The following is a 115,343-nucleotide window of genomic DNA, read 5'->3' as shown; positions in this document are numbered from 1 at the left end:
GTCGAAGGAAGATGCAGTAGACCGCAACCCAGAGGTAGTTGTCGTGATTGATTACGGTGAAACAACGGCAGACCAAAAGATCCAATTCTTAAAAAATGATCCAGCCTTAAAGGAGATGGAAGCAGTCAAAAATGAGCGCTTTGTCATCCTGCCACTTTCAGCAGCGTCTGAAGGGGTTCGTGCGGCAGAGGCCATTGAAATTTTAGCAAAGGGCTTCTATCCTGAAAACTTTTAATCCATTCGAGCTAGCGTTTTTGCTAGCCCCTTTTTTATAAGGAGCGATAAAAATGAACGCATTTCAAAAAAATGTACCAGATCAAACATTTGAAACACTGAACCGTCATGGTGAGTTTACCCGTCTAGCCGTTAGCCCTGGCATTATTAATAAGCATTATACTCCTGCACAATTCCAAAAAATAGCCGAAATTGCTGGCGAAAAGGGGGCGATAAAATATTCTGCTTCCTATAGTATACTCGTATCCATACCAACGTGCGATGCCACGGAAGCGGTGCAAGCCTTACAGGAAGCAGGTCTTTATGTTGCTCCCTCTGGTTCAATCATAGCCATGAAGGCCTGCGATTTTTGTGATGGGGAGAAAATGGAGGCTGCTCCGATAACCGAACAGCTCTATCATGCCATAGAGGGGATGAAGGTACCTGCAAGAGTGCGTGTCAATATTAATGGCTGTGCATCAGCTTGCTACAATGCAGTCTATGATGATATTGGACTCGTTTACCAACAAGAAAGCTTTGATGTCTATTTAGGGGCAGTACCAATGGGAGCAAAGGCACAGGCAGGCACGTTATTCGCTAAGAGGGTAGACGTCACACAAATTGAAGATTTTTTACTGCACCTGATAAATCTTTATAAGGAGCATGCTCGCCCAAATGAGCCCTATTATAAATTTTATCGCAGAACAAAGTCAGCGGAATATTGGGAACTAGTAAAAAATTCAATTAAATAGAGGAATATTACTTAGGGTGTCGAAGTATTGTAGTAAGACAGAAAATTACAATACAAAGGAGCAAGAACATGACATCGAAACAAGGGATTCAACCAGAAGATCTTTATCACTTAAAATCAGTAGCAGATCCACAGCTTTCACCAGATGGGACAGAGGTAGTTTATGTAGAGACTCGTATGGACGAGAAGAAAAACGACTATATATCGAATTTGTTTTACATAAACTTGAAGGACAAAACACCACAGCAATGGACATTTGGTGAAGATAGAACGAGTTCCCCTGTTTGGTCACCAGATGGCAGTCAAATTGCATTTTTGTCAACGAGAACAGGTAAGTCGCAAATTTATGTTCTTTCGAAAGCAGGTGGAGAGGCAAAACAGGTGACACATTGTAAAAATGGAGCGACCTCCCCTGTCTGGTCACCATGTGGCAAGAAAATTGCTTTTTCAGTCGTGCTAGGGAAAGATGAAACCATCCTAGATAAAGCGGAGGATGAGAAGAAAAAGGACAAAGAACTAAAGCCACTAGAAATTGAGAAAATGAAACACAAATCGGATGCTGGTGGATTTATTGATAGGGAGCAGTTTACCCATATTGCCATTGTCAATGTGGCATCAGGAGAGCTAGAACAAGTGACAGAAGGCAAAGAGTACTGCCATCTGGGTACTTGGTCGCCAGATGGCAAATACCTTACGTACTTAGCAGATAAGGCAGAGGATTTAGATTTCTCATTTAATGTGGATATCTATTTATTGGAGTTAGAATCTAAGCAGAGTCACAAGCTAACAGAAGGTTCGGGTGCTTATTACCAAACAGCTTGGTCTCCGAATAGTCGCTATCTTTCTTTTGTAGGTGGAGAACGTGAATTTGAAAATGCCACACAAGCAAAGCTTTGGATTTATGACATGGAGCAAAAACTACTAAACTGTGTAACAAGTGAATTTGATGCACCTGTTGGTGATTATGTCATCGGTGATTTCCTGCAAGGTGTAGCGTCACCACGTGTGCAATGGATGAATGATAATCATAGCTTCTACTTCCAAGTCACAGATCACGGCAATGCGGCGATTTATTACGGAAATGTAGATGGCGAAATTTACCCAGCTATCCATGATGATCAATATGTCTATGGCTTCTCACTTGATGCGCAAAACGATCAGGCTATTGCGGCTATTAGCACAACGACCAATCCAGGCGATCTGTTTTATGTGAACCTAAAAACAGGTGACAAAGAACAGTTGACGTCCATTAATGAAGATTTTTTAAAAACCAAAACATTAGCTGTTCCAGAGAGTATCGAATTTGAAGGTGCAGAAGGCTGGAAGGTAAATGGCTGGATTATGAGGCCAGTTGGCTATGAAGCAGGGAAGAAATATCCTCTCATTCTTGAAATCCATGGTGGTCCGCATGCAATGTATGGCAATACCTACTTTAATGAATTCCAAATCCTTGCTGCACAAGGCTTTGCAGTGCTTTATACTAATCCGCGTGGTAGTCATGGCTATGGCCAAAAATTTGTTGATGCAGTACGTGGCGATTATGGTGGTAATGATTATGCGGACTTAATGGCAGCGATAGACTACGCTCTGGAGCACTATGATTTTATTGATCAAGATCGTCTAGGTGTAACTGGTGGAAGCTACGGTGGTTTTATGACCAACTGGATTGTGGGCCATACAAATCGCTTTAAAGCAGCTGTGACGCAGCGCTCCATTTCGAACTGGATTAGCTTTGCTGGTGTCAGTGATATCGGCTATTATTTTACAGACTGGCAAATTCAAGCAGGACTCGATGATATAGAGAAGCTATGGCATCATTCGCCACTGAAGTATGTAGACAAAGTGGAGACACCATTATTGATTTTACATGGTGAAAAAGACTATCGTTGTCCAATTGAGCAGGCAGAGCAATTGTTTATCGCCTTAAAATATCGTAAAAAACAAACAAAATTCGTGCGTTTCCCTGAGGCGAATCATGAACTTTCAAGAAGTGGAAAGCCTACATTACGAATTAATCGACTTGAATATATCCGTGATTGGTTTGTGAAATATCTATAATCGGGTGGCCTAAGAAGAGAACATCTTCTTAGGCTACTTTTAATAGAAAGGCTCTGTTTGTTTATAACGTTTCAATCTTTTGGAACCTTTATTGTAGAGGTACCGAACCTCCTTAGGTAGAATCAACTTTTCCTTACATAAAAAGAATCACACCTTGGTGTGATTCTCAATTGGTTAGTCGATTTTCTGGATGAACACGACCTTCAGATAATTAAATTCAGGGTATTCACGTGGTACACGGAAATCCTTCGGTAAACCGTATTCCTCGACAATTTTATAGCGTGTACGAGTCTCTTTAAATGCTTGGTCAATAAAGCCTTTGAACTTTTTCATGCCAAAGCTGGCATTATTTGTGGAAGCCACAATGATGCCGTTTTTAGCGGTAATGGCAATCGTGTCCTTTAGTAATTTAGGGTAGTCCTTTGCCGTTGAAAAGGTCATTTGCTTCGTACGTGCAAAGCTAGGTGGGTCTAATACGACAAGGTCAAACTGTAAAGCATGGCGTTGTGCATATTTAAAATAATGGAAGACATCCATGACTTTTATATCCTGTGCCTCATAATCAATATGATTGACACTAAATTGCTCAATCGTTTTGGCTAGACTGCGCTTTGCCACATCTACACTCGTTGTCTTGATGGCTCCTCCTAGAGCGGCTGCCACAGAAAATGCTCCTGTATAGGAAAATGTATTCAGCATGTCTGTATTGTTGGCATAACGCTCACGAATAGCCAATCGTACCTCACGTTGATCGAGGAAAATCCCTGTCATGGCGCCATCGTTTAAATGCACCGCATAGGTCATACCATTTTCCTTCACCATGATAGGAAATTCTCCTGGCGTGCCCATTACAAAATCATCTTGCTCGATATATTGTCCTTTGCTATCAAAGCGTTTTTTCTCATAAATCGCTTGGTAGTCTACTGTCTCAGCAAGCGCCTCATACACCACTTCTTTAAATGAGTAAATGCCCTCACTATACCAGCTTACCATGTAGTAGCTGTTAAAAAAATCAATCGTAAGACCGCCGATGCCATCTCCTTCACCATTAAACACACGAAAGGCTGTTGTGTTTTCATTGCTAAAAAATGCAGCACGATTGTCGATGGCTTTTTTGAATTTTTTTATAAAAAAAGCTTTATCAATTGTTTCATTCGTATCGGTCGTTAGCACCCAGCCAATCCCTTTGTTTTGGATGCCGTAGTAACCTGTTCCAATAAAACGGTTATGATGATCCATGAGCCTGAGGAGTGTTCCTTGCTCAGTAGGTAAACGTCGTGCATCAACCGCATCCTTTGAAATAAGTGGGAAGCCTTTTTTTAATTGATCAGAAAAGGGCTTTTGTATTTGTAGAGCTATTGTTTGTGTCATAGTGTCATCCTTTAAAAAACGTTTTGCTCTATTATCGCACTGTTTGCGCGGGATAGCCAAACTTATTTCAGGAATTGCGCAATTTTTGTCACGGTTTCAATCGTTGCTTCTTCAAAATAATTCATTTTACTGAAATAACTATGGATTAAACCTGGCATTGTAATATGTTCCACTACCACACCAGCAGCCTTTAACTTTTGTGCATAGCTTAGACCCTCATCAAAGAGAACATCTGCCTCTGCAGCTATAATGAATGTTTTCGGCATGTTACGGACTTCCTCTAGCTGAAGAGGGGACACAAGTGGATTTGTGAAGTTTGCTTCCTCTGTATAGTGATGAGAGAACCACTGCATGGCTTGTGTATCTAAGCCGTAATCTTCACCATATGCCAGATAAGATACTGTTGAAAAATCGACATTTGTGACAGGATAGATGAGTGTTTGAGCGTGTAACGATGGTCCCTCTAGTGCAGTAGCTAAGTATGCAACCACAGTAGCCAAATTTCCGCCAGCACTGTCCCCAGCAACTGATAATCGACTTGCATCGCCACCTAAGGCTTCCATATGATTGTGCACCCATACTAAGCTATCGTAGGCATCATGTAAGGGTGTTGGGAAAGGATATTCAGGTGCTAAGCGGTAATCCACTGATACCACAATCGCCTGTGCCTGGTCTGCTAATAACTGGCAGCCTGCATCGACAGATTCTAGATTGCCATAGACCCAGCCTCCACCATGATAATAAACAATAACAGGTAAAGTTTTGCCGAGGACGGGCGTATAAAGCCGAACTTTAATTTGTTCGCCATCTCGCACTGTAATTTTGTGATCCTCAATGGATGCTAGCTTCGGTTTGTGTGCAGATTGCCATTGTGTAACCGTCCGCATGGCTCTCGCTTCCTGCGGTGAAACTTTGTAATAAGGTGTACCAGTACGCTGAGCTTCTAGATATTGAACAGCTTCTTTTCTTAAAGTTATCATCTTCATCATTCCTTTATTGAGAGGTTTGTTATTTCTATTATAAACTATTCATATAATTTTACTAGGATTTAGGTGTAACAAATGTTTATTTATTTAAAAATAGGTGAAATAAGCGCATTATGTTTATAATAAAAGGGACGAAAGTATTTGGAGGGACAGTATGATTTCTTTAATTGTGGCACATGATGACAATCACGTCATCGGATATAACAATGGGATGCCTTGGCATTTACCTGGGGATCTGCAGTATTTTAAACAAAAAACAATGGGCAAGCCTATGATTATGGGACGTAAAACATTTGAATCCATCGGTCGACCACTTCCAGGGCGACGCAACATCGTCATTACTCGTGACGAAAACTATCAGGCAGAAGGCATTGAAATTGTGACTAGCTTGGAAGGTGCTTTAGCGCTAGCTGGAGATGTACCTGAGGTGATGATTATTGGCGGCGAGCAAATTTTCCGTTTAGTGATGGAGATGGCTGATCGCTTGTATATCACAAAAATTAATCATGCCTTTCAGGGAGACACCTATTTCCCGAGCTATGAGCAAGATTTTGTTCAAGTCTCTTCAGAGGAGCCTGAAACAGCACCAGAAGGTTATACATTCCAATATCAAATTTTTGAACGTAAATAATCGAAAAAGCAATCGCTCCCTTCACAATGAGCGATTGCTTTTATTATAGATAAAAATAAACACACGCATACATGGAGGCACAGCCAGCTAGCACAAAGAGATGCCAGATTGCATGGTTAAAGGGCAGAGAGCGCCATGCATAAAAGATGGCTCCAATCGTATAGAATAGCCCACCTGCTAGCAGTAAAGCAAAGCCATGTAAACCTAAATACAGATAAACGGGCTTAATGGCAAAAATAATTAACCAGCCCATACCAATATAAAAAATTAATGAAAGTACTTCAAAGCGATTAATAAAGAAACATTTAAACAATACACCAAGCACAGCCAATGACCAAATAATACATAGTAGCGTCAATCCAAGGGAACCACCAACGGCAATTAATAAAAACGGCGTATAGGTGCCGGCAATTAAAATATAAATGGACGAATGGTCCAAAATAGCGAAAAAGTGTTTATATTTTTCTGGCATACTGTGTAGTAATGTAGACATTAAAAACAGAATGATGACAGACGCACCGAAAATGCTGAAGGTTGTAATATGTAGGGCATTTCCTGTTTGTACGGCTGCTAACAGTAGAACAACCAGTGCTGGAATACTAGCAATGAAACCAATACCGTGTGTTATGGCATTCCACAGCTCTTCCCTCCATGATTTATAGTCAAATGAATCAACCATTTGAAACACTCCTTTCGTTCATACATTTACTATACCCCAATAATTTATAGATGAACATTTACATTTGTCATATAGTTCATATCAAAAATGTCATAAGCCTGTCATATTCTTTGAGGGGCATTGATAGACAAGAGGTAGGTGAAAACGCTATAGTATCCAAGGTAGCGTTTACATGCTAGCTAGGACAGAGCTTTGCCTAATGACAAATGTCATGTTTACATAATGATTCATTAGTCTATATAATAAATTTTAATGAAGTAAAAGGATGTGTCGAAGTGAGACGAATTCATATAGTAACGGACTCAACTTGTGATTTAACAAAAGAAGAAGTAGCACAACATGGCATACATATCGTGCCTTTAACGATTCAAATTGATGGTCAAACATATACAGATGGAGTGGACTTAGAGCCACAATCTTTTTTAGGCTTAATGAAAAATGCAAAAAATTTACCGAAAAGTTCACAACCAGCACCAGGTAAATTTAAGGAATTATATGATGAGCTCGGTAAAGATGGCGATCAAATTATCTCCATCCATATGACTGGTGGCATGAGTGGCACAGTAGAATCAGCTCGTCAAGCAGCTCAAATGACAGACGCCGATGTGACAGTCATTGACTCACGCTTTATCGCGATTGGTTTAGCTATCCAACTACGAGAGGCCATCCGCATGCGAGATGAAGGCGCCACTGTGGAGGACATCGTGACACGTTTAGAAAAGGTACGAGACAATACACATTTATACGTTATTGTAGACACGCTCGAAAACCTAATCAAAGGTGGTAGAATTGGTAAAGGCACAGGCTTTATCGGTTCCCTCCTAAACATCAAAGTCATTGCCAACCTTGAAGGTGGCGTATACAATCCTGTGTCAAAGGTACGTAGTCATAAACAAGTAGTCAATTTTTTATTTAAACAATTCCAAGCAGATACAGCTGGAAAAACAGTTAAGGCAGTCGGCATTTCCCATGCAGATGGCCTAGTAACGATGGGCAACCCATTAAAAGCGCTAATCGAAGAAACTGGCTTTAACGATGTTGAAATTGCCTTTACATCTCCAATCATCTCGACACACACAGGTCCAGGAGCAATTGGTTTTATTTATTTTGCAGAATAACAGGAAGGAGCTACTACATAAGTAAATGTAGTGGCTTTTTTATTATGCGTGGATCTCCTAGCAGGATGAGCGGATTATTCAAAGATGAGCAGTTTTTGTTTAGCTGTGATCAGTTTTCAACTAACTATGAGCGTGAGCGGCTTTAAATAGTAATCGTGTTGAACAGTAGCTTCAATCAAACAGTGATCACGTTGCCACCAAAAATAAATCAGACATCCTACTAATTATCATCCCTTCTGCATAAAGGCACACTGTATAAACACACATTTTTCCATACATACACCTGAGGAAATTTGGCAAGCACACAAAATTATGGAGAACTAAGGGGAAGTCACTTTTCATTGCGGCATGAACTATTCTATAATAGAAGTAATAGAAAGGGATGGAAGGTGGTCAAATGGACATTTGGCGATTTATGTTGTCATGTTTGACCGTCTTTGTACTAAGTGGTTGTGCAATATCAATCGATGAACCGAATCCGCAAGCAGAACCTGAAGGTGAGCAAGCAGGAACGGAGCAAGATATACCGCAGGATGAGCAACAAACAGAAGATGAGGAAAAAACATCTAAGAATATGTTGACGCAAATTTTTGAACATTTTTTTGAGCCATCAGCAGAGGATTTATCGCAAATTGATGAAGAACAAGCAAAGCAACTACATTACTTGGCACTGGGAGATTCGTTGACAGATGGTGTCGGTGATGAGTATAGTCAAGACGGTTATGTTGGAAGATTAGCAGATTCATTGCTCGCATGGCCTTCGATTTCGGATGTAGAGGTAGATAATCGGGGCAAACGTGGCAGACGCAGCGATCAGCTACTAAAATTAGTGAAAAAAGGGCATTATGATGAGGAGCTGCAAGAAGCACAGCTAATTTCCTTAACAATGGGTGGCAATGATGTCATGAAGGTCGTCAGGCAGGATTTATTTAATCTGAAACGTGATGCTTTTGATAAGGAATTACTAGCATACAAGGAACGTTACAGCAAAATCGTAGAAGGCATTCGTGCTAAAAATCCGACAGTGCCCTTATTACTCATTGGTTTTTACAATCCGTTTTCGATTGTAACCAATGAGGCGAATGAATTTGATACGATTATCACAGAATGGAATAATGTGATAGAGGAAGTAGCCAGCAAGGATTCCAATGCTTGTTACGTATCAGTAGAAGATTTGTTTGATTCAAATGAAGAGCTCGTCTATCATACAGACTTTTTCCACCCGAATGCAAAGGGGTATGAAAAAATGACAGAGCGTATACTAGCAGCAATGGAGCAGTGTGGTATGGAAAAAAAGATTAACAAGGCAATAGGCTTCGAGGAGTGACAAAATGAATAAATGGAAAGTCGCGTTTTTCGCCTTAGCGGGCACAGTGCTTTTTGCAATCCTCCTCGTCGTTTTTTTAGCAACTAGACCAGTGGATGGCGTCCATGTTGCGAAGAGTTCAGCAGGTGAAAGTGAAAGCAAAGGAAATGTACTCGTGGTGCAAACCACAACAAAGGAATTAGAATCGATCTCAAAAAAATACCTAAAGGATGCAGCGAAAGGCTCACCTTTACCACTTGATTTCACAATTGGGGATGATATTCAACTACGTAGCACACTGACGGTATTCTATACGGAAATCCCCATTTCCATGAATTTTGATCCTATTGTGGATGACAAGGGGAATATTATTTTAAAACAGACAGGCATGAATGTAGGGTTATTAAACATTCCACCAGAAACGACAATGAAAATCATGCGCGATTCGGTGGAATTTCCCTCATGGATTACCGTGAATCCGAATAAAGCAGAAATATATATTGATTTATCGCGCATTAACATTGCCTCTGGTTCACGTGTACGTGCTAAAGAGTTGGACTTACCAAAGGATAAAATCTTATTGGAAATTATTGTTCCTGGTGAATAAGGAGTGAAATAAATGACAAAGCAATATGCAACATTTGCGGGAGGCTGTTTTTGGTGTATGGTCAAGCCCTTTGACGAAACACCTGGGATTGATTCCGTAATCTCAGGCTATACAGGTGGACATGTTGTAAATCCTACCTATGAACAGGTTTGCTCGGAAACAACAGGGCATGTGGAAGCTGTACAAATCACATTTGATGATGAGTTATATAGCTACGAGCAGCTACTTGCGATTTATTGGACTTTAATTGACCCAACAGATGCAGGGGGTCAATTTTACGACCGTGGAGAATCCTACACAACGGCCATTTTTTATCATAACGAAGAACAGCGTGAGCTAGCTGAACGTTCAAAGTCAGATTTACAAGCGTCTGGCAAGTTTGATAAACCAATTATGGTAAAAATTTTACCAGCCACTACGTTTTATCCGGCTGAGGATTATCATCAACAGTATTATAAGAAAAATCCAATGCACTATGAGCGCTATTCGATTGGATCAGGTCGTCGAGCGTTTCAGGAGCAACACTGGGGGAACAAACATGAATAAGGAACAACGTTTAAAAGAACTAACAGAGATGCAATACTATGTCACACAGGAAAATGGCACAGAGCCACCATTCCGTAATGAGTTTGATGACCATTTTGCAGAAGGTATCTACGTAGACATTGTGTCTGGCAAGCCTTTATTCAGCTCACTCGATAAATACAACTCAGGCTGTGGCTGGCCAGCCTTCACAAAGCCGATTGAAAAAGAACAGGTAACCGAGCATTTCGATACATCTCACGGTATGCGTCGTGTGGAGGTACGCAGCAAAGAAGCGGATTCGCATCTAGGACATGTCTTCCCAGACGGCCCAAGTGAGCAAGGTGGCTTACGCTACTGCATTAACTCAGCAGCGCTTCGATTTATCGCAAAAGAAGATTTAGAAAAGGAAGGCTATGGCGAATACCTAGCACTATTTAAATAGTAAAAACCTAGCAAGGTAGCTCCTTGCTAGGTTTTTTTATGGTCATGAGACACAGCAGGTTAGAAGGATAGAAATCTAAAAGTGGAGGATAAACCTGAAAAAGTAGCGGATAGCATGCTCAAAGTGAGGGATAGCCCTGCAAATTAGGGGGATAGCCCTCAAATAATTGGATAGAAATCTGAAAGTGGAGGATAAACCTGAAAAAGTAGCGGATAGCATACTGAAAGTGAGGGATAGCCCCACAAATGAGGGGGATAGCCTTCAAATAATTGGATAGAAATCTGAAAGTGGAGGATAAACCTGAAAAAGTAGCGGATAGCATGCTGAAAGTGAGGGATAGCCCTGCAAATTAGAAGGATAGCCCAGCAAAGTTATGGGAGAACCAATAAAAAATTGGTTCTCCCTCTCTCTTTCAGTTCGCTTAAACTTTAAACTCGCTCACGAGGTTGCGTAGGCTATCTGCTTGTTGGGCAAGCTCAGTGGCAGCAGCGTTGATTTCCTGCATGGAGGCGGAGCCTTGTGTGGCTGCTGCCGCAGATGTCACAGTGTTGGCCGCGGATTGTTCTGCGTAGGCATTGACATGAATGAAGTCACTTGCCACCGCATTGCTATTTTCAAGCGTTGTTGCAATTTTATCTACCATGGCCGCGATGATTGACGTTGTTTCTTCGGTATGCGATAAAATGTTGGCTAAGGATTGATTTGTTTCGTTTGTTACTTCAACGCCTCGGATGACCGTTGTCACACCCTCATGATTTTGAGCAATGATGGATGTGACCTCATCTTGGATGGATGTGACAATCGATGTGACCTCTTTCGCTGCACTTTGGGATTGCTCTGCCAGTTTGCGAACTTCATCGGCTACGACAGCAAAGCCTCGTCCATGCTCACCAGCCCTTGCCGCTTCAATCGCCGCATTTAAAGCGAGGAGATTCGTTTGCTCAGAAATGGCCGTGATTGTACCAATAATAGAGGTAATATCCGCAGATTTACGACCTAAAGCCTCCACAGTAGATGTTGTAGAAGCCATTGTTTCTTCAATGGATTGCATGACGAGTGATGATTGCTCCACAGAGCGGCTACCTTCATCGGCTGCTTGCTGCATGGCGATAGAGGCACGATGGACAGCACTCGCTTGCTCATTTAATTGATGCATTGAATGCTCTAAGTCGCTCATTTTTTGCTGCGCACTATTCATACTGGAAATCGTATTGTCACTATCACTCGCAATATCTGCTGTCGCATCCGCTATATCCTGAATTGTACGCGCATTTTCATCTGCTAAGGACATTAGCTCCTGACTGCTGCTTGATACATGATCCGCCAACTCACTTACGCGTCGAATTAAGTTAGAAATCGACTCAATTAACGTATTTGTCGAGGCTGCAATAATCGAAAATTCATCACGATTACGCACATTTACACGTCTTGTCAAATCGCCTCCTGCTTGTGCAATATCAAGGATAGAGTCATTAATCGCTTGTGTATTACGTTTTAATGATTTAAATAGCATAAAGCCAAAAATTACAATCGCTAAAAAGCCAACGATTGAAACGAGAAAGAATGTAGTGATAGAAATATTTACCTGCTGGTTAAGCTTGTCTAATTTTGTTTTATTGGAATCGTCCATGACAGTATTAATTGTCTCAATGTTTTGATCGATATGTGTTTTCATTGTTTCCCCAGTTGCACCCATCATCAGTTTACGAGCCTGCTCAAGACCGAGCTCATCACGCATTGTCATGACTTTATCTGAATAATCAAGGTAATTTTTATAATATTGCTCGATTGCCTGCATATGACCGAGTTCCACTTGGCGATCTTGAAATTGATCTTTCAAAGCGGCTAGCTTTTTATTAATGGTATCTATTTTTAAATGATAAGAAGTAGAATAAATGCCGTTACCCGTAATTAAATACGATTGCTCTAAATTGGTCAGTCTAGCAATCTCATAGGCAAGTTGATTCACCGTTAGTTGCTCCTGCACATTTTTCTTTGTGAAATCTTCCATTTGGTGCTGCAAGTTTTGTATATTGACATAGGACAATATACCCATAACACCGTTAATTACAATAAGAAGTGCAAACATAATAAGCACTTTACCCCGAATTAAATGGTAAAAACGTTGTCGTTTTTCTTTAATAGGAGGGGGATTTTTCCCAGTTTCCCCTTGTGTAGAAGCTTTCCTCTTCTTAAAAAAGCTAAAAGTAAAGAGAGACGGGCGTTTTTTCGCTGTACCATGGGTTTTTTTAGTCTTTTTCATCGCCATCACCTTCCTATTTTTTAAATAATCGATTTCAATTTTATCTTATTTTGCTAGATTTTTCTATCTTTATTTCTAAAAATTAAAATTTTTCAGATAAAATAACTATGACAAAAGTCAGGATCGACCATGAAAATAGTTCTAAAATCATAAGTGGGTAAAATATAGTAGTAGTGGAATTTATGACGAATGCTATTTTTTTTGATACACTAGCGAAAAGCCAATGCATAAAAAGGGGAATTTGTTCGATGAAGAAAAGTTTTTATTTATATGTCCTAACCTATCGAGGTGGCGATTGGTCTGACCCTAAAGTACGCTTTGCAGAGGAAGTGTTTCATGAGCATAATTTTCCAAAGCAGAGCACAGACTTTAATGAGTTGTCCGACTATATAGAAACCTATGCAACGGAAAACCTAACAATCCAGACCTTTGATACTTTGTGGACACTTTATGAGGAACAAGCATAATTGTACGAAAACTATAAATAATTTTGTAGTTGCTAGACGTCTAGCATTGCGTAAATGACAGAAACACAGTATTATTTATAGTGATAACTGACAGAAAAGAGGGATTGCAGTATGAGTATTCATATTAATGCAAAAAAAGGTGAAATCGCTGACACAATTTTACTTCCAGGAGATCCATTACGTGCAAAATACATTGCGGAAACATTTTTAGAAGATGTAATTTGCTACAACGAAGTACGTAATATGTTCGGATACACTGGTACGTATAAAGGGAAACGTATTTCTGTACAAGGAACTGGTATGGGTGTGCCATCTATTTCAATCTACGCAACAGAATTAATGCAAGAATATGATGTTCAAAAATTAATACGTGTAGGTACTTGTGGTGCAATTCAAAAAGATGTAAAAGTACGTGACGTGATTTTAGCACAAGGAGCAACATCTGATACACGTATGAACCAAATCATCTGGGGCGGTGCTATCGATTTCGCACCAATCGCTGACTTTGATCTTTTATTAAAAGCATACAATGCAGGTAAAGATGCAGGTCTTAACTTACAAGTAGGGAATATCTTCACAGCAGATTTATTCTACTCAGATGAGCACCAAAACGAAAAATTAGCTCAATACGGCGTACTAGCGGTAGAAATGGAATCAGCAGCTCTTTACACATTAGCGGCAAAATTCGGCCGTAAAGCACTTGCTGTTCTAACAGTAAGTGACCATATCATCACTGGTGAAGTAACGACAGCTGAAGAACGTCAAACAACATTCAATGACATGATCGTGGTCGCTTTAGACGCAGCGATTCAAGACTAAGCTAACTTTAGCCATAATTAACTTTATAAAGAATGCAGGCAACCGACAAAAAACAGCCCATTTTCTAAGATGGGGTGGAAGTAGTCGGTTGCTTTTTTTGGTGTAATTATAGACAGATTGTTCCAGTTTTGATACCAGTAGGCCCGTTAAATCCTGGGATTGTGGCAATTACCATGTTTGTTGCTATGTCGATGACAGACACCGTATTGTCTACTTGATTTGTTACATAGGCAAAAGTACCATCTGGCAAGATGGTTACTTGGTCTGGAGATGCACCTACAGGAATAGTTGCAATCACCGTATTGGTGGCTGTATTGATGACAGATACGGTATTATTGCCTTTATTCACAATGTAAACAAGCGTTCCATCAGGGGTAATCGCTGTTCCTACAGGTCCTGTACCAACAGGAATGGTAGCCACTACTGTATTGGTAGTGGTATTAATAACCGATACGGAATTGCTATTTTCATTTGTCACATAAGCAAATTGCCCGCTTGGAGTCAAAACAATGGATCTAGGACGAATTCCCACAGGGATTGTAGCAATCACCGTATTGGTTGCAGTATTGATAACAGATACTGAATTGGAATTCTCGTTGGCAACATAAGCAAACGCACTGTTTGGCGTAAAGGCAATACCTTGAGGTTGTAGCCCTACTGGAATAGTGGCTGTTACGGTATTGGTGGCTGTATTAATGACCGATATAGTGTTCGATCCGTGATTGGATACATAAGCAAGTGTTCCATTTGGTGAAATGGCGACACCAAGGGGGTCAATGCCTACAGGAATGGTAGCGATTGGCAAGTTTGTGGCAGTACTAAAAACCGTTACATTATCCGAGAAGAGCGCTGGAACATAGCCGAAAGCGCCATTAGGTGTAATCGCTACTTCTAGCGGAGCAGATCCTACTGGAATGGTAGCGACGATTGTGTTTGTTGCGGTATCGATCACAGAAACTCTATTATCAGGCGTTGCGAGCTGCCCAGCATCTGTCACATAGACGAGATAATGACAACTTGGTGGTATGGGTAAAAATGGCGGCTTACATTTACAACGACAACAAGGACAACAAGGACAACAACAGCGACAATGACAATTTGGATTTGACGTAAACTTGAATTTTTGAAAATATTTATGTTCTTTCCCCACACAGGACATGCTTTCAGTCATATATGGCTACTTTATGCGTAAAGAGCTAGGCTTGTTGTACGTTTACCTAGCCATTCTCTTTTACCATTTCTACTTGTTATTGGAATAGTTCTAAACTTCTGAGTACGGTTCTTCTAAAAAATGCAGTATGATGAAACTAAAAAGCAGAGGAGACATGAAGATGTTTAGCTTGATTAAAAATGATATAAGATTCATTGAAATTGAATATGATCTTCGTTATAAGGGATCTTCGAAAACATTTTCCTGATTTGACGATAAAAATCAATTTTATTACATTAGCTTTTCAATAGCTTCTTCGTTATCTTTTCATTCTTACACTAACTCTTTCAACACTTTTCCACCAATTGTAATTGCTAAGCTTTGCCCCATAATGTTCATAAAAATAACGTGTTTTATTCTATAGCTAAGACTTCGACAAATATAGTTTGGTAGTTCTTTTGATAAAAGCAATGAAAGATTTCCTTCAACAATTGTTTTCCTATCCCTTTTCCGTGATAGTTTTCTAAAAGATAGAGCATTTCTACATAATTGGAATGGGGAAGGGTTTGAATCTCTTTTACTTGCAGATGTGAAGCCAATAATGTCGTCTAATTCATTTTCAGCTACTAGTACATACTTCGTTTTGTCGGCAATTTGTTGCGTCCATAATTGCGTTTTTGTTCGTAGGATAATTTACTTTAATATTTTGCTGGCACAATATGCTTATAGGTTGTTCACCAACTATCAACATGTACTTTTCCAATACCTTTCGCATCTTTATAGTTGCCTTTCTAATGATCAAATTTATCACCTCCTATTAAATCTTTATAAACAGAATGATAACATCTTCTATAGTTTATTTACTTAATAAGGTAAAATATGAAATATATAGGTTTATAGAGGGGGTATATTTTTGAAAAATAAGTATATGTGTACGATTAAAATTAATTTAGAGGGTGGTGATATTCAATTTGATGTGTCAAATGATGAACAACTATTTAGTTTTAGATCTGGTTTAGCCTTTATAGCCATCCCACAATTTTTCTCCACGCTCACCAGTTTTTATCAAGGTAATACAAATGAAGTAAAAATAGATTGTCACGGAAACTATGATTACTATATTTTTTCCAGCGATGGTGAATACATATTAATTGAACATAAAAGTCATTATCCTATCGAAAGAATATTTAATTATCAATTTTCTCTTAAGGGGTATATGGAGGCTATAGATCAAGGCTTCAAGAAATATTTGGAGCAGTTAGAGAATGAAGGCATCTTCCCATTGGAAAATCATGCATTTGCTGATCCTTTAGGAGAAGATGTTTTAAATGCTTTCTATAACTTTTCTTCATTATTAAAAGCTTGAAGAGCAATGAAAAAATTAAAGTATGACCGCTTCAAAATAGAAGCTCTCTTTTACAGATAAATTTTAGCAGCCGATTCTTAACCAGACAAGGAGGAGGGTGAACCTTGAAAAAAATAGGTTTACTAATAGTAGCTCTTTTCGTAGTAAGTGGGGTCTTTATTGATAGCAATAAATTATTATATCCTCCTTTGCCAATCGATTCCCTTACACCAAAGGAAGCTATACAAAAATTAAATGCATCCCCCTTTGATTTAGTGGCGCTCTCCAATGATAAGCAGGCAACTTGGTACCTCGCAGCCATTTCAGCTAGGGGCATACAGAAGGTGGACGAGGACATTCAGCAAATGATGGCTAATGAAGGATGGGCATTTCTTGAAAAAGAGGGGAGCGGGTTATTTTTCGAAAAAAATGGGGAACGTTCCATTGTGACAACGGAAATGTGGACGAAGCAGTATGTGCTTGTTCAAATTCAGAAATGAGGTGCTCTATGGAAGTCTGGGATCTCTACGATAAAAATCGCCAAAAAACAAATAAGCGTCATGTGCCAGGGACAAAATTAGCAGCTGAAGATTACCATATCGTTGTGCACGTATGGATTCGCAATAACAAAGGAGAATTCCTTTTAACAAAAAGACATCCCAATAAACATTATCCTCATTTATGGGAATGTCCAGGAGGCTCTATAGTAACGGGTGAAAGTAGTTTGGATGGGGCTGTTCGTGAGGTGGAAGAGGAAATAGGGATATCATTATTGAGGACCAATGGACAATTAGTAAAGAGTGAACGACGTAATTGTTTCAATGATTTTTATGACGTTTGGTTATTTGAGCAAAGCTTTGAAATTAGTGACATCAAACTTCAGGAGGAGGAAGTGACAGCAGTTCAATGGGTCACAAAGCCAGAGCTTGAAAAGATGCTTCACGCGAATAACGTAGTACCGACACTTCGCTACTTTACGTCCATTTTTAACGATAAGACTACGCCATGTTAGTGTTATGTGTCAGCATAATTCTGATTCTGTAGGTTAACCTATACCTAAATAGGTTAGAGGAGCGGTAAAATGTGACTAAGCGTATTCTTATTGGACTAGCTTTATTTACGTATGTTTCCATTTTTAATTTGGTTTTTGCAAAGGACAGTGATTTGCCACAACCTCTTGAAGAATTTCTTCCTGAAATCGGCTATAAAACAGTAGAAATAGCCGTAAAAGAGTTCGAACACCACTATAATAAAGAGCTGAAGCTACCCCTACGAGTACCGCCAATCAGCTTTACGCATCACTTTGGAAGGTTTAGTGATTTAGAAGGAGAAATGAATGATCAGCTGGAGGTGGTAATGATCAGTGATCAATTGACACAAAATCATTTCAAAATCAAGGTTCGACCAATTCAGCATAAAATGTCATTTGAAAAATATAAAACAGATGTATTTAAGTTGAAAAATGGCAGTGAGGCAGCCTATATTGAAAATCCACGAATTGGTTTTCATTTACTCGTGTTTGAAAGAGACAATTGGCAATATGTCTTTAGTATTGATCGAGATGTGGCAGATCAAGTAACGGCTGAAGTCTTGATTGATATTGCTAATTCAATTGATTATCCAAAGCAAAAGTATTAGCCCCTCTAATTTTTATTCTTACTGTTCAGTTCCTCTCGTAATTTCTTTAGTTCCTCCGTTTGCTCCAAAATAGAATTGTTAACTTGTCTAATCGAATCATATATAGCAAAAATCCCCGCAAAAATAAGAATGATAACTAATAATTCCATTGTGCACCTACTTTCTATTTATACAATGATTGTAACAGGAATTTCTAAATGTTCGAAGAATTAGTTAGGTGGAGGTGCTTGTCATGCAGAGATATGTTTATCATATGGTTCCAAGGGAAATGGTGGGTCATGAGCTCATGCCACTAAATAGGTTAGGGGCATTATTTCCACATTTATATGAACGATATTCGAAAAAATATTTTGATCATCCTGAGAGACCGAAATTATTCATGAAAGAAATTCCTCACTTAAATTGCTTGTGGAATGATGTTGTTCATTTCCTACCAATCCATCCTAGTCATCTATATAAGGCTTTAACAGAGCTTGGTATTGAAACGAGAGAAAGCCTAATGTTTTATCAAATTCCAATCCAAAAACTAGCGGTTAATCGTAATGCGATGTACCTGTATTCCAAGGAACACTATAAAGGGCCAGCAGGGGCAATTGCTGCAGAGGATATAAAACTACTGTCGTTACCTGATTATAGAGAACTAGAACAGCTACCATCAGCAACTGTAGACTATTTCCAAACGGAGAAAGAAAAAGGGAAGAACTTTGGGCTTTTTGCGTATATTCCGCATCTCTTCAGCTTAGGCAAGGTCAACGTAGACGAGGCGAAAATTATTTCATGGAATCCACATAATCCTAGCATGAATACTAATTGAGGTGGGAAAAGAAAAAGGGTTTGCTGAGTAGCTGGCTACCCTTTTTTGTTGCAAATTGAATAGCGGTGGAAAAATAATACATCCCTCTTCTGGAAAACTTATTAAACCTTCATAATTAATCATAAAAGGATTCTTTCAATGGAGCAAACACGCCTTCTTTCTCCAGCTCATTAGCTATTGTTCCTAGTAAACTTTTGAAAAACGAGATGAAGCAAATAGACAATCAATCGAAATATAAGTAGATAGAAAAAGGCCTCAATAAAGCTTGTTGCTAGTATTATTACATAACGACCGAAATCTTCTAACTCATGAAAAGTATATGTTTGTATGTGCCAATCAAAAAACAATGCTTTGTAACTCGTCCCCACAAAGAAAGGGATGAAAAGTAGCCAATAAAAGCGAGGTAAACTAAATTTATAGCCTTTCACCAGCAAGGTACACCCTCCTCAATTTTAAAGCCATCATAACATAAAAGAAAATATTTTAGTATATTATGGAAGTATCTAGTGATAATACGAATACATTATTTACAATTATAGTAATTTAAAGGTATTATTAGTAAGTCGAGACGATGTCCAGAAAGGTAGAAGTCCATGAAAATGATCCATTCAAGCAAGATACATCCCGAAGTGAAAACATTATTATCCTATGCCACATCCGAAAAGAAAGTGGAGAAGGAATACTCATTGTACATTGCATGTCCAGAAAGAGTATTGTATGGCTATACCTTTGCACAAGACACTATCGGTTGTATAGGGATTGTTAAAAGAGAGGCAAATCAATGTGAAATTATACATATAGCCGTATCGCCTGCTTATCGTGGAAAAGGCATTGGACGTGAGATGATTCGGTATGTAGAAGACCATCATGCTTTTTCTTCCATTTATGCAGAAACAGATCAAGAAGCCGTACTCTTTTATAAAAATATCGGCTTTCATATTACAAGTTTAGGAGAAAAATACCCTGGAGTGGAGCGTTTTGGCTGTCTATTAACCTGCACTACATAGGGATTAAATTCGTTGTGCTGTCGATAAACGTCCACTTATATGCTTTTTACGCCCTGTTATTTGTCTGTGTTAAAAGATCGGAGATTTGAATGGTAGGCTAACATAGAAAGGAGCTATAAAAATGAAACAAAAATTGTGGTGGATTGTATGTGGCTTGGCATTGTTCATAGCAGGCTATTCGGTTGTTCAATATTTACTATTCGATGCACGGCAGGCGGGATTTGTTCAATTAAAGCTTATGCTTAGTGCAACATTGCATTCATTTTGGTATATCATGCTCTATATACATATTGTATTCGGTATATTAGCCCTCGTCATCGGTCCTTTTACGTTGTCATCAAAGTTACGAGAGAAAAATGTGAAACGCCATAGACTACTAGGCAATATCTATATGGTTAGTATTTTGTTTGGTGGCTTGGCAGGACTTTATTTAGCGCTGAACGCAACAGGGGGATGGGTAGCACAGCTAGGCTTTGCTTTATTAGCCATAGGGTGGCTCTTCACCATGTTTCAAGCGCTGGTCCATATTAAAAAAAGAAATATCCAAGGCCATCAGAAATGGATGCTAAGAAATTATGCTTTAACCTTCGCAGCTGTCACATTGCGAATTTGGCTCCCTTTGTTTACGGTAGTATTTGGCTTTGAAAATTTTGAATCTAGTTATGCCTCTATCGCTTGGCTATGCTGGGTACCCAATTTAATCGTGATGGAATGGTATATCCAGCGTAAGCTGCATGCATTTATAGACAATCGACATGTAACAAAAACGACTTGACTTGAATGCCTCCTTCGAGCATTGGGATTAAATAGAGCCTAATGCTTTTTACGTTGGCAATAATTTTAATTAGTATCTAAATACATGCAAATTGTTCTTTTGGTCCATTGTGGCAAGAAGGACATCTTTTATTTCTAGCTTATAAGTTGTTTTCAGTTGACCCATCAACCATTGCTCAGTATGCTTGGTTTTGTTTAACTCATGGTAATCAATTTTTCCCTCTTTAATAAGAACCGTGGGAAGAAAAAAAGGATTAGCTTGTACATTTATATCTGCTCGTGTTGGTGTTTGGTAGGGTGTATGCAAAAAACTAGAGATCGATCCGTCTGGTTCCCATAACGCGAGTGCTACATTTTGAACTTCTTCAACTTTTTCTTTTCTTAACTCTGATAAAAGTAAATCAACAGATATTCTAGCCTTTTGTAAGTTGGCGCTAATAATTTGCCCATTTTTAATCAGGGGAATCGGCGGGGAGTCTATCAAATGACGAAAGGCAACCCATTTTAGGCTCAAAAAAACACCGATGAGGTAGAGCGCAACTAAAACGGCCATGGTAATCATGGAACCCTTCATTCCTAACCTTCATCAGATAAGGGATGTGCGATAATATTCCCAAGTGTGATAGCCATTGCAAAATCCAGCATTCTTAACTGAGAAATAGAGCGCTGTCCCATAATTTTTGTTGCGAAAAGTAGGAAGAAAAAAGCGACAATGGCTCGGAGAATCCATTGAATAGCAGTAAGTGATTCTTGACTATGAAAAAATTCCACAGCGACACATCCTCTTTTTTCTTATTGTTTCCTTCCGTTACATGATTATGCGGATCTTCAGGAGTGAAACGAAATAGACTTGTAAAAATATGTTCAAAACGATATTGTTAAAATAAAAAAGCTATTATTTAGTAATTTTAAGAAAATCAGGAGAATATCTATGCAAACAAAATTACAAAATATTCTTATCGACATACAAGAGAAGGTTAATTTTTCAGGAACGGTGCTAGTGGAAAATCAGGAGAAGGTTGCCTTAGTCAGCCAAAGTTTTGGCTATGCGAATCGCTCAGAACAAATCGACAATCATGCCAAAACTCGTTTTGGCATTGCCTCTGGCTGTAAAATTTTTACTGCAGTCGCTATTTGTCAGCTTATTGAAAAAGGGAAGCTAGCATTTGATACGAAATTATGCGATTGTCTGCCTCAACTATTTAAGCACTTCGATGAGCAAGTAACCATCGCTCATCTGCTAACACATACGTCAGGAATACCAGATTATTTTGATGAGGAAGAAATGGAGAATTTTGAAGCGTTATGGGTTGAAAATCCGATGTACCAGCTTCGAACATTGCGAGATTTTTTACCATTATTTCAGAATCGTCCAATGAAGTATAAAGTTGGTGAGCGATTTCACTATAATAATGCAGGATATATTGTATTAGGGTTAATTGTAGAGCATGCAACTGGTATGGATTTTTCCGCTTACATTCAACAACATCTTTTCGATCGGGTGAATATGACGGAATCAGGCTATTTTTCGTTAGATTCTTTGCCAGCTAATACAGCATTAGGGTACATAGACAACCCAGATGGAACTTGGAAAACAAATATCTATTCTTTACCTGTAAAAGGGGGTTCTGATGGGGGGGCATTCGTAACAGGGGAGGATATGGCAAAGTTCTGGAGTGCACTTATGAATTTCGAACTTTTAAATGAAGAGTTAACGAATCAACTGCTAATGCCTCATGTCGAACTGAATGAAAATGATAGTTATGGCTATGGTGTATGGATTAAGAAGAATAGTGAACAAGCAATATTAAAATACCATGTGATGGGGTATGATCCTGGCGTGTGCTTTCATTCAGCCTATTATCCTGCTTCTTCCATCAAAGTTGTCGTATGTTCCAATAAATCTAAGGGCGCTTTTGATATGATAAAAGGAATAGAGGCTATCCTATAAAAGAATAAGGCTTGTCTGTGAAAAAGATTACAGGCAAGCCTATTGCTAGTTATTAAGTAATGCCACCATGTATATTACAATAATACTCGATCTCAATAATATGAGGTGAGGATACACCATTATATGAATAGTAGCCACCGATTGCAATATTGTAAGCACTGCCATGATCTTTAATGGAAGGGTCATACCCCGTTTGCGTCCAGTAGCCTTTACCCTGTTCAATTTTAGAAGACAAGGAATGCATAACCGAAAATAACTGTCTTCCACCAGGAATGTCCATGCTTAGTTGGGTGTCAAATGAACCATCAACACGAATGATTGTTCGATGTGCCTCCATATGTAATTCAACGAATTTTGGTACTTTAACTGGAGAAAAAACTTCCTTATTATCGACCACGACATAAGAAGTGTCTATTCTGCCTTTTAACATGTCTTCAAAATCTTTTAATTCAAGCCAATAATTTGCTGAAAATGTTGTAATGGGATCTAGCTTAAAGCCTGTACCATACTCTTCATTTAGTTTATTGACAATAGCCGAATATTCTTTATAGTAGTATTCTTTCTGTGGTAGCGTTAAAACTAATGGAACAGGTGCCATGACAGATTCCATTGCTATTATTTGTTTATCTACTGATGTAGATAGTGGTGAGGCTGCTTTGTCATCCTTTTCACAGCCTGTTAGGAAGATGGCTCCTACTACAATGCTTGTCACCAAATATCTTTTCAACACCTTCACCTCCCAAAAATGAATAAAAACTATTATACCATACATAAATATGTATAATTTCGTTTTTTTTGGTAAAATGATAATTTCGTAGTATATTGTAGAGAGAACAACGATTAAGCAAGTGTAAGGGGCGGTATAGTGGCAATTTTAAAAGATGATTCGAGTCATCCGAGTTGTGAGGTAGAGCTAGATATTTTAATGGTGAACGAGGAAAGTGTAAAGTTTCGTATTGAATTTCGCTTTGGGCCAGCTTTCCCAGCGATAAATACTGAGATTTATTGTTTAAAAAGAGATTTCCTTCAATTATTAGAAGACATAACACAATTGGAGCCTGCTTATTTAAGTATGCTGGAGCCGCATGATCCTGGCCTATGCATCTATCATATCCCTCATTATGGTGAATATTTTTTTCCTGGATACGGTATCTTTCAAATTCCTGAAGAGGAGAGGGAGGAAGCAGAGCAACGTTATAAATTAGTGTTTGTACTAGATGCTTATGAGAAGAATCATCATGGTGCAAGAGAATGTGGGCCTGCATTATGTATTATTGTGACGATGGAACAAATCCGAGTCTTCATTACCACTTTGCGAGAACAAGTAAAGAAATTCAAAAGTAAAAGGTGATACAACGGTCATTCATTCTCTTCTACAACGATGCTATAGGATAGGTTGAGACGATCACATACCCAATTTTTAAATAGATGATCAATTTGTTTTTTTATTTCATCGCTAGGTAATTGCTCATTAATCCCTAATTGTTCAAACGAAAATGTTTCCTGAATTTGATCGGTATATTTCGTATTAAAGGTAAACGTAATGAGTTTAGACACGTTGATTTTCCTCCGTTTTCTAGCGTGTACATTTATGAGCCAATTATTAGAAATTGAATGTCGTTGATATTTGTAAATAAATTTTTTATCTTTGGGTAAAAAGAATAGAAAATGCTGTCGGCTGAATTATCATGAATAGAGACAGTGTAAGTAGCATAATTTTCTAGCAATTGTTTTAACGGTTAGATTATTTGTTCATTCGGTGTTTCAGCTTTTGTTCTTTTGCTAGTTCAAGAGTGATTGCTGCCGTCATATTTAGTATATCTAATTGTCAAAAGGTAATGTAACAAGTATGAAATTTATAAAGTATTTTTGTTGAAATTTAGTATAAGCTTTTGTACATGGAGGTGTAATAGTCACCATTAAGGAGCAGTATACTTCTGTTTTCTTCTCTTCTTTTGCTTATAGGTAAGATAAGAAGTTTTTAAGGAGGCATAACTTCCAATTGCTGCATAGCCATAAAACCAGCCCATGAATAGTCCTGCAAGAAGATTATGTCGGTGGCTGATGAATATAGAAATGAATAAGCCGACAACTAGTGCAATGGTTGGAACCCAAAAAGGCTTTATATGACACATTTTCTTAATGAGTTGGGTAATCATCATAACTACAGGGACTGCAACGACGGCATCCCAAAAATTTGTATGTATGAGTGGAAAGTGTTCCATTCAAGTTCACCTCTCATTGACTATTTAGAACTTATTGTGAACATATAGGGAAGTTTTATACAGTAGTGTAGTGTGCAATCATTGGGGATTTATAGAGAGAATGCTCCCTGATAAACTTACTCTGTCGGGATGCACAAGCAAACTAACACGCACAAAAAGCACAGGGCAACTAGCCTTGTCCTTTTAACAAAGTGGCATCAAATGGAAATAGGGATTGCAATAGCTAGTTGACAAATGTAAAATTTGATTAATAAATCTACAATAAAAGAGGTATATGATGTTTCCAATTTTACATACTGAACGATTAGTGTTAAGGGAATTGACGAGTTCTGATGGACAAGCTCTTCTTGCGTGCTTTTCGAATCCTGAAGTTTTGCGCCATTATGGCCAACAACCTTTAACCAGCTTAGTTCAAGTGCAGCAAATCATTCAAAATTTTGCCAACAATTTTGCCGAAAAACGTGGTATTAAATGGGGCATTGCATTAAAGGAACAAGAAGGAATTATTGGTACAATCGGCTTTCAAGAGTGGTCAATAGAGCATCGAAGAGCGGAAATCAGCTATGCCCTTTTTCCTGAATATTGGGGAAATGGCTATGCTCAGGAAGCTGTTAAACGAGCTATTTCCTATGGTTTTGAAGAAATGGATTTAGTTCGAATTGGAGCCATTGTATTTAAAGAAAATGAAGCTTCCAATCTACTATTGCAAAAAATAGGCTTCGAACAAGAAGGATTATTAAAAAAATATATGCATCAACATAATGTACCCCATGATACTTATATATACTCACTTATAAAATAATCGGGAGACCAGATTCCTATGAGGACATCTGGTCATTTTTTTATTGTTTCTGTAAAAGTTTTTCGACCTGGATTGATTTTGGCTACATCCACATCAATTTTACTAATTGAATCCTCTGATAATGGGATTTTTCCATCTTTCTCAAGCTTTTTCCAAGCCTTGACGTTATCGCGGTAGAGATATTCTGACAATCGATAGATATCCACATCTAATTTTAGACCTTCTTTATAGGTTTCCTGAATTTCCTTTTTCACTTCTTTTACAATAAGCTCTTTCAGCTCCTGTTCGGTTACTTTTCCTTTAAAACCATTGATGGTCGCATTGATTCTCAATTTGACTTCAAATGTAACAGCCTCTTGTTTGACAAGTGGTTCCACATTGACATGTATTTTCTCAATACTGACCGTTAGTTCTTCCTGGTCACTTGTGTTTAATTGAAAGGTAATCTCCCCACGATTTGTATAGTTATGCATCCATTGACTGCCGCGAGCCGCAGTGTCTTGCACGAACCCCTTAAAGCCATCTTTCGATAGGACACCAACCCCTGAAAAATAGGTTTCCTCAACTTGCTCCTCATCTGTTTCCCAATCGTCTTTAATGGACACATAAGGAATTGTTACTTCATAACTTGGCTCATTTAAGCCAATGACAACATCTCTTAAGTCTTTTGGTTCGATAAATGTTTCTTGTTCTGTTGGGTTGATTGGGTTACTTAATTTTGATGAGGATAACGAATTTCTTAAGATTGGTGTGACAAGCAATATGTCTTCAACTGGGTTTTTTGTACAATACACCCAGATTTGATACCTAGTATCACGAAAGCGTATGAATGTATCGATGACAGGAATAATGTGTTCATTTTCCATAGCCTGCTCTGAAAAAATCATATATCGCATATGCCCCCAAAAAATTTCTTGATCCGAGGAGCGATATAATTTGTAAATTGCCTCTTCTATTGTTTTACCAGTGGCACGTCCTACTTCAGCCGGCGCCACCGTTGCGCTAGGTTGTATAGATTTCGCGACATCAGCGAAATTAATCACTTGTAAATAGACAATATACTCGTCGTTTTCGTAGTCTACACCTACTGCATTTATATAGTACATTCTTTGCGGCTCCGTAATATCCCAGCATCCTGCGAGTAATGTCGTCAATCCGATGATCAATAAAAATTTGAAATAAGTTTTCATGGTTTCTCCACTCGAATTGCTCTTCAGTTGTATTTTATAGTGTTAGCTTAGACAAAAGATGGCTTTTTTATAAAGTGCTAGCTGAGGAAATGAGATTTGGAAAATTATATCCAATGAAACAATTTTCAGGTATGATGAGGCAAGGAGGGGAGAACGGTGACTAGTATTTCATATTGGCTAATTAATACATTTACGAATGAGCTATATAAAGGGAATCCTGCAGCAATATGTCTATTAGATGAAGAAGTTTCTGAGGAGACCATGCAAAAAATTGCACAGGAGATACCTGTCCCGACAACAGCCTTTATTGAAAAAAAACAGGTTGAATTTACGCTGAAATGGTTTACGCCAAATAGGCAAATACCCATTTGTGGTCACGGCACTCTTGCTAGTGCCTTTGTCCTTTGGCAGCAAGGAATTGTGCCAAAGGAGCACACAATTACATTTCATACAGCAAGTGGTCCTTTACATGCCAAGTGGCAACATGAACGAGTGGAAATCGCCATCAAAACGTATCCAATTGCTGAAATGGAATGTCCTTCAGCATTGGAGGACTGGTTAGGATGTAAGCCCATCTTTGTAGGGAGGACCGAATTGGATTATATCGTGGAAGTAGGCAATGAAGACCTAATTGTACAGTTTGAACCTGACTTTTCTGCGATGAAGCAGTTTCCTGTTCGAGGTATATGCCTAACTAGTCAATCGAAGGAAGAAGACATCGATATCGTATCTCGCTTTTTTTCTCCAGCACAAGGCATTGATGAGGATCAGGTAAATGGATCAAGTCATGGCGCACTAGGCCCTTATTGGTGTGAGAAATTATTGAAACAACAACTTGTCAGCAAGCAGCTTTCTAAACGTGGAGGTGTAATCTATGTGGCCCCTCATCACAACAAGGTATTGATTGCAGGCGCAGCAGTTACAGCATTGCAAGGAGAATTAAACATCTAGATACGGTTTAGAAGGAGACAAAGTATACAGTTCGTTTTCTATATTTCGCCTTATTTTGGTAACTGCTAAAAAGCGAGAAAAAAATTGAAATTGGTTGTAACCTTTTTCAATGTTAAACGACTACTCTATTAGTAGAATACAAAAGAACTAAAGCAAGTAGTAACATTCACTTTTCACAAAATGACCAGGGCTCAATTTTGAGTGCCTGGTTATTTTGTTGCCATAATAAAAAGAGGGCACACACATATGGCATGCCCTCTTCCATTTTATTCGCTCAGCATAGCTTTTAATGTTCGTTTTTGCCAGCCTAGCTTGAAGTATGCATATTGCATAATGAAGTGGACGCAGAAGGTGATTGGATAGGCTAACCAAACGCCATTTAGTTCTAGTGACGTATGGTGAGATAATAGGAACGCCAATGGTACCTGTACAACCCAAATCGTAATGACTAAGAAGATAGTTGGCCATAATACGACACCAGTGGCACGCATTGTAGCAGAAACAGTTTGTGTGTGTCCGAAAATTAAATAGCTCCAAAAGGCGATATATAAATAATTCTTGGCAATAAGCACAGTCTCATGTGAATCGATAAAGAAAGCCAAAATAGGCTCTGCAAACAGATACATAATGAGTATGATCGCGCCACCTAGAAGATAATTAATGCGCACACCCATTTGACGGATTTTTTTAATCATCTCTGTAGAATTAGCCCCTAACGCCTGTGCTACAAAGACAGATGTTGCAATGGCAATACTCATTGCTGGGACTTGTGCATAGCTAGCTACCTGATTGACAACGCCATAAGCGGCAGTAGCATCCGAACCATAGCCATTCACAAAGCCAATAACGGCAATTTCGGCTACTGAAATGGCAACCATGCTAATACTGGATGGAATGGCTAGCTTTAATAAGGACGTTAAAATATCTTTCTTTAATTTAAAATGCTGTAAGATTGTTTTATCAAAACGTAGTAAATGCTTTGTCTTATGCAAATAGGCCAACAACAGAATCATTGTCACCAGGTTTGATAACACAGAAGCATAGGCAGCCCCATTTAAGCCGAACGCAGGCAACCCCAACCATCCGAATACTAAAGGGGGGAGGAAGGCGATATTTAACACAACACTAATTACTAAGAATAGAAAAGGTGTTTTGGAATCGCCGACTCCTCGCATAAAGGTTGTATACACCAAATACCAAAACATAATTGGTAACGTGAAGAAAAGTATTTGGGCATAACTAATACTCATGTCTAAAATATTCGCAGGTGTCTGCATAAAACGTAAAATCCATTCGATGAAAAAGCCACCAAAAATCGCGACAGCGATGGATAAAATAGTTGTAAAGGCGAGTGTTACACCAACAACCTCTTTCATTTTGGCATGATTACCAGCCCCAAATGTTTGCCCGACTAAAATAGAGCTTCCTGAACCAATGCCAATTGCAAAGGCCATTAAAAAGAAGAAAAATGGAAAAAATGCCGAAATGGCTGCTAGGGCATCGACCCCTAAATTGCGTCCGACGATAAACATAGCAAAAACTTGGCCAACAGATTGCAGCACATTCGCTAGCATCACGGGAATTAAGAAATTTAAAAAAGCTTTGCGTAGCTGTTGATCATCCTGTAACATTTGTTCGTTCATCAATAAGTTCCTCTTGAGTTTTAATAACCCATTTCTTTTAAGATTCTTGAAAGTGTGCGTAGGCGTTCACCAATTAGCTCACCATCATTATTAAGTGCTTGCTGAAAAAGCTGAATATCCTCTTTAATCTGTTCATTTTCTGTGCAAACTTCCACTGTCATGGCATCTCCCTGTAAGCCTACACGATTAATTACAGGGTTTTCTTCATCATATAAATGCTCATGACGATAAGCCTCCTTAAAATAAAGTTCCGTTTCACACACTAAAATAGCGAGATCAAGTACTCGGTGTAGGGGAAGTTCTTCTGATTGGCGAGACCACTTGCCACCTGTATGCCGCCAAACCTTCGCAGAAATATCAACCTTTCCTCGATCATTCCATTGTGCCAGACCAAGGGAAAGCCCTTGTGCATCTGTTTGATAAGCCGTGCGCCCATCAATATTGGCATAATTTTCTGCCACGATGACAGGTTTATGTTTTAAATGTGTTGGAATTTTCATGTATCCGTACTCCTTATCATTTCGAATTTAGTAATTTAGTAAATTACTGCTTTAGTAAATTTAACATTAAACGTTTCTATAAGTCAATCCAAAAGAGCAAAGTTTGAACCCTTTCTTTTAAGACCAGCTAAAGATGGGCTTAGAGTAAGGGATTCATTACAATAAACGTTCAAAATCTGCCGTGGTTTTTACAAAATAGTAAGTTATAATTTATAGAAGTATGATTGATTGGAGAGAAATAGGATGGAAACAGCTAAATATCACCGAATGGTTTATACACGTATATGTGAAAATTTACAAAAATGGGATAATAGTGACTTTGTTAGAGAAGACGAGCTCTATTCATTTTTACATACGTTAAAAGGCACCGCTGGATCAATCGGTTTACATGAATTAACATCGATTGCTCGTGAAAAGCTAGAGCTTTTGAATGAAGATAGTAACAAGCAATGGACCCAATCAGAATGGAAAAAGTTTCTTGCTCCATTTATTGAAAGCGTTCATTTTTATAAAGAAAATGATTCAATGACACAACATATGGAACATCCTACAACCATCATTAAAAATCCAGCAAAACAAGATTTTATTCTGATAATAGATGATGATGTTGTATTTATTTCCTATTTAAAAAATGTTTTAGAGAAAAAGGGCTACTCTGTCATTGCAGCTCATAATGGTAAACGAGGATTAGCGTTAATTTATGAATTGCAACCATCCATCGTATTTCTAGATATCATGCTTCCAGATTCTAATGGCTTTTCTATTTTAGACAATATTAAAAAGACGAAAAAAGAGCTCATGTTTGTGACAGTGATTAGTAGTAATGATTGTAAAGAAAATCGTATTCGCACATTGGAAATGGGTGCTATGGATTTTATGGCAAAGCCCATTGATGAAGAGCTATTAATCGCTTATGTTTCCAATCGCTTAGCCTATAAAAGAGAATTAGAACAGGCTATCGTCATTGACGAATTAACCCAAATTTATAATCGTAAATTTATGGAATCGCAAATGAAGCTTTTCATTAAACACCATCAGCAAAACAAAGAACATTTTTCAATTGCGATTATCGATTTAGATTATTTTAAAAAAGTAAATGATACATATGGTCACCTAGTGGGGGATGAGGTGCTTAAGGGTTTCGCTTCATTGGTGAAGGAGCTAAAAGGAGCTGAAGAAATTGCTTGTCGCTATGGTGGAGAAGAATTTGTAATTTTAATGCCTCGTACAACTAAAAAAGAGGCATTTATTTTTATTGAAAAACTTCGTACCTCCATGGAGAAAAAGACATTTACAGCAAATGGAACTAGCTTCCATGTTACATTTTCGAGTGGAATTGCGGAAGCCACTTCTACCAATTTACATCCTAAAAAGATGCTAGAAGAGGCAGATCAAGCACTTTATACGGCCAAGCAATTAGGGAGAAATCAAACGATCATCTTTGATAACGTAGCTGCTGTGGAGAAAAGAAAGGTGAAAATTAAGATCGTTGTCATTGATGATGTGTATATTATTCGTGATCTGATTACCAATCATTTTAAGCATTTGGAGGAAAATGACGATTATAGGATTGAAACATTATCATTTCCTGATGGCATTAGTTTTCTGGAATCCAATTGGTATGACCCTGCATGCAAATACATTATCTTATTAGATTGGATATTGCCGCAAATGGACGGCATCGAGGTGCTGAGTAAGATAAGAGAGCAGCATGCTTCAAGTAATGTAATCGTCTCCATGCTAACTTCACGTGTGGGGGAAGAATACGTCATGAAGGCTTTCATTAATGGGGCGGATGATTATATTGTGAAGCCGTTTAATGTGGCTGAAGTATCGGAACGTATTGTTCGTTTAATTCATCAAATGTTTCTTTAATGGGAAAGGGAGAAAAAGACAGGATGGCTAGAATTTTAGTAGTAGATGATGAAGAAATATTACGCATGTTAATACGTGAAACATTAGAAGATTTAGAATTTGATATTGATGAGGCAGAGGATGGCGAAGAAGCCCTAAAAAAAATGATGGAAAGCTCCTATGATTTAATGATACTCGACTATATGATGCCGAATTTAACAGGAATTGAGGTGATCGAGCTTCTCCCACAAGAGATTAAAATGTCGATGCCTATTCTCATGCTGACAGCAAAATCACAGGAAAGTGATCGTCAAAAGGTATTTGACTTAGGGGTAGATTACTTTATGTCCAAACCGTTTAGTCCCATTAAGCTAATGAACCTGGTGGAGGACATCTTAAATGATTAAGTCGACACCCTTGCTGAATAAAAGTATACGCAGCCAATTCTTTAAAATGCTGCTTTTTCTAGTTGTTAGTTTTTTAATCATCATTGCTGCTTTTCTTGTCGTAGTCAATGCAAGTCAAAATGCCTTACAGCAGAAGAGAGAGCAAATGTATGAAAAATCAATGCTTGTGGATGAATTGGAAGAAAATTTTAATGGCATATTTTTTCGAGCAAGGGGCTACTATGCCTTTCAAAATGAGCAGGAATTAAAGCTATTGTATGAAAATTTGGAGAAGTTCGAAGTTCTATTACAGCAGTTTTCGCAACTGGATTTAACGGAAGAAGAACGAGGGCTCTATAATGAGCTAGTTGACTTTCATTATAATTATAAAACAGTTACTCTCCCAAAAGGGTTAAGCTTTGCGAAGATGGGGGATTATGAGGCTTTGCGAGAGCTTTCGAATAGTGGCGCAAATGACCTTGTCAATAAATTTATTGCCTATACAAAATCCTATAAGAAAAAAACAGACCACTCCTTAAACCAAATTTTTAGCAAGACAGTGGAGCAGGGGCAATTATTTACTTTTATTTCGCTCATGATTAGCGGTCTCATTTTACTATTTGTTGGGGTCATTTTACGAAGAGTGCTGAATAATATGATTCGACCAATTGAACAATTAACACTTGCGACAAACGCTTTGGCGTCAGGGAAATCCATTGATTTAGGTAATCTTGTACAAAAGGAGGATGAGTTAGGCATTCTAGCGAACTCATTTCTTAAAATGATACTCTCCATTCAGGATAAGGAAGAGGTACTGACCACTCAAAATGAGGAGCTTTTAGCGCAGCAGGACGAGCTTCAAGAAAATCAGCTACAATTACAAAATTCATTAAATTATTTAGAAAAGTATAATCAATTAAATCATGTACTAACCTTTACGTTAAATAAACAGAAACTAATCGATAATCTCCATAATTATTTAAACGACATTTATCAATATGATACGAGTGTGCTGTATTGGATGGAGGGCAATGTTTATGCGACAAAAGGTTTATCACACCAATCTGCTGCAGCCCTAGTTGAAAATTTTGACATGGATAAACAATCACGATTAAAGCAGGAAAAATCCTTTGTTATTACACGTCAATTGACAGCAAATGAAAAAGGAATTGCACAAGAGTCTTATTATGCCTATGACTTGTATTCTTCCGTGTTTAATTCTAAACGAGAGCTAGTCGCTATTTTAATGGCGACACGAGAGGGGCATCCCCATAATGATCGGGATATAGATAGTTTAAACGGACTATTAAATCGTGTGTCCATCGCATTTGAACGTATTCTTATGTATGAAGAGGTAGAAAAATCGAGGACGTTAAATCAAACGATTATTGATAATGTCAACGAAGGAATCCAATTAGTTTCTGCTACAGGCGATACCGTTCTTATCAATAGAGCGCTATGTGGTATTGTCAACCTCCTTAACTTGACAACAGAAACAAGTATCCCTAAAAAGGATTGGCTACAGCATTTTCAAAAATGTAGTGCCCAACCTGATGAATTAATTGAATTTTTAGAGGCATCTATTATGGAGAGCTTTGAGGAGACACGAAAATGCCGCTATTGTATGACAGCTGAACATGAAATCTTTGTCGAGGTGTATGCAACTTGTCTTTTTGATGGACAGGAAAAAGTAGGCACAATTTTTGTGCATCGTGATATTACAAGAGAATATGAAGTAGATCAAATGAAATCCGAATTAGTGAGTACGGTAAGTCATGAACTGCGAACGCCTTTATCGAGCGTACTTGGCTTTACAGAGCTTCTGTTAACGAAAAATATAAAACCCGAACGACAAAATAAATATATCGATACAATTCATAGAGAAGCGGTACGACTAACCAATCTTATAAATGACTTCTTGGATTTACAGCGAATGGAGTCAGGCAAGCAGCAATATAACATGGAGACACTACAATTAAATGAAATAGCCTTTGAAATTGTCAATCGCTTCCGACATGAGCAAAAGCATAATGTCCATCTAATTGATAAGGCAAGAGAGGTCTATGTCAATGCAGATCAAGATAGACTCGTCCAATTATTTATTAATTTAATAGGAAATGCGATTAAATTTTCTCCACAAGGTGGGGATGTGGAGATTTTGTTAGAAAACAAAAATAATAGCATCCAAGTGAGTATAAAAGATGAGGGCATTGGCATATCTAAACAGGATATTGCTCAGTTGTTCCAAAAATTCAAACGAATCGATAATAGTTTAAGACGTAAAATAGGAGGAACTGGACTGGGTCTTTCCATTTGTAGAGAAATCATCTTAAAGCATGAGGGAGAAATATGGATAGAGTCAGAAGAGGGACAAGGTACTACTGTGTACTTTACTTTACCACTTGCAAATAACACTATCACCTTCGATGAAGAGGATGTAATGGGGGATAGCAATGGCTTAAACATTATGCTTGTTGAGGATGACTTAAGCTTAGCTCTATTGTTGTCTGAAGAGCTAAAAAGCAAGGGCTTTACCGTGATTCATCATCATGACCCAAAAAAAGCTTTTGAAGATACACTCAATACGCCTTTACTTGGTGTTGTGATTGACATAATGCTGGGCGAAGAAATGAGCGGCTGGGATTTAGTCCGTGCACTAAGGGAAAGAGAGCATACAAAAGAGATACCGATTATTATATCCTCAGCATTAGATGAGGTAAAAGAAATGGTGGACCAATTTCAAATTAAAAAATACTTAACCAAACCATATCCACCTGAAGAAATATCAAAACTGTTTGTGAAATAATAGGATAGCTTGATTCATTGTCCGTAGCATTATATTGTAAGGAAAATGTGAGCAGTAGCTTAAATTCATAAAAACTATAATAGGTGAAGCCAAAGCGTATGTCGAAAGTTGCCCCATTCAACTAGGCATTAACCGAATCTCTATCAATTCATTTTTGAAGGCGAACAACTTAAAACTAGAAAAATAAGTTTCGTGAATTTTTCTTCAAAAATGTGTAACCTTTGCCAAGCTGGCACGACTACTATACTAGTAGAATACAAAACACTAAAGCAAACTAGTAGGTTTCACTTTTCACAAAAAGACCAGGGCTCAAATTTTTTGAGAACACCTGGTCTTTTTGCGTGCTGGCAACAAAGTGGAAGTAATGCTAAAATAAGATAAATACTTTAGAATTTTCATGAAATTTAATCAAAATCACGCATAGAAATTTGAAAAAATGAAATCCCCCATCGTTTTTTCAACTAGGCGTAAAAAGGAGTTCAGACATGCAGGTTCGTCCAATTTAAAAATCTCCCAAGAAAAAATAAAATCTTAATTTTGGGGGATAAAACGTGTTTAAAAACCGATCTTTTTCACTTTTATTGACAGGTCAATCTTTAGCGGATATTGGTGATATTCTCTATATAGTAAGCGTGATTAGTATAATTTATCGTTTCACCAACTCGGCGATTGCTACTTCCTTCGTACCGTTTATTATTACTACTTGTATGTTGATTTCCAGTCTGCTAACACCTCTTATTACGACAAAAGTGTCGTTGAATCAATTGCTAACTATTTCTCAAGGCTTTAAAACCGCTGTCATTTTGGGCCTTGCCTTGTATGTACAATGGGTAGGCGACCAGCCGATGATAGGCTTTGTGTTTTTATTGATTGCGATGGTTGCGTTTTTGGATGGTTGTGCCAATCCTATTCGTCAATCCTTGCTGCCTCATTATGTGGAAGAAAAGGATTTATTGCGGGCAAATAGTATTGCAGAAACGGTTATCCAATCCATTCAGGTGGGTTCTTGGTTTGTTGGCAGTTCCTTGCTGCTTCTCTTTACACCATCACAGCTTATATGGGGCGTTGTCGTCCTTTTTTTCATGGCAACATTGCTTTTAAAGCTTTTACCAGATGTGGCACGTATGGAACGTCCACAAAAAAAGAAATGGATGTTATTTATGCAAGGGTGGCAATCCATCCATCAAACACCTGTACTAAAGGTAGCTGCACGAATGGATTTACTGGAATCGATGGCAGGTGCAGTGTGGGTCGCAGCGATTTTACTTGTTTTTGTAGAAGAAGCATTGCAGGCTTCTTCTCAATGGTGGGGTTATCTCAACGGCATTTTTTTTATTGGCATGATTATAGGGAGTATGATTTGTTTAAAATGGACCAAATTTATTGAGCGTAAGAAAGCTATGTTCATAAGTGGAGGTGCGCTGTTGTCCGCTATTTTTACATTATTCTTTGCGGTTAGTATCACACCATTGATGGCTTTACTCTGTTCTTTGCTGATTGGCTTATGTGGGCAATTAAAAAACATTCCACAGCAAACCATCATTCAAACAAGTGTCTCAAAGGAGAAATTACCAACGGTGTATACATCGTTGAATGTCATTGTGACAGGGGTATTCGGCCTTTCATCTTTAATGATGGGCATGTTGTCAGAATGGTATGGGATACGAGTTGTTTTTTTCCTTTCAGCTAGTATGCTACTTCTCGTAAGTGTAATTGCCTATAAAAATAAAACATCTTTCACGTAAGAAAGAGTAGCCCTTACTTTTTGAGTAGGGGCTATTTTTTATAAAAAGTTCATATCCTGTTAGTTGATAGTATGGTAAAATATACAAATATTTGTATATTTTAAAAGGAGAGTTAGTATGAATCGTAAAAAAATTAGTTTCATTATCTCTGCACTTATCATAGCAATCTTTATTGGTGTGGCATTAAAAAATGTTTTTTTCCAAGCATCTCTTACACCATCTATGACTGTTTTGGAGGATGGCACCAAACAAATTAATTATGAAACTGCTTTAACAAAGCTAGATCAATCCTCCACAACGTTTGAAGCATATAAAGGCAAAATAGTAGTAGTGAATTTTTGGGCGTCCTGGTGTGGGCCTTGTCAACAGGAAGCACCTGAACTAGAGGCATTCTATCAACAAAAATCAAAGGATGTCGAGCTGCTAGCCATCAATGCCACAGCCTATGATAGCTATAAGAAGGCGGCAGCATTTAAGGATACTTATGCTTTATCATTTCCTATCTTCCTAGACGAAGAGGGAGTACTACAGAAAACGTTTGAAGTGGTGAATTATCCTAGTACCTTTATCTTTGATAAAGAAGGAAAATTACAGCACAGCGTGAAAGGCGAACTCACTCAACAACAATTAATACAATTGATTGATGATCTCTAAGAACAAAATAAGTCTTATAGACAATATATTTAGAAAAATGAAACTTTTTCTAAAAAGATGCGTAGAAGTAGCTAAAGAAAAAAGGAAGGGGCTCCTTTAGTGCCACGGAAACACATGATTATTATCATCATTGCATGGATTGTAGAAATATCGTTGACGTACTGGGTTGCCACAATATTCTCTGTGCGATTTATCGAAGTGATGTTTTTCACGGGCATTGCCTTTACCTTAGGAACGTTTTACTTTTCGAGTAGCGGTGGAGCGATGTCAAGACTTTATACATCTCAAGTGAGTGCACAAACAGGGATCATTCATGAGCGAGAACGGTTCAAGGTTAAACTTGGGCCCGTATTTATAGCGTCACTGATATTTTTCCTTATTGGATTGGTATTCTTTATTTTACTTGTAACAGGCATTATTCCACCACAAAAGGTGTGAAAGTTATTGGCTTCCACCTTCCAAAAAATCAAGATGGCTAGGTGCTCATTTTGATTTTTTTGCGTTGTATAGAATTTGTAGAGTGCTATATTATAAAATAGGCTTCGATAATTGTATTTTTACAATTATAAAGGAATAAAAAGGTAACTATTATACTATAATTACCCTTTGTTATTAGTAATTTGTCATGCAAAATATGTATATCTATGGAGGTATACAATATGTTAAAGGAGTTATCAAACCGAGTGCCCCAAAATCGAAACCAACAAAATAGAGAGAAGAGTAGACCTCAAGAACCTGACGTTCAGTATAATGCTATGCTAGAAATTCAAACAATGGAAAGTAGCATAAAAAGATACATAACAGTGCATGGTGATCACTTGAATGCAGCTGAATATCATTCTTTACTGCAAATGATTAAGAGTTTAGAGGAATTGAAAACAGCGATTAAAGGGGTCTCATTAGATTAGGCACATTCTTTATTGGATGATCTGACAATACGGTTTGTCAGATCATCCTAGGAATTAATCCACCGGTAATAAGTAAAAGTGAGGTTTTGACCATTCATTTCAAATGATTCTCCGCTTCTATCCAATGGTTTAAAACCGTTTTTTTCTAATACTTTTTGAGAGGCTATATTGTTCGTTGTTGTTTGTGCCTCAATGATGAGCATGTCTTGCTGGCGCATAAGGTCTAATACTAATTCTAAGGCTGTATGGGCAACCCCTTTCCCACTAAATTCTTGTCCTACTCTATAACCGATATGGCCTAATCGTTGATCCTTATCAATATCGATTACATTGATTCTTCCTATAATTTCTTCAAGTTCATTTTTTATTAGATAGAAAGAGGATAGCTGTTGTGCTTGTTCCTCTAAAAGCATGTCATTTTTTCTTATGAAATTTGGTAATTCGTAATAGTCATCCCCTCGACTTGGGACTGTTTTTTCAAAATAGGCCCTATTTTTAACCTCAAATGCATATAAGTTTTCAAAATCACCCTGTGTTAATGTTTCTAATCGAATTTTCATGGCATCTCCAATCAATTTTGGTTTTTCTTTCATTATACCTGTAGTCTAGGGTTAATCTCACCAGTTTTTTGATTGTTCAGATTTTGTAGATGTGTGGATAGACATGAGTACTGGTTTGCTTTTTCAGCCATCCACTAAAAAAGTACCGTCATTAAAAAGACCCACTTCCTGTCGGGTTTAGTGAATTAAATAGTGAGCGGACAAGTAAATTAGTAGAGGCATTGAGATTTTTTAAGAGAGTCCAGTAATTTTCAAAATGTGGAAGCACTTGTTCTACTAGAAAATGAACTTAGGTTGGTTCAAGTCTACCTCTATATACAGTAGGAGCGTTTTGGCAAGCGTATTCAGGTTGTATGGCAACTAAAGTCGGAGACAACTGTCCTCATCCCATCACTGACTAACCAGCCATTAATTGAAAATGCATTAAAGCATGGAATGTTAAAGCGTTCTGACGGGGGAACGATACATATTCGTATTATCAATTTTGATACCCATCTCGAAATCACCGTAGCGGATAATGCGTTGAAATGGATGAAGAGCAATTGGCAAAACTACTACAGCCTAAAGAACTTTTATCCATCAGATTGCAACACCATTAAGCCAAGGTCTACGCATGACAAGCAAGCTTCACGAAGGAACGGCGGATTCATTTGTGGTAGTAGCAAAAAAACATTTACATCATTAGATGCATTGCCTCTCGATGAGTTTTAAGAGGGGGAATGCATCTTTTATTATTTGCAAGTTTGAAAAATAGAAATTTAGAGCACAGCCTGAGGCGTCTTCGTTTTAAAATGTGTGAATAAGTAGCATCCCAAAATCACGATGATTCCCCCAATGCCTTGCAGCCAGCTTAGTTGTTCACCGATAAATAAAAAGGCGAGCAATGCTGTAAAAATAGGATTAAAGTTTAGAAAAATACCAGAGGTTGTGGCACCTAATTGTTGAACGCCAATATTCCAAAATACCATACAAACTACTGTAGAGATGACCCCTGTATAAAGTAGCGAAAGGATGAAAGAGGAGTCGATTTCGGAGAAGGTAAAATCCGTAATCGTGAATGGGACTAGGATGAGCACCCCAAACAAACCTGCATACAATGTCGCCATTAACGGAGAGGTTGTTTGCATAGCCCACTTACTACATACAGAATAAAGTCCCCATACGCAAACGGCTGCCACCATCCATAAATCTCCTGTATTCAATTGGAAGTGCCATAACAGCTGCCAATCTCCTTTCGAAAGGACAAGAAAAACACCAATTAAAGAGAGTACCATCGCCAGAAGTTGCAAGCCATTTATTTTTTCTTTCAGAAAGGCGAAGGAAAAAAGGGCGATGGACATGGTATTCATTGTAGAAATAAGACCAGCATTCGTGGATGTTGTTCGTTCCAACGCTAAAAATTGAAATATATTAAATAAGGCAACACCTGTAATGCCCATCAGGAATAATGGCACAAGAGCGGCTTTAGCAGGAACCAATCTCTTCTCTTTCCACCAAACTAACGGTAGCAGGACGATCACTGCGATCAGCCATCTGACCAACGTTAAGGTCATTGGAGAGGCATGAGCCACTAGCGTCTTAGCCACAACAAAATTGCCTCCCCATAGTAAGCTCGTGACAAGCATTAAGCCCATATAAAATTTAACCACAGTATAGGTACACTCCTTTTGCTTTTATGTATAATAAGAATCATAGCACTATTAGTGATTTATCAGTATAATATTTTGTAGAATTGAATAAAATCAAAATAATCGAAAGTTATTTAATGAATATCAAAATAATATTTTGAAATCGCATTAAAAACTTCCTTGTCTAAAAATAATCAAAATAGGAGAAAACAATGGAGGATATAAAAAATAAAGGATTAGATAATGTCGATCTGCAAATATTAGCGATTTTGCAGCGAGAGGTTCAGATTAGCAATGCGGAATTAGCTAGACGGGTGAATTTGTCCCCACCAGCAACCCATACAAGGGTGAAACGTCTAGAAAATGAAGGCTATATTGATCAACAAGTCGCAATTTTAAATCAGGAGAAACTAGGGTTTGATTTATTGTGCTATATATTTATGAGCACAAATATTCATCAGGAGAAGGAAATAGAGGAGTTAGAAAACAGCTTGAAAACAATGACCGAAATTTTGGAATGTCATTGCTTAACAGGTGCCTATGATTATTTGTTAAAGGTCGTAATTCGAGACCGCCAAGACTTAGATCAATTTATTCGAAAATTAAATAAGCTTGGCGTTTCTAGAATTCAAACGAATTTATCCTTACGAGAAATTAAATATTCTACAGTGTTACCGATCGAAGAAAACAGCAAGCCTGAGTAAGCTAACTCAGGCTTGCTTTTTTTTACTGATGAAAGGTAAGCAGCCGCTCTAAATGAGTAGCACTCCGCTCACGAGGGATTATCCCAGCTCCAAATAAAGAGATCACATGTGCAAAAATCATACAACCGACAAGTTGCTTATAGTTGACATGCAACCATAGAGTTGCCTATAATCAAGCTATGAATTGGGATAAAGACGCTATTTTTAAAGCACTAGGGGACTCGACTCGGAGACTTATCTTAGATGAACTGGCTGAGTGTGATGAGATGACGTTGTATGAATTGACGGTGCGTCTTCTAATGAAACATGAACTTTCCATTTCGAGGCAGGGGATTGCTAAGCATCTGTCTGTCTTGGAGAGTGCTGGACTCGTCCTATCACAGCGGAAGGGAAAATATCGAGTCATTCTTTTCAATAAGGAACCACTTAAAGATTTACTGAAAGGATGGGTAGAGTAAAGTTTACGTGTGAAGGATGCTTCTTAAACGACTTAAAAGGAGGAAAAGCAATTGAATATTATTGTCAACAGTATCTTTGTACAAGATCAGGAAAAGGCACTGGCATTTTATACGGAAAAGCTAGGGTTTGTAAAAAAGGAGGATGTCCCAGTAGGAAAACATAGATGGCTAACGCTTGTGTCGCCTGATGATTTAGAGGGCACTGAGCTATTACTTGAGCCAGATGAGCATCCTGCAGCAAAGGACTATCAAAGGAGGATTTTCGCTGAAGGCATTCCAGCAACAATGTTTGGAGTTGCTGATTTAGAAAAGGAGTATAGCCGTTTACTGGAGAAAGGCGTTGAATTTACACTTAAGCCGACAAAAGCGGGAGAAGTCACAATAGCAGTTTTTAATGATACATGTGGCAACCTTATTCAGATTATACAAAAATAGTGTAGAAAAGCGTGTTTGATAAAAAATATCAAAACACGCTTTTCTCATTACTCAGCCATTACCCAACCTTTATCATCGTTCAAAACGTTTAGATTTTCTTTTGGCTGCGCATTTACGGTCTGTTCTTTGGCTTCTGCTTCCTCGCTGGGCGGAGCTTCTTCCGACGAACAAGCAGATAAAAGGAATAGTAGCGCTATACTTAATGATAGGAATTTCTGCATGAGGCAAACCTCCATCAATCAATCGTTGATATGAATATTTTGCACATCTTTTTACAGAATATGTTGTGTATAGCTGCCATTAAAAATTTTTTTAAGCGACTGTATTACTAATTATTTTGCTAAAGCCATTATTATATGCACTATTAATCAGCTGCTGTATTGACTTCACTGCTTGCTCAGAGAAAATATACCAGTTATCGCCATCGAAATCATGGAGTAAATACTCAGGATAGCCTTGTAATAATTCCTCTGGGAAAGGTTGATTTAATGTATAGATATCATATTGTCGAACACTGTTTTGATCATGGCTCATAAAATCAAATTGACCAAGCTTGTAATAAGATCCAGGAGTTTCTAGATTGAGGTGCCAATAATAATCTTTCGGAGCCTCTACTTTGTCGCCTTTCTTTTCTTGGAAAATTTTGAAAAGTGCTTGGTGATAGGCATTGCCCTTGATGTCCTGAATGACACCACCCATTGTCATATGGTATTCATAGCGTAGTACCTTGATTTTTTCATCTTCAATTAGCAATGGTTCAGTCGTAATATTTACTGTGCCATCATTATAATGCACTTGACTGCCGAATGTTTCAGCAATAAAGCGAATTGGTACATAGGTGCGATTGTTTTTCATGTATGGTTGTACATCCAATTGTTCTTTTTGACCATTTTTAATGACTGTTCGGTTATTAAGATTCAATTTAATAGTTGTTTGATCCATTGAAAGGGTGATTTGTGAATCCTGCCAATGAACTTGCGCACCAAGATTTTCACTGATCACTCGTAATGGCACCATTGTTCGATTGTTTTTTTGCTCGGGTGCTGTATCAGATTTTACCACAACATCGTCGATTTTGATTTGTGTCGTTGCGGCATCAGCAGGTGTTGCTACAAATAATGTAGATGTTAAAAATAGCCCTGTAAAAAATTTTTTCATGGTATATAACCTCCTTATACTTTAACACTTACCACCATCGGAAATTTTACCATAATATTCTTATGTATATAATAAAAACTTTACTATTTTTTCTTTTGGCTGGAAAAGGTTGTGTATCATCATCAATATTTTGGACTTGATTTCGCAGTGTGTCATTTAGATTAAAACCATCGTGTTGCTAGATATCAAAGTAAAGAAGTTGAAATAAAATAACACAAAATCACCACCGCTATTAGCAACTTTTTGACAGCGTATAATCTGTATTTGTTCTCGAATACTAATGCTGAAAGGAGGTTTTTTAAATGAAGTTTTTGACATGGGGCATTGTTGGTGCAGCATTATTTGCTGTGATGAAAGGCTACGGAAAATCGAATCAAGGACAAAAGGATAGCTTTCAACAAACAACTACGCCTGTACAATTAGTAGCCAATGCAAATCCGCTGACAGCCAATACACCGAAACAGTAGAACAAAAGCTTATAGATTACTTTGATCTATAAGCTTGCTATAATTTTACATAAATATCCTATCATTGGTATAATAGATTGCGAGAAAAGGGGGTGTATAGATGCTTCATTTTACAAACTATCATGACGATGATTTAGAAGAAATTCTGCAATTATTTTACGAAACCGTACATAGTGTAAACGCAAAAGATTATTCACAGGCCCAATTGGAGGCTTGGGCACCGTTAGCCATACAGCCAGTTAAAGTAGCCACTTGGCAAAAGACTTTAAGACATAATAAGACCTATGTCGCACGGAAGCATCATCAAATTGTTGGCTTTGTGGATATGACAATGGAGGGCTATTTAAATCGACTTTATGTCCATAAGGATTTTCAAGGACAGGGGATTGCATCAGCCATCGTAGATTTACTAGAAGCAGACGCAAGAAAACTTGGTCTTACCCATATTTACACGGATGCTAGTCTTACAGCGAGACCATTTTTTGAACGGAAAGGATACCAAATCATGCAAACACAAACAGTCGAGCGACAGGGCATATCGTTAATGAACGTTAGCATGGTTAAATTATTTCCTGATGAAAAGGACGGATGAAAAGGATGAATTGTGTAAAGGGTTTTATCGTATTAATGATGTTATGCTTCATACTTAGTGCCTGTGCACAAACAGAAAAGCCTTCTCATGAGAAACCAGATGTAGAAAATATCACGGTTTCATTCGAACATCCTGAAACAAAGCAACCATTTAAAATTATTCATGCTTATGAGCTTTTTCAAAACTATACAGAAAAGGTAGAAAGTGACCCAGATCGTTCACCATTGGATGTCTATCGAGAAGAGGTCGTTGATCCAGTTTATAGTGCTTGTTTTGAGAATGGTGAATATATAAACTTGGCTGAGTTGGTGCTAAACATAACGCCTAAACAAATAAAAGATAATCAATTATTAAGTGAAAATATTGAAAGGGAAGCAACGGAAAGGAGCATTAAAGAAGCTCTTTTCAAAGCTTCTGATTTTCTTCCTACAAAAAATGAAACAACCGTATGTGTTTTTCCTGCTACAGATGTAGGGATTGGCATGGTGGCTATAGGGTCAGGTAAAATAACTGTTCTATACAATAAATATTATAATGATGAATATATAAGATATACAATACCTCATGAATATCATCATAGTGTTTTGACTGAAAACCGCCCAAGAACTGAAGGAACCGTATTGGACCATATGGTGTTTGAAGGAAAAGCAGTTATGTTTGAAAAATTAGTCAATCCCGAAATGGATTTAAGGAAAATTGATTTCAATTCCAAAGACTTTTATTGGTCAAAAATTGTAGGAGATCTCGAAAAGAGGGACTTGAATCGTGCATCTGAAATCAATTTAGGTGGAAATGGTCTACCCTATGAATATGGCTACAGTGAGGGCTATAAAATGGTAAAATCCTATCTGGATTTGCATCCCAATGTATCGATAGAGGAGTGGACTGCTTTAAGTCCGAAAGAAATTTTTGAGAAAGGAAACTATCTCGAAAACTATCAATAAACAAGTAAGCAACAGACCCAGTATCAAACTAGGTCTGTTGCTTCGTTTAGGCATCGATAAATGGTTAAAATCGCTTGTAAATGCATACCTTCATGAAAGATGGTGCGTAACAGTACTTGTTCAATAGTTTGCATACCCATATCAATAGGAGGGAATTCCTCTGACAATCGATGGCCATACTGTTCCTTTAATTGTTCAGGCTGCTGAGCTAAATACTTCTTTAATTCCTCGAAGGATGGCGTTTCGTCGTCAAAATGCTTTGGCGATGTACCAAAGCCAAACCATTTCTTGAGAACTTCTAATTCTGTATCCTTTTCCTTTGTTAATGCCTCTATCCATAAATATTGATCGAGATAAACATGACCCATATTCCAGCGAATATTATTATGAAATCCAGCTGGGATGATGTTCGCTTTTTCTTCTGATACATGCTCGAGTAAGTGAAGCAGCTCGCCACGATAATTGGTTAGCTGCTGAAATAGATTTTCTTGACGTTGATTCAAATGTAACCCTCCTTTTTAATATTATTGGCTATTAAAACTCCATTTTCCTGCAAAAAAAAGAAGAACACTTTTTGTGTTCTTCTCCAATTTATCTACTTTGTGTCTGTAATGCTAAACGGACACCGAGACCGATATAAACGAAGCCAACTGTCTTTTCGAGCCAGCGTGAGCTACCGCTTGTTTTTGTAAAGATTTTTTCGCCAATGAAGCTTGTAATTACTGCGAGTAGGATTGTATATAAAGCACTCATCACGACAAATGTTATACCGAGTGTTAGCAATTGGCTTGTGACAGATTGCTCGTTATGCTGAACAAATTGCGGTAGGAAGGCTAGGAAAAACAGTGCCGTCTTTGGATTGAGGATTTCTGCTAAAAAGCCTTGACGGAATGAAGTACTAGCAGGACTTTGTTCGACAGTCGGTTGCTCAATTTTCTTTGGCTTTGTGAGGAGCATCTGAATGCCTAAGTAAACAAGGTATGCCACACCAATATATTTCACCACTTCAAAGGCAGTGGCTGATTTCATTAAAATAGCAGAGAGACCTAAAACAGCCGCTAATGTATGAACCAAGTCACCAAGACCGATACCTAAAGCTGTATAAATACCATTCTTTTTTCCGCTTTTTAATGTTTGTGTAATGGTAATAATTACTGCAGGACCTGGAATTAAAAATAATAAAAGAACTATTGCGATAAAAGATAACATGCGAAACCATCCTATTCTAATAAACTAATCATTCTAGGGTGAATGCATGGAATATTATATTCTAGCTATTGTGTGGCTGTCGATAAAGAAATATTGAAAAAATAATGAAAAATAATTCTGAAAACTAATGAATAATACTAATGAAATTTTATTACCTAGTACTAATATTTAGTGTTAGAATAAGACTATAAAAATACGTTGGAGGAATTCATATGTTAACAAGTCAACAATTACAAGCTATTTTGCCACACCGATATCCATTTCTTTTGGTAGACCGTATTGTGGAGTTAGAAGAGGGCAAGCGCGCAGTGGGGTTGAAAAATGTAACGATTAATGAAGAGTTTTTTAAAGGTCATTTTCCACAGTATCCTGTGATGCCAGGTGTGCTAATTGTTGAAGCATTAGCACAGGTTAGTGCAGTGATTATGCTGACAAAGGCTGGGAATGAGGGAAGATTAGGTTTATTGGCAGGAATCGATCATTGTCGCTTTAAAAAGCAAGTAAAGCCTGGTGATCAGCTACATCTAGAAGTGGAGATTACGCGTGTGAAGGGCGCTGTTGGGAAAGGCAGAGGGATTGCAATGGTAGATGGAGAAATAGTTTGCGAGACGGATCTTGTTTTCGCTTTTGGATCTTAGAAAATGGAGGTTCTCGGTTGAATTACACATTTATGCTTTATATCGCCGTTTGTATCATGCAAATAGCGCTATTAGCGAATATTACGATTGCTAAAGGCGCTTGGAATGGGGTGACAATGTGGCTTTGTACGGTAGTTTTTGTTTTCGCAACAGCTATTTTTGGATTAAGTAGAGCGCGGCAAAAAGACACTCAAAAATAAACGACTTTGCTTCAATTCGTACTACACGGCTCTCTTTCCTTCATATAGTAAATTGAGTGAAAGTTTTAATATGAGAGGGTGAGGAGGTTTGAGGGTCGCTTTTATAGAACATAAAGAAGAACAGCTACAGCCAGAGCAAGCGTTGGCGAACGATTTCTGTGATCAATTTGTGCAAAAGATGCATAAAAATATATTGCATAAAAAGCTTGATGAGGATGTGTATCAGTCCTATTTTGTTATCCTTCAGCAACAATATACAAGGCAAGAGCTGCGATTTATTGTCCATCTGTTAAAGGTACAGGCAAATGAGATAATACGCATGAAGCCCATGTTTATTACCATGAGTGGTGTTATTTTATCCATGTTTACATTGCTTGCTACAACCATGAATAGCAAGCTCATGATAGGCATGTCGCTTGTCCAAATCGTTGCATTAGCCGTCTTGAGTTTTAATGTCGCCATTATATGGATTTCCTTTAAAATTGAAATCGAACATAAGCGGGTGCAGGAAGTGATTGCATTATTAGATTATTACGTAACAATTGTTTCAAAAGGGAGTGACCTTCGTGCAAAAGACAGTTGAACAATTACATTATTGGCTTATAAAAGTACCAGAAGTATTTCGTGTGATGACAGAAGCGGAAATAACACAACGACCTGCTCCAAAAAAATGGTCCAAAAAAGAAGTAATCGGTCATTTGTGTGATTCGGCTATTGTCAATCTTGAACGATTACTTCAAATTCAGAATGAAGCTTCACCCTATGTAGTGACTACATACGACCAAGTACAATGGGTCGCGTTACAGGGCTATCAGGATTTACCAATAGAAGATATTTTAATGTTGTGGACAAGCATCAACAAAAAAATCATGTATGTACTGGACCACCTTGATGAAGAGACATTGGCCCAGCCATGTATGATGAATCAACAACAAAGGACATTGGGATGGTTGATAGAGGAGTATATGCAACATCTGGCACATCATATCCACCATCAAATTTTAATGAATGAATGCGAAACATAAGCATTTTTTTAGGAAATCCTCAAATAATAAAGTACGAAAATAATTATTTGGGGACGTGAAAATGTGAAAAAGTTTTTATTGCTTTTACTACCACTTAGTCTAATCACGGTGTCGCTTTTTTATGTAAAAGTGAGTTCTTCTGAAAATAAAGGAAGAAAGTATTATGAGGAAGCAGGTCAAATTCTTTGGGAAATTCAGACAGATGAAAAAATCATTGCCTTAACATTTGATGATGGGCCACATCGCAAATATACAGCGGATATCCTTGATGTATTGGAAAAATATAATGCAAAAGCAACCTTTTTTATTGTCGGTCAAAATGCAGAAAAAAATCCTGAGCTGATTACAAGAATGTACGAAGAAGGACATGAATTGGCCAATCATACCTATACACACCCTTTAAGAACAAATGTTACCAATTTAATGAAAGAAATACAGCAAACAGATGAAGTGATTGCAGGGATTACAGGCTATCAGCCAACATTATTTAGACCAGTTGAAGGACAATATACCGATGCGATGATTGATGCAATTTCAAAAAAAGGCTATAAGGTTGTTATGTGGTCTTGGCATTTAGATACGCTCGACTGGAAAAGCCCAGGTGTTCATCGCATCGTGAATACCGTTTTAAAAGGTGTGAAAGCAGGCAATATTGTCCTATTTCATGACGGTGGGGGAAATCGAGCACAAACGGTTCAGGCAATGGAACAAATCATACCGGAGCTTGAAAAACAGGGCTATCAGTTTGTGACGGTTTCTGAATTATTGGAAATCCAAAGGACACATAAGAAAATGGAAAAAAAACAGTAGTGTTGAAGCAGAAACGTCTTCAACACTTTTCTTTATGTAAAGGTTATTTAAACATTTTTTTGATGTGTTTAAGCTCAGCAATTAAATAATCAATTTGTTTCTGCATATTATCTATTTTAACTGTTTGATGCCCATTTCCATTGCCATTATTCGTTTGAGAAGAATCATTGTTCGCGTTTTGGAGCGCTTCTAATGCGAGTCCTGCTGCAATGGTTTGTAAACCATCCCCTAATGTTGAAATGGCTGTGCCAATATAGGATAGCTTAGCCGCATAAATTTCTATGGATTCATTGCCTTGGCTCGGTTTATTATTTCTCCCCATTGTTTTTCCTCCTTACATTTGTCATTACTTGCATCATATGCGACAACAAGTGAAAAGGCGATTCCGATGATCGTTGAATGATTCACTAAAAATGGTAAAATTAGTACAATTAACGGATGGGGGGACTAGCATTGACACAACATATAGAGCTGATTGAAATGAATAGTGAGCTGTTAGAGGGGAAGGGCAGCTTTTGTTTACGAAGCAAGAAAAAAACAGAGGGCTATCAGAAGAAAAACAAATGGCTTAATCAACAATTTGAAAAGGGCTTACATTACATACAAGTACTTGAAAATCAAAAACAAGTAGGTTTTATAGAATATACAGATGCGGAATACTCTTCAAGAGTTGTACATGCAGATGGCTATGTGGTGATTCACTGTTTATGGGTAAGTGCAGTGGGGAAGGGCTATGGTACACAATTACTGAAGAGGTGCTTAAAGGATGCCAAGGAACGTGGGAAAAAGGGAGTGGTGGTCATTACAAATGACCAAACTTCCTGGACGCCAAACAAGGATTTATTTTTACAGCACCAGTTTCAGCATATGGCAACAGCACTCAATGATTTTGAATTATGGGCCTTTCCATTTCATGAAAGCGTTGAACGGCCATACTTTCCTGATAATTGGCAGGAACGATTAACGAGATTTCCTCATTTAACGATTTTACGTTCCTTTCAATGTCCATATGTAGACGTCGCCACGGAAAATATTCAATTAGCTGCCGAAAAATTAGGATTGCAGCCAGTGCTGGTGGATCTTCAAACGAGAGAAGAGCTGATGGAGAAATCACCGACACCATATGGTATTTTTTCAGTGGTTTATAAAGGACAATTGATTGCCTTTCATCGATTAACCGTGCATTCCGTATATAAAAAACTGCAAAAACTCATGAATAATTCCTGATAGGATGCAACTTTTTTGGACACTGGCACGTTATATTCTTATAGCATTTCTATGATTCTTTGAGTTTTTTGTTGACTGCTACTAGGAAATGAGTAAAATTAAAAGGCAGTACCATAATATGCCTAAACTTAGTAGTATGATGGCTGAATAGGTGCTGGAATGCTAGTTAGAATGAAGCATGATCGGACAAGGTCTGTCATGAAATTTTGACAGTCTTTTTCTTTTCGTCTTCTGGATAACCTGTTAAGATGGTAGTAGTGTGACAACAAGTTAGTGTAAATGAGAGTGGTGACAATCAAGATGGATGAACAGAAAAAAGAAAGTACAGAACAGCAGCAGGAGCCGACTCCAGCTGAAATAAAGCCGGCAGGACAATTTATACAACTGAAACCGTTTAAATTTATCATGCTAATGTTCTTTACAATTCTTATTACGGCAGGTTTAACAATATTTGCGTTAACCTTTGGTGATAAGAAAGTAGTAGAAGTGAAAGTTCCGATTGAACGAGAGGAATTTACAAAATTATATGAAGCATTTGATTTACTGAAAAATAACTATTACCAAGATATTGATGATGAAAAAGTGGTCGATGGTGCGATCGATGGTATGTTTGATGCATTAGGCGATCCTTATTCCGATTTCATGGTAAAGGAAGAAGCGGATCAATTTAATTCTGGCTTATCTTCAAGCTTCCAAGGAATTGGTGCAGAAATCCAAGAACGTAATGGTTATATTACAGTTGTGTCACCTATCAAAAATTCTCCTGCTGAAAAGGCAGGCTTATTACCAAAAGATATTATCTTAACAGTTGATGGGAAAAGTATTCAGGGCTTAAGTGCAACAGAGGCAGTTGCACTGATTCGTGGCGAAAAAGGAACACCCGTAAAATTAACGGTAAAACGTGGCGAAAATACGGAACCTATTCAAATGACGATTGTTCGTGATGACATCCCAGTCGAAACCGTTTATGGTGAAATGCTGGATGGCAATATTGCCCATATTCAAGTTACATCATTTAGTGAACAAACTGCCCAAGAGCTTGAAAAAATCCTTACTGAGTATGAAGGCAAAGGAATGAAGGGCATTGTATTAGATTTACGTCAAAATCCTGGTGGCTACCTAAAGGCTGCAGTCGATATCTCTAATTTCTTTGTACCAGAAGGAAAGGCGATTGTGCAGGTACAAGAAAAAGATGCGGAGCCTCAAATTACAAATGCCATAGCAGGTAAAAAATATAACCTACCGATTACGGTACTAGTTGATAGTGGCAGTGCTTCAGCCTCTGAGATTTTGGCAGGAGCATTAAAAGAGTCAGTTGGTGCTAAAGTTGTTGGTGAAACATCATTCGGTAAAGGAACTGTCCAAAATGTTACACCATTAAAAGACGGCTCTAATTTGAAATTTACGACAGGTAAATGGTTAACACCGAAGGGCAACTGGATTAATGAAAAAGGAATTGAGCCTGATGTCAAAGTTGCGTATCCATCCTATGCCTCTTTACCATACTTGAATGCCTCTTTAGAAATGAAGACAGGCCTACAATCTGACTCTGTGAAAGCAGCAGAGGAGATGCTTCAGGTGCTAGGGTATGAGCCTGGTGAAGTAGATGGGATCTTTGATGACAATACCGCACAGGCAGTAGAAAAACTACAAGCAGCGAACAACCTTGAAGAAACAGGCATTCTAACAGGTAATACAACGTATGCTTTAATGGATGCGTTACGTGCAAAAATGAAAGCCGATGATCCTCAGTTACTAAAAGCGAAAGAGCTTCTTGTAGGAACAGCCGAAAAAACAGAGGAAACAACAAACTAACAATGTAGCTGTCGCAACAGTTGTCTTTCACGGCATCTGCGACAGCTTTTTTTATGGGAGGAACTAATATGAAAGATGTGTACCTATTTAGTGGCTTTTTAGGGAGTGGCAAAACATCCATGCTGACAGATGTCATTCGCCAGCTAAAAGAAAAGAAATTAAAGCCTGCTGTTATTATGAATGAGCTCGGGAAGCTGCCATTTGACTCGCAGGCAGTGGAAAAGGATATCCCGCTAAAGGAGATGCTAGAGGGCTGTATTTGCTGTTCGGGTGCTGAAAAAACAGAGGCACAAATTCAATCTCTTCTATTAGATAGTGATTTTGATGTGCTCATTATCGAAACAACAGGTGCAGCACATCCTGTAGAAGCTTTGGATGCCGTTTTTTCACCGCTTTTTGCAGATCAGCTCAATGTGAAAGGCATTATCACGGTGGCGGATTCTAAGCTCTGGCTACACCGTGATACATTAACACCACAAGTGCGCTCTTTATTTCTGGAGCAAATTCGCCATGCACATCTATTGTTAGCAAATAAAACAGACTTATTAACAGAGGCAGAGCAAGGTCAGGTCGTCTATGAACTACAGGGCTTGAACCCTCATGCCTTTATATTGCAAACGACAAATGGACGCTTACCACTCAGCTTATTAGAGGGGCTGAAGGCAACAACACAGGTCGATAAAGCAGATATAGTTAAAGCGCCAATAGCCTCAATGCAGCTGGGCTCTCGCTTAGTAGATTTTACAGATCAGGAATTTACACAGGAGCAGTTTGAAGATTGGGTGCGTGCATTACCTGAAACGATTTATCGTATGAAAGGCTATGTACCAATTAAGGGCATCAAAAACCCAATGTTGTTCCAATATGCTTATGGAATGGTGCAATGGCTCCCAGAATATCTGAAAATGCCAGCAAAACTTGTTATTATTGGAGAGAATGTTAGTGCTTTACCTGTTATTGGGGAGAATTGAAGAATAAAGCAACCAGTGAATTTCTGCACGTGAACAACCTGTGTAGCTTTACACAGGTTGTTTTATTTTTATGTAAATGAAATGTAACGATCTTGTAACACAATTGTAATATTAGGCTAACATGAGGCTACGACACTAGCCGTCTCTAGGGTGATGCAAAGAAAGTAATGAAGAAAGGCGATTAAAAAATGAGTGTATAAAACATACATTTTTTATTCATATCAGCTGTTTATTTTCTAAAATATTTACGAGTTTAGGAGGGGTGTCAACCCTCTTTCAAACGTAAGTATTTCATAGATTGGTGAAACCTGCTAAAAAATAACGCGAAAAAAACGTGATTTTTCGCGCATTTTCTTCTTCGTTGGCGTAGTTAGCAGATGTTGGTAAGATTTTAATGAAAATCATCCCTTACGATTAGTGGCAGAGAAGGAGGAATTGCAAACATGAAAAAAACACTAACTGCAATTTGTGCAACATTTCTTTTAGCAGCTCCAATTCAAATAGCTTCTGCTGCTGCAAATACAACAGAGGGGAATTCCGTACAGCAATCAACAAACTGTAATGTTTATTATTATAAATGGTCAAACAATAATCATAAGTGGACGATTAAACTTCCACAGGCATCTACACCATCTAATGAGACGCCAACAACAAATAATACAACACCAACAAAGCCAAATAATAATCAATCATCACAAAATGAAAAGCCAGCAACACCACCAACTACTTCAACACCATCAACAACAACTTCAGATGTGGACGCATTTGAACAAGAAGTAGTAAAATTAACAAACGCTGAGCGTACAAAAGCTGGTTTATCACCACTTCAAACAGATGCGAAATTAATGGCTGCAGCTCGTGAAAAATCACAAGATATGCAAACAAATAAATATTTCTCACATACGAGCCCAACATTTGGTTCACCATTTGATCGTATGAAAGCTTTAGGTATCGCTTATAAAGCTGCAGGTGAAAACATTGCTCAAGGTCAACGTTCACCACAAGAAGTAGTACAAGCGTGGATGGACTCACCAGGACACCGTGCGAACATTTTAAACGGTAAATTTACACACATCGGTGTAGGTTATGTGAAATCAGGTAACTACTGGACACAACAATTTATCCAAAAATAATCATTTATTAATAGAAAGATGCTCTATAAGTCTATAAAGGCTTATAGAGCATCTTTTTTTATTGAATTAATGGTAAAATTTGATGAGTAAGGGAGGATAGAATTGAAACAATATAGCATAGCAATGGCGATTTTCTCATTAGCCATGTCGTTTTTAATAGGAAGCTGGCTCATCGCCACCAGTTTAAAAGAGCAGCCAAAGGAATCCGTGCAACACCAGCTATTGTCACAACAAGAGGCAGCTGATTATTTAGGAATCAGTGTAGTGGAAGTGCTAAAATTAACAGAAGTGCCAGATGGATCAAATAGTTACATAAGCGAAATCCCTCATGTAAAGGTAGGGGACAAAGTCTATTATCCAAAGCAAGCCATTGATCGCTGGCTATTGGATATGGAATTAATCGTAGTACCTTAAGAAAAACATATGAACTATTTCTTTGGATAGGGGCATCACCTAATAAAAAAGAGCGCTTCTCCAGCGAAAAACGGTCGATGAAACTTTTCTTTCTCTTTTATAAATAGTAGTTTTTAAACTGTATTTTGGGGGAATTGATAAATAAGTAGTGGGTAAAAAGTAGGGAGAGGTGAGATGGATGAAAAAGCCGAATCTATTAAAGCAGTTTTTTACAAAAGAAGAAAGACCGCATACGTTTGCGCTGGCAACAGCTCAAGATCATCGTTTATTTTCATATGCCATGTCCTTTGCCAAGTATCACCCCGATATGATGATTGTGTTTTCGGCAGATGGCGAAATTATTTACGTCAATCAAGAAGCACTCTATGAACTATTACAATATCGACCTAGTCATGCAGAAGATTTCAAGAAAATTCTGACTGATGTAGATTATAAACGATTAAAAAGAGCGTTCAATCGAACATTACGAGGAAAGTCGGTCAAGATTGATATTGAAAGACTACAGCATCAAGGACAAAACCTAAGCCTCGTACTGACGTTTATACCAATCAAAAATGACGACAATCAGGCCGAGGGGCTCTATTTAATCATTGAAGATATGTCCACGTATTCAGCCATGAAGCATCAGTTAATGCTACATGAGAAGCATTTAAATTACGCCCAGCATATTGCGGCAGTTGGGAGCTGGGAGTACTTTATTCAGCATGACAAACTGTTTTGCTCAGATAACTTTTATCATATTTTTGGCTTTGCACGTTCAGATAACGATGGTATTGATCACGTTTTCCAGTTCATTCATCCAGATGATTATGAAAGGACATATGATGCATTTAATCATGCTCGAAAAGGGACTAATTTTGACAGTGACTTCCGAATTTATCACGGTAAAACCAATGAGCTGCGTTTTCTACAGGCAGCCGCCGAAGTCATATGGAAGGATGACAAGCCCTTTAAGATGATTGGGGTTGTCAAAGACGAAACGGCTTTCAAACTACTTGAGAAAACACTAAATGATACATTAGCCAACTATCATTCTATCTTTGACAATTTAGATGCAGGGATTTGGATGCGAGATTCCATTCGTGGCAATATGCTGTTCGCCTCTAAAGGATTGGAAGGAATTCTTGGTATTCCATTAGCTAAGCTTTATGATGACTCAGAAGTCTGGATTAATATGATTCATCCTGCACATCGTGAGGAGGTATTAGCGTATACTGATCATCTCGCTTCAGGCAAAAGCTATCAAGTGATTTATCGTATCCGAACGGGGGAGAATCAGACAAAGTGGTTGCTGGAGCAAATTGTGCCGAGACTAGATCAGCAAGGGGAGGTCAACCATATTTTCGGCTTAGTAACTGATATTACAAAGGAGATTGAGCGAGAAAAGAAGCTTAATTATTTAGTGTATTATGATGAATTGACAGGTTTACCAAATCGCTTGAGCTTACATGATAAAGTTGATACCCTATGCTTAGCTGGCGAACCCTTCGCACTATTATATATTTCGATTAACCGCTTTCATATCTTAAATAATGCGCTAGGTACGAAAATCGGTGATGAGCTTCTGCGCACGGTGACCAACTACTTTTCAACACTAACAGATGATCACAGTTACATGGCACGTTTAGACAATCAGCATTTTATCATTGTCATGAAAAAATATGTGAGCAAGCAACATATTTACGCGCTGGCTAGCCGTGTACTGAAAACCTTTGATACACCTTTTTCGATAAAAGACTATCGCTTGCACCTATCTGCTAGCATTGGTATTGCTTTTTATCCAGAGGAGGGCTTAACGAGAAACATTTTATTAGAAAATGCATATTCCGCTTTATGCTATGCGCAACAGCAGGGAAGGAATCGTTTTCATATTTATGCCTTTACAGAGGATATTACTTCCTATAAGCAGTATGTGTTAGACCGAGATATGCGACAAGCCATGTTAAATGAGGAATTCGAATTATATTTCCAACCAATGGTAGAGCCGCAAAAGGGGGTTATCAATGGTGCAGAAGCGTTAATTCGTTGGCATCATAAAGAATGGGGCCTTGTGTCACCTGGTGAATTTATTCCATTAGCGGAAGAAAACCATATGATTCACATCATTACAGATTGGGTGATTAAAAAAGCATGTGCGTTGTTACAGCACTGGAAGCAGCAAGGGCATGTGCTGCGAACAATTAGTATTAAGATATCGCCAATCCGTCTGTTGAAAAAGGGCTTTATTCAGTTTGTCCAAGAGCGATTACAGGTAAATTCGATTGACGCTCATTATATACAATTCGAGATTAGCGAAAGTACCATCTTAAAAAATAGTACAAGTGTGATGACCGTTCTCAAAGAATTACAAGACATCGGTGTTAAAATTGCTATTGGTGATTTTGGAACAGGCTACTCTTCCTTAGAATCATTGCGAACATTCCAACCAACGACACTCCATATCTATGAAGCGTTTATCCGTGAAATCCGTCATGATCGTCCGATTGAAAATGGACTCATTTCAGCAACGATTTATTTAGCCAAAATGCTTGGTATTCAGGTTGTGGCAAAAGGAGTTGAAAGTTACGAGCAATTTATCTTTTTAAAGCAGCAAGAATGTGATTATTTGCAAGGTAGTATTTATACGAAGGCTGTTCCCGCGAAAGCCTTTGAAAAAATGCTGGCACAAGGCATTTTAACACCACAAAAAGCGATTATTCATAAAAAACCTGTGGTGGAGCGACGCAAATATTATCGTTTTCAATTCCCGGCCTATGTGAAGGGCTTTATGACGATTATCGAAATGAATGAGCAAAAAATTAATATCGGTCATACCCCGATCATCATTGAAAATATTAGCTTAGGCGGCATGAAGATTCGCTCTTCTTTGAAGCTACCCGTTAATCAAACGATGAAATTTAAATTTAGCTTTATTTTAATGAATCAATCATTTAACCTAGAGGGTACTTTTAGATGGACCTTAGAAGAAAAATACCAAATCTATTCTTATGGCGTCGCCTTCAATTTGACGCAGGAGGATGAAGGAAAATTAGCCCCAATCATCAATCGAATGACAGCCTTGCATAATCACCATGAAAAAATAGAGGGAACGCCCTTTATGTATGAGGATATTGAAGCTTATTTTAAAAAATAGCTGATCATGAAGATGCCCAAATGTTCTAGAGGGCATCTTTTTTTCATGGCGTGGAATCACACGAACTAAGCGTTTGAAATACACGAAAAATGCTTATACTCTCCAGTAGAGGAGGCGTTTTATGGATAAAGTGGAGTATATGATCAAAAGCCTACAAAAAGCATTCTACCATTCCTCGGATTTGACCGTCAGACAAATAGATTGGCATGAAGGGGACACGGCTATTTTATGCTTTTACGCTTCTCTTGTTGATGCGAAGGAAGTCCAAAAAATACTGGATACCATTTATGCACGTTTAGATACAGAAAAACCTTTTTGGAGTGAAACCCTACTTACAACACTCGATAATTTTGCGCTACCGCAAGCGATTGAACGGGTTTGCCAAGGTGAAACGCTCGTGATTTTGCCTGATACGGGAAAAATGCTGACGTTAGCGATTACCAATGAAGTTCGTCGTAATCTTGAGGAGCCAAACAATGAACATATTCTGCGAGGCTCCCATGAAGGTCTTGTGGAGCGGGCGGATACCAATTTAACATTGATACGAAAGCGAGTGAATAATCCCGCTCTTGTGGTCAAATCTTTTACAATTGGACAACAAACTAACACTAAAGCTTATTATCTCTATATGGATGGGGTTATACAGCCTGAAACCTTACAAGAGATGGAAAAGCGGATTGCAGACATTAAAATCGACTATTTTTATAGCATTGGCCAGTTAAGTGATGCACTAGAGGATTCCGTGTTATCGCCATTTCCACAATTGTTAAATACAGAGCATCCAGATCGTGTGGTAGCCCACTTAGTGGAGGGGAAAGTTGTGGTCATGACCAATATTTCGCCGTCTGCCTTGATTGGCCCTGTGACATTTTTCTCTTTCTATCAAACACCTGATGACTATAATAGTCGGGTAGTGGTTGGCTCTTTTTATAAAATAGTGCGTTTACTGTCGTTTGTAACGGCGGTTTTTTTACCAGCATTTTATATTGCTGTAATTAGCTTTCACTTTGAGGTATTACCCTTAGAATTAAGTAATCAAGTAAAAAATGATGTTAATGATATACCTTATCGACCGTTAATTGAAGCACTGATACTTGAGATTATTATGGAGCTCATTCGAGAATCAAGTATTCGTTTACCACAATCAGTAGGGCAAACGATTGGGATCGTAGGGGGATTAGTGATAGGAGATGCCATTGTAAGTGCGGGACTCGTGTCGAACTTAATGGTCATTGTTGTCGCCTTAACGGCCATTTCAAGCTATGTTGTCCCGTCCGTTGAATTGAATAGCACGATACGCATGATCCGTTTTCCGTTTATGCTACTTGCCTCATTATTTGGGTTTTTAGGCATTGTGGTAGGAGTTGTCATCCTATTAATTCATTTAATTAGTTTAACGTCATTGAAACAGCCGTATTTTTCACCTATCGTACCATTTCAACCGAAAGCTGTTTATAAAATTTTTTTACGCTGGCCATTTATTAGACCGACAGTCCAAGTTACTTCCTTTCAACCACCGAAGGATGAAAAGGGAAAAAATGAGGATACACCATGAATTTTTCTCTATCAAAGGCACAATTTTTTTTACTACTCTTTATCATTCAGACAGGTGTTGTCTACATTGCCTTTCAAACACCGTTAATCATATACAGTCAACATAGTGCATGGTATGTCTTCTTCCTTGCTAGCATCTTCCATTACGGCTTGCTGTTATTTTTTGAACGCTATTATCAATTTTTCTTTTTAAATGGGTTCTTTCGCTGGGTCTATCTGATCTATTGGATATTAATAACAGCTGTATTAATTGCCTATATGGGGTATGTTCTGGCCTCATGGGTCTTGCCCCGAACACCTGAATGGATTGTTGTCATGATGATTGTAGGGCTATCTTTGTATGCCAATTTAGTTAGACCAGAAACCATCATCAATATTGGTGTCATGCTAATTCCTATCATTTTCCTCTTTGTCATTTTTTTAATGCTGGCTATTCCAGATTTAACGTGGAGTAATCTTTTTCCAGTTGAGTGGAACAATACTAGGCAAATCATGGCGGGCATGATTCATAGCATGTATGCCTTTTTTGGGATTGAAATGTACCTCCTTTATCGTCCATTTCTCAAACAGGATTTACAGGTGAAGGGAAAGCCCTTATTGATTTATCAACTCGTCATTTTTATCTTTTATTTTATTTCGGTTGTCTTTACACAAATGTTCTTTGCTTTGGAGGAGGTTCAACTAATACCAGAGCCTATTATATATATTTTAAAATCACAGGAAGTGAATTTTGTAAAACGGCTGGATATTTTTTTCATCTATATTTGGCTTTCTTGGTCCATTGTTACGGTCATGATCTACGGTTTGTCCTTTCGTGTGCTTTATTTGTCAAAAAAACGGAAGCATCCGAAACGAAGTATTGTTTTTTTTCATCTTCTCTTAGCCATCCTGCCGCTATTTGTCATGCAATTTCAGCGCATTGAGTTTATCAAAAATTCTATACACTACGTACTCATTGTGTTTACGATTCTACTACCAATGATGATAATTTGTTGGAATAAATGGAGGGGAAAACGTGTATCGTAAAGGGATTATGCTCCTCTTGTCTATGTTACTTTTAGCTGGCTGTTGGGATGAACGACTTTATAAAAACGCTTCCGTTGTGACGCTCGTTGGGGTGGACGGATATATAGGGGCGTACAAGGGATATTATGCCTATCCGAATACAGCAGCTCAGCAAAATGAAGTGATTGAAGCGGACGGCATTTCACCAAGAGATGTACGGAATCAAGCCAATTTAAAAGTAGAACAAACACTTGATTTATCTGAGCTATCGACCATCCTTGTATCGGATCAAACGGTAAGAGAGCCTCTTTATGATATTTTGGATATTTATTTTCGTGATCCCCAAAACCCGATTTCGATAAAAATTGCTGTAACAGAAGGGGATGTCAAGCCATTTATAGAGCTAACAAAGGATTTAGCAGGGGGGGCAGGAGGCTATTATGAACGTTTTATGGAAAGCACAGAGGAAAATACAATTTTTCCGAAATTAGATTTACAGACGGTTGGCTCCATGCTATTTGAACAGACAATTGATATAGCACTACCGTATATTCAGTTAAGTGAGGATAAAAAGCATGCTGTTGCGGCAGGTGTCGCTTTGTTCTCAGGTCAAACGTTTACGGGTACAATATTAACACCAAAACAATCTCTCACGATGCTTCTCTTAATGAATCAACCTAGCAAACAAGCGCGGATGAGCTATATGTGGAAGCATGATGGAAAATCGATGCCAATCACGGCTGATGTTATTCATATCAAGCGTCAATGGACGGTGAATGAGGAATTAAAAAGAATAGACATGGATTATCTCATAGAGGTAGAAATTGAGGAATTTGCACATGACCATTTATATAAAGACCCCGTTTTCAAGGAGGTTCAGCAGTTGATTCAAGATCATGTGCAGGCAGAGTTTGAGGAGGTTTTGCGGATTCTTCAAGGTCAGCAATCGGATACGTTGGGGATTGGTCGATATATTCGTGCTTATCACCCCAAAATGTTTCAGAAGGATTGGCCTGCTGTCTATGCATCCTTACAGCTAGTGCCGTCTGTTCAAGTGAAAATCATTCGCACAGGTGTTTTACGCTAAAAAAATCGCCTTTCTCAAGTTAGAGAAAAGCGATTTTTTGTTGTTAAACAGTGACTCTTTTTTGAACAACCAATAGACGAATTAAAAGAGTAATTGCGCCCATTGTTAAACCTGCCACAAGGCCAATCCAATAGCCAAATGGACCGAAATCCGTATGTGTGGCAAGAGTATACCCAACTGGCAAGCCAATTACCCAATAAGATATAATGGCCATGATAAACGTGATCATAACATCTTTATAGCCTCTCAATGCGCCTTGTACTGGTGCTTGTATTGCATCAGATAGCTGGAAAATGGCTGCGTAGACTAAAAATTGTACGGCATACTCAAGTACCATCTGATCTGTGGTATACATATGTGCTACAGGTTCACGTAAAATAAACAAGATGCAAGCTGATATAAAGCTAAATAAAATGGCTGTGCCGACACATAGATAACTATACATACGAGCATCTCGCATGCGACCAGCGCCGATCTCAAAACCAACTAATATTGTGACACCCATAGAAATACTGAGCGGAACCATGTATAACAGAGAAGTGAAATTGATGGCAATCTGATGGGCTGCGATGATTTCTGTGCTAAAATTACTCATCATCATGGTCACAGCAGAAAAAATACTTGTTTCTGCAAATAGGGAAATACCGATCGGTACCCCAATCAATAAAATTTCCTTCCATCGAAGCCATTCAAGCTTAGGCCAATCATGAAACAGACGGAATCGTTCGAACGGTACTCGTTTAGCGATGATCCATACTGTAATCATGAATATTAGCCAGTACGTTATTGCTGTCGCTACACCAGCTCCGATGCCGCCAAGCTCAGGCGCACCAAATTTGCCGAAAATAAAGATATAGTTCAGCACGATATTAATGGGTGTTGTCATTAAGGTAATGATCATCGTGACCCGTGTCTGACCAAGGGCATCAATAAAGCAACGCATTACAAAAAATAAGAAAAGTGGCAAAAGACCCGCACACATCGCATAGATGTAGCCTTTTGCAATGCTATGTACAGCAGACTCTAAGTTCATCTTACTAAGTATCCAATCAATGCCAAAGAAGAGTCCTGTAAAAATAAGGATCGCCAGCAATATGGCGACATAAATGCCTTGCTGGACTGCCTTTTTTGCATCCATCTCTTTTTTCGCTCCCACAAGCTGTGAGACAATTGGCGTAATAGCTAGGAGTATACCTGAAAGTCCAGTATAAATCGGCATCCAGATAGAGGAACCAATCGAAACACCTGCTAAATCAACCGTCCCGTAACGACTGGACATTAAAATATCAAAAAATGAAATAAGATAAATAGCTACCTGTGTCACTAAAATAGGGACAATCATTTTTAAGAGTAGCACGTATTTTTCCTTAATTGTGGATGTTTGATACATATTTTCTACTTCCTTCATGAACATAATGAACAAGTATAGCATATGTAAAGAGAGAAAAGCTGAAATTTTCATGCTTCATCTATATCTTTTCGTCAGCATATAGTAAAATAGAACACTGTAAACAAAAAGTAGTGCTAACTACAATGGTTTTTAAGGAATAGGAGAATTTGTGTGAAACAACAAACAATCATTTTAACCGGTGGTGGGACAGCTGGCCATGTATCGTTAAATCAGGCGATACTCCCGTCTTTACTAGAACTTGGTTATGATGTCCACTATATTGGCTCAGAGCAAGGTATTGAAAAAGAATTAATTGGCGAGGCGTTCCCCGATGTTCCATTTTATGGCATTGCGAGTGGTAAATTGCGTCGTTATTTCTCCATGAAAAATTTTACAGATCCATTTAAAGTGCTTGCTGGAATGATGCAGGCTTTTCGTATTATTAAAAAAGTGAAGCCACAGGTTGTCTTTTCAAAGGGAGGGTTTGTCTCTGTACCCGTTGTGATGGCAGCGAAATTAGCAGGTGTGCCAGTCGTCATCCATGAATCTGATGTAACACCTGGTCTTGCTAATAAAATAGCCTTACCTTTTGCTTCACATGTATTCACAATTTTTGAAGAAACTCTGAAGCATTTACCTCAAGAGAAGGCTACTTGCACAGGCTCCATTATTCGTCCTGAGTTATTTGAGGGAGAAAGAGCAAGGGGGCTAGCTTTCTGCGGCTTTTCTACTTTAAAGCCTGTTTTACTTGTTATGGGAGGGAGTTTAGGCTCTGTTGTCTTAAATGAGGCACTACGTAAAAACTTACCAGAGCTCCTCAAGCAATTTCACATCATTCATTTATGTGGGAAGGGGAATTATGATGAAGCACTGGAGGCAATGCCAGGCTACAAGCAATTTGAGTATGTGACAACAGAGTTACCTGATTTATTGCATGCTGCAGACTTTATTGTGTCACGAGCAGGCTCTAACTCCATTTTTGAATTTTTAGCGCTTCACAAGCCGATGCTATTAGTACCTCTCTCAGCGCAAAAAAGTCGTGGAGATCAAATTTTAAATGCCAACTTGTTTAAAAAACAAGGTTACGCAGAAGTGTTACAGGAAGACGAGTTGACAAAGGAATCTTTTATGAAGTCTGTTCATACACTAACAGAGCGTAAAGTGGAAATGGTGGAGACAATGGCAAAAACGCAAAAACCAAAAACACCAGATGAAATGGCGTCATTAATTTTACGGTACAAGAAATAAGTGCTATTTGAAAAAAGAAAAGAAGCTATGAGGTAGGTCGAAATGACAAAACCTTATAGCTTCTCTTTTATATATACACACTACATTGCTTGCTCTTCGCCTTCTTGCATTTGATGTGCCGTTGTTAGGTAGAATAAATCTTTTGGAATTTTAAATAAATTAAATTGTGCCTCACCGCTATTAACCTGCGCTAATAATGTTGGATGACTTTCATTGGCACTCACCACATAGGGAAGCTTTAAAGCAGCACGCTGTGATTTTAAATTTTCAACACGTATACGGAGAAAGACCGTATGAAAATTATAGTCAAAAAATAACTCGTTCAAAAATAACATTTTTGCTTTTTGATTATAACCTTTACCTTGGTAAGGGAGTCCAATCCACGTTCCTAGAAAGCCTGCACCGTCCTCCACATCGTGAATACTAATGGTGCCGATTGGTTGACCCCAATCATCAGTTATGGTCCTCGAGATAGCGAGTCCTCTCGCTTCCTCTTCAATCAGTTGTTTTGTCATAAACCAATATTCATCAGCGGATGTGGCTTTTTGACGGACAAAAGGGAATACAGAAGGGTGTGATAATAGCTCATAAAGCTCTGTACATTCATGCAGGTCTCGATGTTTAAGCATACGAAACGCCTCCTTTACTAGGGTAGTTAAAACAATTCCGTTGAAGCATAAAGAAGAAAACTAAAATTCGTACTGGAATTAAAACCCAAAGAACTAGACGTTATAACTATGATATTCCATAATCTCCCGCTGTCTTACTGATTTCGACCATACCGAAAAAAGGCTAGTTTTTTAAATATAATATAACATATAAACTGCTTGATGCAATCATTTTGCTCGTAAAAAAACAAAATTTGAGTTTAATAGTCAGTAAATTCTGATAAATGAAATGTGATTATCCATAATATTGTTGTTTTTTAGCATTAAGACTAACCTATCAATTTTAACTAATATTAATCATTTATCTACATCTTTAGTAGGATTGTTGTCTTGTTATAATAGGTAATATATCAAATATTATCCTTAAAAGGATATAATTTTTACGATTCTAGAAAGGTAATTTTTTATTTTTATGTTATAATAGTAGTATTATTTTTAATCTAACAACACATACATACGAACATTTCTATCATGATGGCAATGGCTTTTCTGGAGGTGACAGCATGGAGTATATTTTAAGCGAAGATTTCTTTAACTCATTATTTATTGGCAAGGATTTTGTTTTTCTCGTGAAAAAAGTAGGGGACGATTATCAATATATTCGCTTAAATCAAGCAGCTCAGGATCTGTTATCGAATGAGGCGATTGGCAAAATGATTTCGACCGTTACCTCAAAGCGTAATTTTTTGATCATTCAGAAAAATTACCATGAGGCCATTAGAGAACATAAACAGGTTGACTATGTAGATTATGCATATGTTCAGTCGGAGGTTCGTAAATATGAAACATCCGTCAGACCGTTGAAATATAAGAACGAAGACTATATTTTAGCCATCACGAAAGAAATACTTTATGACCGCAGTATTGAAGATAAATTTTTATTTATGCGGTCCATGTTTGACCATGCCTTTTTCTCAACAGTCATTTTATCGGCTGAAGGAATGATATACGAAGTGAATTCAAGCTTTATGGAAGATTTTCAATTAGATAATGAAACCGTCAAACAGAAAATGTTTGTGGATTTACCGATTATTCCAAAGGAAGAAGTTGAACAAATAAAAATTTGTTTGCAAAAAGCTGCAAGAGGGGAAAACGTTGGCGAGAAGTTTATTAAATTGCATACATTGGACCAACAGGAACGCATGTATTTACTGTCACTATCACCAGTGATGCAGGGTGATAATTCCTTTGCCATATTTCTTATCATGCAAGATTTTACACAATTTACTTTACAAAAAGCAGAATTACGCTCGAAGTCTCACGGGCTAGAAGTATTTAAATCTGCACTAAATTCAGCTACAGCCATTGCTGTATTAGATCATAATTGTAACATTACCGAAGTGAGTGAGATGTTTTTACAGGCTTCTGGCTACACGGCGGAGGAGTTAATCGGTCAGCCCTACGCATTGATTGAACCACGATTCCGTGGGCAAGACCTTTTTCAAATAATTGAAGATAAGCTGGACACGATGGGAATGTGGCGTGGAGAACTTTGCTATCGAACGAAATATCATGCAGATTACTGGGTAGAAACTACCATCGTTCCATTAAAAGATGAGTTTGGTCAAATCGAACAAATTTTAACCATTAACTATGATATTACGGATAAGAAAAGAATGTTCACAGAATTAAAAAATATTGAACGTACTTTCAGACTCATCACAGAAAATACAAATGATTTAATTGTGATTACAAATGAGGATGGCATCATTATCTATGCTTCCCCGTCCTATGGTATTTATTTAGGTTATGAAAATGTAGAGCTACAAGGACAGTTTTACAGTGACATTATTGATCGAGAAAGTAAAGGCGAATGGCAAACATTCTTGAATAATTATACAGGGCAAACAGATTCACAGTTTGAGCTTTTACTGAAGGCGAAAGATGGAACGCCGATTTGGACAGAAGGAAATGTCACGGTTGTGCACGACCCTGAACGTGAAAAAGTTTCTCAAATTATGATGGTGTCTCGTGAAATTACACATCGCAAAGAAAGGGAAAATGATTTGCTGTATTTAGCCTATCACGACGCTTTAACACAGCTACCTAATCGGCGTTTTTTAGAAAAGGAGTTTCCTAAAATCCTAGCAGAAGCAAATGAAAATCAAACCTGTGTGGCGATGCTCTATATAGATGGTGATGATTTTAAAGAAGTAAATGATCGCTTTGGCCATGAGACGGGCGATGCGTTTATTCAGCGATTCGGCAGTTCCTTGAACAAAACAGTTCGAAGCCATGATATGGTTATTCGAATAGGTGGCGATGAATTTATTGTCATCTTAACTGGCTTAACAAGAGATCAGGAAAAAAGACATCATCAAATTATGCATATTATTCGACGGATTCGCGATGAATTAGCAGAAGGCTGGATGATAGAGGACCATCTTTTTACACCAACTGCTTCAATTGGCATTTCCTATTACCCAGACCATGCTCGAACATTGGATGAGCTAATGGATTTAGCTGACCAAGCATTATATAAATCAAAAGAGTCGGGGAAAAACAACCTCTCCATTTCAGATATACACTAAAAAGTCTGTCCACAAGGTTTTCCTTGTGAGACAGACTTTTTATTTGATGTTATGCTATAACAGTATAGGGATAAAAATCCTACATCGTTATTTTGGAATAGAAGGTGATATGATGCCTAAGAAGATATTGTTGGTAGAAGATGAAAAGCATATCGCTCGCTTTGTCGAACTTGAATTACAACACGAAGGCTATGAAGTAAAAACTGCCTTTGATGGTCGAGAAGGATTGGCTTTGGCAACATCGGAAAATTTTGATGTACTTTTACTGGATGTGATGTTACCAAGTATTAATGGGATTGAGATTTGCCGTCGCATCCGAACACAATCACAAGTACCGATCATTTTATTAACGGCACGAGATGCTGTGATGGATCGTGTAGCAGGACTCGATGCAGGGGCTGATGACTATATCGTCAAACCTTTTGCGATTGAAGAGCTGCTGGCTAGGATACGGACGATTTTACGTCGTGTCACCCCAGAGCAGACAAGCAGTGAATCTTTATGCCTACGGGATATTGAAATAGATGTAGCTGCCTATGAAGTTTTCGTTCAGGGGAATAAACTTGATCTAACAAAGACAGAATATGACTTATTGAAACTATTAATTGAGCACAAAAATAGAGTATGTACACGAGAGCATATTTTAACATCCGTTTGGGGCTATGATACGGATATCGAGACCAACGTGGTAGATGTTTATATCAGACATTTACGTACAAAGCTCCCTGGGGCGATGAATGATTATATTGAAACCGTTCGTGGTGTTGGGTATGTGATGCGAGAATGAATAAGTTAAGAAATTATTTACGTCAGCAGTCCCTGCAAAAAAAATGGATGCTGACCTCAAGCAGTGTCATCTTTATTAGCTTTACGATTATTTGTGTAGTCGTCTATCTTTCTCTGCATACATGGTTATTAAATGATGAGGAGAGTAAGGTCAATCGGACAAGTAAGGATATCATCTCTTTTTTAGAGTCCCAAGGTCCTACAATTACCATTCAGCAAATTCAGCAAAATACAGGCTTGCTCAAATCGATTGCGGATCGTGATGAGACGGTCCGAATATTTAATGCTGATGGGGTGGATATTTTACGAATCAATGATACCTCTGCTGCTGCACCACTTAATTCGTTGCAAGAAATTTTTGAGATGACCATTGATAAGCAGGATGTGCTGGTCATCAATGAACCGATTCGGATGGGCTTTTTCCAAGGCTATATTCAGGTGATTCATCCGTTAACTAGTTTTCAATCTCTCATGCATTATCTTTTGACAGCCATGCTGATTGCAGGGTTAGGAGCCTTAGTGTTATCTGGCTCTATTGGCTATTATCTAGCGAACTATTTAATGAAGCCACTACACGAATTGCGTGCATCCATGAAAACTGTGATGGATCAAGGATTTAAGGAGCCTATACAGCTAACCTATACATCACATGACGAAATTGGTGATTTACTAAAGATGTATAATGCCATGATGAACGAGCTGCAAATCTCATTTACCCAGCAGCAGCAATTTGTCGCCGATGCTTCTCATGAGCTGCGTACACCGATTCAAGCAATTGAAGGGCATCTTTCTCTTTTAAAAAGATGGGGCAAACATGATCCTGCCATATTAGAGGAATCCATTGATACCTCCTTAACAGAAATTGCTCGTATGCGCAAAATGATTGAGGAATTATTAGAACTTGCACGGCGTGAGGAAAAAGATGAAACAAGTGAGGCCAATGCATTAGTGGTCATCGAAGCAGTGATGGATGAGGTAAAGCTTGTTCATCCACAAGCGCGAATATCGCTGTCGAAACATGGTGAAATTGGTCCGTTATTTATCACCGAAAATGCACTAAGTCAAATCGTTCGTAATATAATAGAGAATGCCATTCGTTATTGTGAAAAAATTCCTGAGATACAAATTTCTATTTCTGTTGCTGGAAATTATGCATGTTTAGAAATTACTGATAATGGTATAGGAATAGCACAAGACAATATTCCGTTTATCTTTGATCGTTTTTATCGAGTGGATGAAGCAAGAAATCGCCAAATTGGTGGAACAGGCTTAGGGCTTAGTATTTCGAAGATGTTACTTGAAAAATACAATGCCACAGTAGAAGTCAAGAGTGAGGTTAATATTGGAACCGTTTTCTCGCTGAAAATCCCGCTAAAATATTAAGAAAAATACACGCTTTATTTCATTATTCTATCCTTTGCGAAAAAAATTGCTTAATTTGCTAAAAAGAGTTGTATTTTTTGTGAAGAGTAGTAAGATTGAGATGGAAAAAACGTTCTTTAAAATATGGAAAAGTAGTGAGAAACATTCTTTTAAAGAACGGCTAAATATTATATAATTAATTGCAATTTAATTAATGGAACTGCCGAAAGGCAAAATTTGGAGGTCATTTTTCATGTCGAACAACGTTACAACTGTAAGTTCTCCATGGTCAGCTTTCTCTGGTCCTAACCTAGGATATGTGATGGAGCAATACGACTTATTCTTACAGTCTCCTGAAGAAGTAGAACCGGAGTTAGTTTCTTTATTCCAACAATTTGGTGCACCAGTAGTAGTAGAAGGTGAAGTAGCTGTAGCTAGTCATACAGCAGCGGCTCCTGCTGGCGATTACAAAAAAGTGTTAGCCGCTGTAAAACTAGCAGATGCAATTCGTTCACGCGGTCATTTAGCAGCAGATATCTATCCTCTGAAAAACCGTGAACTACAAACAGCTCAAATTGAAGAAAGCGCGTTCAACTTAAGCGCTGCAGATTTAGCTGAAATTCCTGCAGCAATCTTCTTCAAAGATGTGCCAGCAAACGTGAAAAATGGTAAGGATGCAATCGACTATTTAAAAGCTATTTATACAGATAAAGTAGCATTTGAATATGGTCACGTAGTAGCTACTGAAGAACGTGATTGGATTCAAGCGCAAATCGAATCAGGCTCATTCAAACAAGCATTATCTGCGGATGAGAAGAAAGCCTTATTAGATCGTTTAACTCGCGTTGAAAATTTCGAGAAATTTATTCATAAAACTTTTGTAGGACAAAAGCGTTTCTCTGGTGAGGGCTTAGATACGCAAATCGTTCTATTTGATGAAATTATTAAAACGGCAGAAGCAAAAAATGTGGAAAACGTACGTATTGGTATGGCACACCGTGGTCGCTTAAACGTTTTAACACACATTTTAAATAAACCTTATGACATGATGTTCTCTGATTTTGCACATGTTTCCAATGATTTATTTATGCCAGAGCATGGCCGCCTTGAAATTACAAAAGGTTGGACAGGTGATGTGAAATACCACATGGGTGCTTCTTACAACCGTGAATCCGGTATGAATGTGAAATTGGCTTACAACCCATCTCACTTAGAAGTGGGCAATCCAGTAGTACTTGGTGCTACTCGTGCAACACAAGATGATACATCTAAACCAGGGCAACCTATTTTTGACCGTACAAAGGGCTTAGGCATTCTTGTACACGGTGATGCTGCATTCCCAGGTCAAGGGATTGTAACAGAAGTGTTAAACTTCGCTAAAACAGAAGGCTTTACAACAGGTGGAACAATCCATATTATCGCAAACAATATGATTGGATTCACAACAGAACATTATGATTCTCGTTCTTCTGTGTATTCTTCTGACCCTGCAAAAGGCTATGAAGTACCAGTAATCCATGTCAACGCAGATAGCCCAGAGGCAGTAGTGCAAGTTGGACGTTTTGCGGCAAACTACCGTCAAACATTTGGCAAAGACATTATTGTGGACTTAGTAGGTTACCGTCGCCATGGTCATAATGAAACAGATGACCCAACAGTGACAAACCCAGAAACATACAAATTAGTGTCTAAACATGAAACAGTGCGTGCATTATATGGTGCACAATTAGTGGCAGAAGGTCTTGTAACTGCTGATGATGTAGCTGCACTAGATACAGCTATCTATGCAGAAATGCAAGCAGCCTATGACCACGTCAAAGAAATGGCAGAAAAAGATGATCATCATCATTTAGAAATGCCAGAAGAATTAAAAGTAGAGTTCCCACAAATTGATACAGCAGTAGGTGCGGAACGTTTAGAAAAAATCAATGAAGAGCTTTTAGTGTTTGAAGAAAACTTTGAACCACAGAAAAAGCTTGGTAAAATCTTAGAAAAACGCCGTGATGCTTATGCGTCTGCAAAAGTGGACTGGGGTCATGCTGAAACTCTAGCGTATGCAACGATTATTCAAGATGGCACACCAGTACGCTTTACAGGTCAAGATGCACAACGTGGTACATTCTCTCAACGTCACTTAGTACTGCATGATAAAAACAATGGCAATGTCTTCACACCACTACACCATATTTCTGGTGCGAACGCATCCTTTACAGTACACAACTCTCCACTGACTGAAGCTGGGGTGGTAGGCTTTGAGTATGGTTACAACCTAGAAAATAGCCATGTACTAACAGTATGGGAAGCGCAATTCGGTGACTTTGCGAATATGGCACAAGTGATGTTTGATAACTTTATTTCAGGGGCACGCTCAAAATGGGGTCAAAAATCTGGTTTAGTTATCCTTTTACCTCATGGTTATGAAGGTCAAGGTCCAGAGCACTCTTCAAGTCGTATGGAACGCTATTTACAAATGTCAGCTGAAAATAACTGGTTTGTAGCGAACTGTTCAAATGCAGGAAACTACTACCACTTATTACGCCGTCAAGCAGCATTATTAGGTACAGAAGGGGTACGTCCACTTGTAGTCGTATCACCAAAATCATTATTACGTCACCCATTAGCTGCGGCGAATGCTGAGCAATTAGCAAATGGTTCATTCCAAGAAGTGATTGAACAACCAGGCTTAGGGGCTAAACCAGAAGCTGTAGAGCGTATCGTTTTAGGTACAGGTAAAGTGATGATCGACTTAGCAGAGCGCGTGAAAGACGGCGAAGGCTTCGATCACCTACACATTATTCGTGTAGAACAACTTTACCCATTCCCAAAAGAGCAAGTAGCTGGTATCATTGCTAAGTATCCTAATGCAAAAGAGATTGTTTGGGTACAAGAAGAACCTAAAAACCAAGGCTCATGGAATTATGCATTAGAAACATTATATGAACTTTCAGAAGGTAAAAAACTTCGCTATGTAGGCCGTCCTGCAATGAGCTCAACTTCTGAAGGGGATGCAGATTCTCATAAAGCAGCACAAGCAGCTCTTATTGAAGAAGCGGTTGCTGAGCCAGTAAAGGTTAAATAACATATATCAATTTTTGAAACCGGGCTACTTGCCCTTAAGCAGTAGCCCTTCTATGTGCGTCATGCACGTTAATCAAAGGAGGAAATGAAAGTGGCTGAAATTAAAGTCCCTGAATTAGCAGAATCGATTACAGAAGGTAGTATCGCACAGTGGGTAAAAAAAGTGGGCGATCGCGTTGAAAAAGGTGAATTCATCGTTGAACTTGAAACAGATAAAGTAAACGCTGAGATCATTTCTGAAGAAGCAGGTGTATTAACACAAATTTTAGCTGAAGAAGGCGATACTGTACTAGTTGGTCAAGTTATCGCAGTAGTAGAAGCAGGCGAAGGCGCAGCAGCAGCTCCAGCAGCGGCAGCACCAACTGAGGCAGCACCTGCACCAGCAGCGCCACAAGCAGCACCTGCACCAGTTGCAGCAGCTCCAGTAGTAGAAGAAACTTCTGGTGAGCGTGTAGTTGCATCTCCAGCAGCACGTCGTCTTGCACGTGAAAAAGGTATTGACCTTGCAGCGGTATCTCCAGTAGATCCACAAGGACGTGTACGTGTACAAGATGTAGCAGCTCATGGTACAGCACCAGCAGCAGCACCTACATCCGTAGCAACTTCAGGAGGCCCAGTAGTATTCACACCAGCAGCTAATTCTGACCGTGTAACAATTGAAAAAATGAGCCGTCGTCGCCAAACAATTGCAAAACGTTTATTAGAAGTTAAACAATCAACAGCAATGTTAACAACATTCAACGAAATTGACATGACAAACATCATGGCACTTCGTAAACGTAAACAAGAAGAGTTTGTAAAAGCAAACGACATCAAACTTGGTTTCATGTCATTCTTCACTAAAGCTGTTGTTGCAGCACTGAAAAAATACCCATACGTAAATGCTCAAATCTCTGGCGATGAAATTCATTTAAATAACTTCTTTGATATCGGTATTGCTGTATCGACTGAAGAAGGTTTAGTCGTACCAGTTGTACGCGATGCAAATAGCAAAAACTTTGCAGAAATCGAAAAAGATATTGCTAACTTAGCGACAAAAGCTCGTGATAAAAAATTAGGCTTAAATGACATGGCTGGTGGATCATTCACAATCACAAATGGTGGTGTATTCGGTTCATTAATGTCAACACCAATTATGAACGGTACGCAAGCTGGTATTTTAGGTATGCACTCAATTGTAAACCGTCCAGTTGCAGTAAATGGTGAAGTTCAAATCCGTCCAATGATGTATGTAGCACTTTCATACGATCACCGTATCATCGATGGTAAAGATTCTGTAGGATTCTTAAAAACAGTTAAAGAATTAATCGAAAATCCTGAAGATTTATTATTAAATTCATAATTCCATTAAACCCTGCGAACAATGTTCAGCAGGGTTTTTTGTATGACGAAAGGTATTGACCGATTCTATGCTTGAAAGAGTACGAATGTTACATCGTTTAGAGGAGCAAAGAAAGAAAAAAACGCAACTTTTCTCACATATAGAACATACTCTATAATAAATATTTGTTGTAATTTTCAGAAATATCAACAAAAGTTCAACGATTTAAAGTGGAAGCAGAACGCACAATATCCTAATATTGTCATTAGTCAGAAAAATGTTAAAATCGTCTTGACGAACATATTAGTTTTATAGTAGTATCTAAATATCAATTAAATAAACAAACCTCACGAATTGTTACCAGTGAGGTAGAGGCGCGGTATTTATTAGTTCATTGTTGAGTAAAAGCAAGCGAAGACGCAATGAAGAAGGAAATATCGCCGAAGTATAAAAGGAGCTCGTACTTTTATACTGGGTCTGCAGTGAATAAGTGCAGGACTGTCCTAGTAAATGGATTTCCAGATTTACTAGGTTGTGCTATCTCGGAAACATGGAAATTATAGTGAGGATTTGGGCAACTGTCATAAAAGGTAAGACCTAAGTTCAATAAACTTAGGTCTTTTTTAGTACAGTTGTCTTATTTTTTTACAGAAAAGGGGAGTTTTTCATGAAAAGAAAATGGTTGTTAGTAATGATCTCTATCATGACGGCAATTGTGCTAGCTGCATGTGGCACAAGTGACAAAAAAGAGGGCGGTTCAAGTGATGCTGGAACTGACAAAGAAGAAGGTGGCGGTGAATTCCGAATTGGAATGGAGGCTGGCTACCCACCGTTCAACTGGACACAGCAAGACGATGCAAATGGCGCAGTGAAAATTGCGGATAATGCAGAGTATGCAGGTGGCTATGATGTACAAATGGCAAAGAAAATCGCTGAAGGTCTAGGCAAAGAGTTAGTCATTGTTAAAATGGAGTGGGACGGTTTAGTTCCAGCGCTACAATCAAACAAAATTGATGCAATTATTGCAGGTATGTCACCAACAGAAGAACGCAAGAAAACAATTGATTTTACAGAAAACTATTATACTTCTGATTTTGTTATGGTTATTAAAAAAGGTAGCAAATATGAAGGCGCAAAATCGATTCAAGACTTCTCAGGTGCTAAAATTACATCACAATTAAATACATCAAACTACACAGTTATCGATCAAATTAAAGGCGTAGAAAAGCAAACAGCAATGGAGAGCTTCCCAGCAATGCGTGTGGCGTTAGAAGCAGGTAAAATTGATGGCTATGTAGCTGAACGTCCAGAGGGCATTTCCGCTTCTGCTGCCAACGATAAATTCACATATGTAGCATTTGAAGAAGGCTTTGATACAGACCTATCAAATACTTCAATTGCTGTAGGCTTACGTAAAGATGACGCAAATCGTGAAAAAATCAATGAAATCCTAAAAGGCATTTCAGAAGATGATCGTCAAGCGATTATGGAAGAAGCTATTTCTCAACAACCCGCAGCACAATAATGACATGGCACGGACTAGCAATTAGTCCGTGCATGATCATTTCATCATTATCAAAATGAGAACCTCTCTACATAATGATAATGTCCTAGCGTGACAAATCATAGAATAGTAGAAAGAGCTAGGACACAAAAGAAATAAGCGAGCAAGATGACATTGTTAGGAGGAACATCATGAGTCTTGAATGGATACTTTCAATTATTGAAAACAACTGGCAAATGTTTTTACGAGGTGCGTATTATACGTTACTGATTTCGAGTATTAGTACAATTATTGGTGCATTTATCGGATTTTTCATCGGAATTATGCATACGATTCCAGTTCGTAAAAAAGGTGTGAAATTTTATAGCTTAAAGCTCATTAATTTTATACTAACATGCTATGTTGAATTTTTCCGTGGTACACCAATGATTGTACAAGCTATGGTTGTCTACTACGGATTAGATATCGCATTCGGTATCGATATGCACTTTATTACAGCAGGTATTTTAGTCGTTTCCCTCAATACTGGGGCATATATGGCAGAAATTGTTCGTGGCGGTATTGTATCCATTGATAATGGTCAATACGAGGCAGCATCAGCAATTGGCATGAATCACTTCCAAATTATGCTTCATGTTGTCTTACCACAAGTAGCGCGTAATGTTTTACCAGCGACAGGTAACCAATTAATCATGAATATTAAAGATACAGCCGTATTAAATGTCATTGGAGTAACGGAATTATTCTTCCAAACAAAATCAATTTCGGGTAACAACTTCCGTTATTTCGAATCATTCTTCGTTGCATGTGTTCTTTATTTCATCATGACATTTACCGCATCTCGCATCCTTCTGTATGTTGAAAAACGTCTAGATGGTCCTGATGCCTATCAAAAAGAACAAAAAGAAGCCGTATAGGGGGACGCACAAATGGCAGTCATTAAAATCGAGCATTTAAGTAAATCATTTGGACGTAACCAAGTGTTAAAAGATGTGAATTTCCAAGTGGAAAAAGGGGAGGTAGTTTGTTTAATTGGCTCCTCTGGCTCTGGTAAATCCACATTGCTTCGTTGCATAAATTTATTAGAAACGCCAAGTGGCGGTCAAATTATTTATAAAGGGGAAGACATCCTAGATGAAAAGCACAATATTCAAGAATATCGCACACATTTAGGCATGGTGTTCCAGCAGTTCAATTTATTTAACAACCACAATGTCATAAGTAATTGCACGGTGGGCCAAATCAAAGTGTTAAAACGTTCGAAAAAAGAAGCAGAAGAAACGGCGCTTAAATACTTGAAAATCGTTGGCATGGATCAATATGTGAATGCCAAGCCCCGTCAACTCTCAGGCGGACAAAAGCAGCGTGTGGCCATCGCTCGTGCCTTATCAATGAATCCTGATGTAATGCTATTCGATGAGCCAACATCCGCATTAGACCCAGAAATGGTGGGTGAGGTATTAAAGGTAATGCGTCAGCTAGCAAACGAGGGTAATACGATGCTCATCGTGACACATGAGATGGAATTTGCCAAAGAAGTAGCAGATCGTGTTGTCTTTATGGATAAAGGTGTAATTGTGGAAGAAGGCCCTCCAGCACAAGTATTAGTCAATCCACAACATGAACGTACGAAGGAATTTTTAAAGCGTACATTAAAATAAGCACAAAAAAGTGAGTCCAACCTGTTGGACTCACTTATTTTCTAGAATTCCATTCTGCATAAAGTACAAAGCAGATTGCGAATGCTACAGCAATGATAAAAAACCATTGCGGTACACCACCAAAACTCATCATAACACCTCAAATATTCATTTTTTTTGGATAGAATAGGTATAGTATTTCTTTTTTCTCCACAAAAGACCAAAAATATTATAAAATAAGCAATAGACATTAGCTTTTGCTAGTAAAGAGAGGTAGAGAGAATATGTTACATTTAAAATGGAAAGATGCGCCAACATTACGAACGGTTACTTGCAAACATACAAATGCATCGAAATACTTAGTATCAAACGTATTGACAGTAGGAAAAGAGTATGAAGTGAAAAATGAAACAGAAGAGTTCGTTTTTATCATCGACAACACAGGTAATGTCGGTGGCTACTATAAAGATTATTTTGAATAAAAACAAACAGGGTGGTTCAGAACATTTGCTGAGCCACCCATTTTTTTGTTAATCTCGCTGATAGCTGCTAGCACCCGCCACATCCTGTAGCTGTTGTTTCTCTTGTTCAGTTGCGGTATGCAGGGCAAAGACATCTTTAATTGCTGTTTGCAGCTCTTGCTGTGTTTCTTTAAACTTCGAAACTTGCTGTTCAAACGTGGGACTTGAGAAGCGATCATGAGCCCTTGATAATCGCTCCTCTAAACGTGCATAATGATGATCCATATGCATCGATAGCATCATCGCCAGTTGGTTTTTCCAGAGCGGAATCAAGGTAACGATAGAAAACTCAATTTTTTCAGCTAATGTTTGATTGGCCTGCTGAATCATACGAATTTGAGGAGCTGTTTGCAGAGCGACTTGCTGTGATACTTGTAAATCATAAATACGTTGATCGAGTCTTTCGATTTGAGCAGCAAAGTCATTTAATTGCTGGATCGCAAGTGGCTGTTTGGTAGCTTGGACACTCGTTATTTGTGCAGGTAGCTCTACCTCAATGGCTTGCTGCTTTTTCATTTGTCCTGCGGCAATCGCCGTTGCCAATTCCTCAAAAAATCCTCGATTATGGGCATAAAGCGCCTCTAAGTTTTCAACATCTTTTATCAGCTGAAGCTGTGCACGTTCTAGCTGAACGCCAATGCGTTCCACCTGTATACTAATACGTTCAAATTCTGTGAGTGTTTGCTTCACATTAGGCTCGGTTTTGCCAAAGATTTTTTTGAAAAAGGTTTGCTTTTTTGGTTCCAAAGCAGTTGGATCTACTCGATCTAACGTCTGCATTAAAGAATCCAGCATTTGACCAATTTTAGTGACATCCTTTTGCTTTACTTGAGCAAGCATGCGGTCGGCAAATTGAGACAGAGCTCGCTGTGAATCTTGCCCAAGGGACAGCAATGATTCAAAATCAGTCAAATCGATTTGACTGGCATACAGTAATGCACGACTTTGTGCAAGAGGCGATAGCGTTTCATAAGTCGCCATCGCCTCGTTTTGCGGAGTTGTTTCTAAATAGGATTGGACTAGTGGAGAAAGCCCTGGTATGGTATTTAGTTGAAATGCGTGTTCGTTTGCTGTCATTTATCATCGCCTCGCCAGTCCAATTGTTCTCTACGTCTAAGATTGGAACGATTTGCGAATTCAATCTCCATTTGCAGATGATCGATATCATTTGCAAGTGCATCCTTTAAATCAATTTGAATTGTGTCATTCAAATCAGTTAGGGTTTCACGTGTTTTGGATAAAGTTAATTGAATTTCCTTATCCTTCACTGGCTGCTTGGAAAGCATTGTATATTTATCCGTTAATTCTACAGCAGAAGGTAAGTGTGCATAGAAAAATGGTTCCACATTATAAAATTTACGTGGGTCTGTCTTGACGATTTTGACGATATTTTTAGAGATACGCGTCATTTCAAGTAGTTGTTTAAACGCTGAAACAGAACGTACACGTAAATAGTTTTGACTCAATGTTTGAATATGCTTATTAGCTGTTAATACTTGTGTTTCAATGTGTTTGAATTCTTCTTTTGTGATGCCTGCTATTTGCATGACTTTCTTTTTTTGTCTATGTTTCAGCAACGCTGTACTCGTCGCATAGGAACCCGCAAACAGTAAACCACCAAGGAAGAATCCAGGATTTGCCGCAATTGCTGCAATAGAAACAGTTGTGAGCGAAATAAGAAAGCTGGCACTATGTCTAGAGAAAAACTGTCCGACACTAAGCATTGTTTCATCCTCCTTGCTTTTCAATATGTCTATCTTCTTATACGAAATAATCGACATAAAGTTTCATTGAAAATTAATCCCTTACATAAATTTTACTGCTATTTGTGAACTTTCTCAATGATAATACATAGAATAAGTGAGTTGTTTCGATGAATAAGTCGGTTTTGTTATCCTTAGGAGCCATTCTGACATGGGAATGACGATTTTTTGCATCTCGGTCCCTGAATAGAGGAGCGTAATTTGATTCAAGAGCGGCTTCTGCCTCAAAGCGAGCGGTTAAGTGAGATCCATGAGCGGCTCCAACTCGAAAAGGAGCGGTTTATTCTCTAAGAAGAGCATCTTCATCCAAAATGAATGAGTCTTGTATGAAATTTTTCCAAATGAATTCGTAACTGATACAAAGGGGGATATAGGATGACGAAAATTTTTCTGGTGTCTATTACAAAAAATATGGATGAACCAGTAAGTGAACAGAAAGTGAAAGAAAAAGTCTTTGAGAAAAAATCAAAATTAAAAGCCTATTTAAACAAAGAAGGCTATATGAAGGAATCTAAAAATCAATATGTGAAAATCACTGATGAATCGATATTAGTTGCTGCCATTCAAAAAATAAAAATCAAAAAATGATGATAGGTCATGTTCTTAAGAGCATGACTTTTTTGCTTTCAATAACTAGGAGAGGAGGCATCATTCAAAGAACCCATAGCCCAGTGTCAGCTCTCTTGAAAAACGGCTTCCAATTTGAATCTTTTTCGTCTTTTTCGTTTGGCACCCAATCTAATATACAAATTGCACATATCTGGTAAGTATTTAGTAGTTTTTCATGCATTATATCCGCAACAAGGACAAGTAAATTGTATTACTTCCTATGTGACAACAAAACGCCGTGTTAGTTTAAAATTTGTTGAACCCCTCTCTAAAACAACACTACAAAAAAGCCAGACATTAAACAATGTCTGACTCCATACGTATATAGCCTTTTAAATCATCGTATAATTCTAAAGAAAATGAATTGGAATCGGCTTGGGGACTAACGCCTTTTTGGACAAAAAGGAGAAATTCATTGAGTGCCTTTTCTGAGCCCTCCACTTCCACTTCAATTTGCTCTGCGTCATTCAATCGACAGTATCCTTTTAACCCTAATTCAATAGCTTTTTGCTTGATGAAGAATCGGTAGCCTGTGCCATAGACATCACCAAAAAATTTTATACTTGCTCGTTTGTTCAAGGGAATACCTCCTACTTAATAGAGGAGAGGGGCGAACCTCTCCTTTTATTGCATGACACGTTCTTTTTCTAAATAGGCAATTAAGTTATTAATGTGATAAAGTACATGCTTAGATGCCTCATCGACTTCTTTTAGATGAATATCAGCTTGTTCGATATGACCCGCTTTATGGGCTTCAGCCGCAAGCTTCGCTGATTCATGGACGCGTAAATGATAGCCATCTAATTCATGATAGTCCTGTAAATGACCGAAACGTTCGACTGTACGAGGCGCAGTGTACCATTTGCCAAGTCGACAGTCTCTATGAGAAGAAACATCGCTTGGATCAACGTTTTCTAGGCCAAGGAACATGTTATAAATGCGCCATTTCCATAAAATATGATCCGCCTTCGATAATTGTAGTAGGGCAATAGATGAAAGCTGTACATTATTGTTAGCAATAAGATCATTACGGAAACGGTTAATTTCTTTCCCTAATAAATGAATATCGCTGGATGTATTATGACTATAATCACGAATATCTTCCTGCAAGCTTGAAATTTCGATCATTCTTGCTGAAACTTCATCAATCGCGGCTGCTTGTTCCTGGGAAATGGCAGCCGTATTTGTCACATCTAAATTAATACCCTCAATCGCTTGAACAATGGCATTTAATAATGGTAACGAATCTTTTGCTTCAACGGTTGCTTCTTTAATAATAGCTGTCGTATCGGTAATCGAGTTAGAAACATCATTCGAATAACTCTTTAAATGATGAACATTTGCGGATACTTCACTTAGCGCAGCTACCGTGTTTTCAGCAAGCTTTCGTACTTCCTGTGCAACGACCGCAAAGCCTTTCCCATGTTCACCTGCACGCGCTGCTTCAATGGAGGCATTAAGTGCGAGTAGATTCGTTTGATCGGCGATTTGATTGATTAATGTGACAACCTGTTCAATATCATTTACCCTTTTTTGTAATTCTGAAAATGAGTCAACAATGGATGTAAAGGTCTCCTCTGTTTTAAAAATCTCCGATAGGGCATGCTCAATAGCGTTTTTACCTTTTGTAGCATGGTCAACAGATTCAGTTGTTTTCTCTGATATATGAGAAGACATGCGTGCAACCTCATTGATAGAAGCTGCAATCTGTTCTGTTGCAGCAGTAGAGGATTGAATCTCTTCATTTTGTTTATCTAGGCTAAAAACTAAATCTTTCATGTACATAATTTTGGCATTGACATCCATTAAAGAAGATACTTCTCCTACCACATTTTCAATAATGCGTTCAGTTAACACTTCCACTAATAATTCTTGATCGACATTGACAGCGGATTGGAAGGATTTCATATATTGAAATGCTTTATTTGGCTTGATACCAAAATTGTATAAAATATATGTAGTAATATAGAAGGCAAATTGGTTGAAGACAACAATTAATTTACCAGGCTCGTATTGATGCTTGCGGAATAGATTGAAAAATTTGACAGTTTCATCTACATAATGATCATCACGAGTTGCTAAGAAAAACTGTGTTAAGTATTGATTAATATTTTCTTCACTAATGATTAATTGAGAGGTAGGGGATATCTCGCTTAAATAATGATGAAAAATGGCATTCATGGAAGGGGTAATGTCTTTGAGCTTTTGATAGAGTGCCTTTAAGTGCTCCTCATCTTGTGAAGTGAAATGATTGAATGCCAGTGTTTGGTAAAATCGGCCTGTTGCATGTAAATCTGTACCACGTTTGAGTAGTTCTTCTAGCTCTGCTTTAGGTCGAATACTTGAAAACATAAAAATACCTCCAAAAAGTATGTATAATAAGGTAATAATAGCATAATTCAGGTGGTTTTAATAGACATTTCAGTTGTGTTTGCTAAAATGAAACTATCTTATGACAGCAAGGAATGGGCAAATATGTATACAATTATTTACATGAAAGCGGACTATGAGCCTTGGTGGAAATTTGAAGGCTGGGAAGCTTATATTCAAACTGAAGATACATTTGACACGAAGGAGCTCTTTGAACGTGCATTACAGCAAAAATTAGCGCATTTTCGTTCCTCTTACGATAATGAGGCAACGAAAGAGGAGCAGTATTGGGCTTTTTGGTCTGAGGATGAGAGCTTTTACTGTGAGGCTTGCGATGATGATGCACAAGTATATCATGGAATAATTGCGTGTAAAATAGAAGAGAAGTAAAAAAATTTTGAAAAAAAGTAAAAAAGATTTTTTCTTTATTTGACAAAATTATGGATGGCAGTTATACTTAACTTAACAATTTAATTGCTTCACCGGAAACATGAATTCACATATTACAAAAAGTGATCGCGTTAGTTCGGTACTCTTTGTAATATGTGAATTTTTTTCAATCGCTGAAGAAATTACATATTGTTCACTTTTATTTTTTGGAGGTTTTCTTAAATGAAACAAGGTACAGTAAAATGGTTTAACTCAGAAAAAGGTTTTGGATTCATCGAAGTTGAAGGTGAAAACGACGTATTCGTACACTTCTCAGCTATCCAAGGCGAAGGTTTCAAAACTCTTGACGAAGGTCAAAAAGTGGAATTCGAAGTTGTAGATGGCAACCGCGGACCACAAGCTGCTAACGTAACTAAACTTTAATTCTCAGTAATTAAAATTACTTTCGTTAAACCCAAGACATCCTATGCAAATAGGATGTCTTTTTTGTATCATTTGCAAGTTTAAGGATTACAAATCCTATTTTAGGTTAAATATATAGTAGTGGCGGATAGCCATGCAAAAGTAAAGGATAGCGCTATAAAAGCAGCGGATAGCCATGTGAAACTGGAGGATAGCTGCACAAAAGTAGCGGATAACCCCATAAAATGGAGGGTAGCCCCGCCAAAATAGCGCATCGCTGTAAAGAAGGAGGCAGATGAATGTGAATAATGAAGAAAAATTGCCTGAAGAACAGGAGCAACAGGATTTTTATCAGAAACTACGTACAAAATTAGTAGCTTTCCTTGGGTCGAAAAAGGGAAAAAGTAACAAGTTTACTCCGTATTTAATGTTTGTGCCTGATTTATTTCATTTGTTAATTAAAACAGTAACCGATGCGGGTGTAGATAAAAAGAGTCGTGCATTAATTGGGGCATCCATTGCGTATTTTGTATTACCGATGGATTTAATGCCAGAAGGACTGCTAGGCTTTGGTGGCTATTTAGATGATGTTGTACTAGCAACTTTTGTGGTAAATACCATTATTAATAAGTTAGGTCCAGATGTAGTGGAAAAGCATTGGACAGGGGATGACAAGCTTTTACATGTGCTACAAAAGGTTGCAGAAGTGAGTGATGAGGTTGTCAGTAAAATTCCTGTAAAATCGCCAATTGCTCAGTTCGTCAAGCAAGAAAGTAAAGATAAATAATAATATTATGTAAACCTAAGACACCCTATAAAAATGAACCTGCTTACTACAGGTTCATTTTTTATTGCTCTTCTAATAAATTTCGGAGTAGTTGTACAGGTACAAATAGGCCAACATTTCCAATGGGCTCATATTTCATCGTGGCAAAGATAACCCCAATGACCTCACCATGTTGATCGATTACAGGGCTACCACTATTGCCCCGATAAACAGGGGCTTTTAGCATCCTAACTGGCTCCTGCCAATCTTCTAATTGAATGGCTTCTAGCAATGTTCCTTCATTAGCGATGCCGGTGAAAGCAAGTGGATTTCCAATAAAATAGACATGTTCATTAACAGTGTAAGGTGGATCTTCTGCAAGAGGTAGATAGGGAAGTTGCTCAGCTTGCACCTGTACAAAGGCTAAATCTACGGCTGGATAGCTCTCGATTAATGTTGCTTCCATCAGTCCCTCATCAGGAAAGACAACTGATAATGTTGTGGCATGTTCGACAACATGGGCGTTGGTGACAATCAGACCATCTGGTGAGATGGCAAAACCAGTGCCTTTACTGGAGCCTGTTGAAATTTCAACGACTGCCTTTTTATAGGTTTGTATATCTTCTTGTGCAGAGAGCCGCGTTGAAACCTTGATAAATTCAAGCGCAGGTATGGAGTAGATTTGAAAAATGAGGGCAAATGTATTGAAAAACAGCACTAGTGCCATACCCCACACGATCCAGCGTACAAGAGGCTTTTGTTTTTTTGGCTTTTTTCCATAAATGCGTTCTTCTCGCGCCTGTGCTAATGCTTTTTGCTGTTCCTCGAGTACAAGTTCAATAAATTCTTCTTCCGTTAATTCATCTTGCTTTGGTGTTGCATTATGTATATCACTCATTGATTGGCCTCCTTTGCTAAAAAACAGACGCCCAAGCAGGACGCCTGTTTTCTTTCAATTATTCTATTTTTTGCAAGGTTGATGTCACAACAAATGGCTCATCTTGCTCTGTTTCCATCGTATCCTCTTTGCGAATTAGACCAATGTCCTTTGCAAAATATTTGGTTGTGGTCATTTGATCTTCAGAGCGACTTAGCTGGATGACATCTTGATAGACCGTTGTACCAGTATCAACAGTAGCGGTCGTTGATTCAATGGTCCAACCTTGAAAGCTTGTCCCGACTTGTAAAGGCTTTTGAAGTACGGTTTCCAGTACAGGATAAGATGCTGCCTCAGCTGCACTTGGCATGCTTGGATTACTGTCAACAGGTTCTCGATAGACAAGATCAATACTTGTATCCGTTATGCGGTAGATTTTTAATAGTGTCACACCACCATTATCCTCTATTTGTACGATATGCTGTGTATCGAGGTAGGTAGTTTTTAGTGTGAAGCTAGCAAATTCATTTCCTTCCCCTTGAAAAGAAGCAACAGATCCATCAGGTGGAAAATAGGAGAGAAGTGACGTTTGATCTTGTTCCACTGCTTGCTTGTCTTCCACAGATGGTGTTGGAGCTGGCACAGGCTCTTCCTGAACTTCTTCACGACAGCCAGCCAGTAAAAATACTACAGAAAGTACTAGAACAGGGTATCTCATGGGCACACTCCTTCGCTATTTTCTTTCATTATACGTGAACGAGGAGTGTTATACGAATAATATGAGATTATATAAATAATATTATTATGTAAACTATTAAATGAAAACTTGTAACAGCATGGAAAATTATCTATGATAGAAATGAAGTGAAAAAATGGGGGGCAAAGACATGTATAGACATGTAGATGATTTCTTACAAGAATGGTCAAATGCATCAAACGGGACACTACAGGTATTACAGGCTTTAACAGATGACAAGCTTCAGCAAAGCATTGTAGAGGGTCACAGTACACTTGGTTGGTTAGGCTGGCATTTAGTTGGAGCAGCAGGATATTTTAGCTATCTAGCAGGGTTAAAAGTACCAATGATTTGTCAAGAAGATCCTGTGCCAACGACTGCGGCTGAGATCGTGACAGCCTATGAAAGCGTAGCAAATGGTATTAAAGAGGAAGTGGCTAAGCTTTCGAATGAAGAGTTACTAGAGGTAGTAACAGGCTTTAAAGCGCCGATGCCAAAAGGGGCTTTATTACGTGTATTAATTGACCATCAAACACATCATCGTGGACAAATGACGGTCCTACTACGTCAAGCAGGTTTACCAGTACCTGGCGTGATGGGACCAACAAAGGAAATGCAATAATTACGCGAGCAGCAGATAAATCGTTTATCTGCTGCATTTTTTAGATTGACACTTACCTACTAGTAAGTTAGTATAAAGCCATGACAAATAGAAAAATGCAAATTATAGAATTAACATTGAAGAATATTCAGGAAAAAGGATTCACATCATTTAGTTATGAGCATTTAGCAAAGGAGCTTGGCGTCACGAAAGCTAGTATTCACTATCATTTCGAGAAGAAGGGAGACTTAGGGATTGCTGTTTGCGAAAGAATTCAACAAGGATTAGAGAGAACTTTTACATTGATGAAGGAGTCCACTTTGCCAGCTGAGGAAAAGCCATTTGCCTTTATTATGCAGCGAATAAAATTTCTAGAGCAAGACGGCATTTGCCCTATATCAGCTTTACAGGCGGATTATCAAGAATTACCGCAACCAATGCAAGAAAAGCTTCAGCAGCTTAGTCAAATGGAAATCGATGTCTTTGTTGAGCTATTGAAAGATGCTAAACAACAGGGCGCACTCCAAGCTACTAATGATTTGGAGGCTCTAGCTGTATTACTTATTTCAAGTACGAAAGGGGCATTACAATATAAACGTGTTGTAGGAGAAGCGTTCTTTCAAAAGATGCTGGAGCAATTAAAGGAACTGTTAAAGTAAGACATGAAACGAGAAGGAGCGATGTGCATGGTACGAAGAGTCGTTGTTACTGGATATGGTGTTGTTTCCCCGTTAGGTAATTCGGTATCAGCCTTATGGGAGAATATTAAGGCAGGAGAATCAGGGATTCAAAAAATTCAAGGGGAGGCATTTAGCGGCATTAATACGCAAATTGCTGGGACGAGTACGGATTTCGATGCAACGCTGTATATGGATAAAAAAGAAATCAGTAAATATGATCTATTTGTGCAATATGCTGTTGCCGCTGCCCAGCAAGCTCTGACACAAGCCAATTTAAATATGGAACAGGTAGATAAGGAGCGTTTAGGCGTTTACATTGGCTCTGGCATTGGGGGCATTGAAACGATTTTAGAAAATCATCAAGCGATGCTCAATCAAGGGCCTAGGAAGGTGTCACCATTTATGGTGCCGATGATGATTAGCAATATGGCTGCAGGAATACTAGCAATCAAAACGGGTTTTAAAGGACCAAGCTTTTCACCTGTTTCTGCCTGTGCGACAGGAAACCAGGCGATTGGAGAAGCTTTCTTAGCGATTCGACATGGCTATGCGGATGGCATTTTAGCAGGCGGAGCGGAGGCACCGATCAATCCACTTAGCTTTGCAGGATTCTCCCGCATGAAAGCCATGTCCACTAGGAATGAAGAGCCAACAAAGGCCAGTCGACCATTCGATAGCGAGCGGGATGGCTTTGTCATGTCTGAAGGAGCTGGCATCGTATTCCTAGAGGAGTATGAACACGCCAAACAAAGAGGTGCTACGATTCTGGGTGAGATTGTTGGCTATGGTGTGACAACAGATGCTTATCATATTACAGCTCCTGATTTTACGGGTGCTGCCAATGCCATGAAGCTGGCATTAAAAATGGGTGCTATCGATGGGTCAGCTATCGATTATATCAACGCACATGGCACAAGTACTCCAGAGGGAGATAAATCTGAAACAAAGGCTATAAAACACGTTTTTGGTGACCATGCCTATCAACTAAAGGTTAGCTCCACAAAATCGATGACAGGACATCTCTTTGGCGCGGCCGGTGGAATTGAAGCCATTATTACATTGAAAAGTATAATGGATGGCATTATTCCACCAACCATCAATTATGAAACACCAGATCCCGAATGTGATTTAAACTATGTTCCTAATGAGGCGCTTCATCAAGACGTTAACTTTGCGCTATCGAATGGGTTTGGCTTTGGTGGTCATAATGCTGTGCTAGCATTTAAAAAATTTGAGGAATAAGGCATTAGCTTAGCTAAAAAGAATGGTATGAATTTAATTGTTCATACCATTTTTTACGTTTGTTTTATCAACTTGAAAAGAGAACAGGGAACTTAAGCTATTGCAATTCAATAAGTTTTCCTTATGAGAAATAGCTAGAAATTCGTATTATAACTTATAGTTAGAGTATGGTAAATTCAAAGGTAAAGGGGGATAAATGATGCGAATCTTTGATGCACACTTTCATATCATTGACTTTAATTTTCCGATTATCGAAAATCAAGGTTATACGCCACCAAGCTATGTAGTAGAGGATTATCAAAAGGACACAGTGAGTCTCCAGATAGCGGGAGGCGCCATTGTATCAGGATCTTTTCAAGGATTTGACCAAGCCTATCTTTTAAAAGCATTGAAACAACTTGGTCCCACGTTTTGTGGGGTAACGCAATTACCTAATACGGTCACGGATGATGAAATTATACATTTACATAACAATGGGGTACGGGCATTACGCTTTCATAGTAGACGAGGTGGTTCAGAGGATTTATCACAGTTAGAAACCTTTGCACGACGGGTTTATGATTTGGTGGGCTGGCATAGTGAATTATATATCGATGCGAAGGAAATACCGGAGATAGCCTCGACAATTGAAGCATTACCAGCCATCTCCATCGATCATTTAGGGTTGTCGGAAGAAGGGCTGCCACATTTATTAAAGCTTGTTGATAAGGGAGTACGTGTCAAGGCGACTGGCTTTGGTCGTGTGGAGCTGGATGTGAAGCATGCTTTACAAGCGATTTATAATGCTAATCCAGATGCCCTCATGTTTGGAACAGATTGCCCGTCTACAAGAGCTAAACGACCTTTTAATTATGGGGATGTGGAATTGATTCAACAGCTATTTGATCAACAGGCTGCTGATAAAATCCTCTACAAGAATGCGCTGCAATGGTATTTTCAGCGTTGAATATAAAAAAGAATCCATGTTGGCATGAAAATGGATTCTTTTTTAATTATGACGGTACTAAGCATTTCGATAGTTGGCAAACATTATTTCATTATAATACTGATCTAAGTGAGGCATACCCAGCTCTTTTGCGATCATTAGCTCAGCCTCTCGGTCATATGCTACTCTAATAAATTGGATGGCATTGTTTGACTGTGTTCCATCTAGAATGGCATAGGAAGCAGAAGTTAGGTCAAGTGAATTACCAACACTCCCTACATTACAAAGAATTCCTTGTTTATATGTATGTAAAAAAGTTGTATGGATATCGCCATAGAACACAATATCAGGAAGTTTCTTGTAATGGCTTGAATTGGTTACTGCAGTATTCTCAAACATAGATAAACGCTTTTCAAGTGGATGATTTGGTAGGATACGTTCAAATTCACTTCTTGGAGACGCATGGAAAAATCTTATGAGCTGTTCATTTAATTCAAGATCAATATGGAAGGGTAATGACCCGAGATATTGATAGTCTTTTGCTGTTAATCGATCTTTAAACCATTGGAGAAAATCATTGTCAGTAGGGGATTGAATAAATACGTCCCAATTGCCTCGTACGACTTGTTCACAATTCTGTTGGATAAGTTCTATACAGGCAGAACCTTGAGGGCCCTTGCCGATTAAATCACCTAAACAAAAAATTCTGTCAATCTTTCTTAAGCGAATGTCTTTTAATACGGCCTCTAATGCCGTTTTATTCCCATGAATATCTGATATAATTGCAATTTTCTTCACGAAGATTACCCCCTCATTAATGCTATACTATATAGTTCAATAAAAATCCTTTTAATCCTTTAAAAACCATATAAACACAAAAGACAAAAAAATCCTCTACCCACTATGGGTAGAGGATTTTTGTAAAGCTTAGCTTAAGCCTTGGCTATCTTTCCACTCTAGGAATTCATCATATGTTAACTGCTTATCTAAAATAGAGCCGTCTTCACGGATTTCGATGACACGGTTAGCAATTGTTTGGATGAACTGATGGTCATGTGATGTGAAAATCATTGCGCCTTTGAAACGAATTAAGCCTTCGTTCAATGCTTGAATAGATTCAAGGTCAAGGTGGTTCGTAGGTTCATCTAATAAAATAACATTTGCTGTCGCAAGCATCATTTTCGATAGCATACAACGTACCTTTTCGCCCCCAGAAAGAACAGCAGGGGATTTCTTCACTTCTTCACCAGAGAACAGCATACGTCCTAGGAAACCACGAAGGAAGCTTTCTGTTTCATCGTCTGGAGAATATTGACGTAACCATTCTACTAATGTTTTTTCAGAACCTTCGAAGTACTTGTCATGATCGTTTTCGAAGTAGCTTTGAGATGTCGTTACACCCCATTTAAATGTGCCAGCATCCGCTTCTTTTTCTTCCATTAAAATATCAAGAAGTGCTGTTTTCGCCATTGGGCTACCAAGTAAAACAATTTTATCTTCTTTGTTCATCGAGAAGCGCATGTCCTTGAATAGCGTTTCGCCTTCATGACTTGCTGTTAGACCGTCTACTGTTAGGACATCGTTCCCAATTTCACGCCCGATTTGGAAGTTGATGAATGGATATTTACGGCTTGATGGCTTAATATCATCAAGCTCAATTTTATCAAGCATTTTTTTACGAGATGTTGCTTGCTTCGATTTAGAAGCATTGGCAGAGAAACGTGCGATAAACGCTTGTAATTCTTTAATTTTCTCTTCTTTTTTCGCATTTTGGTCTTGTGCCATTTTTTGCGCTAATTGAGAAGATTCATACCAGAAATCATAGTTCCCTACATATAATTGGATTTTAGAGAAGTCCAAATCCGCAATATGTGTACATACTTTATTTAAGAAGTGACGGTCATGGGATACAACAATAACTGTATTCTCAAAGTTAATCAGGAACTCTTCCAGCCACTGAATTGCCTTTAAGTCAAGGTGGTTGGTAGGCTCATCGAGTAATAGTACATCAGGCTGACCAAACAGTGCCTGTGCCAGTAATACTTTAACTTTGTCAGAACCTTCAAGATCGCCCATTAGCATGTAATGAAGATCATCGGAGATACCTAAACCGTTTAATAGTGTAGCCGCTTCTGAATCAGCTTCCCAACCGTTTAGCTCTGCAAATTCACCTTCTAACTCTGCAGCACGCATGCCATCCTCATCTGAGAAATCTTCCTTTGCATAGATAGCGTCTTTTTCTGTTTTCACGTCATATAGGCGTTTATTCCCCATAATAACTGTGTCGAGCACTGTATGCTCATCATATTCGAAGTGGTTTTGTTTCAGGACAGATAAACGTTCGTCCTTACCCATCGATACATTTCCTTCCTGCGCTTCGATTTCACCAGAAAGGATTTTTAAAAATGTTGATTTACCAGCACCATTTGCCCCAATTAAACCGTAGCAATTGCCTGGTGTGAATTTTATATTTACGTCTTCAAATAGTTTACGATCGCCATAGCGAAGACCTACATTACTAACTTGAATCATGCAAGTTCCTCCTTTTTTCACAATGGCTCTAGTATAGCATGAAATATGTTCCATAGTCTATAAACATTATTAAATCAAGGTTTGGCGTTCTTTCCACATTTTTTGTTAAACATAAACTGAATAAAGATACAATAAAAAATTTAAATTTGGTGTAACTTTCTTTGAGAGTGAGGCGTCTATATTGTAGTGTGATTAACTATTTTTGAAAAAGAATAGAAAAATGACATCATTTACCACGGGGATTTTAGTTGCTTATTCACAAAGGTTTCGTCTAAAATGATTCTGACTGTTTATATATCAAGTAAATCATCACTGGTGCCCACAAGCCCATCCCCGTTTTGAATGCCAGCTATTCGTGGCTCTTTCATTTATACTAGATAGATGTTGCTAAAGTTAGACGAAAAACATCACAATCCTCATAAATGATTTCATTCATTTATCTTGATGATAATTTCATATAAGAATGCTGTAAGCTAAAGAATTATTCGTTTGTGGTAATGATATGCTATGCCTGCGTTCAACTAGGACATTCAGCCCTTGTGGCGGGAATGATGATTAAATAAACACATCGATGGAAATTTTAACAATTGGAGGTATATTATGGGTAAGGGCTTATTATGGACAGCCACTTGTGTAATAGTAGTTTTAGTTGGGTTTGGTAGCTACTATTTTATTAAAGAAATAACAAACTCTATGGCATACAATAAATTAGTAGATGAGTATAAAAAGCCAGAACCAATTGAACATATAGAGGAAGAATATGATGTTATTGTCATCGGTGGTGAGCCAGAGGGAGTGGCTGCGGCTGTGGCTGCTGCTCGAAATGGTGCGAAAACATTGCTGGTCGAAAAACGACAAGAGTTAGGTGGTTTATTTACATATGGTATGCTGAATTTCCTCGACATTCCTCGTGATGGCCATAACAACTCGATTAGTGAGGGAATATTTAAGGAATGGCATGAGCTTGTTAGAGGGAATGACGCTTTTGGCATTGTAGGTGCTAAGGCAGCCTTTAAAAAGCTAATCGATGAAGAGCCCAACTTAACGTTATCCGTGCAAACCGAGGTTGTGAAAGCAAATGTCAAACAACAACAATTAACGTCTGTGGAATTAAAAAATGAGTACGGTACATATGTTGTGACGGGGAAATCATTCATAGATGCTACACAGGATGCTGATTTTGCTGCCTTGTCGGGCGTTCCTTTCTTTGTGGGCGGAGAAGATATTGGCATAAAGGATAAGCGTATGGCTGTGACTTTAATGCTACATTTAAAAAATGTCAATTGGGATGAAGTCAAAAAAGCGGCTAATTCCGGTGTATTTGGCGGTGCTAATTTAAATCATACGGTGATGTGGGGCTTTACAAAGCTACATGATGAATACAAGCCATTACAAGAGGGTACAAGATTACGAGGGTTAAACTTAGCTCGTGTAGATGATGAATATTTCATCAATGCCTTACAGATTTTTGGTATTGATGGCTTGAATGAATCCTCAAAACAAGCGGCGATTGTCGCTGGGAAGAAAGAAACGTTACACATTCTAAAATATTTACAAACAAACTTCCCAGGGTTTGAAAAGGCTGAAATTGTCAGCTATCCAGAAGAACTCTACGTCCGAGAAACGAGACATATTTGGGCAGAGTATCAATTACCAATGGCAGACCTGTGGAAAAATAGTGATCAGTGGGATAGCATTGGCATTGCTTCTTATCCAGTCGATGTGCAAGCGCAAACGCCTCATGATTATGGCTATGTGATCGCTGCACCAAAGCAATATGCTATTCCTTTCCGGTCTTTAGTACCGAAGGATATTGATGGCTTACTGGTTGTCGGACGCTCTGCTGGTTATTCATCACTTGCAGCTGGTAGTGCACGTATTGTTCCAACAGGGATGGTGACAGGTGAAGCGGCTGGGACTGCGGCTGCTCTTGCACAGAAGCACGATGTAACCTTTAGAGACATGAGTAAGGATAAACCATTAATCGCTACATTACGCAAGCAATTGGCTAAGCAAGGTGCCTATGTTGATTCATTTTCAATTGAGTATCCATATCAAGGAGAATGGTATGATGAAGCCATTCAAACCCTCATTAATTACGGCCTTGTTGTGGGCGGCTATGATAATGACCTAAAAGTAGACAGTAAGGCGACGAAAATAAAGTTTGCTAAAATGTTAAAAGAGAGCATGCTACGTGCTGGTGGAGAAAGTGCAGCAGGAATGAAGGACCAGCTCGAAATTGTCATCAATAAAGTTTATAATCAAGGCGATGAAGCTATTGAGCGAGATGAGTTAGCTCAATATTTGGCTGACGTCCTCATCGGTGAATCCAATGCGACTAGTTGGGATACATTGGTAGAAAAAGGAATTGTCACGGAGAAAGTAGCGAAGAAAGTCTCTGATAATAAGAAATTAAAATTAAAAGAGATGTATGCGATTATGGCTGATGTGATTCATTATGTAGAAAAAAAACGTTCCTCCTTGTGAGGAGCGTTTTTTGCTGAAACGGCAACGTAAAAAAGGGTTGACGCCAATTAGAAAGTCCTGTAATATATGTCAAAATCATAAAAAAATTCGATGAAAAAGAGAGTAATTGATGGAATGACTGGCTAGCGAGTTAGGGACGGTGGGAGCCTAATGCAGGAACCATGAATGAAGCGCACTTTGGAGAAGATTCTCGAACAAATAGTAGAGAATAGCGGGGCGTCACCTCGTTAACAATGGAAAGTGGTCATGTTACATGGCAACTAGAGTGGTACCACGGGATTATCATGCTCTCGTCTCTAATTATAGAGGCGAGGGCTTTTTTATTTGAACAGGAGGAGGAGCAAAATGAATCAACAAATCGCCGACAGTATAGCAGTCACATTAAAGCAGCAAATAATAGGAGAGGACATATTGTCATTATTAGAAAAACCCAAAAGCTTGGAGCTAGGGGACGTAGCCTTTCCATGCTTTACTCTAGCAAAAGTGTTGAAAAAATCACCGCAAAGTATCGCAGCACAGATAGCAAGTCAATTAAATCATGACAGTATCGAGCGTGTGCAAGCTGTTGGTGGCTATGTCAATATTTTTCTTGATCAACAAAAGGTGACGCAACAGGTGTTACGCAAGATTCTGCGCGACAAGCAACAATATGGTACTACGCCAACAAAGATGGGAACGGTCGTCTTGGATTTTTCCTCTCCTAATATCGCCAAGCCTTTCTCGATGGGACATTTACGTTCAACAGTCATCGGCAATGCCTTAGCAAATATTGCAGAAAAAAATGGCTATCAAGCCATTCGTATCAATCATTTAGGGGACTGGGGTACACAATTTGGCAAGCTTATTGTTGCTTATCAGCTTTGGGGTGATAAACAAGCTATTTCGGCTTCCCCGATAGAGGAGTTATTAAAGATTTATGTGAAGTTTCATGAAGAGGCCGAGCAAGACCCAACGCTCAATGAACAGGCTCGTGCCGCCTTTAAAGCATTGGAGGACGGTAATGAAGAGGCGCAGGCATTATGGCAATGGTTCCGAGATGTGTCATTCATAGAATTTCAAACAATATATGAGCTATTAGGAATTCATTTTGATGCCTTTATAGGTGAAGCCTTTTACAATGACAAAATGCCGTCCGTTGTAACAGAATTAAAAGAAAAAGGGCTCCTTGTGGAATCAGAAGGTGCGTATGTTGTGGAGATGGAGGAGATGCCTCCATGTTTAATAACGAAAACGGATGGAGCCACGCTTTATGCGACGCGTGATTTAGCAGCAGCCCTGTATCGCCAACAGCACTACCAGCCCCATAAGATGTTCTACGTTGTTGGCAATGAGCAGTCCCTCCACTTTAAACAACTTTTTCAGGTCATCGAAAAAATGGGCTATCCTTGGGCAAAGAATCTGCAACATGTGTCATTTGGCATGATACTGAAGGATGGCAAAAAAATGTCGACGCGTAAAGGCAAAGTGGTGTTATTAGCAGATGTACTAGCAGAAGCTATAACGACTGCAAAGCGTAATATGGAGCAGAAAAACCCTTCTCTACCTAACAAAGAGCAAGTCGCAAAGCAAGTGGGGGTTGGAGCGGTAATTTTTAATGATTTAAAATCCCATCGTCTCAACGATATTGAATTTTCAATCGAGCAAATGATGAATTTTGAAGGCGAAACAGGGCCATATGTACAGTATACATATGCACGTATTTGCTCTATTTTAGATAAAAAGAAAGCTCCGACTCAAGATATGCTCTTCAAATCTTTAGGAGAGCAGGCTTGGCCGATTATTTCATTACTAGAACAGTTTCCTAAAACGGTAGCTATAGCTTTTGAGCAGGCTGATCCGTCCCAAATAGCGAAATATGCCTTACAACTGGCACGTTTATTTAATAAATATTATGCACAGTACAAAATATTAGTAGAAGATGAACAGCAAGCATCCCGTCTTGCATTATGTCAGAGTGTTGCTATTGTTTTAAAAGAGTCATTAGCCTTATTAGGTATTGAATCACCTGAAAATATGTAAGAAGCCTTAGCCATGTAAAGGTAAACTGTCCAATCATTGACCAACCATCGAAAACATGATAAAAGGATAGAGGAATCCATGCAAGCTTTTCATAAATGAAGGCTGCGTAATAACAGAGGGGATCAAACAATTGGTTAAAAAACATTGGACATTATCACTCACCTTCGTGGTCATTAGTATATTTTTTGTCGCTCTTAATATGAGGCCAGCTGTCACGGGAATAGGACCGCTTTTTAATGTCCTCATGACATCCTTACAAGTCTCGAATACAAGCATGAGCTTTCTCACAGCTATCCCCGTTTTTTGTATGGGATTATTCGCACCTTTGGCTGTCCCGCTTCAGCGAAAAATGGGCACGAAATCAGCTATCACCCTTTTAGTGGCCATCCTTGTAATCGCGAATGGGCTACGCTTTTTCCAAGCAAGCTATCTCTTGCTCATCGTGACAAGCTTTGCGGCAGGCTTAGCGATTGCAATGATTGGTCCTATCCTAAATGCTTATATTAAGAAAAAGTTTCCAGAACGTTTTACGACAGTAGTCGGTATCTATTCATTCGGTATAGGCGTAGGGGCTACTTTAAGTGCAGCCTTAACCGTGACTTTTTATCAGAGTTTCAGTAATAGCTGGACAATCGCCCTTGGTATGTGGTCAATCCTTGCTATAATTGCTCTCGTTATCTGGCTAGCGGCAATTCCATCCAAACACAACGAGCAGCTCCAACAAGTAACTACGTCAGAAGAAGTCCGTAATCCGTGGACATCTAGACGTGCCTGGGTAATTTTACTGTACTTTGGTTTACAAACATCACTCTTTTTCTCAATCATGTCATGGCTTACGCCGCTATTGCAGGATAAAGGCCTGTCATTAGAGGCATCCAGTGCTATGCTAACAATTATGTCTATTGTACAAATGATAGGGAATATGGCGGTACCAATTCTCATGGAAAAATGGCCAAGTCGAATGGCCTGGCTACTAGTGTTTAGCTTTGTCGGCATGATTGGATTTATGCTACTCTGGCTGACAGCGGGTATTTACCTATGGCTGGCTGTTTTATTAATTGGCATTGTGCTAAGCGGGCTATTTCCAATCGGACTATTGCTGCCTCTTGATGAAGCCAAAAATGATCAGGAGGCCACCAGTTGGTCATCTATGGTGCTGGCAGGTGGCTTTATGGTAAGTGCCATTATCCCCATTCTAATAGGCATTTGCTATGACCTAACGGGCAACCATACATGGACGTATCTGATCTTTGTATTATTAATGCTCGGCATTCTAGTAACGACTGGACTATTAAGAAAAAAATGATTGTAAGAGACATGTGTCAGGTTGCACATGTCTTTTTATGTGAAAATTATTTTGAGGGTATAATATCCTTCCATCCTCACAGCAAATTTTGTCTTCCATCAATATTAATGGGTAGAAAGAAATGACTTTAGGGAAGTTGCTGCATTTTTCTAATATCAATTATTCAATAATAATATTATGTAAACTTGAAACATTACTAGTCCTTGATTATGATAGAGAAGAGAGAATGTAGAATAGAAAGTTTTGGTGAAGGTATGTATAAAAAAGTGCTCATTTTAGGAGCGACAGCTTTTCTTGTAGCAGGCTGCGACAGACAAATAGGGACAGGATGGTTTCAAAATAAAAAGGCAGAGGTAGAATCAGAAGGAGCTGTGACGAAGCAACAGGAAAAAATTGTCCCAGAGGTCAAAGTGATTGGAGAGCATGGTGTTGGAGCAGGCATTATTATCAGGCAGCAGGATGATCAACTGTATATTTTAACGAATGGCGCACTAGTGGCTTCCAAACCAACTGCCCTTGTTCAATTTGGTCAGGACAAGCTGGTAGCAGCGACTATTCATGTCATGTCAACAGCCTATAATATGGCCCTGCTACGAGTAACCTATCAAGCGGATGTGCAAGTGCCTAATTTATATGAAGGTGAGCTAAATCAGCTAGCTGTTTATGTGAATGGCTTACCCTATACGATTCAAAAATACCAAGATAAAGTAGCGGCTTATTATATAAAAGCGGAACAATCGATACCTTTAGGAAGCCCTGTCATGGAGGCTGAAAACGGAGCCATTGTCGGATTATATGTTAATCGACAACAGCAAGGACAGTCGCAGCCATACATATTGCCTATAAAGGAATTCCAAGCATCCATCGATGAATGGATTGAGGAGGGCATGACAGCCAGTGTACGACTTTCCCAATCGAAAAACTTATACCCCTATATTGAACAAGGGGATAAAGAAGCTGTACAGCAAGCAATCGAACAATATGGAGAAAATATATTTGCGTATAATACCGATGAAATTATGCTATTTTTAGATACGTTTCACAAGTATTTAAAGGGGGCTGTGACAACCCAGGATGCAAGTGTTTTGAAACCGATTGTCGGGACAGAGGCTATACAGGAAACCTTGGCTAGTATGGTTGCCTATTATGCTTCCAAGCAAGCCAAAATTCATTTCTCAGACACGGATATTCAGGCAATTCGTGTAAAGGGACAGCGTCTTATCGTACAGGCTAAAACGGAATATATCCTGACGAATGCTGCTGGACAGGAGGCACTTGCCTACTCCAACATGTTGTATGAGTTAGAAAAAAATGAACAGGGCGAGTACAAGCTACTTGGTCTCACAAACAAGGAGTGAATTTTGCATGGAGCAAGCTAGACAAATGCTACAGCATCATTTTGGCTATGATACCTTTCGGCAAGGACAAGCCCAGATTATTGAACAAACATTACGAGGGCAGTCAAGTCTTTGTGTCATGCCAACAGGTGGAGGGAAATCCATTTGCTATCAAATTCCAGCGCTAATGCTTGAGGGGTTAACCATCGTGATTTCGCCACTGATTTCACTGATGCAAGATCAGGTGGAGGCTTTACGTACAGCAAATATTCCAGCAGCCTATATTAATAGTACGCTGACGGCACAGGAAGTGGATGAAACCATGCAGCTTGCTAGTGCGGGTTATTTAAAGCTCCTCTATATTGCACCTGAACGACTGGAAAGTACGACGTTTCTTCAAGCATTGTCGTATTTATCTGTCCCATTACTTGCGATTGACGAGGCTCATTGTATATCGCAATGGGGGCATGATTTTAGACCAAGCTATCGTTCGATCCACAAGCTTTTTACGCTATGGCCCCAAAAGCCCACTGTTTTAGCACTGACAGCTACTGCAACGCCAACGGTTTGTGATGATATTCGTCAATTGTTAGCGATTGATGAGCAGGCAACGGTCATGACAGGCTTTTCACGTGAGAATTTGGCACTTTCGGTGTTAATTGGTGAAAATAAAGAACGCTATGTAAAAAATTATGTACAACAAAATAAACAGGAAGTGGGCATCATTTATGCAGCTACTCGAAAAGCTGTGGATGCCATTTATGATGTGCTGAGTCGCTCTGGTGAAGACGTTGCGAAATATCATGCAGGTTTATCAGAGAACTTACGAATGGCTGAGCAGGAGCGGTTTTTAAAAGATGAGGCACGTATCATGGTGGCAACGAATGCTTTTGGTATGGGTATTGATAAAAGTAATGTGCGCTTTGTGTTGCATTATCAAATGCCTCGTAATATGGAGAGCTATTACCAGGAAGCGGGCCGTGCTGGCCGAGATGGTCTGCCAAGTGCTTGTATTTTATTGTATGCTTCAGGGGACGTTCAAACACAGCGTTTTCTTATCGAACAGTCACAGGATGAGGCTCGTATTACACAGGAGCTAGCTAAACTACAAACAATGGTCGATTATTGCCATACTGAGGGCTGCCTACAGAATGCGATTTTAGCGTATTTTGGAGAAGTTGAGGAGGAGCCATGTGGGCGTTGTAGTAACTGTATTGACGGGCGAGCAGTGACAGATGTGACAGAGGATGCGCAAAAGGTGCTGGCCTGTGTTGTGCGTATGGGACAAAAATTCGGTAAGACCATGGTGGCACAGGTTTTAATTGGCTCTAAAAATCAAAAGATCGCTGAATTTGGCTTTGCCCGTTTATCGACCTATGGCATTTTAAAAGGACAATATACCTCAAAGGATGTCTCCAACTTTATCGAATTTTTAATTGCAGAGGGCTTGCTGGCTGTGAAGCACGGTACATTCCCTACAATTTATGTATCTGCTGAAGGCAAGGAAGTGCTGCTTGGCAATCGACAGGTCATGCGTAAGGAAGCTGTCACAGTGAAGAAGCTGGTGGATAATGATCCATTATTTGAACACTTACGGGTATTACGCAAAGAGATTGCCGACGAGGAAAAGGTCCCACCATTTGTTGTATTTTCTGATAAAACGTTACGTGAATTATGTGATAAGAGACCAACTGTACTGGAGGATTTACGACAGGTGAGTGGTATAGGCGAAGTAAAATTTGAGAAGTATGGTCAACGCTTCTTTGACGCACTACAATCGTTTTTAGAAGCCTCTGTTTAATAAATTTGTTGCTATTGTATAAAAGAGAGGTGTCCCACAAGCTGGAGACACCTCTTTTATATTATTTTTCCCAATGCTTCGCAATGAACGTATCACGCCCAGAAACGGCACGGTCTTGCTGATAGTGTGCTGTCTCTTTTTTATAATAATCCTGGTGATAATCCTCTGCTGGATAAAAGCGTTCAGCATCGCGAATTTGGGTTACAATAGGTTTATCAAAGCGTCCGCTATTGGCAAGCTTTTCTTTCGATGCCTCTGCGATTTGCTTTTGCTCATCTGTATAGGTAAAGATTGCTGTAGTATAGGATTCGCCACGGTCATGGAACTGTCCATACGCATCCGTCGGGTCAATTTGCATCCAATAAATATCAAGGAGCTGCTCATAACTAAAAATAGCAGGGTCGAATTCGATTTCGACTACTTCTAAATGACCTGACGTTCCTTTTTTGACATCTTCATAGGTTGGGTTTTCTAAGTGGCCACCCATATAGCCTGAAGTGACTTTATGTATACCGTCCCACTCGACAAATGGCTTGACCATACACCAAAAACAGCCGCCAGCAAATGTCGCTTTTTCTATCATTTGAATCATCCTTTCTTTTGTGAAAATATTATAGCATTGTTTTACGCCAAACTGTGCAAATGGGTGTAAAATAACGTTTAGATAGAAAAACATGGAATAGATCCTTTTTATAATGAAACTTTCTAGCTAATCAATCGTTACATTAACTATATCAAAATAGAGGAGTTAGTTGTTATGGAAGAGCAAGATTATACGAGACGCTCCCAACGTCCTAAAAAGCGTCGATTACGTAAAGGGAGAGCATTTTTTACACTATTACTATTGTGTATCATTGTGATTGTCGGCTATTCGGTCATGCAATATCGCAGCGGGCTTGAGCTAGCCAACGACACCAAAGTTGCACAGGAGGATTTTACGGGTGATAGCATCAAAGGGGATATCGAAAACTATTTGATTTTAGGGGTCGATACACGTGGAGAGGAAAAATCACGGACTGATACAATGATGGTATTATCCTGGAATAAAGCAAACAACGACATTAAACTCGTATCCTTTATGCGCGATATTTACGCGGATATTCCAGGCTATCAATCCTATAAGCTTAATACAGCTTACTACCTAGACGGTGTTCAGCTATTAAAGGATACATTAACAAATATGTTTGGCCTACCGATTCATCATTATGCACTAATTGATTTTAAAAACTTTGAATCCTTAGTGGATATTTTAGCGCCAAATGGTGTGGAAATGGATGTTGAAAAGGACATGTCTGAAAATATTGGGGTAGAGTTAAAGCAAGGTGTTCATCGTTTAAATGGACAGGAGCTACTAGGTTATGCGCGTTTCCGTCATGATGCAGAAGGAGATTTTGGGCGTGTTGCACGTCAGCAAAAAGTGATTGAGGCATTAAAAACAGAGTTATTAACGCCTACGAATATGTTGCATTTACCAAAATTTGTTGGTGCGGCACAGGGCTATATCACAACAGATTATTCATCTACTGAGGAAATGCAGCAAGTACTTAAATTGCTATCAAAGGGCAAGGTAAACATTGAGAAAGCAACCATCCCTATCGAGGGTAGCTATCAATTCCAAAACTTTAGCCATGCGGGCGATTCTATTGTCATCGATGTGGAGCAAAACAAAGCCTTTTTAAGTGATTTTTTAGGTATTTCACTAGAGTGATGTTTCGCAAAAACCAGCATTATCCTGTAATATAAAGGTAGAGCATTTGGATTGGGGTGGATATATGGAAAAAGAGAGACCAAAAGAGCGTTCAAGCCTGTTAGCAACCAAGTTTATTCGTTTTTTAGGTGGTAGAAACCTATTATTTACACTGGTAATTTTATTACTGGTGGCATGTGTTATTTTTATGTTTAATCAAGTTTCCTTTATCTTTACCCCGCTACAAGTTTTATTTGAAGTAGTCATTTTACCAGGGGTACTAGCCGTCATTGGTTACTATTTATTACGCCCATTGCTGGCGATTCTAGTACGATGGCGCATTCCAAGAATATGGGGTATTTTAATCCTCTATATTGCGGTCATTGGTGTCATTACGTTACTTGTGGTGCTAGTCTATCCGTTTTTACGCGATCAGTTCACGAATTTAGCACAGGAATTCCCAGAGTACTTCATGGCATTTACACAAAACATTGTAGAATTCCTAAATCATTCACGTTTTAATGAGTACTTAGATAAAATTAGTTTTAATTTTGATGAAGTTTTGAATAACTTCACAACGGATATGGTAAAAACAGTGAAGGATATGGCGACCAATGTAGCACAGGGTGTGGCATCTGGTATTACCGGCTTCCTTTCAACGTTAACAGGTATTGTGCTATCACTTGTAACGGTGCCATTCATCCTGTTTTATTTACTAAAAGAGGGCGAAAAATTACCGAAATTTATGCTGAAAGTGTGCCCACCACGTATGCGTAAAGAGGTAACTGACATTTTCCATGACATGGACAAGCAAATTAGTTCGTACATACAGGGACAGATTTTAGTATCCATGTGTATTGGGGCAATGGTAACGATTGGCTTCTTAATTATTGGCATGAAGTATGCTTTATTGCTCGGCTTCCTTGCCATGATTACAAGTGTGGTGCCCTATTTAGGACCCGTTATTGCGATCACACCAGCAGTCATTATCGCTCTTGTTACATCCCCATTGATGCTGATTAAGCTGGCAATTGTATGGACAATCGTTCAATTAATCGAAGGAAAGTTCATTTCACCGCAAATTATGGGGAAATCACTCAGTATTCACCCGATTACGATTATCTTTGTACTATTAACGGCAGGCTCGTTATTTGGTGTCCCAGGCGTTATTTTAGGGATTCCGGGCTATGCAATCTTTAAGGTACTTGTCACGCATTTATTCAAGCTCTTTAAGCAGCGCTATAATCGCTACGAAGATGACGTTCATCAAAAATATGATATCTAATAAACGACCAGCTACTGCTAGCAACGCAGTAGCTGGTTTTTGCTGTAGAAAACGGCATTATGCTATTCTAGTAGTAGAGTCAAAGCAAGGGGGAAAAGGAAATGGCATACATACCGATTAATTTTCAAGAGAAACTGGCTAAATTTCAAGAGCATTGGTCTCCAAAGGTCATTGCTGAAATGAATGATTATCAATTCAAACTCGTCAAAGTTCAGGGGGATTTTGTTTGGCATAAGCATGAGGATACGGATGAGGTATTTATCGTCCTTGAGGGGCAATTAATCATCGAATTCCGAGATGGCCAGGTAAGCTTGCGTGCAGGAGAGATGTTTGTTGTCCCACGCAATGTGGAACATAAACCCTTTGCAGCTTCGGAGTGTAAAATTCTGCTTGTAGAGCCAATGGGTGTCGTGAATACAGGTGAGGAGCAATCAGAGCTTACCGCTGAAAATGATGTATGGATTTAACCATCATAGAAAAACCCTTCCAACAAAATGTTAGAAGGGTTTTTACATTGACTAATTATTGCTTTGCTAATAATTGTACTTTTGCTAAGCGATCCACGGCTTCTTGCAGAAGTTCCTTTGGTTGAACTAATGCTAAACGTAAATAGCCTTGTCCTGCTGTACCAAATACGGTTCCTGGAACTGTGACAACGCCTACTTGTTCAATCAATTGAAAGGCTAATTCTGTGCAATCGATAGCATAGGGATATTTAGCCCATACGAACATTCCACCATCAGAGGGTGCTGCTTCCCAGCCTAAAGCTTGTAAGCCATTCATCAGCGTTTTATGGCGCTCAGAGAAAGTGGCACGTAAGCTTTCCGTAATTTCCTCAGCGTTATCCAATGCTACGACAGCCGCATCCTGAATAGGCTCGAAAATACCGAAATCTAAATTTGATTTTAATTGCTTAATAACAGCGATCATTTCTGCATTTCCTGCGATATAGGCAATACGTGTTCCAGCAAGGCTAAAGCTTTTAGAGAGGGAGTTAATCTCCATACCGACCTCTTTTGCTCCTGGTGCAGCTAGGAAGCTAATAGGGCCATCTCCCGTAAAATAGAACTCTGAATAGGCAGCATCATGGAGGACGATGATATTATACTTTTTAGCAAAGGCGATGACTTTTTCAAAGTATGCTAATGACGGCATCGCTGGTACAGGATTTCCTGGCAAGTTTAAAATCAATAACTTTGCTTTCTGTGCAATTTCTTCTGGTACAGCGTCTAAATCAGGTAAATAATCGTTGTCGGCTGTTTGAGGCATGTAATAAGGTGTTGCGCCAGCTAAGTGAATCCCTGCGTCATACGCTACATAAGCTGGGTTTGTGGATAAGACGATGTCTCCTGGATCACAAAAGGCAATTGGTAAATGCACTAAGCCTTCTTGCGAACCAATTGTTTGAATAATTTCTGTCGTGGGATCTAGATCCACATTACTACGACGCTTATAGTAGCGACTCACCGCGTCATAAAAACGCTGTGTGCCAGTCAGTGTATAGCCATAAGATTCGGCTAAACCTGCACGATAGGAAAGATGCTCACGTATTTTGGCATGCGGAGGAAGATCAGGGCTGCCTAAGCTTAAGTCAATTAAGGTCATGCCCTTTGCTTGCTGCTCTCGAGCAAAATTTTTCAAATCTCCGAAAATTGCTGGTGTAAATAATGACATTTTTTTAGATGGTACGATTTTCAAAACTAGTACACTCCTTGTAGTTGTATAACAGAATAGTAGTTCACATTTTATCATACTGAAGCGCAGAAAGGGACAGATATTCTGAAAAAAGAAAATATTTATATAATGGAGAGGATGTGTGCATAGACTAGCGAAAAAAGATTTTCTGCCATTGGGAGAAGCTACTATAAATTCCTTCAAAGAGGAAAGTGTATTATACTGAGTATAAAGCTTTTCAGGTGGGGTGAGTCTTATGAGAACAGAGCAAGAAATGTATGATTTAATCCTAGCCACTGCACAACAGGACACTAGAATTCGTGCTGTTTACCTAAATGGCTCAAGAGCAAATCCGAATGTACCAAGGGATATGTTTCAGGATTTTGATGTTGTGTATGTCGTAACAGATATAGCCTCTTTCTTACAAGATGATAAATGGATTCAAGTATTTGGTGAGCAGCTGATGGTGCAGGAGCCTGATCGATTGGATAAGGGGCTTGGCTTGGACAAAGACTTTTCTTATAGCTATACATATTTAATGTTATTAAAGGATGGGCATCGCATTGACCTTCGCTTATTATCGACACAAGCTATGCTGGATGAATATGGACAAGACAAGCTGACAGTCCCTTTACTCGATAAGGATCAGCTTTTGCCATCTATCTCTCCATCTTCAGATTGTGGCTATCATATTAGTCCACCGACTGTTGGGCAATTTGCCAGCTGTACCAATGATTTTTGGTGGTGCTTACAAAATATAGCCAAGGGCATTTGGCGAGATGAGCTCCCATATGCCAAGCAAATGTTTGAGGAAACGACAAGGCAGTCCTTACATCAAATGCTTAATTGGTGGATTGGTCAGCATCATCATTTTCAGATATCTACAGGCAAAATGGGAAAGTATTTAAAAAACTATGTGCCAGCTAATTATTGGGCATTGTACGTAAAAACCTATGCCGACGCTGATTATGCTAACATGTGGAATGCCCTGTTTGCGGCATGTACACTCTTTCGAAGCATCGCAAAGGAGGTTGCCCATCACTTCCAGTTCTCGTACCCTCACGAGGATGATGCTCGTATGTCAGCCTATTTGAAGCATGTACGTACATTACCACCAGATGCGAAAACAATTTTGTAAGGGGGAAGAGGGCATTGAAGGTTTATTCATTAAGTGGACCAAGCGGCACAGGCAAAAGTACAAGTGCGCTGGCCTTTGCCCATAAATTAGGGGTGGAGGCCATTGTTGATGATGGATTACTCATTGTGAATGGCGTCAGAGTGGCAGGTCTTTCTGCTAAATTCGAAAAGAATACAATTACTGCTGTACGACGTGCCATTTTTACAGATCCAGCTCATCGTGAGGCTGTCCAAAAGGCGCTAGCTCATCATCAGGTACAATCTATTTTACTGATAGGTACATCAACTAAAATGACGAATAGTATTGCCAAGCAGCTAGAGCTGGGTCCGATTGAACACTATTATAATGTAGAAGATGTCCGTTCATTGAAAGAAATTCAAAAAGCACGCTTTATCCGTCAAACACAGGGCAAGCATGTTATGCCGATTCCATATAGACAAGTGGAGCAAAATTTCTTTAAACGATTGGTGCAAAAGGGCATGGAGATTTTTTCATCGAAACGAGAAAAAATCGGGGAAACGACGATTGTGCGTCCTGATTTTCAGCGGGAATATATAGAAATCAGCAAGCCTGTTTATGTACAGCTACTGACATACTGCTGTAGCCAACAGGCGATTGTACAAAAGGTGGAGCAGGCACAATTTGTGTTAGGGGATCAGGTTCAAGCTATCCTCACTATTCAGGTGAAGCTACCAATCGATTATCCATTAGCAGCCCGTTTATTGGCATTACAACAAGCCGTGCAGGAAGATTTTTATCTACATTTTGGCTATGAATTAGATGCTATTCATGTGCATGTTAAAACAGCTATACAAAAGAAAAAGGCGTAAAAAACAGGTACTCCGCTCGCACATTGGCGTTAAGAGTACCTGTTTTTTATTTTGGTTGACGGGTAAATTGAGGCTGGCGTTTTTCCACAAAGGCACGACAACCCTCTGCGAAATCACTGCCCACAAATGGCGAAGAGCCTTGCCATAAGGTTGGCACACTATCGAGACATTCCTGAACGGATTGCTTCACGGCAAGTAAGGATTCAGGGGACATCCCTGCAACAAGCTTGCCCATTCGAATCATGTATTTATTTAAATCCTTTTCAGCTACTAGGTAGTTAAGCAGCCCAAGCTTGAAAGCTTCCTCTGCTTTAAACATTCGTCCTGTAAAGACTAAATCCTTGGTTGTGGCAGGGCCGACGAGCTGAACTAAACGCTGCGCAAATTTGTTATTTAAAGTAATCCCTAATTTACCGACAGGAATGCCGAGCTTGGCCTTGTCGGAGCCAATGCGGATATCGCAGGCTAAGGCTAATTCCAAGCCAGCGCCCATTGCCGGACCGTTGATGACGCCAATCGTTGGAATCGGTAGGCGCTCAATGGTTGAAATGGTCTTTTCCATATGTACAAACGCTTCTTCAGCTTGCTCAAGAGAGATGGCATTGAACTCTTTAATATCAGAGCCTGCTGTAAAGCTTTGGCCAGAGCCTCGTAAAATCAGTACTTTATTTTTCGGATTATCTAATACTTGTAGGGCAATCTTGGCTAATTGATCCCACATGTTTGCCGTTAATGCATTTTTTGCCTGTGGTCGATGAATCGTAATAATCGCTAGCCCAGCTGTTTCTTGATAAATAATTTTCGCATCTTCTGCTTCCAGTCGAGTCGTTTTTACTTGCATATCGGAAAGCCTCCTACATGTTAGTGTCTATCTTTATTATATAACACAATCAACGATAAACACGAAATGATACGAATTTTCACATAAAATTGCGTTGTTATACAAGAATGTAGGGAATAGTAAGCATTTATTGTACTACAACAGGGGAGCGGAATTTACTATTGTAAGAAAGTAAAAATTATGAGAAACTACTTTAGGAACATATGTTTCTTCATTACGTAAGGGGCATTTGAATGGTAGAAGCGGGTTCATGTTATAGAAATACAGATTATCCGACATTACAATATGATAAAATGCAGTTGAACCTACGCACCCAAAATATAGTAAAATATAAATAACTCACGCAAAGTAGACAAGGAGGGACGATTTGATTACACTCAGGGACGCATGGAATAGCTACTATTTATTGCTACAATCTTTGAAAAAAAGTGCTGCTACAAAAAAACAATACAATATGGACGGACAGCAATTTTTAACTTTCGCCCATAAGCAAAACTACTTGTATGTAGATCATCAATTGAAAAATTTATTACAGCTTTACTGCGACTATTTAAAGGAAACTTACAGTAATATCAATACTTTTAATCATAAGATAGCGACATTACGAGGCTTTGTAGACTTTATTTTTTTACGAGAATGGGTGGAGCCTTTTGATTATCAGCATCTTTTACAGCCGAAAAAAAGACAAAAAGAAGCACTGCAAGCACTGACAAATAAGCAGATCATGCAAATTGCAAACGTATGGCCCACCTATTTTCAATATGCTAAGACAAAGGAGCATGCATGGCTGGCAAGACGCAATGGCTGTATCGTTCAAGTGTTGATGGAAACAGGTTGTAAGCCTGCCGAGCTCGTTCGCATGAAATGGACACACTTTAATGAAGAAAAAGCGACTCTTTTTATAGCCAACCGAAATGGACGTCGAGAAATAAAGTGTTCACCGATCCTCATGGACATGCTCGCACAGTATAAAAAAGAGACGACCAATTTACATGAGCAAGAGATAGGGGAATGGGTTTGGGTAAGCGAGGCAAGTTTAGCGAAGCCGATTACTACGAAAACAGTTGAACGCATTTTTCAAACGATGTCACAAGATATAGGGAAGAATGTAAGAGCCACTGACTTGCGTTATACTGTGATGCAACGGGCGTTTCAACAGGAAAAAACGCTGGAGCACATTCAACAAGAAATGGGCTATGTACGGAAATGGGTGCTAACAGAAAGACAGCAGCGCCTAGAATAAAAGCGTGCAGTAATCGCGATTTATCACCATTACTGCACGCCTTTTATAAATGATTCAATGCTTTGACATTTACTTTGACTGTTAAATCATGCTTGCCTCCTGTATATACCCCTTCCACAGGGCTAATGTCACTATAATCGCGTCCAATACATAAAATAATATGGTTTTCTAATACTTCCACATTATTTGTGGGATCAAGACCGATCCAGCCAATACCTGGAATCATGACTTCTACCCAGGCATGTGTAGCGATATCTCCGATGAGGGCTGAGTTTTCATCGACATATAGATAGCCACTGACATAGCGAGCTGGTATTCCTTTCGCCCGTAAAACAGCAAGCATGACATGGGTGAAATCCTGACAAACACCCCGTTTTAATGCAAATGCCTCACTTGCTATTGTAGTTACATTGGTCGCTGTCGGGTCATACTCAAAGCTAGAATATAAATACTGCATTAAATTAAGCGAAAAGAGCACAGGATTTTCAGCATGACCGATCGCATGATAAACTTCCTCTAGCTGCTGCTCTGTCATAAATGTAAAATGTGTTGCTTTTAAATACGGTAAATAATGCTCATAGAATAGCTGTGAGTGAAAGATGGTCTGCATTTCGGGCGAATATTGAATACGATGAATAAATGGTGCACGCTGAATACTTACAATTGAAGATGTATGAATTTCTAGTATTTGATGTTGCTCTGGTATATAAAAGGAACCAACAGTATTGCCCCAAATATCCGTATGCTCACGGGTTAGGGAGGATGGCGTTATGGCAATTCGATAAGATAATAATCGCTGACGCTCATCGCTACGCGGCTTTAAACGAATAGTATTCAAGCTTTGATCGACTTCAGACTCATATTGAAAAATATTTGTATGCTGAATTTCAAATTTCATCGTGTCCGCTTCCTTCTGCTTACTGACTTGCCTGTTGAAAGGGAGCTGTGGTGAATTCCTTTCAAGGTTGTACGCTGGGTTCATATAAATGATAGATTGTCGAAAAGGCATCACTAAAAGCCATACATTGAGACAATCTTTCCTCCATCATTTTTAGGGTTTCCTCAATAGTCATTTGCCAAAAATCGATATGATCGATTGCAAGAACAAGGCTACTAATATCCGACTGAAGCGTTAAAAATCGTGGGGATAAAGAATCATGTTCAATAGCCGTTATGGCTTCTTCTATTTTCTTTACACAGAACATCACAGAACATGGGAAATGCGCATCTTGGACTAAATACCGAATGATCGTTAGTAAATTGGTCTGGCGATGCTTCCGCATGAAAGATTCTCTTGCTGCGGAAAGATCCAATAAAAAGGTACCATCATCCTCTAACAGTGACGTACCTGTTCGCTTCTGTTGTTCTACGATTATCACGATCATCCGAATGGTTTTTTCTGCTCGTTCAAGCCATTTGCCGACCTGCATAAAATAGAAGGGAAGATCGCGATCCATCGAGCCCTCAATTAACCCTGTCTCCATCCATAAAGTCTTTCGTACATCCTGTAAAAAATCTTGAAGGGCAATGAGTGGAATCGGTCGTTCTCTTTTTAGTATGGACTGTTGCTTTGTTAAATAAAAGGAATTTTGAATTTCCCAAAGTTCCGTTGGCATACTATCACGTGTAACTCGTGCATTTTCCCGAATAGCACGCAATGTGGCATGAAGGGCATTACCATTTTTCTCAGAAAACAGAAGATAATCAATCAAAGGGTTAACACGAATCGTTGTGTAATTTGCTAAATACTCCTCCTTAGAGGCACAAATATTTAAAACAGCCTCCCAATGATCAATATAATCATGTTCTTGCCCAGATTGCTCCAACATATTCAACAGCTGTACCTGTAATATATGTGCATTTGTTTGTGTACGTTCACTATAACGTGCCATCCAGTACAACGCGTCGGCTACTCGACTTAGCATGCTGCAATTCCTCCTTTAAAATCCACGTATCCTTTGCACCGCCCCCTTGAGAGGAATTCACCACAAGAGACCCTTCTTGTAGTGCCACTCTGGATAAACCACCAGGCAACACATAGCAATCCTCACCCTTCATGACATAGACACGTAAATCAACATGGCAAGGATAAAATCGCCCATTCTGGAAGGCAGGTGCTCTGGACAATTTAATCGTTGGTTGTGCAATGTATTGATAGGGCTGTTCAACAATTTTTTGCTTAAATAAAGCAATCTCTTCCTTACTCGCATGTGGACCAATTAACATGTCATAGCCACCAGAGGCTCCTACGTTTTTAATAACGAGCTCGTGTATATGCTCTAGCACCCATTCACGCTGACTGTCATCTCCTAGATGATAGGTTTTCACATTCGGTAGAATAGGTTCTTCCTGTAAATAATAGCGAATCATCTCAGGCACATAGGCATACATTGCTTTATCATCTGCCACTCCATTTCCAACGGCATTCAAGATGGATACATGGCCTGCTTGATAAGCAGCCATCAAATGTGGAACACCTAATAAAGAATCCTCACGAAAGACAGTAGGATCTAGAAAGTCATCATCAATCCGCCGATAAATAATATCGATTTGCTGTAGGCCATAAATGGTTTTCATATAGACCTTCAAATCCTGTACAACTAAATCACGGCCCTCGACGAGCTGGATGTTTAAATGCTGGGCTAAAAAAACATGATCGTAATACGCAGAATTGTACATGCCTGCTGTCAGAAGTACAGCTTTAGGCTCTCTTTCTGCTTGCATGGAAGGTGGACGATGAGCAAGAAGTGCTTTTTTCATATAAGCCATTTGTTTATCAAGAGGTCGAATCGTATGCTTGGAGAAAAATTCAGGGTATACTTCCTTCATCACATCCCGATTTTCAAAGACATAGGAAATGCCGGAAGGGTTGCGTAAATTATCTTCGAGTACATGATAATCACCTTTTTCATCCCGAATTAAATCAATCCCTGCTAAAAATATATGATTCGCAATTGGTACTTGAAGTCCTCTCATGGTTGGTTTGAAATAAGGATTATTTTCAACAAGCTGCCTCGGAATAAGACCGTCCTGAAAGATCTTTTGCTGTCCATAAACATCCTGTAAAAATTTGTTGAGTGCCTCCACGCGCTGCTTGACACCTGCTTCAATCATGGCCCATTTGGTTTGAGGAATAATAATTGGGACACAATCAAAAGGCATGGTACGTTCTGTTCCATCTTGTGCACCATATACCGTAAAAGTAATCCCTTGTCTGAGAAAGCTCGCCTGCGCTTGTCGGTATTTTTCTTCAAGTTGCTCCCGCGAAAAAAAGGTTAGCTTATGATGAAAAGATCGATAATGAGGCTTTGGCTTATTGCCATCAAACATTTCATCGAAAAACAGACTAGAATCATATAAATTCATCATATGGAACGCCTCCGAATTCAAGTAGTAGTGAAAACATGTTACACTGTGAATAAATACATAAAAGGAGCTAACAACCATGACCATCATTAATTTAATGCAAGCATATGAATTAGATAAACTATCCAAATTAAATTTATCAGACGAGGAAATTTTACGAGCTTTGCGTTCGGGGGATGTATCAGCTTGGCAAGAACAAGTGCCAAACTATGAATTTAGCGAGACAATGGCTCTATATCAGGAAGGGGAACGACAGTTCTTAAATGCATACCATGGCCATTATCGAATCAAGTATGTAACATTACCAGGCATCCAACGTTTATTGCAGCTACGCTTTCAATTAGAAGAAGGGAAGGATTACCAACTATTAGAAACAGGTATCCAGCATTTAACGTGTGATGAGGAAACAGTCACAAGACTTCAGCAAATGTTATCGACAAACTGGTCACTAACAAAACAAGAGGATGGGAATTATTCAGTTTTTGTAAAATAATTCCATGCGTGTTGTGAGACGAATCGACATGGACAGTTACCCATCTATTGTTTTTTCGAAGCGTCTCACACAGCAAATAAAGTCTACTAGATTTTAATATTCATTTACCGAGAACTTTATGCCTAAAATCCTATAACTGTCACAAAATAGTTGTAACAAAAATCCTCTTTTTAAAAAGGGGTTTTTTTATTACCTTCGAACAGAACATTTGTTCTAACGTGCGAAAAAGGGCATTTTTTTCAATAAAGTTCCCAAATTTATATTTGGGAACGTTTTTTCATGGTAAAATAGAGCAAATAGAGGTGATGAGCATGCAAAAAACAAAACAACCAAAATTCATGAAGGATTTTCTTGTCTATTTAACAACCATCAAAGGAAAGTCTCAGCGCACAAGAAAAGAATATGAATATGACCTGACCTTATTTTTCCGCTTCCACAAAGCTGTCCAGGAGGATTTGGATATAGAGAATTTATCCGCCATTGATATTGGCACTATTACAATAGAAGAAATACGCGAAATGACATTAGAGGATCTTTATTTATTCATGGAATATTGCGAAGTACAGCGAGGCAATTCAGCTGCTGCACGAGCACGAAAAGTGGCCACATTAAAATCCTTTTTTAAATACTTAAAAGGCAAACGTCGACTTATCGAGGAAAATCCTGCAGATGAATTAGAGACACCAAAGATAGGCAGAAAACGACCCATTTATATGAACCTACAAGAAGCTACACAATTTATAGATGGGATTAAAAGCAATCAGGCATCCCCGAGAAATTATTGCATGATGATGTTTTTCTTAAATTTAGGAATACGTGTCACCGAGCTATGTCAGCTTAATAAGACATCCATTCAAGGACGTTATTTAACGGTAATTGGGAAGGGCAACAAAGAGCGCACCGTCTATTTAAATGATAGCTGTATGCAGGCACTTGCTGACTATGAAAACAGTGGGAAGACACCCTATAAAGGCGAAGGCGAGGAGCCCCTATTTGTGTCTCAGAAGGGAACACGCTTTACACGTCAAACCGTTGCCAAAATCGTTAAACGCATTAATCAGCAGTCAGGTCTTCAAAAAGAACGACTTACACCACACAAGCTACGCCATACATCCGCAACGATGATGTATAAAGCAGGGGCAGATATCCGTAGTTTGCAGCACATTTTAGGGCATTCTAGCGTCGCAACCACGCAAATTTATACACATATTGAAGATGAGCAGCTACAGCATGTTTTAGAGAATAATCCATTTAATATTGTTCGTGAAAGATGATTTTCCCCTCTCCATATCGAATATATAGTAGAAGACCTAATGAAAGGGGAGCCAAGGATGTCAAACGTCAAAGAACATCTCGATACCACAAGAACACAATTGCTTCAGGAAATTCACTTATTGGACGATACAACCTTTAATAAGAAACCAGATGCACAAAGCTGGAGTGTGGCACAAATCTGTCATCATCTCGTATTAGTAGAGGAAGCAACAAAGAAAGCCATTACATGGGGATTAAAGGCAGAGGAACAGTCAACACCCGCTCGAAAAAATGTTCAGCTCATCTTAGATCGAACAAGAAAGTTCCAAGCACCGCCTATTGTAGAGCCAGCAGAAGAGCCTTTCACTGTTCAAGCGATGCTGGATTTACTAGCTACAACAAGAAAGAACCTCCTCGCCTTTTTGCAAACAATCGAGGAACCTGAAGCATTAACTAAGCGCGCTGTGAAGCACCCAGCCTTAGGAGAATTACCACTCGACCAATGGATTGAAATGGTCTATATGCACGAGCAGCGTCATATCAAGCAATTACAAGAAATCGTTAGAGAATAACATATATGAAAGGAATTTGGCACAGGAGACGAGCTAAATTCCTTTTATTGTTATTCAATTTTTCTGTTATAATCTCTTGACGTGCTACATAATCTGTTATATATTAAATAAAAATAATAACAACTGTTATAAAACAGATTTAGTTAGAGGAGGAAATTTAAATGTCAAAGTATCGTGATGGTTATGAATTTTATTGTGAAATGTGTGAGCGCTATGGATTGGAGCCAATTTCTTTCCGTTACTATGTATTACAATTATCACAGCAACAACTTTCGGCTTACAATATGCAAGCAAAACAATTAGGAATTTAAAAGGAGTGATT

General features: G+C 38.7%; 118 protein-coding genes, 1 pseudogene, 1 riboswitch and 1 other annotated feature (1 of these 121 running past the window's edge). Of the genes and pseudogenes, 83 read left to right on the top strand and 36 right to left on the bottom strand.

The window, feature by feature from the left end; all coding sequences use genetic code 11:
* The 3 genes from BFM98_RS06110 to BFM98_RS06100 form a co-directional block, all read left to right on the top strand.
* Positions 1–235, top strand: partial view of an ABC transporter substrate-binding protein gene (locus BFM98_RS06110; RefSeq protein WP_066036836.1) — the 3' end only. Its footprint begins 758 nt before the window's first position; the window shows 235 of its 993 coding nt (coding positions 759–993); the start codon falls outside the window, past its left edge; its stop codon occupies positions 233–235.
* A gap of 52 nt (positions 236–287) precedes the next feature.
* Positions 288–965 carry an NAD(P)/FAD-dependent oxidoreductase gene (locus tag BFM98_RS06105; protein ID WP_066036835.1) on the top strand — a complete coding sequence of 226 codons (678 nt, stop codon included), beginning with the start codon at positions 288–290 and terminating at the stop codon, positions 963–965.
* Positions 966–1,033: 68 nt separating this feature from the next.
* Positions 1,034–3,022: a S9 family peptidase gene (locus tag BFM98_RS06100; RefSeq protein ID WP_066036834.1), complete on the top strand. Its 1,989-nt coding sequence runs from the start codon at positions 1,034–1,036 to the stop codon at positions 3,020–3,022.
* 174 nt (positions 3,023–3,196) lie between these two features.
* Here the strand turns inward: BFM98_RS06100 and BFM98_RS06095 are convergent, their stop codons facing one another.
* Both BFM98_RS06095 and BFM98_RS06090 read right to left on the bottom strand, forming a co-directional pair.
* Positions 3,197–4,393: a class I SAM-dependent rRNA methyltransferase gene (locus BFM98_RS06095; protein ID WP_066036833.1), complete on the bottom strand. Its 1,197-nt coding sequence runs from the start codon at positions 4,391–4,393 to the stop codon at positions 3,197–3,199.
* Between the two features lie 62 nt (positions 4,394–4,455).
* Positions 4,456–5,373, bottom strand: coding sequence for an alpha/beta hydrolase (locus tag BFM98_RS06090; protein ID WP_066036832.1), 918 nt, complete (start codon positions 5,371–5,373; stop codon positions 4,456–4,458).
* A 160-nt stretch (positions 5,374–5,533) separates the two neighbouring features.
* On the opposite strand from BFM98_RS06090, the gene BFM98_RS06085 reads away from it, so the two are divergent.
* Positions 5,534–6,010, top strand: a complete 477-nt coding sequence (locus tag BFM98_RS06085) for a dihydrofolate reductase (RefSeq protein ID WP_054549236.1) — start codon at positions 5,534–5,536, stop codon at positions 6,008–6,010.
* Positions 6,011–6,053: 43 nt separating this feature from the next.
* Here BFM98_RS06085 and trhA read toward each other — a convergent pair whose 3' ends face one another.
* Positions 6,054–6,689 (bottom strand): PAQR family membrane homeostasis protein TrhA, encoded by a 636-nt coding sequence (gene trhA / locus BFM98_RS06080; RefSeq protein WP_048395699.1) that lies wholly within the window; start codon positions 6,687–6,689, stop codon positions 6,054–6,056.
* A gap of 275 nt (positions 6,690–6,964) precedes the next feature.
* On the opposite strand from trhA, the gene BFM98_RS06075 reads away from it, so the two are divergent.
* The 5 genes from BFM98_RS06075 (at position 6,965) to msrB (ending at position 10,687) form a co-directional block, all read left to right on the top strand.
* Complete coding sequence (locus BFM98_RS06075; RefSeq protein WP_066036831.1) at positions 6,965–7,807, top strand: DegV family protein; 843 nt, start codon at positions 6,965–6,967, stop codon at positions 7,805–7,807.
* Positions 7,808–8,204: 397 nt separating this feature from the next.
* Positions 8,205–9,134 carry a GDSL-type esterase/lipase family protein gene (locus BFM98_RS06070; protein ID WP_227744879.1) on the top strand — a complete coding sequence of 310 codons (930 nt, stop codon included), beginning with the start codon at positions 8,205–8,207 and terminating at the stop codon, positions 9,132–9,134.
* Positions 9,135–9,138: 4 nt separating this feature from the next.
* The gene (locus tag BFM98_RS06065) at positions 9,139–9,720 is read left to right on the top strand and encodes a YpmS family protein (protein ID WP_048395694.1); all 582 of its coding nucleotides are present in this window, start codon (positions 9,139–9,141) and stop codon (positions 9,718–9,720) included.
* Positions 9,721–9,732: 12 nt separating this feature from the next.
* Entirely contained in the window at positions 9,733–10,266 is a 534-nt protein-coding gene (gene msrA, locus BFM98_RS06060) for a peptide-methionine (S)-S-oxide reductase MsrA (protein ID WP_048395693.1), read from the top strand.
* Positions 10,259–10,687, top strand: a complete 429-nt coding sequence (gene msrB, locus BFM98_RS06055; RefSeq protein WP_048395692.1) for a peptide-methionine (R)-S-oxide reductase MsrB — start codon at positions 10,259–10,261, stop codon at positions 10,685–10,687. The genes msrA (BFM98_RS06060) and msrB overlap by 8 nt, the downstream gene beginning before the upstream one ends.
* A 421-nt stretch (positions 10,688–11,108) precedes the next feature.
* Here msrB and BFM98_RS06050 read toward each other — a convergent pair whose 3' ends face one another.
* Positions 11,109–12,950: a methyl-accepting chemotaxis protein gene (locus BFM98_RS06050; RefSeq protein ID WP_066036830.1), complete on the bottom strand. Its 1,842-nt coding sequence runs from the start codon at positions 12,948–12,950 to the stop codon at positions 11,109–11,111.
* 248 nt (positions 12,951–13,198) lie between these two features.
* Here BFM98_RS06050 and BFM98_RS06045 point away from each other — a divergent pair, with 248 nt between their 5' ends.
* On the top strand, positions 13,199–13,417 hold the full coding sequence (locus tag BFM98_RS06045; protein ID WP_048395688.1) for a YozE family protein: 219 nt from the start codon (positions 13,199–13,201) through the stop codon (positions 13,415–13,417).
* Positions 13,418–13,528: 111 nt separating this feature from the next.
* Entirely contained in the window at positions 13,529–14,236 is a 708-nt protein-coding gene (deoD, locus tag BFM98_RS06040; protein ID WP_048395686.1) for a purine-nucleoside phosphorylase, read from the top strand.
* Positions 14,237–14,342: 106 nt separating this feature from the next.
* On the opposite strand, the gene BFM98_RS06035 is transcribed toward deoD, so the two are convergent.
* Both BFM98_RS06035 and BFM98_RS24240 read right to left on the bottom strand, forming a co-directional pair.
* The gene (locus tag BFM98_RS06035) at positions 14,343–15,233 is read right to left on the bottom strand and encodes a beta-propeller fold lactonase family protein (protein ID WP_066036829.1); all 891 of its coding nucleotides are present in this window, start codon (positions 15,231–15,233) and stop codon (positions 14,343–14,345) included.
* A 566-nt stretch (positions 15,234–15,799) separates the two neighbouring features.
* Positions 15,800–15,925, bottom strand: coding sequence for a GNAT family N-acetyltransferase (locus BFM98_RS24240; RefSeq protein WP_244205730.1), 126 nt, complete (start codon positions 15,923–15,925; stop codon positions 15,800–15,802).
* Between the two features lie 374 nt (positions 15,926–16,299).
* Here BFM98_RS24240 and BFM98_RS06025 point away from each other — a divergent pair, with 374 nt between their 5' ends.
* The 7 genes from BFM98_RS06025 (at position 16,300) to BFM98_RS05990 (ending at position 20,965) form a co-directional block, all read left to right on the top strand.
* Positions 16,300–16,752 carry a hypothetical protein gene (locus BFM98_RS06025; protein ID WP_066036827.1) on the top strand — a complete coding sequence of 151 codons (453 nt, stop codon included), beginning with the start codon at positions 16,300–16,302 and terminating at the stop codon, positions 16,750–16,752.
* Positions 16,753–16,856: 104 nt separating this feature from the next.
* Complete coding sequence (locus tag BFM98_RS06020) at positions 16,857–17,231, top strand: hypothetical protein (RefSeq protein WP_066036826.1); 375 nt, start codon at positions 16,857–16,859, stop codon at positions 17,229–17,231.
* An 8-nt stretch (positions 17,232–17,239) separates the two neighbouring features.
* Complete coding sequence (locus BFM98_RS06015; RefSeq protein WP_066036825.1) at positions 17,240–17,743, top strand: NUDIX hydrolase; 504 nt, start codon at positions 17,240–17,242, stop codon at positions 17,741–17,743.
* 71 nt (positions 17,744–17,814) lie between these two features.
* The gene (locus tag BFM98_RS06010; RefSeq protein ID WP_048395677.1) at positions 17,815–18,369 is read left to right on the top strand and encodes a hypothetical protein; all 555 of its coding nucleotides are present in this window, start codon (positions 17,815–17,817) and stop codon (positions 18,367–18,369) included.
* 232 nt (positions 18,370–18,601) lie between these two features.
* Positions 18,602–19,183 carry a group-specific protein gene (locus tag BFM98_RS06005; protein WP_066036824.1) on the top strand — a complete coding sequence of 194 codons (582 nt, stop codon included), beginning with the start codon at positions 18,602–18,604 and terminating at the stop codon, positions 19,181–19,183.
* 593 nt (positions 19,184–19,776) lie between these two features.
* Positions 19,777–20,190 carry a GNAT family N-acetyltransferase gene (locus tag BFM98_RS05995; RefSeq protein WP_066036822.1) on the top strand — a complete coding sequence of 138 codons (414 nt, stop codon included), beginning with the start codon at positions 19,777–19,779 and terminating at the stop codon, positions 20,188–20,190.
* Between the two features lie 121 nt (positions 20,191–20,311).
* Positions 20,312–20,965 carry a DUF2306 domain-containing protein gene (locus BFM98_RS05990; protein WP_066036821.1) on the top strand — a complete coding sequence of 218 codons (654 nt, stop codon included), beginning with the start codon at positions 20,312–20,314 and terminating at the stop codon, positions 20,963–20,965.
* A gap of 69 nt (positions 20,966–21,034) precedes the next feature.
* On the opposite strand, the pseudogene BFM98_RS05985 reads toward BFM98_RS05990, so the two are convergent.
* Positions 21,035–21,735 (bottom strand): annotated as a pseudogene (locus BFM98_RS05985) (DUF421 domain-containing protein).
* A 160-nt stretch (positions 21,736–21,895) separates the two neighbouring features.
* On the opposite strand from BFM98_RS05985, the gene BFM98_RS05980 reads away from it, so the two are divergent.
* Positions 21,896–22,915: a serine hydrolase domain-containing protein gene (locus BFM98_RS05980; protein ID WP_066036820.1), complete on the top strand. Its 1,020-nt coding sequence runs from the start codon at positions 21,896–21,898 to the stop codon at positions 22,913–22,915.
* Between the two features lie 52 nt (positions 22,916–22,967).
* Here BFM98_RS05980 and BFM98_RS05975 read toward each other — a convergent pair whose 3' ends face one another.
* Entirely contained in the window at positions 22,968–23,645 is a 678-nt protein-coding gene (locus tag BFM98_RS05975) for a hypothetical protein (protein WP_254659991.1), read from the bottom strand.
* Positions 23,646–23,780: 135 nt separating this feature from the next.
* On the opposite strand from BFM98_RS05975, the gene BFM98_RS05970 reads away from it, so the two are divergent.
* Positions 23,781–24,266, top strand: coding sequence for a hypothetical protein (locus BFM98_RS05970; RefSeq protein ID WP_054548636.1), 486 nt, complete (start codon positions 23,781–23,783; stop codon positions 24,264–24,266).
* Positions 24,267–24,274: 8 nt separating this feature from the next.
* Here BFM98_RS05970 and BFM98_RS05965 read toward each other — a convergent pair whose 3' ends face one another.
* Positions 24,275–24,472, bottom strand: coding sequence for a hypothetical protein (locus tag BFM98_RS05965; RefSeq protein WP_009371305.1), 198 nt, complete (start codon positions 24,470–24,472; stop codon positions 24,275–24,277).
* Between the two features lie 362 nt (positions 24,473–24,834).
* Positions 24,835–25,140 carry a hypothetical protein gene (locus BFM98_RS05960; RefSeq protein WP_048392961.1) on the bottom strand — a complete coding sequence of 102 codons (306 nt, stop codon included), beginning with the start codon at positions 25,138–25,140 and terminating at the stop codon, positions 24,835–24,837.
* A 277-nt stretch (positions 25,141–25,417) separates the two neighbouring features.
* Between BFM98_RS05960 and BFM98_RS05955 the strand changes: the two genes are divergently transcribed.
* Positions 25,418–25,942 (top strand): GNAT family N-acetyltransferase, encoded by a 525-nt coding sequence (locus BFM98_RS05955; protein ID WP_066036818.1) that lies wholly within the window; start codon positions 25,418–25,420, stop codon positions 25,940–25,942.
* A 32-nt stretch (positions 25,943–25,974) separates the two neighbouring features.
* Here the strand turns inward: BFM98_RS05955 and BFM98_RS05950 are convergent, their stop codons facing one another.
* Positions 25,975–27,132: a Ger(x)C family spore germination protein gene (locus BFM98_RS05950; protein WP_066036817.1), complete on the bottom strand. Its 1,158-nt coding sequence runs from the start codon at positions 27,130–27,132 to the stop codon at positions 25,975–25,977.
* Between the two features lie 156 nt (positions 27,133–27,288).
* Here BFM98_RS05950 and BFM98_RS05945 point away from each other — a divergent pair, with 156 nt between their 5' ends.
* Positions 27,289–28,083, top strand: coding sequence for a PhzF family phenazine biosynthesis protein (locus BFM98_RS05945; protein WP_066036816.1), 795 nt, complete (start codon positions 27,289–27,291; stop codon positions 28,081–28,083).
* 266 nt (positions 28,084–28,349) lie between these two features.
* Here the strand turns inward: BFM98_RS05945 and BFM98_RS05940 are convergent, their stop codons facing one another.
* Together BFM98_RS05940 and BFM98_RS05935 are read right to left on the bottom strand one after the other, a co-directional pair.
* Positions 28,350–29,726 carry an MATE family efflux transporter gene (locus BFM98_RS05940; RefSeq protein ID WP_066036815.1) on the bottom strand — a complete coding sequence of 459 codons (1,377 nt, stop codon included), beginning with the start codon at positions 29,724–29,726 and terminating at the stop codon, positions 28,350–28,352.
* 20 nt (positions 29,727–29,746) lie between these two features.
* A complete protein-coding gene (locus BFM98_RS05935; RefSeq protein ID WP_016994140.1) occupies positions 29,747–30,226 on the bottom strand; it encodes a DUF6530 family protein in 480 nt (159 codons plus the stop codon).
* A 243-nt stretch (positions 30,227–30,469) separates the two neighbouring features.
* Here BFM98_RS05935 and BFM98_RS05930 point away from each other — a divergent pair, with 243 nt between their 5' ends.
* The 7 genes from BFM98_RS05930 to BFM98_RS05900 all read left to right on the top strand — a co-directional run bounded on the left by BFM98_RS05930 (position 30,470) and on the right by BFM98_RS05900 (position 38,579).
* Positions 30,470–32,101, top strand: coding sequence for a diguanylate cyclase (locus tag BFM98_RS05930; protein ID WP_066036814.1), 1,632 nt, complete (start codon positions 30,470–30,472; stop codon positions 32,099–32,101).
* Between the two features lie 23 nt (positions 32,102–32,124).
* Entirely contained in the window at positions 32,125–32,487 is a 363-nt protein-coding gene (locus BFM98_RS05925) for a response regulator transcription factor (RefSeq protein ID WP_054548630.1), read from the top strand.
* On the top strand, positions 32,480–35,272 hold the full coding sequence (locus BFM98_RS05920) for an ATP-binding protein (RefSeq protein ID WP_066036813.1): 2,793 nt from the start codon (positions 32,480–32,482) through the stop codon (positions 35,270–35,272). Before BFM98_RS05925 ends, BFM98_RS05920 begins: the two co-directional genes overlap by 8 nt.
* Positions 35,273–35,823: 551 nt before the next feature.
* Positions 35,824–37,017 carry an MFS transporter gene (locus BFM98_RS05915; RefSeq protein WP_066036812.1) on the top strand — a complete coding sequence of 398 codons (1,194 nt, stop codon included), beginning with the start codon at positions 35,824–35,826 and terminating at the stop codon, positions 37,015–37,017.
* A gap of 117 nt (positions 37,018–37,134) precedes the next feature.
* Positions 37,135–37,671 (top strand): TlpA family protein disulfide reductase, encoded by a 537-nt coding sequence (locus BFM98_RS05910; protein ID WP_048392947.1) that lies wholly within the window; start codon positions 37,135–37,137, stop codon positions 37,669–37,671.
* Between the two features lie 99 nt (positions 37,672–37,770).
* Positions 37,771–38,109, top strand: coding sequence for a hypothetical protein (locus BFM98_RS05905; RefSeq protein WP_048392945.1), 339 nt, complete (start codon positions 37,771–37,773; stop codon positions 38,107–38,109).
* A 221-nt stretch (positions 38,110–38,330) separates the two neighbouring features.
* Entirely contained in the window at positions 38,331–38,579 is a 249-nt protein-coding gene (locus BFM98_RS05900; protein ID WP_233436400.1) for a hypothetical protein, read from the top strand.
* A 47-nt stretch (positions 38,580–38,626) separates the two neighbouring features.
* Here the strand turns inward: BFM98_RS05900 and BFM98_RS05895 are convergent, their stop codons facing one another.
* Both BFM98_RS05895 and BFM98_RS05890 read right to left on the bottom strand, forming a co-directional pair.
* A complete protein-coding gene (locus tag BFM98_RS05895; RefSeq protein WP_066036898.1) occupies positions 38,627–39,139 on the bottom strand; it encodes a GNAT family N-acetyltransferase in 513 nt (170 codons plus the stop codon).
* 758 nt (positions 39,140–39,897) lie between these two features.
* The gene (locus tag BFM98_RS05890; protein ID WP_233436422.1) at positions 39,898–40,773 is read right to left on the bottom strand and encodes a DMT family transporter; all 876 of its coding nucleotides are present in this window, start codon (positions 40,771–40,773) and stop codon (positions 39,898–39,900) included.
* 206 nt (positions 40,774–40,979) lie between these two features.
* Between BFM98_RS05890 and BFM98_RS05885 the strand changes: the two genes are divergently transcribed.
* The 3 genes from BFM98_RS05885 to BFM98_RS05875 all read left to right on the top strand — a co-directional run bounded on the left by BFM98_RS05885 (position 40,980) and on the right by BFM98_RS05875 (position 42,364).
* Positions 40,980–41,471 (top strand): Lrp/AsnC family transcriptional regulator, encoded by a 492-nt coding sequence (locus BFM98_RS05885; RefSeq protein WP_066036810.1) that lies wholly within the window; start codon positions 40,980–40,982, stop codon positions 41,469–41,471.
* A gap of 179 nt (positions 41,472–41,650) precedes the next feature.
* Positions 41,651–41,929: an ArsR/SmtB family transcription factor gene (locus tag BFM98_RS05880; RefSeq protein WP_066036897.1), complete on the top strand. Its 279-nt coding sequence runs from the start codon at positions 41,651–41,653 to the stop codon at positions 41,927–41,929.
* Between the two features lie 51 nt (positions 41,930–41,980).
* On the top strand, positions 41,981–42,364 hold the full coding sequence (locus tag BFM98_RS05875) for a VOC family protein (RefSeq protein WP_054548625.1): 384 nt from the start codon (positions 41,981–41,983) through the stop codon (positions 42,362–42,364).
* A 47-nt stretch (positions 42,365–42,411) separates the two neighbouring features.
* On the opposite strand, the gene BFM98_RS23825 is transcribed toward BFM98_RS05875, so the two are convergent.
* Together BFM98_RS23825 and BFM98_RS05870 are read right to left on the bottom strand one after the other, a co-directional pair.
* The gene (locus tag BFM98_RS23825) at positions 42,412–42,585 is read right to left on the bottom strand and encodes a hypothetical protein (RefSeq protein ID WP_175400719.1); all 174 of its coding nucleotides are present in this window, start codon (positions 42,583–42,585) and stop codon (positions 42,412–42,414) included.
* A 91-nt stretch (positions 42,586–42,676) separates the two neighbouring features.
* Positions 42,677–43,522: a copper amine oxidase N-terminal domain-containing protein gene (locus BFM98_RS05870; RefSeq protein WP_048392936.1), complete on the bottom strand. Its 846-nt coding sequence runs from the start codon at positions 43,520–43,522 to the stop codon at positions 42,677–42,679.
* Between the two features lie 302 nt (positions 43,523–43,824).
* On the opposite strand from BFM98_RS05870, the gene BFM98_RS23820 reads away from it, so the two are divergent.
* The 3 genes from BFM98_RS23820 to BFM98_RS05860 all read left to right on the top strand — a co-directional run bounded on the left by BFM98_RS23820 (position 43,825) and on the right by BFM98_RS05860 (position 45,525).
* Positions 43,825–43,989, top strand: coding sequence for a hypothetical protein (locus BFM98_RS23820; protein WP_004230164.1), 165 nt, complete (start codon positions 43,825–43,827; stop codon positions 43,987–43,989).
* Positions 43,990–44,089: 100 nt separating this feature from the next.
* Positions 44,090–44,581 (top strand): GNAT family N-acetyltransferase, encoded by a 492-nt coding sequence (locus BFM98_RS05865; RefSeq protein WP_066036809.1) that lies wholly within the window; start codon positions 44,090–44,092, stop codon positions 44,579–44,581.
* A 5-nt stretch (positions 44,582–44,586) separates the two neighbouring features.
* The gene (locus BFM98_RS05860; protein ID WP_066036808.1) at positions 44,587–45,525 is read left to right on the top strand and encodes a DUF2268 domain-containing putative Zn-dependent protease; all 939 of its coding nucleotides are present in this window, start codon (positions 44,587–44,589) and stop codon (positions 45,523–45,525) included.
* Positions 45,526–45,548: 23 nt separating this feature from the next.
* On the opposite strand, the gene BFM98_RS05855 is transcribed toward BFM98_RS05860, so the two are convergent.
* Positions 45,549–46,028 (bottom strand): DinB family protein, encoded by a 480-nt coding sequence (locus BFM98_RS05855; protein WP_066036807.1) that lies wholly within the window; start codon positions 46,026–46,028, stop codon positions 45,549–45,551.
* Positions 46,029–46,116: 88 nt separating this feature from the next.
* A complete protein-coding gene (locus BFM98_RS05850) occupies positions 46,117–46,734 on the bottom strand; it encodes a LysE family translocator (RefSeq protein ID WP_004230157.1) in 618 nt (205 codons plus the stop codon).
* A gap of 212 nt (positions 46,735–46,946) precedes the next feature.
* Between BFM98_RS05850 and fabZ the strand changes: the two genes are divergently transcribed.
* The 5 genes from fabZ to BFM98_RS05825 all read left to right on the top strand — a co-directional run bounded on the left by fabZ (position 46,947) and on the right by BFM98_RS05825 (position 49,407).
* A complete protein-coding gene (gene fabZ, locus BFM98_RS05845; protein ID WP_048392930.1) occupies positions 46,947–47,372 on the top strand; it encodes a 3-hydroxyacyl-ACP dehydratase FabZ in 426 nt (141 codons plus the stop codon).
* A 17-nt stretch (positions 47,373–47,389) separates the two neighbouring features.
* Complete coding sequence (locus BFM98_RS05840; protein WP_066036806.1) at positions 47,390–47,572, top strand: hypothetical protein; 183 nt, start codon at positions 47,390–47,392, stop codon at positions 47,570–47,572.
* Positions 47,573–47,660: 88 nt separating this feature from the next.
* Positions 47,661–48,155 (top strand): hydroxymyristoyl-ACP dehydratase, encoded by a 495-nt coding sequence (locus BFM98_RS05835; RefSeq protein ID WP_066036805.1) that lies wholly within the window; start codon positions 47,661–47,663, stop codon positions 48,153–48,155.
* A complete protein-coding gene (locus BFM98_RS05830) occupies positions 48,139–48,597 on the top strand; it encodes a DinB family protein (protein WP_066036804.1) in 459 nt (152 codons plus the stop codon). Before BFM98_RS05835 ends, BFM98_RS05830 begins: the two co-directional genes overlap by 17 nt.
* A gap of 63 nt (positions 48,598–48,660) precedes the next feature.
* A complete protein-coding gene (locus BFM98_RS05825) occupies positions 48,661–49,407 on the top strand; it encodes a polysaccharide deacetylase family protein (RefSeq protein ID WP_066036803.1) in 747 nt (248 codons plus the stop codon).
* A gap of 43 nt (positions 49,408–49,450) precedes the next feature.
* Here BFM98_RS05825 and BFM98_RS05820 read toward each other — a convergent pair whose 3' ends face one another.
* Positions 49,451–49,729: a hypothetical protein gene (locus BFM98_RS05820; RefSeq protein ID WP_048392921.1), complete on the bottom strand. Its 279-nt coding sequence runs from the start codon at positions 49,727–49,729 to the stop codon at positions 49,451–49,453.
* Between the two features lie 131 nt (positions 49,730–49,860).
* Here BFM98_RS05820 and BFM98_RS05815 point away from each other — a divergent pair, with 131 nt between their 5' ends.
* The 9 genes from BFM98_RS05815 to BFM98_RS05775 all read left to right on the top strand — a co-directional run bounded on the left by BFM98_RS05815 (position 49,861) and on the right by BFM98_RS05775 (position 61,746).
* A complete protein-coding gene (locus BFM98_RS05815) occupies positions 49,861–50,634 on the top strand; it encodes a GNAT family N-acetyltransferase (protein WP_066036802.1) in 774 nt (257 codons plus the stop codon).
* A 300-nt stretch (positions 50,635–50,934) separates the two neighbouring features.
* Entirely contained in the window at positions 50,935–52,449 is a 1,515-nt protein-coding gene (locus BFM98_RS05810) for a lmo1851 family serine protease (protein ID WP_066036801.1), read from the top strand.
* Positions 52,450–52,517: 68 nt separating this feature from the next.
* Positions 52,518–53,420 (top strand): CobW family GTP-binding protein, encoded by a 903-nt coding sequence (locus BFM98_RS05805; protein WP_066036800.1) that lies wholly within the window; start codon positions 52,518–52,520, stop codon positions 53,418–53,420.
* 443 nt (positions 53,421–53,863) lie between these two features.
* Positions 53,864–54,553 carry a CAP domain-containing protein gene (locus tag BFM98_RS05800; protein WP_048392912.1) on the top strand — a complete coding sequence of 230 codons (690 nt, stop codon included), beginning with the start codon at positions 53,864–53,866 and terminating at the stop codon, positions 54,551–54,553.
* Positions 54,554–54,655: 102 nt separating this feature from the next.
* Positions 54,656–54,967 (top strand): helix-turn-helix domain-containing protein, encoded by a 312-nt coding sequence (locus BFM98_RS05795; RefSeq protein ID WP_066036799.1) that lies wholly within the window; start codon positions 54,656–54,658, stop codon positions 54,965–54,967.
* A gap of 178 nt (positions 54,968–55,145) precedes the next feature.
* On the top strand, positions 55,146–58,100 hold the full coding sequence (locus BFM98_RS05790) for an EAL domain-containing protein (protein WP_066036798.1): 2,955 nt from the start codon (positions 55,146–55,148) through the stop codon (positions 58,098–58,100).
* A 121-nt stretch (positions 58,101–58,221) separates the two neighbouring features.
* Positions 58,222–59,655, top strand: a complete 1,434-nt coding sequence (locus BFM98_RS05785) for a spore germination protein (RefSeq protein WP_048392906.1) — start codon at positions 58,222–58,224, stop codon at positions 59,653–59,655.
* Positions 59,652–60,680 (top strand): GerAB/ArcD/ProY family transporter, encoded by a 1,029-nt coding sequence (locus BFM98_RS05780; RefSeq protein WP_066036797.1) that lies wholly within the window; start codon positions 59,652–59,654, stop codon positions 60,678–60,680. The genes BFM98_RS05785 and BFM98_RS05780 overlap by 4 nt, the downstream gene beginning before the upstream one ends.
* A complete protein-coding gene (locus tag BFM98_RS05775) occupies positions 60,670–61,746 on the top strand; it encodes a Ger(x)C family spore germination protein (RefSeq protein ID WP_066036796.1) in 1,077 nt (358 codons plus the stop codon). Before BFM98_RS05780 ends, BFM98_RS05775 begins: the two co-directional genes overlap by 11 nt.
* Before the next feature lie 43 nt (positions 61,747–61,789).
* Here the strand turns inward: BFM98_RS05775 and BFM98_RS05770 are convergent, their stop codons facing one another.
* On the bottom strand, positions 61,790–63,136 hold the full coding sequence (locus BFM98_RS05770) for an MATE family efflux transporter (RefSeq protein WP_066036795.1): 1,347 nt from the start codon (positions 63,134–63,136) through the stop codon (positions 61,790–61,792).
* A gap of 171 nt (positions 63,137–63,307) precedes the next feature.
* Here BFM98_RS05770 and BFM98_RS05765 point away from each other — a divergent pair, with 171 nt between their 5' ends.
* Positions 63,308–64,384, top strand: a complete 1,077-nt coding sequence (locus BFM98_RS05765; protein WP_048392899.1) for an undecaprenyldiphospho-muramoylpentapeptide beta-N-acetylglucosaminyltransferase — start codon at positions 63,308–63,310, stop codon at positions 64,382–64,384.
* Positions 64,385–64,464: 80 nt separating this feature from the next.
* On the opposite strand, the gene BFM98_RS05760 is transcribed toward BFM98_RS05765, so the two are convergent.
* Positions 64,465–65,013 (bottom strand): GNAT family N-acetyltransferase, encoded by a 549-nt coding sequence (locus tag BFM98_RS05760; RefSeq protein WP_004230128.1) that lies wholly within the window; start codon positions 65,011–65,013, stop codon positions 64,465–64,467.
* Between the two features lie 542 nt (positions 65,014–65,555).
* Here BFM98_RS05760 and BFM98_RS05755 point away from each other — a divergent pair.
* The 9 genes from BFM98_RS05755 (at position 65,556) to BFM98_RS05715 (ending at position 77,756) form a co-directional block, all read left to right on the top strand.
* Entirely contained in the window at positions 65,556–67,583 is a 2,028-nt protein-coding gene (locus BFM98_RS05755; protein WP_066036794.1) for a diguanylate cyclase domain-containing protein, read from the top strand.
* Positions 67,584–67,695: 112 nt separating this feature from the next.
* Positions 67,696–68,370 (top strand): response regulator transcription factor, encoded by a 675-nt coding sequence (locus BFM98_RS05750; protein WP_048392894.1) that lies wholly within the window; start codon positions 67,696–67,698, stop codon positions 68,368–68,370.
* Positions 68,367–69,752 carry a HAMP domain-containing sensor histidine kinase gene (locus BFM98_RS05745; RefSeq protein WP_054548609.1) on the top strand — a complete coding sequence of 462 codons (1,386 nt, stop codon included), beginning with the start codon at positions 68,367–68,369 and terminating at the stop codon, positions 69,750–69,752. Before BFM98_RS05750 ends, BFM98_RS05745 begins: the two co-directional genes overlap by 4 nt.
* Before the next feature lie 232 nt (positions 69,753–69,984).
* The gene (locus BFM98_RS05740; RefSeq protein ID WP_048392890.1) at positions 69,985–72,810 is read left to right on the top strand and encodes a 2-oxoglutarate dehydrogenase E1 component; all 2,826 of its coding nucleotides are present in this window, start codon (positions 69,985–69,987) and stop codon (positions 72,808–72,810) included.
* Between the two features lie 90 nt (positions 72,811–72,900).
* On the top strand, positions 72,901–74,151 hold the full coding sequence (gene odhB, locus BFM98_RS05735) for a 2-oxoglutarate dehydrogenase complex dihydrolipoyllysine-residue succinyltransferase (protein ID WP_066036793.1): 1,251 nt from the start codon (positions 72,901–72,903) through the stop codon (positions 74,149–74,151).
* A 340-nt stretch (positions 74,152–74,491) separates the two neighbouring features.
* Positions 74,492–74,678, top strand: a riboswitch (Lysine riboswitch).
* Positions 74,679–74,797: 119 nt separating this feature from the next.
* The gene (locus tag BFM98_RS05730; protein ID WP_004230114.1) at positions 74,798–75,655 is read left to right on the top strand and encodes a transporter substrate-binding domain-containing protein; all 858 of its coding nucleotides are present in this window, start codon (positions 74,798–74,800) and stop codon (positions 75,653–75,655) included.
* Positions 75,656–75,825: 170 nt separating this feature from the next.
* On the top strand, positions 75,826–76,551 hold the full coding sequence (locus tag BFM98_RS05725; RefSeq protein WP_004230111.1) for an amino acid ABC transporter permease: 726 nt from the start codon (positions 75,826–75,828) through the stop codon (positions 76,549–76,551).
* A gap of 12 nt (positions 76,552–76,563) precedes the next feature.
* Positions 76,564–77,295, top strand: a complete 732-nt coding sequence (locus BFM98_RS05720) for an amino acid ABC transporter ATP-binding protein (RefSeq protein WP_004230107.1) — start codon at positions 76,564–76,566, stop codon at positions 77,293–77,295.
* A 263-nt stretch (positions 77,296–77,558) separates the two neighbouring features.
* The gene (locus tag BFM98_RS05715; RefSeq protein ID WP_048392887.1) at positions 77,559–77,756 is read left to right on the top strand and encodes a DUF6501 family protein; all 198 of its coding nucleotides are present in this window, start codon (positions 77,559–77,561) and stop codon (positions 77,754–77,756) included.
* Positions 77,757–77,804: 48 nt separating this feature from the next.
* On the opposite strand, the gene BFM98_RS05710 is transcribed toward BFM98_RS05715, so the two are convergent.
* Together BFM98_RS05710 and BFM98_RS05705 are read right to left on the bottom strand one after the other, a co-directional pair.
* A complete protein-coding gene (locus tag BFM98_RS05710) occupies positions 77,805–78,872 on the bottom strand; it encodes a toxic anion resistance protein (protein WP_009371332.1) in 1,068 nt (355 codons plus the stop codon).
* Positions 78,869–79,519 (bottom strand): 5-bromo-4-chloroindolyl phosphate hydrolysis family protein, encoded by a 651-nt coding sequence (locus BFM98_RS05705; protein WP_004230101.1) that lies wholly within the window; start codon positions 79,517–79,519, stop codon positions 78,869–78,871. Before BFM98_RS05705 ends, BFM98_RS05710 begins: the two co-directional genes overlap by 4 nt.
* A gap of 414 nt (positions 79,520–79,933) precedes the next feature.
* Between BFM98_RS05705 and BFM98_RS05700 the strand changes: the two genes are divergently transcribed.
* Positions 79,934–80,146: a hypothetical protein gene (locus BFM98_RS05700; RefSeq protein ID WP_048392884.1), complete on the top strand. Its 213-nt coding sequence runs from the start codon at positions 79,934–79,936 to the stop codon at positions 80,144–80,146.
* Between the two features lie 318 nt (positions 80,147–80,464).
* Here the strand turns inward: BFM98_RS05700 and BFM98_RS05695 are convergent, their stop codons facing one another.
* Both BFM98_RS05695 and BFM98_RS05690 read right to left on the bottom strand, forming a co-directional pair.
* A complete protein-coding gene (locus BFM98_RS05695) occupies positions 80,465–80,746 on the bottom strand; it encodes an acylphosphatase (RefSeq protein ID WP_016994023.1) in 282 nt (93 codons plus the stop codon).
* 45 nt (positions 80,747–80,791) lie between these two features.
* Positions 80,792–82,519, bottom strand: a complete 1,728-nt coding sequence (locus BFM98_RS05690; RefSeq protein ID WP_066036792.1) for a globin-coupled sensor protein — start codon at positions 82,517–82,519, stop codon at positions 80,792–80,794.
* Positions 82,520–82,606: 87 nt separating this feature from the next.
* On the opposite strand from BFM98_RS05690, the gene BFM98_RS05685 reads away from it, so the two are divergent.
* From BFM98_RS05685 to BFM98_RS05675, 3 genes are all read left to right on the top strand, one after another.
* Positions 82,607–82,927 (top strand): DUF1033 family protein, encoded by a 321-nt coding sequence (locus BFM98_RS05685; RefSeq protein ID WP_233732723.1) that lies wholly within the window; start codon positions 82,607–82,609, stop codon positions 82,925–82,927.
* Between the two features lie 222 nt (positions 82,928–83,149).
* Positions 83,150–83,350 carry a cold-shock protein gene (locus tag BFM98_RS05680; RefSeq protein ID WP_004230088.1) on the top strand — a complete coding sequence of 67 codons (201 nt, stop codon included), beginning with the start codon at positions 83,150–83,152 and terminating at the stop codon, positions 83,348–83,350.
* A gap of 274 nt (positions 83,351–83,624) precedes the next feature.
* Positions 83,625–84,116 carry a YkvA family protein gene (locus BFM98_RS05675; protein WP_066036791.1) on the top strand — a complete coding sequence of 164 codons (492 nt, stop codon included), beginning with the start codon at positions 83,625–83,627 and terminating at the stop codon, positions 84,114–84,116.
* 61 nt (positions 84,117–84,177) lie between these two features.
* Here the strand turns inward: BFM98_RS05675 and BFM98_RS05670 are convergent, their stop codons facing one another.
* Entirely contained in the window at positions 84,178–84,993 is an 816-nt protein-coding gene (locus BFM98_RS05670) for a S1C family serine protease (RefSeq protein ID WP_066036790.1), read from the bottom strand.
* A 58-nt stretch (positions 84,994–85,051) separates the two neighbouring features.
* Positions 85,052–85,690: a hypothetical protein gene (locus BFM98_RS05665; protein WP_048392874.1), complete on the bottom strand. Its 639-nt coding sequence runs from the start codon at positions 85,688–85,690 to the stop codon at positions 85,052–85,054.
* A 169-nt stretch (positions 85,691–85,859) separates the two neighbouring features.
* On the opposite strand from BFM98_RS05665, the gene BFM98_RS05660 reads away from it, so the two are divergent.
* From BFM98_RS05660 to BFM98_RS05645, 4 genes are all read left to right on the top strand, one after another.
* The gene (locus tag BFM98_RS05660) at positions 85,860–86,330 is read left to right on the top strand and encodes a DinB family protein (protein ID WP_066036789.1); all 471 of its coding nucleotides are present in this window, start codon (positions 85,860–85,862) and stop codon (positions 86,328–86,330) included.
* A gap of 80 nt (positions 86,331–86,410) precedes the next feature.
* Positions 86,411–86,968, top strand: a complete 558-nt coding sequence (locus BFM98_RS05655) for a TetR/AcrR family transcriptional regulator (protein ID WP_016993630.1) — start codon at positions 86,411–86,413, stop codon at positions 86,966–86,968.
* Between the two features lie 27 nt (positions 86,969–86,995).
* Positions 86,996–88,231, top strand: coding sequence for a beta-ketoacyl-ACP synthase II (gene fabF, locus BFM98_RS05650; protein WP_066036788.1), 1,236 nt, complete (start codon positions 86,996–86,998; stop codon positions 88,229–88,231).
* Positions 88,232–88,430: 199 nt separating this feature from the next.
* Positions 88,431–89,177: an amidohydrolase family protein gene (locus BFM98_RS05645; protein WP_066036787.1), complete on the top strand. Its 747-nt coding sequence runs from the start codon at positions 88,431–88,433 to the stop codon at positions 89,175–89,177.
* Positions 89,178–89,234: 57 nt separating this feature from the next.
* Here the strand turns inward: BFM98_RS05645 and BFM98_RS05640 are convergent, their stop codons facing one another.
* Together BFM98_RS05640 and BFM98_RS05635 are read right to left on the bottom strand one after the other, a co-directional pair.
* Positions 89,235–89,954, bottom strand: coding sequence for a metallophosphoesterase family protein (locus BFM98_RS05640; protein WP_054550117.1), 720 nt, complete (start codon positions 89,952–89,954; stop codon positions 89,235–89,237).
* 129 nt (positions 89,955–90,083) lie between these two features.
* Entirely contained in the window at positions 90,084–91,688 is a 1,605-nt protein-coding gene (locus tag BFM98_RS05635) for an ABC-F family ATP-binding cassette domain-containing protein (protein WP_004230062.1), read from the bottom strand.
* A 600-nt stretch (positions 91,689–92,288) separates the two neighbouring features.
* On the opposite strand from BFM98_RS05635, the gene BFM98_RS05630 reads away from it, so the two are divergent.
* The 5 genes from BFM98_RS05630 (at position 92,289) to recQ (ending at position 100,638) form a co-directional block, all read left to right on the top strand.
* Complete coding sequence (locus tag BFM98_RS05630; RefSeq protein WP_066036786.1) at positions 92,289–94,175, top strand: FAD-dependent oxidoreductase; 1,887 nt, start codon at positions 92,289–92,291, stop codon at positions 94,173–94,175.
* Between the two features lie 81 nt (positions 94,176–94,256).
* Positions 94,257–94,476 (top strand) — a binding site (T-box leader).
* A 44-nt stretch (positions 94,477–94,520) separates the two neighbouring features.
* The gene (argS, locus tag BFM98_RS05625; RefSeq protein ID WP_066036785.1) at positions 94,521–96,194 is read left to right on the top strand and encodes an arginine--tRNA ligase; all 1,674 of its coding nucleotides are present in this window, start codon (positions 94,521–94,523) and stop codon (positions 96,192–96,194) included.
* Between the two features lie 166 nt (positions 96,195–96,360).
* Positions 96,361–97,500, top strand: coding sequence for an MFS transporter (locus BFM98_RS05620; protein ID WP_254659997.1), 1,140 nt, complete (start codon positions 96,361–96,363; stop codon positions 97,498–97,500).
* Between the two features lie 254 nt (positions 97,501–97,754).
* The gene (locus BFM98_RS05615; RefSeq protein WP_175400718.1) at positions 97,755–98,858 is read left to right on the top strand and encodes a TcaA NTF2-like domain-containing protein; all 1,104 of its coding nucleotides are present in this window, start codon (positions 97,755–97,757) and stop codon (positions 98,856–98,858) included.
* 7 nt (positions 98,859–98,865) lie between these two features.
* Entirely contained in the window at positions 98,866–100,638 is a 1,773-nt protein-coding gene (gene recQ, locus BFM98_RS05610; protein WP_066036782.1) for a DNA helicase RecQ, read from the top strand.
* A 61-nt stretch (positions 100,639–100,699) separates the two neighbouring features.
* Here the strand turns inward: recQ and msrA (BFM98_RS05605) are convergent, their stop codons facing one another.
* Entirely contained in the window at positions 100,700–101,221 is a 522-nt protein-coding gene (msrA, locus tag BFM98_RS05605) for a peptide-methionine (S)-S-oxide reductase MsrA (RefSeq protein WP_083225272.1), read from the bottom strand.
* A gap of 174 nt (positions 101,222–101,395) precedes the next feature.
* Here msrA (BFM98_RS05605) and BFM98_RS05600 point away from each other — a divergent pair, with 174 nt between their 5' ends.
* The 4 genes from BFM98_RS05600 (at position 101,396) to BFM98_RS05590 (ending at position 104,077) form a co-directional block, all read left to right on the top strand.
* Entirely contained in the window at positions 101,396–102,346 is a 951-nt protein-coding gene (locus BFM98_RS05600) for an LCP family protein (RefSeq protein WP_048392859.1), read from the top strand.
* 64 nt (positions 102,347–102,410) lie between these two features.
* Positions 102,411–103,610, top strand: coding sequence for an AI-2E family transporter (locus BFM98_RS05595; RefSeq protein WP_048392857.1), 1,200 nt, complete (start codon positions 102,411–102,413; stop codon positions 103,608–103,610).
* Entirely contained in the window at positions 103,600–103,731 is a 132-nt protein-coding gene (locus BFM98_RS24400; protein WP_256389907.1) for a hypothetical protein, read from the top strand. The genes BFM98_RS05595 and BFM98_RS24400 overlap by 11 nt, the downstream gene beginning before the upstream one ends.
* Positions 103,712–104,077 carry a cupin domain-containing protein gene (locus BFM98_RS05590; protein WP_048392856.1) on the top strand — a complete coding sequence of 122 codons (366 nt, stop codon included), beginning with the start codon at positions 103,712–103,714 and terminating at the stop codon, positions 104,075–104,077. The genes BFM98_RS24400 and BFM98_RS05590 overlap by 20 nt, the downstream gene beginning before the upstream one ends.
* A gap of 55 nt (positions 104,078–104,132) precedes the next feature.
* Here the strand turns inward: BFM98_RS05590 and BFM98_RS05585 are convergent, their stop codons facing one another.
* Positions 104,133–105,308 (bottom strand): aminotransferase class I/II-fold pyridoxal phosphate-dependent enzyme, encoded by a 1,176-nt coding sequence (locus BFM98_RS05585; RefSeq protein ID WP_066036781.1) that lies wholly within the window; start codon positions 105,306–105,308, stop codon positions 104,133–104,135.
* A 232-nt stretch (positions 105,309–105,540) separates the two neighbouring features.
* Here BFM98_RS05585 and BFM98_RS05580 point away from each other — a divergent pair, with 232 nt between their 5' ends.
* Positions 105,541–106,422, top strand: a complete 882-nt coding sequence (locus tag BFM98_RS05580; RefSeq protein ID WP_066036780.1) for an aminoglycoside 6-adenylyltransferase — start codon at positions 105,541–105,543, stop codon at positions 106,420–106,422.
* Between the two features lie 14 nt (positions 106,423–106,436).
* The gene (locus tag BFM98_RS05575) at positions 106,437–107,252 is read left to right on the top strand and encodes an ATP-binding protein (RefSeq protein WP_066036779.1); all 816 of its coding nucleotides are present in this window, start codon (positions 106,437–106,439) and stop codon (positions 107,250–107,252) included.
* Positions 107,253–107,298: 46 nt separating this feature from the next.
* Here the strand turns inward: BFM98_RS05575 and BFM98_RS05570 are convergent, their stop codons facing one another.
* Positions 107,299–108,093: an enoyl-CoA hydratase/isomerase family protein gene (locus BFM98_RS05570; protein WP_066036778.1), complete on the bottom strand. Its 795-nt coding sequence runs from the start codon at positions 108,091–108,093 to the stop codon at positions 107,299–107,301.
* 367 nt (positions 108,094–108,460) lie between these two features.
* On the opposite strand from BFM98_RS05570, the gene BFM98_RS05565 reads away from it, so the two are divergent.
* Positions 108,461–109,336, top strand: coding sequence for a tyrosine-type recombinase/integrase (locus tag BFM98_RS05565; RefSeq protein WP_066036777.1), 876 nt, complete (start codon positions 108,461–108,463; stop codon positions 109,334–109,336).
* Positions 109,337–109,379: 43 nt separating this feature from the next.
* On the opposite strand, the gene BFM98_RS05560 is transcribed toward BFM98_RS05565, so the two are convergent.
* The 3 genes from BFM98_RS05560 to BFM98_RS05550 all read right to left on the bottom strand — a co-directional run bounded on the left by BFM98_RS05560 (position 109,380) and on the right by BFM98_RS05550 (position 112,705).
* The gene (locus BFM98_RS05560; RefSeq protein ID WP_048392841.1) at positions 109,380–110,234 is read right to left on the bottom strand and encodes a transglutaminase family protein; all 855 of its coding nucleotides are present in this window, start codon (positions 110,232–110,234) and stop codon (positions 109,380–109,382) included.
* A 61-nt stretch (positions 110,235–110,295) separates the two neighbouring features.
* Positions 110,296–111,261: an alpha-E domain-containing protein gene (locus BFM98_RS05555; protein ID WP_083225270.1), complete on the bottom strand. Its 966-nt coding sequence runs from the start codon at positions 111,259–111,261 to the stop codon at positions 110,296–110,298.
* Positions 111,215–112,705, bottom strand: coding sequence for a circularly permuted type 2 ATP-grasp protein (locus BFM98_RS05550; protein WP_048392838.1), 1,491 nt, complete (start codon positions 112,703–112,705; stop codon positions 111,215–111,217). The genes BFM98_RS05555 and BFM98_RS05550 overlap by 47 nt, the downstream gene beginning before the upstream one ends.
* 76 nt (positions 112,706–112,781) lie before the next feature.
* Between BFM98_RS05550 and BFM98_RS05545 the strand changes: the two genes are divergently transcribed.
* The 4 genes from BFM98_RS05545 to BFM98_RS05530 all read left to right on the top strand — a co-directional run bounded on the left by BFM98_RS05545 (position 112,782) and on the right by BFM98_RS05530 (position 115,332).
* On the top strand, positions 112,782–113,195 hold the full coding sequence (locus tag BFM98_RS05545) for a hypothetical protein (protein ID WP_054550127.1): 414 nt from the start codon (positions 112,782–112,784) through the stop codon (positions 113,193–113,195).
* A gap of 311 nt (positions 113,196–113,506) precedes the next feature.
* Positions 113,507–114,469 (top strand): tyrosine recombinase XerC, encoded by a 963-nt coding sequence (locus tag BFM98_RS05540; protein WP_054550128.1) that lies wholly within the window; start codon positions 113,507–113,509, stop codon positions 114,467–114,469.
* Positions 114,470–114,526: 57 nt separating this feature from the next.
* On the top strand, positions 114,527–115,021 hold the full coding sequence (locus tag BFM98_RS05535; RefSeq protein ID WP_048392831.1) for a DinB family protein: 495 nt from the start codon (positions 114,527–114,529) through the stop codon (positions 115,019–115,021).
* A gap of 161 nt (positions 115,022–115,182) precedes the next feature.
* Complete coding sequence (locus BFM98_RS05530; protein ID WP_004230023.1) at positions 115,183–115,332, top strand: hypothetical protein; 150 nt, start codon at positions 115,183–115,185, stop codon at positions 115,330–115,332.
* The last annotated feature ends 11 nt before the right edge of the window (positions 115,333–115,343 follow it).

The sequence above is a fragment of the Lysinibacillus sp. AR18-8 genome (assembly GCF_001705465.1).
Classification (GTDB): domain Bacteria; phylum Bacillota; class Bacilli; order Bacillales_A; family Planococcaceae; genus Lysinibacillus; species Lysinibacillus capsici.
The sequence above is the reverse complement of the archived record's forward strand: the minus strand, read 5'-3'. Positions and strand labels throughout refer to the sequence as shown.

Coding starts and splice junctions, on each gene's coding strand:
- BFM98_RS05545 (WP_054550127.1), top strand. CDS start 112,782: ATGACCATCATTAATTTAATGCAAGCATATGAATTAGATAAACTATCC.
- BFM98_RS05740 (WP_048392890.1), top strand. CDS start 69,985: ATGTCGAACAACGTTACAACTGTAAGTTCTCCATGGTCAGCTTTCTCT.
- BFM98_RS06070 (WP_227744879.1), top strand. CDS start 8,205: ATGGACATTTGGCGATTTATGTTGTCATGTTTGACCGTCTTTGTACTA.
- BFM98_RS05925 (WP_054548630.1), top strand. CDS start 32,125: ATGGCTAGAATTTTAGTAGTAGATGATGAAGAAATATTACGCATGTTA.
- BFM98_RS05995 (WP_066036822.1), top strand. CDS start 19,777: ATGAAAATGATCCATTCAAGCAAGATACATCCCGAAGTGAAAACATTA.
- BFM98_RS05785 (WP_048392906.1), top strand. CDS start 58,222: ATGGATAAAGTGGAGTATATGATCAAAAGCCTACAAAAAGCATTCTAC.
- BFM98_RS05615 (WP_175400718.1), top strand. CDS start 97,755: ATGTATAAAAAAGTGCTCATTTTAGGAGCGACAGCTTTTCTTGTAGCA.
- BFM98_RS05790 (WP_066036798.1), top strand. CDS start 55,146: ATGAAAAAGCCGAATCTATTAAAGCAGTTTTTTACAAAAGAAGAAAGA.
- BFM98_RS05555 (WP_083225270.1), bottom strand. CDS start 111,261: ATGCTAAGTCGAGTAGCCGACGCGTTGTACTGGATGGCACGTTATAGT.
- BFM98_RS05760 (WP_004230128.1), bottom strand. CDS start 65,013: ATGCTTAAACATCGAGACCTGCATGAATGTACAGAGCTTTATGAGCTA.
- BFM98_RS05865 (WP_066036809.1), top strand. CDS start 44,090: ATGCTTCATTTTACAAACTATCATGACGATGATTTAGAAGAAATTCTG.
- BFM98_RS06005 (WP_066036824.1), top strand. CDS start 18,602: ATGCAGAGATATGTTTATCATATGGTTCCAAGGGAAATGGTGGGTCAT.
- BFM98_RS05680 (WP_004230088.1), top strand. CDS start 83,150: ATGAAACAAGGTACAGTAAAATGGTTTAACTCAGAAAAAGGTTTTGGA.
- BFM98_RS05630 (WP_066036786.1), top strand. CDS start 92,289: ATGGGTAAGGGCTTATTATGGACAGCCACTTGTGTAATAGTAGTTTTA.
- BFM98_RS05655 (WP_016993630.1), top strand. CDS start 86,411: ATGACAAATAGAAAAATGCAAATTATAGAATTAACATTGAAGAATATT.
- BFM98_RS05710 (WP_009371332.1), bottom strand. CDS start 78,872: ATGACAGCAAACGAACACGCATTTCAACTAAATACCATACCAGGGCTT.
- BFM98_RS05595 (WP_048392857.1), top strand. CDS start 102,411: ATGGAAAAAGAGAGACCAAAAGAGCGTTCAAGCCTGTTAGCAACCAAG.
- BFM98_RS06045 (WP_048395688.1), top strand. CDS start 13,199: ATGAAGAAAAGTTTTTATTTATATGTCCTAACCTATCGAGGTGGCGAT.
- BFM98_RS05930 (WP_066036814.1), top strand. CDS start 30,470: ATGGAAACAGCTAAATATCACCGAATGGTTTATACACGTATATGTGAA.
- BFM98_RS24240 (WP_244205730.1), bottom strand. CDS start 15,925: ATGCTCTATCTTTTAGAAAACTATCACGGAAAAGGGATAGGAAAACAA.
- msrA (WP_048395693.1), top strand. CDS start 9,733: ATGACAAAGCAATATGCAACATTTGCGGGAGGCTGTTTTTGGTGTATG.
- argS (WP_066036785.1), top strand. CDS start 94,521: ATGAATCAACAAATCGCCGACAGTATAGCAGTCACATTAAAGCAGCAA.
- BFM98_RS05660 (WP_066036789.1), top strand. CDS start 85,860: ATGTATAGACATGTAGATGATTTCTTACAAGAATGGTCAAATGCATCA.
- BFM98_RS06105 (WP_066036835.1), top strand. CDS start 288: ATGAACGCATTTCAAAAAAATGTACCAGATCAAACATTTGAAACACTG.
- BFM98_RS06095 (WP_066036833.1), bottom strand. CDS start 4,393: ATGACACAAACAATAGCTCTACAAATACAAAAGCCCTTTTCTGATCAA.
- BFM98_RS05580 (WP_066036780.1), top strand. CDS start 105,541: ATGAGAACAGAGCAAGAAATGTATGATTTAATCCTAGCCACTGCACAA.
- msrB (WP_048395692.1), top strand. CDS start 10,259: ATGAATAAGGAACAACGTTTAAAAGAACTAACAGAGATGCAATACTAT.
- BFM98_RS05910 (WP_048392947.1), top strand. CDS start 37,135: ATGAATCGTAAAAAAATTAGTTTCATTATCTCTGCACTTATCATAGCA.
- BFM98_RS05600 (WP_048392859.1), top strand. CDS start 101,396: ATGGAAGAGCAAGATTATACGAGACGCTCCCAACGTCCTAAAAAGCGT.
- BFM98_RS06085 (WP_054549236.1), top strand. CDS start 5,534: ATGATTTCTTTAATTGTGGCACATGATGACAATCACGTCATCGGATAT.
- BFM98_RS05990 (WP_066036821.1), top strand. CDS start 20,312: ATGAAACAAAAATTGTGGTGGATTGTATGTGGCTTGGCATTGTTCATA.
- deoD (WP_048395686.1), top strand. CDS start 13,529: ATGAGTATTCATATTAATGCAAAAAAAGGTGAAATCGCTGACACAATT.
- BFM98_RS05530 (WP_004230023.1), top strand. CDS start 115,183: ATGTCAAAGTATCGTGATGGTTATGAATTTTATTGTGAAATGTGTGAG.
- BFM98_RS05870 (WP_048392936.1), bottom strand. CDS start 43,522: ATGAAAAAATTTTTTACAGGGCTATTTTTAACATCTACATTATTTGTA.
- BFM98_RS05780 (WP_066036797.1), top strand. CDS start 59,652: ATGAATTTTTCTCTATCAAAGGCACAATTTTTTTTACTACTCTTTATC.
- BFM98_RS05920 (WP_066036813.1), top strand. CDS start 32,480: ATGATTAAGTCGACACCCTTGCTGAATAAAAGTATACGCAGCCAATTC.
- BFM98_RS23825 (WP_175400719.1), bottom strand. CDS start 42,585: ATGCAGAAATTCCTATCATTAAGTATAGCGCTACTATTCCTTTTATCT.
- BFM98_RS05820 (WP_048392921.1), bottom strand. CDS start 49,729: ATGGGGAGAAATAATAAACCGAGCCAAGGCAATGAATCCATAGAAATT.
- BFM98_RS05935 (WP_016994140.1), bottom strand. CDS start 30,226: ATGAAAATTCCAACACATTTAAAACATAAACCTGTCATCGTGGCAGAA.
- BFM98_RS06065 (WP_048395694.1), top strand. CDS start 9,139: ATGAATAAATGGAAAGTCGCGTTTTTCGCCTTAGCGGGCACAGTGCTT.
- BFM98_RS05900 (WP_233436400.1), top strand. CDS start 38,331: ATGTTAAAGGAGTTATCAAACCGAGTGCCCCAAAATCGAAACCAACAA.
- BFM98_RS05810 (WP_066036801.1), top strand. CDS start 50,935: ATGGATGAACAGAAAAAAGAAAGTACAGAACAGCAGCAGGAGCCGACT.
- BFM98_RS06090 (WP_066036832.1), bottom strand. CDS start 5,373: ATGATAACTTTAAGAAAAGAAGCTGTTCAATATCTAGAAGCTCAGCGT.
- BFM98_RS06100 (WP_066036834.1), top strand. CDS start 1,034: ATGACATCGAAACAAGGGATTCAACCAGAAGATCTTTATCACTTAAAA.
- BFM98_RS05745 (WP_054548609.1), top strand. CDS start 68,367: ATGAATAAGTTAAGAAATTATTTACGTCAGCAGTCCCTGCAAAAAAAA.
- BFM98_RS05635 (WP_004230062.1), bottom strand. CDS start 91,688: ATGATTCAAGTTAGTAATGTAGGTCTTCGCTATGGCGATCGTAAACTA.
- BFM98_RS05700 (WP_048392884.1), top strand. CDS start 79,934: ATGACGAAAATTTTTCTGGTGTCTATTACAAAAAATATGGATGAACCA.
- fabF (WP_066036788.1), top strand. CDS start 86,996: ATGGTACGAAGAGTCGTTGTTACTGGATATGGTGTTGTTTCCCCGTTA.
- BFM98_RS06015 (WP_066036825.1), top strand. CDS start 17,240: ATGGAAGTCTGGGATCTCTACGATAAAAATCGCCAAAAAACAAATAAG.
- BFM98_RS05955 (WP_066036818.1), top strand. CDS start 25,418: ATGTTTCCAATTTTACATACTGAACGATTAGTGTTAAGGGAATTGACG.
- BFM98_RS05890 (WP_233436422.1), bottom strand. CDS start 40,773: ATGGGCTTAATGCTTGTCACGAGCTTACTATGGGGAGGCAATTTTGTT.
- BFM98_RS05665 (WP_048392874.1), bottom strand. CDS start 85,690: ATGAGATACCCTGTTCTAGTACTTTCTGTAGTATTTTTACTGGCTGGC.
- BFM98_RS05715 (WP_048392887.1), top strand. CDS start 77,559: ATGTTACATTTAAAATGGAAAGATGCGCCAACATTACGAACGGTTACT.
- BFM98_RS05675 (WP_066036791.1), top strand. CDS start 83,625: ATGAATGTGAATAATGAAGAAAAATTGCCTGAAGAACAGGAGCAACAG.
- BFM98_RS05940 (WP_066036815.1), bottom strand. CDS start 29,726: ATGAACGAACAAATGTTACAGGATGATCAACAGCTACGCAAAGCTTTT.
- BFM98_RS24400 (WP_256389907.1), top strand. CDS start 103,600: ATGATATCTAATAAACGACCAGCTACTGCTAGCAACGCAGTAGCTGGT.
- BFM98_RS05730 (WP_004230114.1), top strand. CDS start 74,798: ATGAAAAGAAAATGGTTGTTAGTAATGATCTCTATCATGACGGCAATT.
- BFM98_RS05770 (WP_066036795.1), bottom strand. CDS start 63,136: ATGTATCAAACATCCACAATTAAGGAAAAATACGTGCTACTCTTAAAA.
- BFM98_RS05860 (WP_066036808.1), top strand. CDS start 44,587: ATGAATTGTGTAAAGGGTTTTATCGTATTAATGATGTTATGCTTCATA.
- BFM98_RS05960 (WP_048392961.1), bottom strand. CDS start 25,140: ATGGAACACTTTCCACTCATACATACAAATTTTTGGGATGCCGTCGTT.
- BFM98_RS05755 (WP_066036794.1), top strand. CDS start 65,556: ATGGAGTATATTTTAAGCGAAGATTTCTTTAACTCATTATTTATTGGC.
- BFM98_RS05850 (WP_004230157.1), bottom strand. CDS start 46,734: ATGTTATCTTTTATCGCAATAGTTCTTTTATTATTTTTAATTCCAGGT.
- BFM98_RS06050 (WP_066036830.1), bottom strand. CDS start 12,950: ATGAAAAAGACTAAAAAAACCCATGGTACAGCGAAAAAACGCCCGTCT.
- BFM98_RS05550 (WP_048392838.1), bottom strand. CDS start 112,705: ATGATGAATTTATATGATTCTAGTCTGTTTTTCGATGAAATGTTTGAT.
- BFM98_RS05535 (WP_048392831.1), top strand. CDS start 114,527: ATGTCAAACGTCAAAGAACATCTCGATACCACAAGAACACAATTGCTT.
- BFM98_RS05645 (WP_066036787.1), top strand. CDS start 88,431: ATGCGAATCTTTGATGCACACTTTCATATCATTGACTTTAATTTTCCG.
- BFM98_RS05980 (WP_066036820.1), top strand. CDS start 21,896: ATGCAAACAAAATTACAAAATATTCTTATCGACATACAAGAGAAGGTT.
- msrA (WP_083225272.1), bottom strand. CDS start 101,221: ATGATAGAAAAAGCGACATTTGCTGGCGGCTGTTTTTGGTGTATGGTC.
- BFM98_RS05560 (WP_048392841.1), bottom strand. CDS start 110,234: ATGAAATTTGAAATTCAGCATACAAATATTTTTCAATATGAGTCTGAA.
- BFM98_RS05590 (WP_048392856.1), top strand. CDS start 103,712: ATGGCATACATACCGATTAATTTTCAAGAGAAACTGGCTAAATTTCAA.
- fabZ (WP_048392930.1), top strand. CDS start 46,947: ATGTTAACAAGTCAACAATTACAAGCTATTTTGCCACACCGATATCCA.
- recQ (WP_066036782.1), top strand. CDS start 98,866: ATGGAGCAAGCTAGACAAATGCTACAGCATCATTTTGGCTATGATACC.
- BFM98_RS05800 (WP_048392912.1), top strand. CDS start 53,864: ATGAAAAAAACACTAACTGCAATTTGTGCAACATTTCTTTTAGCAGCT.
- BFM98_RS05885 (WP_066036810.1), top strand. CDS start 40,980: ATGGAGGATATAAAAAATAAAGGATTAGATAATGTCGATCTGCAAATA.
- BFM98_RS23820 (WP_004230164.1), top strand. CDS start 43,825: ATGAAGTTTTTGACATGGGGCATTGTTGGTGCAGCATTATTTGCTGTG.
- BFM98_RS05750 (WP_048392894.1), top strand. CDS start 67,696: ATGCCTAAGAAGATATTGTTGGTAGAAGATGAAAAGCATATCGCTCGC.
- BFM98_RS05685 (WP_233732723.1), top strand. CDS start 82,607: ATGAAACTATCTTATGACAGCAAGGAATGGGCAAATATGTATACAATT.
- BFM98_RS05725 (WP_004230111.1), top strand. CDS start 75,826: ATGAGTCTTGAATGGATACTTTCAATTATTGAAAACAACTGGCAAATG.
- BFM98_RS05540 (WP_054550128.1), top strand. CDS start 113,507: ATGCAAAAAACAAAACAACCAAAATTCATGAAGGATTTTCTTGTCTAT.
- BFM98_RS05895 (WP_066036898.1), bottom strand. CDS start 39,139: ATGAAAATTCGATTAGAAACATTAACACAGGGTGATTTTGAAAACTTA.
- BFM98_RS05880 (WP_066036897.1), top strand. CDS start 41,651: ATGAATTGGGATAAAGACGCTATTTTTAAAGCACTAGGGGACTCGACT.
- BFM98_RS05570 (WP_066036778.1), bottom strand. CDS start 108,093: ATGCAAGTAAAAACGACTCGACTGGAAGCAGAAGATGCGAAAATTATT.
- BFM98_RS05950 (WP_066036817.1), bottom strand. CDS start 27,132: ATGAAAACTTATTTCAAATTTTTATTGATCATCGGATTGACGACATTA.
- trhA (WP_048395699.1), bottom strand. CDS start 6,689: ATGGTTGATTCATTTGACTATAAATCATGGAGGGAAGAGCTGTGGAAT.
- BFM98_RS05690 (WP_066036792.1), bottom strand. CDS start 82,519: ATGTTTTCAAGTATTCGACCTAAAGCAGAGCTAGAAGAACTACTCAAA.
- BFM98_RS05720 (WP_004230107.1), top strand. CDS start 76,564: ATGGCAGTCATTAAAATCGAGCATTTAAGTAAATCATTTGGACGTAAC.
- BFM98_RS05705 (WP_004230101.1), bottom strand. CDS start 79,519: ATGCTTAGTGTCGGACAGTTTTTCTCTAGACATAGTGCCAGCTTTCTT.
- BFM98_RS05670 (WP_066036790.1), bottom strand. CDS start 84,993: ATGAGTGATATACATAATGCAACACCAAAGCAAGATGAATTAACGGAA.
- BFM98_RS05805 (WP_066036800.1), top strand. CDS start 52,518: ATGAAAGATGTGTACCTATTTAGTGGCTTTTTAGGGAGTGGCAAAACA.